The organism is Alteromonas sp. 1_MG-2023 (assembly GCF_030547075.1).
GTDB lineage: Bacteria > Pseudomonadota > Gammaproteobacteria > Enterobacterales > Alteromonadaceae > Alteromonas.
Genome location: NZ_JAUOQH010000001.1, coordinates 1 through 115,343 on the forward strand (window position 1 = coordinate 1; position 115,343 = coordinate 115,343).

The 115,343-nt window shown below is 43.7% G+C and carries 92 protein-coding genes, 1 tRNA gene and 1 pseudogene (1 of these 94 running past the window's edge); 43 read left to right on the forward strand and 51 right to left on the reverse strand.

Annotation, left to right across the window (positions count from 1 at the left end; translation table 11 throughout):
- The first annotated feature begins 27 nt into the window (after window positions 1-27).
- Together Q4561_RS00005 and Q4561_RS00010 are read left to right on the forward strand one after the other, a co-directional pair.
- Window positions 28-6,933, forward strand: coding sequence for a BapA/Bap/LapF family large adhesin (locus Q4561_RS00005; RefSeq protein ID WP_303456297.1), 6,906 nt, complete (start codon window positions 28-30; stop codon window positions 6,931-6,933).
- Between the two features lie 221 nt (window positions 6,934-7,154).
- Window positions 7,155-7,229, forward strand: a tRNA-Arg gene (locus Q4561_RS00010).
- A 57-nt stretch (window positions 7,230-7,286) separates the two neighbouring features.
- Here the strand turns inward: Q4561_RS00010 and Q4561_RS00015 are convergent.
- The gene (locus Q4561_RS00015; RefSeq protein ID WP_303456299.1) at window positions 7,287-8,363 is read right to left on the reverse strand and encodes a transporter substrate-binding domain-containing protein; all 1,077 of its coding nucleotides are present in this window, start codon (window positions 8,361-8,363) and stop codon (window positions 7,287-7,289) included.
- 293 nt (window positions 8,364-8,656) lie between these two features.
- On the opposite strand from Q4561_RS00015, the gene smrA reads away from it, so the two are divergent.
- Window positions 8,657-9,247, forward strand: a complete 591-nt coding sequence (gene smrA, locus Q4561_RS00020; protein ID WP_303456301.1) for a DNA endonuclease SmrA — start codon at window positions 8,657-8,659, stop codon at window positions 9,245-9,247.
- Between the two features lie 91 nt (window positions 9,248-9,338).
- Here smrA and Q4561_RS00025 read toward each other — a convergent pair whose 3' ends face one another.
- The gene (locus tag Q4561_RS00025) at window positions 9,339-9,479 is read right to left on the reverse strand and encodes a hypothetical protein (protein WP_013785166.1); all 141 of its coding nucleotides are present in this window, start codon (window positions 9,477-9,479) and stop codon (window positions 9,339-9,341) included.
- 234 nt (window positions 9,480-9,713) lie between these two features.
- Complete coding sequence (gene purL, locus Q4561_RS00030) at window positions 9,714-13,613, reverse strand: phosphoribosylformylglycinamidine synthase (RefSeq protein ID WP_303456304.1); 3,900 nt, start codon at window positions 13,611-13,613, stop codon at window positions 9,714-9,716.
- Between the two features lie 176 nt (window positions 13,614-13,789).
- Between purL and mltF the strand changes: the two genes are divergently transcribed.
- On the forward strand, window positions 13,790-15,157 hold the full coding sequence (gene mltF / locus Q4561_RS00035) for a membrane-bound lytic murein transglycosylase MltF (RefSeq protein WP_303456306.1): 1,368 nt from the start codon (window positions 13,790-13,792) through the stop codon (window positions 15,155-15,157).
- A gap of 305 nt (window positions 15,158-15,462) precedes the next feature.
- Here the strand turns inward: mltF and tadA are convergent, their stop codons facing one another.
- Window positions 15,463-16,005 (reverse strand): tRNA adenosine(34) deaminase TadA, encoded by a 543-nt coding sequence (gene tadA / locus Q4561_RS00040; RefSeq protein WP_303456308.1) that lies wholly within the window; start codon window positions 16,003-16,005, stop codon window positions 15,463-15,465.
- A gap of 449 nt (window positions 16,006-16,454) precedes the next feature.
- On the opposite strand from tadA, the gene Q4561_RS00045 reads away from it, so the two are divergent.
- Window positions 16,455-16,688, forward strand: coding sequence for a hypothetical protein (locus tag Q4561_RS00045; protein WP_303456311.1), 234 nt, complete (start codon window positions 16,455-16,457; stop codon window positions 16,686-16,688).
- 118 nt (window positions 16,689-16,806) lie between these two features.
- On the opposite strand, the gene Q4561_RS00050 is transcribed toward Q4561_RS00045, so the two are convergent.
- Complete coding sequence (locus Q4561_RS00050) at window positions 16,807-18,774, reverse strand: cation:proton antiporter (protein WP_303456313.1); 1,968 nt, start codon at window positions 18,772-18,774, stop codon at window positions 16,807-16,809.
- Window positions 18,775-19,039: 265 nt separating this feature from the next.
- Here Q4561_RS00050 and Q4561_RS00055 point away from each other — a divergent pair, with 265 nt between their 5' ends.
- Window positions 19,040-19,939, forward strand: a complete 900-nt coding sequence (locus tag Q4561_RS00055; protein ID WP_303456317.1) for a GGDEF domain-containing protein — start codon at window positions 19,040-19,042, stop codon at window positions 19,937-19,939.
- A 183-nt stretch (window positions 19,940-20,122) separates the two neighbouring features.
- Here the strand turns inward: Q4561_RS00055 and tilS are convergent, their stop codons facing one another.
- From tilS to rpsB, 17 genes are all read right to left on the reverse strand, one after another.
- Window positions 20,123-21,436, reverse strand: a complete 1,314-nt coding sequence (gene tilS / locus Q4561_RS00060) for a tRNA lysidine(34) synthetase TilS (protein WP_303456320.1) — start codon at window positions 21,434-21,436, stop codon at window positions 20,123-20,125.
- 69 nt (window positions 21,437-21,505) lie between these two features.
- Complete coding sequence (gene accA, locus Q4561_RS00065) at window positions 21,506-22,462, reverse strand: acetyl-CoA carboxylase carboxyl transferase subunit alpha (protein WP_303456325.1); 957 nt, start codon at window positions 22,460-22,462, stop codon at window positions 21,506-21,508.
- 68 nt (window positions 22,463-22,530) lie between these two features.
- Window positions 22,531-25,995: a DNA polymerase III subunit alpha gene (gene dnaE / locus Q4561_RS00070; RefSeq protein ID WP_303456328.1), complete on the reverse strand. Its 3,465-nt coding sequence runs from the start codon at window positions 25,993-25,995 to the stop codon at window positions 22,531-22,533.
- A gap of 2 nt (window positions 25,996-25,997) precedes the next feature.
- Window positions 25,998-26,573, reverse strand: coding sequence for a ribonuclease HII (gene rnhB / locus Q4561_RS00075; RefSeq protein WP_303456331.1), 576 nt, complete (start codon window positions 26,571-26,573; stop codon window positions 25,998-26,000).
- Window positions 26,566-27,714 carry a lipid-A-disaccharide synthase gene (lpxB, locus tag Q4561_RS00080; protein ID WP_303456334.1) on the reverse strand — a complete coding sequence of 383 codons (1,149 nt, stop codon included), beginning with the start codon at window positions 27,712-27,714 and terminating at the stop codon, window positions 26,566-26,568. Before lpxB ends, rnhB begins: the two co-directional genes overlap by 8 nt.
- Window positions 27,715-27,729: 15 nt before the next feature.
- Entirely contained in the window at window positions 27,730-28,500 is a 771-nt protein-coding gene (lpxA, locus tag Q4561_RS00085) for an acyl-ACP--UDP-N-acetylglucosamine O-acyltransferase (RefSeq protein ID WP_303456336.1), read from the reverse strand.
- Between the two features lies 1 nt (window position 28,501).
- The gene (gene fabZ / locus Q4561_RS00090) at window positions 28,502-28,951 is read right to left on the reverse strand and encodes a 3-hydroxyacyl-ACP dehydratase FabZ (RefSeq protein WP_303456338.1); all 450 of its coding nucleotides are present in this window, start codon (window positions 28,949-28,951) and stop codon (window positions 28,502-28,504) included.
- Between the two features lie 174 nt (window positions 28,952-29,125).
- Window positions 29,126-29,641: an OmpH family outer membrane protein gene (locus tag Q4561_RS00095; RefSeq protein WP_303456340.1), complete on the reverse strand. Its 516-nt coding sequence runs from the start codon at window positions 29,639-29,641 to the stop codon at window positions 29,126-29,128.
- Between the two features lie 56 nt (window positions 29,642-29,697).
- Complete coding sequence (gene bamA, locus Q4561_RS00100) at window positions 29,698-32,175, reverse strand: outer membrane protein assembly factor BamA (RefSeq protein WP_303456343.1); 2,478 nt, start codon at window positions 32,173-32,175, stop codon at window positions 29,698-29,700.
- 58 nt (window positions 32,176-32,233) lie between these two features.
- Window positions 32,234-33,586: a sigma E protease regulator RseP gene (gene rseP, locus Q4561_RS00105; protein ID WP_303456345.1), complete on the reverse strand. Its 1,353-nt coding sequence runs from the start codon at window positions 33,584-33,586 to the stop codon at window positions 32,234-32,236.
- Window positions 33,580-34,767, reverse strand: coding sequence for a 1-deoxy-D-xylulose-5-phosphate reductoisomerase (ispC, locus tag Q4561_RS00110; RefSeq protein WP_303456347.1), 1,188 nt, complete (start codon window positions 34,765-34,767; stop codon window positions 33,580-33,582). Before ispC ends, rseP begins: the two co-directional genes overlap by 7 nt.
- Entirely contained in the window at window positions 34,767-35,630 is an 864-nt protein-coding gene (locus tag Q4561_RS00115) for a phosphatidate cytidylyltransferase (RefSeq protein WP_303456349.1), read from the reverse strand. Before Q4561_RS00115 ends, ispC begins: the two co-directional genes overlap by 1 nt.
- A gap of 54 nt (window positions 35,631-35,684) precedes the next feature.
- Window positions 35,685-36,467 carry a polyprenyl diphosphate synthase gene (uppS, locus tag Q4561_RS00120; RefSeq protein ID WP_303456352.1) on the reverse strand — a complete coding sequence of 261 codons (783 nt, stop codon included), beginning with the start codon at window positions 36,465-36,467 and terminating at the stop codon, window positions 35,685-35,687.
- 8 nt (window positions 36,468-36,475) lie between these two features.
- The gene (gene frr, locus Q4561_RS00125; RefSeq protein ID WP_303456354.1) at window positions 36,476-37,033 is read right to left on the reverse strand and encodes a ribosome recycling factor; all 558 of its coding nucleotides are present in this window, start codon (window positions 37,031-37,033) and stop codon (window positions 36,476-36,478) included.
- Between the two features lie 22 nt (window positions 37,034-37,055).
- Window positions 37,056-37,793, reverse strand: coding sequence for a UMP kinase (gene pyrH / locus Q4561_RS00130; protein WP_013785187.1), 738 nt, complete (start codon window positions 37,791-37,793; stop codon window positions 37,056-37,058).
- A gap of 241 nt (window positions 37,794-38,034) precedes the next feature.
- Window positions 38,035-38,907, reverse strand: coding sequence for a translation elongation factor Ts (gene tsf, locus Q4561_RS00135; RefSeq protein WP_013785188.1), 873 nt, complete (start codon window positions 38,905-38,907; stop codon window positions 38,035-38,037).
- Window positions 38,908-39,030: 123 nt separating this feature from the next.
- A complete protein-coding gene (rpsB, locus tag Q4561_RS00140) occupies window positions 39,031-39,762 on the reverse strand; it encodes a 30S ribosomal protein S2 (protein ID WP_303456358.1) in 732 nt (243 codons plus the stop codon).
- A gap of 374 nt (window positions 39,763-40,136) precedes the next feature.
- On the opposite strand from rpsB, the gene map reads away from it, so the two are divergent.
- The 3 genes from map to dapD all read left to right on the forward strand — a co-directional run bounded on the left by map (window position 40,137) and on the right by dapD (window position 44,878).
- The gene (gene map, locus Q4561_RS00145) at window positions 40,137-40,931 is read left to right on the forward strand and encodes a type I methionyl aminopeptidase (protein WP_303456360.1); all 795 of its coding nucleotides are present in this window, start codon (window positions 40,137-40,139) and stop codon (window positions 40,929-40,931) included.
- Between the two features lie 474 nt (window positions 40,932-41,405).
- Complete coding sequence (gene glnD / locus Q4561_RS00150; RefSeq protein ID WP_303456362.1) at window positions 41,406-44,057, forward strand: [protein-PII] uridylyltransferase; 2,652 nt, start codon at window positions 41,406-41,408, stop codon at window positions 44,055-44,057.
- Window positions 44,054-44,878, forward strand: coding sequence for a 2,3,4,5-tetrahydropyridine-2,6-dicarboxylate N-succinyltransferase (dapD, locus tag Q4561_RS00155; protein ID WP_013785192.1), 825 nt, complete (start codon window positions 44,054-44,056; stop codon window positions 44,876-44,878). Before glnD ends, dapD begins: the two co-directional genes overlap by 4 nt.
- A gap of 85 nt (window positions 44,879-44,963) precedes the next feature.
- On the opposite strand, the gene Q4561_RS00160 is transcribed toward dapD, so the two are convergent.
- The 3 genes from Q4561_RS00160 to Q4561_RS00170 all read right to left on the reverse strand — a co-directional run bounded on the left by Q4561_RS00160 (window position 44,964) and on the right by Q4561_RS00170 (window position 46,656).
- Window positions 44,964-45,413, reverse strand: coding sequence for a flavodoxin (locus tag Q4561_RS00160; RefSeq protein ID WP_303456364.1), 450 nt, complete (start codon window positions 45,411-45,413; stop codon window positions 44,964-44,966).
- A gap of 70 nt (window positions 45,414-45,483) precedes the next feature.
- Window positions 45,484-46,269, reverse strand: coding sequence for a tRNA pseudouridine(65) synthase TruC (gene truC, locus Q4561_RS00165; RefSeq protein WP_303456367.1), 786 nt, complete (start codon window positions 46,267-46,269; stop codon window positions 45,484-45,486).
- Between the two features lie 3 nt (window positions 46,270-46,272).
- Window positions 46,273-46,656, reverse strand: coding sequence for a YqcC family protein (locus tag Q4561_RS00170; RefSeq protein ID WP_303456370.1), 384 nt, complete (start codon window positions 46,654-46,656; stop codon window positions 46,273-46,275).
- 102 nt (window positions 46,657-46,758) lie between these two features.
- Between Q4561_RS00170 and Q4561_RS00175 the strand changes: the two genes are divergently transcribed.
- Window positions 46,759-47,805, forward strand: coding sequence for a DUF3549 family protein (locus Q4561_RS00175; RefSeq protein ID WP_303456373.1), 1,047 nt, complete (start codon window positions 46,759-46,761; stop codon window positions 47,803-47,805).
- Between the two features lie 3 nt (window positions 47,806-47,808).
- Window positions 47,809-48,114 (forward strand): DUF3301 domain-containing protein, encoded by a 306-nt coding sequence (locus Q4561_RS00180; RefSeq protein ID WP_013785197.1) that lies wholly within the window; start codon window positions 47,809-47,811, stop codon window positions 48,112-48,114.
- Window positions 48,115-49,268: 1,154 nt separating this feature from the next.
- On the opposite strand, the gene Q4561_RS00185 is transcribed toward Q4561_RS00180, so the two are convergent.
- The 3 genes from Q4561_RS00185 to Q4561_RS00195 all read right to left on the reverse strand — a co-directional run bounded on the left by Q4561_RS00185 (window position 49,269) and on the right by Q4561_RS00195 (window position 50,897).
- On the reverse strand, window positions 49,269-49,703 hold the full coding sequence (locus Q4561_RS00185) for a GFA family protein (RefSeq protein ID WP_303457158.1): 435 nt from the start codon (window positions 49,701-49,703) through the stop codon (window positions 49,269-49,271).
- Window positions 49,704-49,772: 69 nt separating this feature from the next.
- Window positions 49,773-50,423 carry a GNAT family N-acetyltransferase gene (locus Q4561_RS00190; protein ID WP_303456375.1) on the reverse strand — a complete coding sequence of 217 codons (651 nt, stop codon included), beginning with the start codon at window positions 50,421-50,423 and terminating at the stop codon, window positions 49,773-49,775.
- 108 nt (window positions 50,424-50,531) lie between these two features.
- Window positions 50,532-50,897, reverse strand: a complete 366-nt coding sequence (locus Q4561_RS00195) for a DUF3192 domain-containing protein (RefSeq protein ID WP_303456378.1) — start codon at window positions 50,895-50,897, stop codon at window positions 50,532-50,534.
- 248 nt (window positions 50,898-51,145) lie between these two features.
- Between Q4561_RS00195 and Q4561_RS00200 the strand changes: the two genes are divergently transcribed.
- A complete protein-coding gene (locus tag Q4561_RS00200) occupies window positions 51,146-51,472 on the forward strand; it encodes a hypothetical protein (protein ID WP_303456381.1) in 327 nt (108 codons plus the stop codon).
- Window positions 51,473-51,559: 87 nt separating this feature from the next.
- Here the strand turns inward: Q4561_RS00200 and syd are convergent, their stop codons facing one another.
- A complete protein-coding gene (gene syd, locus Q4561_RS00205) occupies window positions 51,560-52,114 on the reverse strand; it encodes a SecY-interacting protein (protein WP_303456384.1) in 555 nt (184 codons plus the stop codon).
- Window positions 52,115-52,211: 97 nt separating this feature from the next.
- On the opposite strand from syd, the gene queF reads away from it, so the two are divergent.
- From queF to Q4561_RS00240, 7 genes are all read left to right on the forward strand, one after another.
- Window positions 52,212-53,063, forward strand: a complete 852-nt coding sequence (queF, locus tag Q4561_RS00210) for an NADPH-dependent 7-cyano-7-deazaguanine reductase QueF (protein WP_303456387.1) — start codon at window positions 52,212-52,214, stop codon at window positions 53,061-53,063.
- Between the two features lie 76 nt (window positions 53,064-53,139).
- Entirely contained in the window at window positions 53,140-54,681 is a 1,542-nt protein-coding gene (locus Q4561_RS00215; protein ID WP_303456390.1) for a GGDEF domain-containing protein, read from the forward strand.
- A 2-nt stretch (window positions 54,682-54,683) separates the two neighbouring features.
- Complete coding sequence (ppnN, locus tag Q4561_RS00220) at window positions 54,684-56,042, forward strand: nucleotide 5'-monophosphate nucleosidase PpnN (RefSeq protein WP_303456392.1); 1,359 nt, start codon at window positions 54,684-54,686, stop codon at window positions 56,040-56,042.
- A 166-nt stretch (window positions 56,043-56,208) separates the two neighbouring features.
- Window positions 56,209-56,583 carry a DUF3192 domain-containing protein gene (locus Q4561_RS00225; RefSeq protein ID WP_303456394.1) on the forward strand — a complete coding sequence of 125 codons (375 nt, stop codon included), beginning with the start codon at window positions 56,209-56,211 and terminating at the stop codon, window positions 56,581-56,583.
- A gap of 4 nt (window positions 56,584-56,587) precedes the next feature.
- Complete coding sequence (locus Q4561_RS00230) at window positions 56,588-58,234, forward strand: histidine kinase (protein WP_303456397.1); 1,647 nt, start codon at window positions 56,588-56,590, stop codon at window positions 58,232-58,234.
- A gap of 205 nt (window positions 58,235-58,439) precedes the next feature.
- Window positions 58,440-59,447, forward strand: coding sequence for an isocitrate dehydrogenase (locus tag Q4561_RS00235; protein ID WP_303456400.1), 1,008 nt, complete (start codon window positions 58,440-58,442; stop codon window positions 59,445-59,447).
- Between the two features lie 292 nt (window positions 59,448-59,739).
- Window positions 59,740-60,057 (forward strand): helix-hairpin-helix domain-containing protein, encoded by a 318-nt coding sequence (locus Q4561_RS00240; protein WP_303456403.1) that lies wholly within the window; start codon window positions 59,740-59,742, stop codon window positions 60,055-60,057.
- A 79-nt stretch (window positions 60,058-60,136) separates the two neighbouring features.
- Here the strand turns inward: Q4561_RS00240 and galU are convergent, their stop codons facing one another.
- The 4 genes from galU to wecA all read right to left on the reverse strand — a co-directional run bounded on the left by galU (window position 60,137) and on the right by wecA (window position 64,392).
- A complete protein-coding gene (gene galU / locus Q4561_RS00245; protein ID WP_303456406.1) occupies window positions 60,137-61,030 on the reverse strand; it encodes a UTP--glucose-1-phosphate uridylyltransferase GalU in 894 nt (297 codons plus the stop codon).
- Between the two features lie 383 nt (window positions 61,031-61,413).
- Window positions 61,414-62,283 carry a glycosyltransferase family 2 protein gene (locus tag Q4561_RS00250; RefSeq protein WP_303456407.1) on the reverse strand — a complete coding sequence of 290 codons (870 nt, stop codon included), beginning with the start codon at window positions 62,281-62,283 and terminating at the stop codon, window positions 61,414-61,416.
- The gene (locus Q4561_RS00255) at window positions 62,280-63,167 is read right to left on the reverse strand and encodes a glycosyltransferase (protein WP_303456409.1); all 888 of its coding nucleotides are present in this window, start codon (window positions 63,165-63,167) and stop codon (window positions 62,280-62,282) included. The genes Q4561_RS00250 and Q4561_RS00255 overlap by 4 nt, the downstream gene beginning before the upstream one ends.
- A 169-nt stretch (window positions 63,168-63,336) precedes the next feature.
- Window positions 63,337-64,392, reverse strand: a complete 1,056-nt coding sequence (gene wecA, locus Q4561_RS00260; RefSeq protein ID WP_303456412.1) for a UDP-N-acetylglucosamine--undecaprenyl-phosphate N-acetylglucosaminephosphotransferase — start codon at window positions 64,390-64,392, stop codon at window positions 63,337-63,339.
- A gap of 433 nt (window positions 64,393-64,825) precedes the next feature.
- On the opposite strand from wecA, the gene Q4561_RS00265 reads away from it, so the two are divergent.
- The 8 genes from Q4561_RS00265 (at window position 64,826) to galE (ending at window position 72,977) form a co-directional block, all read left to right on the forward strand.
- Window positions 64,826-65,230, forward strand: coding sequence for a hypothetical protein (locus Q4561_RS00265; protein WP_303456414.1), 405 nt, complete (start codon window positions 64,826-64,828; stop codon window positions 65,228-65,230).
- A 61-nt stretch (window positions 65,231-65,291) separates the two neighbouring features.
- Window positions 65,292-67,058, forward strand: a complete 1,767-nt coding sequence (locus Q4561_RS00270) for a polysaccharide biosynthesis/export family protein (protein WP_303457160.1) — start codon at window positions 65,292-65,294, stop codon at window positions 67,056-67,058.
- Between the two features lie 44 nt (window positions 67,059-67,102).
- A complete protein-coding gene (locus tag Q4561_RS00275) occupies window positions 67,103-67,843 on the forward strand; it encodes an ABC transporter permease (RefSeq protein WP_303456417.1) in 741 nt (246 codons plus the stop codon).
- Entirely contained in the window at window positions 67,840-68,514 is a 675-nt protein-coding gene (locus tag Q4561_RS00280; protein WP_303456419.1) for an ABC transporter ATP-binding protein, read from the forward strand. The genes Q4561_RS00275 and Q4561_RS00280 overlap by 4 nt, the downstream gene beginning before the upstream one ends.
- Window positions 68,515-68,525: 11 nt before the next feature.
- Window positions 68,526-69,650, forward strand: coding sequence for a capsule biosynthesis protein (locus Q4561_RS00285; RefSeq protein WP_303456421.1), 1,125 nt, complete (start codon window positions 68,526-68,528; stop codon window positions 69,648-69,650).
- Window positions 69,651-69,990: 340 nt separating this feature from the next.
- A complete protein-coding gene (locus Q4561_RS00290) occupies window positions 69,991-71,511 on the forward strand; it encodes a peptide MFS transporter (protein WP_303457161.1) in 1,521 nt (506 codons plus the stop codon).
- Between the two features lie 144 nt (window positions 71,512-71,655).
- Window positions 71,656-71,958, forward strand: coding sequence for a DUF6170 family protein (locus tag Q4561_RS00295; RefSeq protein ID WP_303456423.1), 303 nt, complete (start codon window positions 71,656-71,658; stop codon window positions 71,956-71,958).
- The gene (gene galE / locus Q4561_RS00300) at window positions 71,955-72,977 is read left to right on the forward strand and encodes a UDP-glucose 4-epimerase GalE (RefSeq protein ID WP_303456425.1); all 1,023 of its coding nucleotides are present in this window, start codon (window positions 71,955-71,957) and stop codon (window positions 72,975-72,977) included. Before Q4561_RS00295 ends, galE begins: the two co-directional genes overlap by 4 nt.
- Before the next feature lie 195 nt (window positions 72,978-73,172).
- Here the strand turns inward: galE and Q4561_RS00305 are convergent, their stop codons facing one another.
- From Q4561_RS00305 to ccmA, 10 genes and pseudogenes are all read right to left on the reverse strand, one after another.
- Window positions 73,173-74,030 (reverse strand): VacJ family lipoprotein, encoded by an 858-nt coding sequence (locus Q4561_RS00305; RefSeq protein ID WP_303456427.1) that lies wholly within the window; start codon window positions 74,028-74,030, stop codon window positions 73,173-73,175.
- Window positions 74,027-75,331, reverse strand: a complete 1,305-nt coding sequence (gene ccmI, locus Q4561_RS00310; RefSeq protein WP_303456429.1) for a c-type cytochrome biogenesis protein CcmI — start codon at window positions 75,329-75,331, stop codon at window positions 74,027-74,029. The genes Q4561_RS00305 and ccmI overlap by 4 nt, the downstream gene beginning before the upstream one ends.
- On the reverse strand, window positions 75,328-75,771 hold the full coding sequence (locus Q4561_RS00315) for a cytochrome c-type biogenesis protein (protein WP_303456432.1): 444 nt from the start codon (window positions 75,769-75,771) through the stop codon (window positions 75,328-75,330). Before Q4561_RS00315 ends, ccmI begins: the two co-directional genes overlap by 4 nt.
- The gene (locus tag Q4561_RS00320; RefSeq protein WP_303456434.1) at window positions 75,768-76,409 is read right to left on the reverse strand and encodes a redoxin family protein; all 642 of its coding nucleotides are present in this window, start codon (window positions 76,407-76,409) and stop codon (window positions 75,768-75,770) included. Before Q4561_RS00320 ends, Q4561_RS00315 begins: the two co-directional genes overlap by 4 nt.
- Window positions 76,406-78,451 carry a heme lyase CcmF/NrfE family subunit gene (locus Q4561_RS00325; RefSeq protein ID WP_303456437.1) on the reverse strand — a complete coding sequence of 682 codons (2,046 nt, stop codon included), beginning with the start codon at window positions 78,449-78,451 and terminating at the stop codon, window positions 76,406-76,408. The genes Q4561_RS00320 and Q4561_RS00325 overlap by 4 nt, the downstream gene beginning before the upstream one ends.
- 128 nt (window positions 78,452-78,579) lie before the next feature.
- A pseudogene (gene ccmE / locus Q4561_RS00330) lies at window positions 78,580-79,026 on the reverse strand (cytochrome c maturation protein CcmE); the annotation flags it as partial.
- A 35-nt stretch (window positions 79,027-79,061) separates the two neighbouring features.
- Window positions 79,062-79,277 carry a heme exporter protein CcmD gene (gene ccmD, locus Q4561_RS00335; protein WP_057793502.1) on the reverse strand — a complete coding sequence of 72 codons (216 nt, stop codon included), beginning with the start codon at window positions 79,275-79,277 and terminating at the stop codon, window positions 79,062-79,064.
- Window positions 79,277-80,026 (reverse strand): heme ABC transporter permease, encoded by a 750-nt coding sequence (locus tag Q4561_RS00340; RefSeq protein ID WP_303456439.1) that lies wholly within the window; start codon window positions 80,024-80,026, stop codon window positions 79,277-79,279. Before Q4561_RS00340 ends, ccmD begins: the two co-directional genes overlap by 1 nt.
- Complete coding sequence (gene ccmB, locus Q4561_RS00345) at window positions 80,026-80,694, reverse strand: heme exporter protein CcmB (RefSeq protein ID WP_303456441.1); 669 nt, start codon at window positions 80,692-80,694, stop codon at window positions 80,026-80,028. Before ccmB ends, Q4561_RS00340 begins: the two co-directional genes overlap by 1 nt.
- Window positions 80,691-81,344, reverse strand: coding sequence for a cytochrome c biogenesis heme-transporting ATPase CcmA (gene ccmA / locus Q4561_RS00350; protein ID WP_303456444.1), 654 nt, complete (start codon window positions 81,342-81,344; stop codon window positions 80,691-80,693). Before ccmA ends, ccmB begins: the two co-directional genes overlap by 4 nt.
- Before the next feature lie 184 nt (window positions 81,345-81,528).
- Here ccmA and Q4561_RS00355 point away from each other — a divergent pair, with 184 nt between their 5' ends.
- Together Q4561_RS00355 and Q4561_RS00360 are read left to right on the forward strand one after the other, a co-directional pair.
- Window positions 81,529-84,036: a flagellar hook-length control protein FliK gene (locus tag Q4561_RS00355; RefSeq protein ID WP_303456447.1), complete on the forward strand. Its 2,508-nt coding sequence runs from the start codon at window positions 81,529-81,531 to the stop codon at window positions 84,034-84,036.
- Entirely contained in the window at window positions 84,033-84,344 is a 312-nt protein-coding gene (locus Q4561_RS00360) for an EscU/YscU/HrcU family type III secretion system export apparatus switch protein (RefSeq protein WP_303456450.1), read from the forward strand. The genes Q4561_RS00355 and Q4561_RS00360 overlap by 4 nt, the downstream gene beginning before the upstream one ends.
- A gap of 64 nt (window positions 84,345-84,408) precedes the next feature.
- Here Q4561_RS00360 and Q4561_RS00365 read toward each other — a convergent pair whose 3' ends face one another.
- The 4 genes from Q4561_RS00365 to Q4561_RS00380 all read right to left on the reverse strand — a co-directional run bounded on the left by Q4561_RS00365 (window position 84,409) and on the right by Q4561_RS00380 (window position 88,395).
- Window positions 84,409-85,605: an ABC transporter permease gene (locus Q4561_RS00365; RefSeq protein ID WP_303456452.1), complete on the reverse strand. Its 1,197-nt coding sequence runs from the start codon at window positions 85,603-85,605 to the stop codon at window positions 84,409-84,411.
- Complete coding sequence (locus Q4561_RS00370) at window positions 85,589-86,395, reverse strand: ATP-binding cassette domain-containing protein (protein ID WP_303456455.1); 807 nt, start codon at window positions 86,393-86,395, stop codon at window positions 85,589-85,591. Before Q4561_RS00370 ends, Q4561_RS00365 begins: the two co-directional genes overlap by 17 nt.
- Window positions 86,396-86,615: 220 nt before the next feature.
- Window positions 86,616-87,656, reverse strand: a complete 1,041-nt coding sequence (gene recA / locus Q4561_RS00375; RefSeq protein WP_303456457.1) for a recombinase RecA — start codon at window positions 87,654-87,656, stop codon at window positions 86,616-86,618.
- A 250-nt stretch (window positions 87,657-87,906) separates the two neighbouring features.
- Window positions 87,907-88,395, reverse strand: coding sequence for a CinA family protein (locus Q4561_RS00380; RefSeq protein WP_303456460.1), 489 nt, complete (start codon window positions 88,393-88,395; stop codon window positions 87,907-87,909).
- Between the two features lie 292 nt (window positions 88,396-88,687).
- On the opposite strand from Q4561_RS00380, the gene mutS reads away from it, so the two are divergent.
- The 3 genes from mutS (at window position 88,688) to eno (ending at window position 94,445) form a co-directional block, all read left to right on the forward strand.
- Window positions 88,688-91,282, forward strand: a complete 2,595-nt coding sequence (gene mutS / locus Q4561_RS00385) for a DNA mismatch repair protein MutS (protein WP_303457163.1) — start codon at window positions 88,688-88,690, stop codon at window positions 91,280-91,282.
- Window positions 91,283-91,460: 178 nt separating this feature from the next.
- A complete protein-coding gene (locus Q4561_RS00390) occupies window positions 91,461-93,092 on the forward strand; it encodes a CTP synthase (RefSeq protein ID WP_303456463.1) in 1,632 nt (543 codons plus the stop codon).
- Window positions 93,093-93,152: 60 nt separating this feature from the next.
- A complete protein-coding gene (gene eno / locus Q4561_RS00395) occupies window positions 93,153-94,445 on the forward strand; it encodes a phosphopyruvate hydratase (protein ID WP_303456466.1) in 1,293 nt (430 codons plus the stop codon).
- A gap of 464 nt (window positions 94,446-94,909) precedes the next feature.
- Here the strand turns inward: eno and Q4561_RS00400 are convergent, their stop codons facing one another.
- Complete coding sequence (locus Q4561_RS00400; RefSeq protein ID WP_303456468.1) at window positions 94,910-97,858, reverse strand: TonB-dependent receptor; 2,949 nt, start codon at window positions 97,856-97,858, stop codon at window positions 94,910-94,912.
- A 527-nt stretch (window positions 97,859-98,385) separates the two neighbouring features.
- Here Q4561_RS00400 and Q4561_RS00405 point away from each other — a divergent pair.
- The 5 genes from Q4561_RS00405 to Q4561_RS00425 all read left to right on the forward strand — a co-directional run bounded on the left by Q4561_RS00405 (window position 98,386) and on the right by Q4561_RS00425 (window position 104,793).
- Entirely contained in the window at window positions 98,386-99,843 is a 1,458-nt protein-coding gene (locus Q4561_RS00405; RefSeq protein WP_303456471.1) for a mannitol dehydrogenase family protein, read from the forward strand.
- Between the two features lie 16 nt (window positions 99,844-99,859).
- Complete coding sequence (uxuA, locus tag Q4561_RS00410) at window positions 99,860-101,074, forward strand: mannonate dehydratase (protein WP_303456472.1); 1,215 nt, start codon at window positions 99,860-99,862, stop codon at window positions 101,072-101,074.
- 242 nt (window positions 101,075-101,316) lie between these two features.
- On the forward strand, window positions 101,317-102,558 hold the full coding sequence (locus Q4561_RS00415) for an Nramp family divalent metal transporter (RefSeq protein ID WP_303456475.1): 1,242 nt from the start codon (window positions 101,317-101,319) through the stop codon (window positions 102,556-102,558).
- Between the two features lie 118 nt (window positions 102,559-102,676).
- Window positions 102,677-103,753 carry a class I mannose-6-phosphate isomerase gene (locus Q4561_RS00420; protein ID WP_303456478.1) on the forward strand — a complete coding sequence of 359 codons (1,077 nt, stop codon included), beginning with the start codon at window positions 102,677-102,679 and terminating at the stop codon, window positions 103,751-103,753.
- 287 nt (window positions 103,754-104,040) lie between these two features.
- Window positions 104,041-104,793: a hypothetical protein gene (locus Q4561_RS00425; RefSeq protein ID WP_303456481.1), complete on the forward strand. Its 753-nt coding sequence runs from the start codon at window positions 104,041-104,043 to the stop codon at window positions 104,791-104,793.
- A 46-nt stretch (window positions 104,794-104,839) separates the two neighbouring features.
- Here the strand turns inward: Q4561_RS00425 and Q4561_RS00430 are convergent, their stop codons facing one another.
- Entirely contained in the window at window positions 104,840-105,841 is a 1,002-nt protein-coding gene (locus Q4561_RS00430; RefSeq protein ID WP_303456484.1) for an alpha/beta fold hydrolase, read from the reverse strand.
- Between the two features lie 502 nt (window positions 105,842-106,343).
- On the opposite strand from Q4561_RS00430, the gene leuA reads away from it, so the two are divergent.
- Genes leuA through leuD form a run of 4 tightly spaced genes read left to right on the forward strand, consistent with a single transcriptional unit; the run spans window position 106,344 to window position 111,025 of the window.
- On the forward strand, window positions 106,344-107,903 hold the full coding sequence (leuA, locus tag Q4561_RS00435) for a 2-isopropylmalate synthase (RefSeq protein WP_303456487.1): 1,560 nt from the start codon (window positions 106,344-106,346) through the stop codon (window positions 107,901-107,903).
- A complete protein-coding gene (gene leuB, locus Q4561_RS00440) occupies window positions 107,904-109,001 on the forward strand; it encodes a 3-isopropylmalate dehydrogenase (protein WP_013785249.1) in 1,098 nt (365 codons plus the stop codon).
- Between the two features lie 8 nt (window positions 109,002-109,009).
- The gene (gene leuC / locus Q4561_RS00445; RefSeq protein ID WP_303456490.1) at window positions 109,010-110,410 is read left to right on the forward strand and encodes a 3-isopropylmalate dehydratase large subunit; all 1,401 of its coding nucleotides are present in this window, start codon (window positions 109,010-109,012) and stop codon (window positions 110,408-110,410) included.
- A 3-nt stretch (window positions 110,411-110,413) separates the two neighbouring features.
- The gene (gene leuD, locus Q4561_RS00450; protein WP_303456492.1) at window positions 110,414-111,025 is read left to right on the forward strand and encodes a 3-isopropylmalate dehydratase small subunit; all 612 of its coding nucleotides are present in this window, start codon (window positions 110,414-110,416) and stop codon (window positions 111,023-111,025) included.
- A 119-nt stretch (window positions 111,026-111,144) separates the two neighbouring features.
- Here leuD and Q4561_RS00455 read toward each other — a convergent pair whose 3' ends face one another.
- Together Q4561_RS00455 and Q4561_RS00460 are read right to left on the reverse strand one after the other, a co-directional pair.
- Window positions 111,145-112,413 carry a general secretion pathway protein GspB gene (locus Q4561_RS00455; RefSeq protein WP_303456494.1) on the reverse strand — a complete coding sequence of 423 codons (1,269 nt, stop codon included), beginning with the start codon at window positions 112,411-112,413 and terminating at the stop codon, window positions 111,145-111,147.
- Entirely contained in the window at window positions 112,406-113,317 is a 912-nt protein-coding gene (locus tag Q4561_RS00460; protein WP_303456497.1) for an ExeA family protein, read from the reverse strand. The genes Q4561_RS00455 and Q4561_RS00460 overlap by 8 nt, the downstream gene beginning before the upstream one ends.
- 130 nt (window positions 113,318-113,447) lie before the next feature.
- Here Q4561_RS00460 and Q4561_RS00465 point away from each other — a divergent pair, with 130 nt between their 5' ends.
- Both Q4561_RS00465 and srmB read left to right on the forward strand, forming a co-directional pair.
- Window positions 113,448-114,674: a CCA tRNA nucleotidyltransferase gene (locus Q4561_RS00465; RefSeq protein WP_303456500.1), complete on the forward strand. Its 1,227-nt coding sequence runs from the start codon at window positions 113,448-113,450 to the stop codon at window positions 114,672-114,674.
- A gap of 273 nt (window positions 114,675-114,947) precedes the next feature.
- Window positions 114,948-115,343, forward strand: partial view of an ATP-dependent RNA helicase SrmB gene (gene srmB / locus Q4561_RS00470; protein ID WP_303456502.1) — the beginning only. It continues 855 nt past the right edge of the window; only the first 396 of its 1,251 coding nucleotides appear in the window; its start codon is at window positions 114,948-114,950; its stop codon lies beyond the right edge, outside the window.

Consider the following 115,343-nt stretch of genomic DNA (forward strand, 5'->3'; position numbering starts at 1 on the left):
ACTGCCGATGGCGATGGTAACTGGAGTGTGACGCCTAATACGCCGTTAGGCGATGGCGTAGAGGTAACGGCAACTGCTACCGATGAAGCAGGCAATGAAAGTGCTTCAACTTCAGAGACAGTTAATGCTGCGGCACCTGGGGTCACCTTCAATGATGTCACCACGAATGACACTACCCCTGAATTGACGGGAACGGTAACCGATCCAACAGCCACGGTAGTAGTGAACATAAACGGCAATAACTACACCGCCACCAACAATGGCAACGGTACCTGGACACTGGCCGACGATGTGGTAGCCACATTGGCGGAAGATAGTTATACCGCTACGGTAATAGCAACCGATACTGATAATAATGCCGCGAGTTCAAACGGCTCCGTAGTGATTGATACTAGCGCACCAGCCGCTCCAGTGGTTAATGCCGGAAACGGTACAGAAATTATAGGTACTGCCGAAGCCGGTGCATTAGTTAGTATTGATGTAAACGGTGACGGTACACCTGATTACACCGTGACTGCCGATGGTGATGGTAACTGGAGTGTAACACCTGATACGCCGTTAGCCGATGGTGTTGAAGTAACAGCGACAGCTACTGATGAAGCTGGTAATGAAAGCCTACCAGGCACAGATACCGTCGATGCCGCTGCCCCTGACGCCCCAGTAGTGAATGCTGGCAACGGTACAGAAATTACTGGTACTGCCGAAGCCGGTGCATTGGTTAGCATTGATGTAGACGGTGACGGTACGCCTGATTACACCGTTACCGCCGATGGCGCTGGCAACTGGAGTGTGACGCCTGATACCCCATTGGCTGATGGCGTAGAGGTAACGGCAACTGCTACCGATGAAGCAGGCAATGAAAGTGCGCCAACTGCAGATACTGTTGATGCCGCTGCCCCTGACGCCCCAGTGGTCAATGCTGGCAACGGTACAGAAATTATAGGTACTGCCGAAGCCGGTGCATTAGTTAGTATTGATGTAAACGGTGACGGTACACCTGATTACACCGTGACTGCCGATGGTGATGGCAACTGGAGTGTGACGCCTGATACGCCGTTAGGCGATGGCGTAGAGGTAACGGCAACTGCTACCGATGAAGCAGGCAATGAAAGTGCGCCAGCGTCAGATACCGTTGATGCTGCTGCACCTGACGCCCCAGTGGTGAATGCAGGCAATGGCACCGAGATCACAGGTACTGCCGAAGCCGGTGCGTTGGTTAGCATTGATGTAGACGGTGACGGTACGCCTGATTACACGGTTACCGCCGATGGCGATGGTAACTGGAGTATAACGCCTGATACCCCGTTAGCCGATGGTGTTGAAGTAACAGCCACAGCTACTGATGAAGCAGGCAATGAAAGTGCACCAGCTTCAGATACCGTTGATGCCGCTGCACCTGACGCACCAGTGGTGAATGCTGGCAATGGCACCGAGATCACAGGTACTGCCGAAGTTGGCGCCTTAGTTAGCATTGATGTAGACGGTGACGGCACACCAGATTACACCGTTACCGCCGATGGCGATGGTAACTGGAGTGTGACGCCTGATACCCCGTTAGCCGATGGCGTAGTGATAACGGCAACTGCCACCGATGAAGCTGGTAATGAAAGCCTACCAGGCGCAGATACCGTCGACGCCGCTGCCCCTAACGCCCCAGTGGTGAATGCTGGCAATGGCACCGAGATCACAGGTACTGCCGAAGTTGGCGCCTTAGTTAGCATTGATGTAGACGGTGACGGCACACCAGATTACACCGTTACCGCCGATGGCGATGGTAACTGGAGTATCACCCCTGACACCCCATTGGCTGATGGTGTTGAAGTGACAGCCACAGCTACTGATGAAGCAGGCAATGAAAGTGCGCCAGCTTCAGATACTGTTGATGCCGCAGCCCCTGCAGCACCAGTAGTAAATGCTGGCAATGGCACCGAGATCACAGGTACTGCCGAAGCCGGTGCATTAGTTAGCATCGATGTAGACGGTGACGGTACACCTGATTACACCGTGACGGCCGATGGCGCGGGTAACTGGAGTGTAACGCCTGATACCCCGTTAGCCGATGGCGTCGTGATAACGGCAACTGCCACCGATGAAGCAGGCAATGAAAGTGCGCCAACTGCAGATACTGTTGATGCCGCTGCACCTGACGCCCCAGTCGTGAATGCTGGCAACGGTACAGAAATTACAGGTACTGCCGAAGCCGGTGCATTAGTTAGCATCGATGTAGACGGTGACGGTACGCCTGATTACACCGTGACGGCCGATGGCGATGGTAACTGGAGTGTGACGCCTGATACCCCATTGGCTGATGGTGTTGAAGTGACAGCCACAGCTACCGATGAAGCAGGTAATGAAAGTGCGCCAGCTTCAGATACTGTTGATGCCGCTGCACCTGACGCACCAGTGGTGAATGCTGGCAATGGCACCGAGATCACAGGTACTGCCGAAGTTGGCGCCTTAGTTAGCATTGATGTAGACGGTGACGGCACACCTGATTACACGGTTACCGCCGATGGCGATGGTAACTGGAGTATCACCCCTGACACCCCATTAGCCGATGGTGTTGAAGTAACAGCGACAGCTACTGATGAAGCAGGCAATGAAAGTGCGCCAGCTTCAGATACTGTTGATGCCGCTGCACCTGACGCCCCAGTAGTAAATGCTGGCAATGGCACCGAGATCACAGGTACTGCCGAAGTTGGCGCCTTAGTTAATATTGATGTAGACGGTGACGGCACACCTGATTACACCGTGACGGCCGATGGCGCGGGTAACTGGAGTGTCACGCCTGATACCCCGTTAGCCGATGGCGTAGAGGTAACGGCAACTGCCACTGACGAAGCAGGCAATGTTAGTGCACCAGCCTCAGATACCGTTGATGCTGCTGCACCTGATGTGACCATCAATGATGTCACCACTAACGACACTACCCCTGAATTATCGGGAACAGTTGACGATCCAAATGCCACCGTTGTAGTGACCATAAACGGCAATAACTACATCGCCACCAACAATGGCAACGGTACCTGGACACTGGCCGACGATGTGGTAGCGACATTAGCCGAAGATAGCTATACCGCGACGGTAACAGCTACCGACCTAGAAAATAACAGCGCTTCTGATAACGGCACTGTGGTAATTGATACCAGTATTGATGGAAATAACAACGGACAAACCGTTACCTTCGATAGTATCACCAACGATTCAGGGGTGAACGGTGACTTTATCACTAGCGATAGCACATTAATCTTTAGCGGTACGGTGGACATTGATGATAACACTACGTTAACCGTGAATGTTGATGGTACTGATTACACCTTTGGCATTGCACCTGAACTCACCATCGATGGCAGTGGTAATTGGAGTCTCGATTTATCGGGTACCTCTTTACCTGCAGGAACATACCCTGTTATTGCCACCGTTACCGATGAAGCAGGTAATTCTGCCAGCACCACCAGCCAAGATGTGGTCATACAAGTCATTGATGCCATCAATGATGGCAACGCTATTGATATGGGTGAGCCAGTTGTAACCGTGAACCCACCAGAAACAACTAGTGACGTACAAGTTATTGGATTGGTGGAATCAACTGGCGGTGTAGATGCCAGCGCCACCTTTACGGTTTCGCCCGATAATGTAGGCGAAGTACTTATTGAGGTAGACCAGATTTCACTTGTCGCCGTTGCCGATGCTTACATTGTTGAGGTTTACGATGAAAACGGTGAACTTGTCTATCAAGGGGTTAGCGCAGACTCGCAATTAGTCGATGTGGGCGGATTAGATATCTTCAATGTTTCTGGTGATGAAACCATCTCAATATCGCTAAGTGGTCTGGATGCAGGTAACTATAGTGTGGTGGTTCGCAACGACGAAAATATACTTGAAGAGCTACTAGATGGTGACGGAAATGGAGATATTAGCCTTGTCGAACTCGGTAGCGCGGGCGTGGTGCTTGGGCCAGATAACCAAGAAGTTGTCCTTGATACTGTTGAAGCAACTTTAAACGGCGGTATTTTAGGTATTCCTATTGGCAGTGTGGGTACCCTAGTAAGGGGGGCTTTAGAGACAATACTGGAGACGACTACCATCATTGGGGCCGGTGACCTTGTTGGCGCTTTAACTGCTCCCCTTGACGCTCTCGGTTTAACAGGCTTCCTAGATGATATTTTAAGTGTGATTGCCGATGTGTTACTCAGCAATACCTTAACCTTACTGCAAGACACTGATATTACCACCACAGTTACCGAATACACCTACACGGGTGAAACGGTAGCACAAGGTAATTTAATTGATGGAGATTCTGGCGGTGTGGGCGCTGACACTATTCTTGATGGTGCCCAAGTCACATTTGTTATCAATGCAGAAGGTGAAAGTGTTAGCGTTCCTGCTACAGGCACCACAACAATTCAAGGCGAATATGGTGTATTAGAAATTGCTGCAGATGGCACCTATACCTATACCGCAGATGGGGACCGTAGTGCTATTGGCCAAGATGAGGTGTTTAACTACACCCTATCTGACGGGGAAACCTCTGACATTGCCACTCTTACTATTACCATTTCGGGAAGCGACTTCCCACCTGTTGTTGCACAGAACGACAGCAACGATATGGATTTAGGTGCTCAAACCGCTATTGTGAATGCTCCTGTCACAGACAGCGATACGCAAGTACTAGGCTTAGCCGAAGGTTCACCTGCGGCGGGCTCTCCAATGGCAAGTACAACCCTGACTGTAGATGAAGGCTACTTTGGTGAAGTGGTGGTAGAAGTGAGCCAAACCGCTCTGGTTGCTGTTGCCGATGCATATAGTGTTGAAATTATTGATGCAGAGGGTAATGTCGTTGCCACAGCGATGACACCAGACAACCCATTAGTTGGCGACGTAGCAGGCATAAACTTAATAGGTGTTACCGGTGACAACACTTTAGTTGCAACTTTCTCAGGGCTTCCTGCTGGCGACTACACAGTAGTGGTACGCAATGATGAAAGCGCGCTTGAATCTTTATTCGATCAAGATGGTGATGGTTCTATTACCCTGACAGAGTTGGGTGATGATGGCGTAGTGCTAGGTGAAGAAAACCAAGACGTTGTGCTGACAGCAGTCGAAGATGCACTTAACGGCAGTAATGCCAGCGTATTAGGTTCTCTTGGCTTAGGTACTGTAGTACGAGCGTTAATTCTAGAGCCTGCATTGGGCACAGCGGATTCACTCGGCGCTGGTGACTTGGTAAGCACTATCACCACTGGCTTAAACGCATTTGGTTTAGCTTTATTAATAGATGATGTACTTGATGTAGTTGCAGCAGCGCTACTAAGTAACACCCTCACGTTACTGCAACAAACAGATGTCACGTCAACACTTACCGAATACGCGTTTGACGGCAGCACTACAACATCGGGAAATGTTATAGATGCTAGCAACAGCGGTGATGTTAGCGATAGCATTGTTCAAGGCGGGGTAGTGACACAAGTTACCCATACCAACGGCGAGGAAGTAACCGTGTTAGGTAGCGATGCTGCGGGGGTTACTATCTCAGGTAACTTTGGTGACTTAACCATCTATGAAGACGGCAGTTACACCTATGTCGCTAACGGGGTACGGGATGGTTTAGGTGATACTGATAGCTTTAGCTACACCATTTCAGATGGGACTAATACGTCTACTGCGAACCTCAACTTTAACCTATCAGGGCAAGGGGTATCGGCAGACTCGGCCCGTGCTGAATTAACTTACGACTTTGTTTCAGACACTGGCCCTAGTGAACTAGATGCGCTTTCTCATAGTTATTTATTAGGGGTGGGGGGCAGCTTTAGCGATACCAGCAGTACGTTTGCCGTCGCTACAGACACGACTCAAGATATTACGTTAAACGTTGATAATGGTAGCCTGCTGTCACTGGTTTCAAGCCTTACTGTTACTGTAGAAAAGTTTGAAAACGGAGTATGGGAAGAGTATAGAGTTTTCCCAAGTGGCGAGCTTGTTAGCTTATTAGGCATTGATGGCGACACCGTGCTTACCGTTAACGGATTAAACGAAGGCTTGTACCGTTTGTCAATGAGCGGTACGACAGGCCTTGGCGTAGCCGGTAGTATTAGTGTAGACCTATCCTCTACCATCAACTACCTTGACCAGTTTGAAGTCAGCGGCGTACAAACCGCCACCGGAAATCTGTTCGAAAACGATGTGCTCTTTAACCCAACATACGATGTAACTGTATCTACTGACGGAACAAACTTCCAAGACGCTACGGGTGGCATTACGTTACTGGGTGATTACGGCACGTTGCAAATTGACGAAACAGGTGCTTACACCTATACACCAGACGGTTCCTTGAGTGTGTTTGGCGGTACATTAACCGATACCTTTATGTATAGTATCGAATATCCTGATGGCACCGTTGAACAAGCTGACTTTAATGTATTTGTCACGGCCTCAGGTGAAGGTGTACCAGTAGTAGAAACAAGTAACTCACCTGAAGCCATGGAAAATAGTTCATCAGAGTCGGTAAGTGCATCACAAAGCACAGAAACGGAAGCTACTGATGAACCCAAAGCGCCTAACGTTATTGAATTTAATGGGCAGTCTGAACAAACCGTCGAGTTAAACACTGATTCTCAAGTGGTGACATCTGAGAGCACATTGCCGGAAGATATAATTACCCTTCCAGAGGAAGACGATATTATTACCATCGGGCTGGAAACCGAAGTAACGATTGATACAGTAGATCTTGAGCTTCCACCGGAAGATTTGATTTTACCGTCGATAGAGGCTATTCCTTCAGATTCTGACAGCGATAGCACATCGGTAGCTGAGTCTGGGCCGGTGTCTGGTGATACTTCTAAAGAGAGTGACAGTAATATTGGTATTGCTACTCCGTCAGAGTCGGAAGTGCTTAAAACAGCAATTGATAAATTCCCGTCAACGGATATTTAATATAAACGTGATTTGAGCAAAAAGCCCTGATGCATAAAGCATCAGGGCTTTTTTTATTTACAAACTTGCGAAACTCACTGCTTACAATGTCTAATTATTCTATACGACAAACAAGCAGGTAAATTTTAAAACCTATACTATGAAACCTTCGGCACCTCATTGATTAATCAAAGGGTTTCGTATTTGATGGAACTACGTATAATAAACTCTCACTATGTTAGGTCCCCATAGTTTAATGGATAAAACAAGGCCCTCCTAAGGCTTAGATGTTGGTTCGATTCCAGCTGGGGACGCCACTACAAAAGGCTCAACTTCAAACTCTTCTAGTGTCAACGTCCCAGCTTAAATCAATATTATTGCCCCAAATAATCATCCAAAATATCTTGCCATTCATCTGTTTCGATTACTTTAAGTAACGCTGTATTAATTTTTTCTCTTTGGGCGCTGTTCTCTGGCAATGCAATAGCATAATCCTGACGCTCAATGACTTCAGGTAAAATAAGAATGCTGTCTTCATATTTACCTTTAGTTAAATACTGTAGAATGGGCTTATCGTAAACAAATGCATCTACTTTGCCCGATTCCAATTGTGATAAACCTTCCTCAACACTTTCAAGCCGTTTAAATCCGATATTCTCTCGTTGCAAAAACGCACTACTTGCAGAGCCGGACAAAGTAGCGACCCGAACATCGGGTAAATCTTCCACGCCTTTTACACTTGAAGATAACTGACTTACGGTAAGGCTTGTGGCTATCGCTGCGGTAAAACTACTGATAATAATTATGGCTGCGAACATCCAAATAAAGCCGATTACCCTGCCCCCTAATGTTACTGGTGCTTTATCGCCATAACCTACTGTGGTCATAGTGACTGCCGCCCACCAGAAACTCGCGCCCAGCCCTTTTTGCGTTGAGCCGCCAAACATATCAGCATTATGCTTTCTCTCAAATACCCAGAGTAACGCACCCACTGCTAGTAATAGACCACATAGTGCGGAAAGTGCGAGTAGGAATTCCCAGCTGAAAAAGCCTTTCACCGCTGACATCCACCGATTTCCTTCGCTAGGAACGGCAATAGCTAAACCGGTGGTATAGAAGGGGTGAGTAAAATCGATAACCGTTTCTCTTTGAGCATTTACGGTAAGGGCAGCAACCGATGCATCAAAACGCCCCTCTTTTACGCCATCAACCAATTCAACTAATGACGCTTCAGTGAATTCGTAGTCGGTACCCGTTAATTCAGCTATTTGTTTCCAGAGGGAAATGCTAATTCCTTCAAACGAGCCATCATCGTTCTTTATTACAAAGGGAGGCGCAACCTTGGTAGCAATAACCTGTTTCCCTTCAGCTTCATTTGTTTGCGCGACACTTGGCATCATGACACTCAAGCAACACACGATGACGCTCATTAACCGACTCGTTTTTTTCATACTTGTCCTTGATGTTTTATTTTTATCTAAAATAAACTTACGCTAATTATTCTGTTTGTAACCCGTCTATAAAATAGCTTCGTACTATGAAATACACGCACACTTGATAGTTTTGTACGACACTTATACATTTAAGATTAACCTATTGAGTTTGAGGATAGAATTTTTAGCAAAGAGCCCCACTTATTTTAAGTAATACACGCTTCAGGTAACCCACGTTTAGGTCAGCGGTAAAGTAGTATATGAGAACGAATACTTTCGAAGTAATGTCTCGCTAAGTGTTGGAGAGGACTATGACTGAAATTGAAACAAATGATGATTTACATACGTTCTTTGCTGAAATGCAGGATGTAAAACCTATTAAATCTTCTAATAAGGCCTTATTACACGATACAGAAAGCGCGCTCGCTGAAAAAAAGAGACGAGCAGCACGTCAACGTAGCGAACGGGAAAAGCTAAAAAGTCCGCTAAGTTTGGAAGGAGTGACACCAGTAAAGCCTGACGATTTCATTTTATTCCAACAACCAGGTATTCAAGATGGTGTGTTCAAAAAATTACGCATGGGTAAATACCCATTAGAAGAAACCCTTTCTCTAAGTGGCATGACGATTGAGCAAAGTAGAGACGCGCTGTACAACGCAATTACTGCATCGCATAAGCGGGGTGTACGAGCGTTGTTAATTAAGCACGGAAAAGGTGAAGACAGTAAACCCTTTCCAGCCTACAAGAAAAGCTTCGTCAATCACTGGTTGCTTGAATTAGAAGAAGTGATTGCTTATCACACTGCACAACCCATGCATGGCGGTTTTGCTGCGACGTATGTTTTATTGAAAAAGCATCCAGATCAGAAATTGATCAATAGAGAGAAAAATAGGAAAGGCTGATAGCCAAAGATATGCTAAATGAATTGGTAAAGCTGAGTGATTAACGCCAGTATCTAAGCATAGATACTGGCGTTAGAATTTCACTTTCAGACTACTTAACTGAAGACTGCACAACTAGCGTTGAAGTAACGTCGGCAGATTTAGCTGAACTGCTGAAAACAGCAGTAACAAACATCAGCACAACCGCTATGGCTACTCCGGTTAAGCCAAACCCTTTAGATGAACGATTCATTCGTCGTCTCTTGTTATCAACACCAACAATATATTTTGTTGGTACAACCCTTAACAAACTCCTGTAACCAGTCTGCAATCCCTGCATTGCACTACAATAGATCAGCGACTTATCGAAGACAAGCCCTCAGTACAAATTTTTGACACTTTGCCAATCTATTGACACGCTTAGTGCCCATTTAAACGAAAAAGTAGTGATAAGAACGTCTTACCCGCTACTTTTCCATTGTTTTGCTTATCCTACAAATCGACGAGCATTTCTGAAAATTCTCATCCATGCACCATCTTCTTGCCAATCATCAGGACGCCATGAGTTTGCCACTGCTCTAAACACACGTTCAGGGTGCGGCATCATAATGGTACTGCGTCCATCAGCTGAGGTTAAACCTGTAATACCTTCAGGCGAACCGTTCGGGTTCGCAGGGTATTGCATAGTAGGTTGGCCGTAGTTATCAACATAACGAAGTGCCACTTGCGATGCTACAGACGCTAATGCGCTGTCGCTTGCAAATTCAGCTTGGCCTTCACCGTGTGATACTGCAATTGGCATGCGCGAACCGGCCATGTCTTGCAACAACACAGAGGCAGACTTAGTCACTTCCACCATGGCAACACGGGCTTCGAAACGTGCCGATTGGTTTGCAACAAAGTGCGGCCAATGTTCGGTACCAGGAATAAGCGACTTCAAGTTAGATAGCATTTGGCAACCGTTACACACCCCTAAACTAAAGGTACTGTTTCGGTCAAAGAAGGCAGCGAATTGATCTCGTGCAACTTCGTTAAACAAAATTGATTTCGCCCACCCTTCACCGGCACCTAATACGTCGCCGTAAGAGAAACCACCACACGCGGCCAAGCCTGCGAAACTTTCCAAAGTCACTTTACCGGCCAAGATATCACTCATGTGTACATCAACAGCATTAAAACCAGCGCGGTTAAATGCAGCAGCCATTTCAAGATGCGAGTTCACGCCCTGTTCACGTAAGATGGCAACTTTAGGTTGCACACCTTTTACGATATAAGGTGCAGCAATATCTTCATTTACGTTATAGGTTAGCGCAGCATGTAAACCTGGATCGGCAGCATCTTGCTTAGCCGCATGTTCTTGTTCAGCACATACTGGGTTATCGCGAAGCTTTTGCATCGCCAAGGTGGTTTGTGCCCACGTAGTACGCATAGCTACGCGGCTATCATTTAACACTGCCACGTTATCACGGGTAAACTCGATGGTGTCGGTGGTATTTAACGTACCGATGTAATGACTTATATCAGTTAAATCGAAAGAAGCGAGTACCGCGTTAACTTCCTCGATATCTTTGTCTAATACTTGAAGTACGCCACCAAGCTCTTCGGTAAACAACACAGATAAGTCTGAACCTGCTTCCGAACCTGAAATGCCATCTAGCGCAACACTTACACCGGTTTTACCGGCAAAGGCCATTTCAGCTACCGTGGTGAATAGTCCACCATCAGAACGGTCGTGGTAAGCTATTACCAGTTGTTTCTCAATTAGTGTCTGTACCGCATTGAAGAAGGCTTTCAAACGTTGCGCAGAAACCACATCGGCAGGTGCATCACCTAATTGCTCGTACACTTGTGAAAGACAACTCGCGCCAAGGCGGTTTTGACCTTCACCTAAATCGATTAGCAATAGTTGGCTTGCGCCTTTATCGGTGCGAAGCTCTGGTGTTACCGTTTTACGGATATCTTTTACAGCACCGAAAGCAGAAATCACTAACGATAACGGTGACGTTACTGCTTTATCTTCGCCTTCTTCTTGCCACGCAGTTTTCATCGACATGGAGTCTTTGCCTACCGGAATGGTTAATCCCAATTCAGGACAAAGCTCTTCACCTACGGCTTTTACCGCCTCATACAAGCCAGCGTCTTCACCAGGGTGACCTGCGGCAGCCATCCAGTTTGCTGAAAGCTTAATACGGGTTAAATCACCAATATTCGCCGCGGCAATGTTAGTTAACGCTTCACCCACCGCTAAACGGGCCGACGCACCATGAGATAACAAGGCTACTGGGGTTCGTTCACCCATCGCCATGGCTTCACCATGGTAAGTATCAAAAGCAGTGGCAGTAACCGCTACATCGGCCACAGGTACTTGCCAAGGGCCAACCATTTGGTCGCGGTTAACCAAGCCTGTTACCGAGCGATCGCCAATGGTAATAAGGAAAGTTTTTTCCGCCACAGTAGGTAGCGACAATATGCGCGTTGCTGCGTCAGCTAGTGTAATGCCGCTTTCATTAAAACCAGTGGTTTCTAATGGCTTGCTGGTAACGTCGCGATGCATTTTAGGCGGCTTGCCAAGTAATACATCAAGGGGCATATCTATAGGCTGGTTGTCGAATTGGCTGTCGTTTACATTCAATTCTTGTTCAGCGGTGGCTTCCCCTACGACTGCGTAAGGTGCGCGTTCACGGGCACAAATCGCTTCAAATACCGGCATGTTTTCTGGCGCTACCGACATCACGTAACGTTCTTGTGATTCGTTACACCATAACTCTAGCGGTGTCATACCCGGTTCGTCAGACAACACGTTACGCAGTTCAAACTTACCACCACGTCCGCCATCGTTAACTAATTCAGGCAGCGCGTTTGATAAACCACCCGCGCCAACATCGTGAATAAACTGAATGGGATTGTTATCGCCTAACTGCCAGCACGCATCGATAACTTCTTGGCAACGACGCTCCATTTCTGGGTTTTCACGCTGTACCGAAGCAAAATCTAAATCTTCATTTGATTGACCTGATGCCATGGAAGAGGCTGCGCCCCCACCAAGACCAATATTCATTGCAGGGCCGCCAAGCACGATAAGTTTGGCACCTACGGTAATTTCGCCTTTTTCGATATGTTCACGGCGAATATTCCCTAAACCACCCGCAAGCATAATAGGTTTGTGGTAACCACGTACTTCTACGCCGTTGAAGCTATTCACTTCTTGCTCGTAGGTACGAAAATAACCAAGCAAATTCGGACGACCAAACTCGTTGTTAAATGCAGCGCCACCTAGCGGGCCATCTAGCATAATATCTAGCGCACTCACGATACGTTGTGGTTTACCGTAGTCTTTTTCCCACGGCTGTTCTAACCCTGGAATACGTAAGTTAGATACACTGAATCCACCTAAACCAGCTTTCGGTTTAGAGCCGCGACCGGTAGCGCCTTCATCGCGAATTTCACCACCTGAGCCTGTTGCCGCACCTGGGAAAGGTGAAATAGCGGTTGGGTGATTATGGGTTTCCACTTTCATCAGAATATCGATATTCTCATGATGGTATTCATATTGGTGTGTTTGTGGATTGGGGAAGAAACGCCCTGCTTCCCAGCCTGACATTACCGCAGCGTTGTCTTTATACGCTGAGTAAACATGGTCAGGTAACACTTCAAATGTGTTCTTGATCATTTTGAACAAGGATTTATCTTGTTCTTGACCGTCGATTGTCCAACTGGCGTTGAAAATCTTATGGCGGCAATGTTCAGAGTTTGCTTGTGCAAACATGTAAAGCTCTACGTCGGTAGGGTTACGCGCCAAGCGAGTAAAGCTTTCAAATAAATACTCTATTTCATCATCAGCCAGTGCCAGCCCTAACTGGATATTGGCATCAACTAACGCCTGCTTTCCATCTTCTAAAATAGCAACCGACGTAAAGGTTTTCGCAGATGCTTGAGCAAATAACACTTCTGCTGATTCAGTATCAGGAAAAACCGTCTCGGTCATTCGGTCATGCAAATGCGCAGCCACAAGACTATAGTCTGCATCGCTGAGTTGCTGTTCTGCTTCAATGTAAAAAGCACAACCTCGCTCTATACGATTAATCGTGTTCAGACTACAATTGTTTGCTATATCAGTTGCTTTGGTAGACCAAGGAGAGATAGTGCCTGGCCGTGGAGTAACTACGAATAGGCTACCAGTAGGTGTTTGAGTTTGTCGGGCAGGGCCGTAGGTAAGCAGCTTTTTAAGTATTTCTAATTGCTGCTGTGATAGTTCACCTTCTGAATCAATAAGGTGAATATATTCGCTATATAGGTTTTTCACTTTAATGCCGGATTGACCCAGCTTTGCAATCAGTTTAGTTTGGTGAAACTCTGACAGTGCGGGAGCGCCTTGAAGGACCAACATATTGCTATACCTAGTTGTTTGGAAACAACGACAATCAATGCGACGCGTCGTCTCTTTAATTGATGAATATTTCGGCGCGGATTATAGAGGAATTATGACGTATTGGTAACCTGTAACGAACGCTATGTTGCAGTTTTTTTTCATCAAGCCCAATTTACAACAATAAGAAAAGGTTTATGCCGTTACAACAATATAAAAAACGATTAAAAACATCTTTTTTTATCGTATTATGCTTTTTTGCTACAAGTTGTGGTTCTCCTACTGTGCCGAACGCTCTGTTGTCATTGATTGAACGCGGTTCGATAAAGGTAGGCACCCTCTATGGTGCTGCAACTTATTATAACGGTGCCGAAGGCCCACAAGGTTTTGAATATGAATTGCTCGCGGGCTTTTCAGATTACCTTGGTGTCACCCTCGACTTATATCCCTTCTACAGTTACGACGCTATGTTAGAGCAGCTTGCTGAAGGCAACCTTGATATTGTCGCCACCGGCGATGCGGTTACCGACGCCTTGCTGGCTCGCTTTACTTATGGCCCTGCTTATCAAACCGTCTCACAGCACTTGGTATACCGTGCTGGTACGGCTAGACCTCGCCAACTCGATAACCTTAAAGACCCTGTAGTAACAGTTTCAGGCAGTAGCCAAGCACAATTGCTGGCGGTATTAAATGGTACGAGTGGCTCACATTTAGTCACCACCGAAGACTCTGATGCCGAGGAATTGCTACAAAAAGTCGCCACTGGCGATATTACCTATACCCTTGCTGATAGTAATCGATTGGCACTGCAACGAAGACGACACCCTAACTTAGCTGTGGGGCTAACATTACGAGAAGAAATGCCAATGGCATGGGCCCTTAATCCTGAATTAGACGATTCAATTAAGGCTGCCATTATCGAATATTTTGGCACTGTGCATCAATCGGGGTGGTTTACCGTACTAGAAGAAAAGTATTTTGGTCATATTAGGCAATTTGATTACGTAGATAGTCGTGCATTTAATCAATCTGCCGAATCACTATTAAGAAACTACAAAAGTATGTTTCAGCAATACGCTGGAGATTTAGATTGGCGTCTTCTGGCCGCAATGAGTTATCAAGAAAGCCACTGGGATCCCGATGCAATATCACATACCGGCGTTAGGGGTTTAATGATGCTGACGATGGATACGGCTAATGACTGGGATGTACAAGACCGAACTGACGCAGAACAAAGTATTCGCGGAGGTTCTCGCTACTTCGCCAGCCTATTAGGAAGAATTCCAGCACGAATTGGTGAGCCGGATAGAACTTGGATGGCAATGGCGGCGTATAACCTTGGTCTAGGGCATTTAGAAGACGCCCGAATTCTTACAGAGCGTCAAGGTGGCAACCCTGACCTTTGGGTAGACGTTAAACAACGTTTACCTCAATTAAGGCAAAAGAAGTATTATAGAACAACGCGATATGGTTATGCCCGAGGCGATGAAGCCTTGCAGTATGTTGATAATATTCGTCGTTATTACGACAGCTTACTTTGGCTAGATGAGCAAGGAAGAATTTAACCGAAATCATATTGAATTTTGTCATGATGATGTCATCTAACAGAAGTAGCATCGAATGTAAGTCGCTTTTAGCTAGTTAAGTCCTTGCAAAGGGCTATCGAAGGTATGAAAGCAGTAGCCAAAAAGGCGAATGAATGCCTTATTCAATTTCCCAATTTGTATTAACAAGGAGGGCAAAATGAAAAGAAACAAATTATTTAGGAAAGGAATAAAATTGAAAAATAATAATAGACGTAGAGTGATGCTAAAAAGAATGCATCAAAAAGTACTACAACGCCGCAAACTGTTTGTCACCAGTGAGATGTTTACTCAGTTGACCCGCAATTCTTAAGCGCCGCTTGTTTGGCTTTTTTATCTAGCTTTATCTGTGCTCGACGACGTTTAAAAAATGCTGAAATTTTATCAGCACAGTCGTCGGCCAGCACCCCTGGTATTACATCAACCTGATGATTGAGTGATGGATGGTTCAAAATATTCATCACTGATCCTGCCGCCCCTGTCTTGGCATCGCTGGCACCAAAAACCACACGCTTAATTCTGGCATGTACTAACATGCCAGCACACATAGAACATGGCTCTAAGGTGACATACAGCGTGGCATCGGTAGTACGATAATTATGTAGGTGTTTTGCCGCCATTCTTACTGCATTCATTTCCGCATGGGCTGAAGGATCACTGTCTGTGATTGGCGTATTCCACCCTTCACCGATTAACTCACCATTAAGTACTACACAGGCCCCGACAGGAACTTCTCCCATTGCTTCTGCTTTATCCGCTAGGCTGAGGGCGTGTTGCATCCACTTTATATGCTTTGCCATGCGTTTAGAGTTGTTAATTTCGTCATTCATTCGTTAATTTAACTATTTTTTTGTGAATTTGGTTTTATCCAGGTTCGCCCAACAATTCAAATTAAACCTAAGCTTATGATTTTTATTTAAATTACAATACTGGCAACTATATTGCTCTATCTTTATAAGCATTTGTATAGGCACCTATTTAAGAGCTTGAACGAGCAATTAATTAACGCTTATACAAATAGTTACAAAGCTGCTTTAACTCAGCGCCGCTAATGGTCAATACAAGCAATGTCGATTAGCTTACCCCATACCCTATATGTGGAGTACAGTTATGTATTTGTTTACACTTTATTTCGAATAAGCGTATTTATAAACGCTATAGTAACGAAAAAAGCGTGTTTAGCGTAGTCGCTTTGTAAGCTTAGTTTGTAGGAAAGAACTCCGTTTTTCACCTACACTGAGTCCAAAGTAAATTAAATATAAATTAAAGGGAAAGTACCATGAATCTGACCGCTATTTTTATTGTTGCTATTATCGCTTGGGCTATTGTGAGCATCACTGGTTCATTTAAGGCTAAAAAATCAAACAAAGCGTCAGACAAAGCAGCAGAAGCCTATCAATCAGAAATTGCTGAACTCAAAGAACGTGTTTCGGTGCTTGAAAAAATTGTAACCGATGAAAAATACGATCTGAAAAAGCAGTTTGCTGACTTGGAAAAAGACAGAGTTGCATAAGCTTCTTTGTTGAACATATTTGTTAAACTTATTTCTTAAACGCTATTGCCGGTGCTTTTGAAAGCAAGTGCATGCTTTAGCCCGTTATTAATAACGGGCTAAAGCAGCTTATTAACGGCTAGCTGCCTTCCAGTAATTTTCTCTCTGCGCGTTCTACGCGCCGAGGTTTGCCGGCAATAACCAGTACATCGTGGGGTTGTAAAACAGCTTCATGGTCTGGATCTTTCACTTCGGTGCCATTTCTTCTTAGGCCCCGCACACTCACTCGCATTCGCGCAAAGTCGATATCTTTAATTTTCTTACCCATACAAGCTGCGTGCTCTGAAAGTACCACGGCATGAATAAATTCCAATTTATCCTCTGTGCCATAGCTAATTTCTGTGGTTTCCCCAGGGTAGAACCCGTGCAAGTGGTCGTAACGCCCTTTTCGTTCTGCTCGTACACGCTTTAAAATTCGCGACATGGGCACACCGGCGTAATGCAGTACTTGAGAAATCAGCATCAAGCTGCCTTCTTGTAATTCGGGCACTACCTGATTTGCCCCCGCAGAATATAAACCATCTAACTGATAGTCTCGCTTAGTTCGCACCATAACATCAGCGGTGTTGTCTATTTGATGGGTGCCACTAATAACCTGTTTTGCTTTACCTGGCTGATCGAAGGTCACCAAGATTAGTTTGGCTTTTTCAACATTGGCGCTACTAAGAATATCTTTTTGACTGGCATCGCCAAACAGTACTGGCTCACCAGCATTCCTACTTTCGTGCACGCGAACGGGGTCCATATCAATGGCAATAAATGCAATACCTTCCATTTTTAGCATGCGAGCCACCGACTGACCTACCCTGCCAAAGCCACAAATCACTACGTGATTGGTCAAGTCGTTATCTACTATTAAGGTATTGTGCGCATTATCTTCACTTTTACTGGCCACAATTCGTTTAGCAAACTTAAGGCTGTTATCCATTAACCAGGGCGTTAATGCCATACTCAATACGCCCATACTGACAATGAGAGAAGATTGTTGGGTAGTTAACACGCCATAAGTTGTAGCCAAAGCAGCAATAACAAAACTAAACTCGCCTATTTGACAAAGTTTAATGCCTGCAGACCACGCATCTAGGGGATGAGACTTCACAAAAGAAGCAGCAATTCTTACCATGATAATTTTAACAACCATTAGCCCAACTACGCCCAACACAATTGTGAGTAGGTTGCTCCACAACACATTGATATCGAGCTGCATGCCGACGGTGACAAAAAACAATCCCATTAAAATATCGCGAAAGGGACGAATATCTGCCTCTAGCTGATATTTATACTGGCTTTCCCCTAGCATCATTCCGGCAAGAAAAGCCCCTAGCGCCATAGACAGTCCAAAGTAATAGGTAAGGCCACCCGCCAACAGTGCAATTAAAATTGTGGTTAATACGAAGAGCTCATCGGTGCGAGTTTTAGCAACTTCCCTAAAAACCCAAGGCAACACCCACTTACCTACCGACATTAAGAACGCGATGACAAATATACCTTTTAGCAAAGCCTCGCCTAAGGCAAATGCAATGCTGACCTCGCCGCTTTGAGCAAGCAAGGGAATAGCAATGAGGAATGGAACAACGGCAAGGTCTTGAAATAGCAGAATACTCACAGCCAGCTGGGTTCTTCTGTTATTGAGAATACCCATTTCAGTTGCTTGTTTGATGACTATAGCCGTAGAGCTAAGCGCCAGCGCTCCACCAATAATAATGGAAGCACTTATAGGTAACCCGAATAAATAAGGAATGCTGGTAAATACAGCAGTAGTAAGTAACATTTGGCCAATACCCACACCAAAAACCAGGGCGCGCATGGCGACTAATTTTGGTAGGGAAAATTCAAGCCCTAGTGAAAAGAGCAAAAAAACGATGCCGGTTTCAGCAAGCAAGTGCATTTCTTCAGGGTGAGCAAACAGCGCAAGAAGTTGAGGGCCTGCTAATACACCTGCAAACAAATAGGCCAAAATTGGCGGTAGATGAATACGCTTGAACACAGCAACACTACAAACAGCAATAAACATCAACGCAATTACGTTCAAAAAACCGGCACCCACTCTACGTCTCCTTACCGTTAATTTGAGGTTTCAATATCTTAAATTGATTATAAATATTGCTTACCTAATTCAAAATACTTCCAGTACATCAGAGCATTACTTCACCGCCATTTCTACCGCATTCAAAATAGCTTGGGTATTGCGCTTCGATTGCCTTACTTGGCATCAAGCTTGCTACCACCTACTTACAAATTAGCATAAGCGGCAATTTTTGACACTTTTCTACTTATGCGTATTTAACTCGTATTGCTAAAGGGGCATTTCCGTGGATTTCTCTACTACTATCTACGATAGCACACAACATGAAAATTTTTATCTTCCTGCTAGCACGGGTCAGGCATTATCTGCCAGCGAAATAACCAGCTTTATTAGCGAGATTTTATCTACGCTAGAATTGGAGAAATTGGGTGAAATATACTTTCGTCAGTTGAACGGTTTTTTCCCAACATCAGGTTTTAGCTTATCGGATATTGACACCCGCTGGGTATATGGAAATGCCACATTAACATCAACGCTCGTGACTTTACCCTTGTCGGGCGCTGAATCTCAGGATGGAAAACCTGTCACTGCGCATTATTATTTTACCGTACCTCTGGCGTTATCAGAGCGAAATGCACTTGAGCAACTTCATATGCTTTTTGCTAAACAAGTTGTTCAAGCCCAATCCTTCTCTCGTTTACACCGAATGACGACAAAAGATGTGCTAACTGGCTTGGGCAACCGTTCTGGCTTCGATCAAGCTCTTGTGCGCCAGTTAGGATGGGCTCAGCGCCACGAAGAAGGCTTTTCCCTATTGGTCATCGACTTGGACAACTTTAAGTCCGTTAATGATACTCACGGGCATCGTGAGGGCGATAATGTGCTTGTACATGTAGCAACACAGCTACAACAAGTATTAAGAGACGAAGACGAGGCGTTTCGATTTGGTGGCGATGAGTTTTGCTGTATTTTAGACTGCCAAACTCAGCAACAACTTGAATGTGCTGCATCGCGTATTCAATTAAGTATTAATCAGTCGAGTTACTTAAGACGTATGAATGTATCGTGCAGTTTAGGTGGCGCTATTTATCGTGAAGGCGATGATATAGGCAAGCTTTTCGACCGCGCTGACGCGGCATTGTACAAAGTTAAGCAGTCAGGAAAGAATAGCTATTTAGCAGCCTGATCTAGGCCTTCTGATTTTGACGTTTTGATTTCGACCTTTCAATTTCGATTTTTGTATCTAACGTCACAGATGCTTTTTGGCATGGTTGCAGGCTTATTACCGTGCCTATGCCCACTGGCAAATATTTGCCGACTCTGCCCCATTCTTACTCAATAAGTTATACTTTAGTCTAGCCGTTCAAGCCTATTCAGTACTTACAAGCTCAAGAGTCACGTTGGAAGGCAAAGTATTTAAGGCCACTATGTTCTGATTTACTATCAAGGCAACAGCCACGTCATCTAAAAACAGTATTGGCACTTCGGCTCTTTCCCATGTTGGAATCTTCCATTGCTTAAACCAATCTTTAAGTAATTTAGAAATTTGCGCACCTTGTGGTTTTACACGAAGCCCAGACACGCCGGTTTTAATCGTAAATGACAGCAAACCTTCGGTAGTTACTCTTAGCGTTAACGGCTCATTTAACCAAAACAATTCAGTATCAGCGTTATTGTTTACATTGATGTTTTTGGGAATGAAAATAGTCCGCTTCGGCAACCAATAAAGGTAGCCATTAAACCTTGCTACCTTTCCCCACGAAAACGACACTTCAGGCGTAGCATCTTGTTTCGCCAATAGCATATTTTCTATTTGCGCTAATTGCGCTTGAGAGGGAAGCAACACCGATTGTTTTGTAAACCATTGGCGCAATACGGCTCGTTGCCAGTTTTTAGACAAGGTAAGCAGCTCAGCGCCTTTTAACTGAGTATCTGTCACTAAGCACTGACAAAGATATATTTCAGCTTGCTCTGTTACTAAGGCCGTTTGCTCGGCACATAGCTGGGCACTTCTTAGTGCAGTTTTTGACAGTTGAGGCCATCGCTCAGATAACGCAGGGATAATTTGATTGCGAAGAAAATTACGATCGTAGCGATCATCGGCATTTGACTCATCGTTGACCCACTGTAAATCAAGGCGATTCGCGGCATCAACAATATCGCTTTTTTGAAGTGCTAACATGGGACGAAGGGTAAGTACCCCATTTCGCCAATGTTGCGCTCCCATGCCTGACAGCCCTTGTGGCCCCGCACCGCGCTTTAACTGTAACAGTACGGTTTCCAGCTGATCTTCAGCATGTTGACCTAAAAGAAGCACGCCATTGTTTGCATGGCAAAACTCATGTAGCACCTTATAGCGGGCATCTCTGGCTTCAGCTTCAAGGCTCTTACGAGCGCCATCATTTACGGCAACGTGATAATGGTTAAGCGGAATGGTTAATTTATCGCATTCAGATTGGCAATGGCGTAGCCACGTATCGGCATTGTCGCTCAATCCATGGTGTACATGAACGGCGTGGACAGCCGTAGAAGTTTGCTCGCGAAAGCTGTGCAAAGCATGTAGCAATAATGAGGAGTCCACCCCTCCGCTGTAAGCAACAACGAGAAGAGGTGGCGCTTCAAATGATGTGTTAGCAAGTGCGGTAGTGATAAACTCACAGATGTGATTTACAATCTCACTCACTTGCTATGCCCATTCGATATACTCACTGTACTAGTTTCTTCTAGCTTTCTGCTAGCTTTCTGCGTTTACCTAGCAGTAGCCGAAAGACATAAGACGTTGATAACGTTCTTCCATCAAGTCAGTCGTGTCTAAAGTTTTAAGTTGGCTTAGCTGCTGTTTAAGTACCGCTTTTAAGTTCGCAGCCATGCTAGTGTGGTCACGATGAGCGCCACCTAGTGGCTCTTCAACAATACTATTTATAAGCCCAAGCTCTTTAATCTGACCTGCACTTACGCCCATTGCTTCTGCGGCTAATGGTGCTTTTTCTGCACTTTTCCACAAAATAGACGCACAACCTTCCGGGGAAATAACCGAATAAGTTGAGTATTGCAGCATGTTCACCCGGTCGCCGACACCAATCGCAAGTGCGCCACCTGAACCACCTTCACCAATAACGGTACAAATGATTGGCACCGTAAGTTCAGCCATTTCAAACAAATTTTTCGCAATGGCTTCACTTTGTCCGCGCTCTTCCGCGCCAACACCTGGGTAAGCCCCTGGGGTATCGATGAAGGTAATAATTGGCAAATTAAAACGCTCTGCCATTTTCATCAAACGTAGTGCTTTGCGATAACCTTCAGGTTTAGGCATACCAAAGTTACGCTTAATTTTTTCGTTAGTGTCGCGCCCTTTTTGATGGCCGATTACCATTACAGGCTGGCCATCTAGCATAGCTGGGCCACCAAGAATGGCTTTATCATCAGCAAAAGCTCTATCGCCTGCCAACTCGTCAAAGTCAGTAAAAATACGCGGGATGTAGTCTAGCGTATAAGGGCGCATAGGGTGACGAGCAAGTTGCGAAACTTGCCATGCGCCTAAGTCAGAAAAAATCTTTTTTGTTAGCTCTGCGCTTTTACCACGCAGCTTGTTGATATCTTCTTCAATACCAACATCGAATTCACCGCCTTGATTCACTAACCTAAGCTCTTCAATTTTTGCTTCTAATTCGGCTATCGGCTGTTCAAAGTCCAAAAACTGTATACTCATTGTATGTCCTATTCTTACTGCGCTTGTCTATGCCAACGCGAGATAGTCAATCTATCGAACTCTACCCATTAATGGTAGAGGATTGAAACGGCTTTTTCTCCCAAACATTGTTTGAGATCGTGCAAAAGTTGATCTTCTGGTGTAACAAACCACCGTGCACCACACGTAATCAGTGCTTCTGCATCAGGATGGGTTACTAATAAATGCACCGGGCAACTTCCGCCTTTAAAGGCCTGCAAGATAGATTGCATTTGATTAATCTTTTTCGGTTCAAGCAACTGGGTTTCAACATTTAACGCCAATGCTCTCGCGTTTTTCTCCCGTGCCTGAACAATGTCCATTACATCACGGGCGGTGATTGTATTGCCCCCAGAGAAATCATCAAAGCTGACCTGTCCCTTTATGAGCAATATTCTGTCAGTTTCTAGCATAGATTCATACTGTTCGAAGGTATCAGGGAAAAAACGAGCGTCTATTCGCGCACTTTTATCATCCAGTGTGACAATGGCCCAACGTCTTCCTCGCTTATTGGTCATTACCCTAACCCCAAGCACTAAGCCAACAGCATTGGCCATTTGTTCTTTGCCTGTGGGTTTTAAGTCAACCAACCTTCCATCAGTGTAATGCCTAATTTCTTCTACGTACTGATTTATAGGGTGCCCTGTTAGGTATAAACCTAAGGTATCTTTTTCACCTTCCAACCATACTTTCTCTGGCCATAGCGGAACATCGGCAAAAGCTTGCTCTACTTCATCAGGCTCAGTCGTCAGCAATCCGAACATGTCCGACTGCCCAAACGATTCGGCTTTAGCGTGCTGCCCAGCCGCTGCGATAGCATCGGGTAATGATGCCATGAGTGCAGCCCTGTGAGGCCCTAAATTATCTAACGCGCCGGCAAGTACTAGTTTTTCCAGCACCCGTTTATTAACACGCTTAATATCAATTTTTGCACAAAAATCGAATAAATCTTTAAACGCACCTTGGTTTTCTCTGGCTTCGATAATGGCTTCAATGGGGCCTTCACCTACCCCTTTAATAGCGCCAATGCCGTAAACAATTCTGCCTTTTTCATCGACGGTGAACTTATGCTTACCGGCATTTAAGTCTGGGGGTAATAACTCAAGACCCATTCGACTACATTCATCAACCAAGGTAACGATTTTATCGGTATTATCCATATCGGCCGACATTACCGCCGCCATGAATTCAGCAGGATAATGGGCTTTTAACCATAAGGTTTGATAAGACACCAGGGCGTAAGCAGCAGAGTGAGATTTGTTAAACCCGTAGCCTGCGAATTTTTCTACCAAGTCAAAGATTTTCATCGCCAAATCTGGGTCGATATTATTGTTCTTCGACCCTTCAGCGAACGCACCACGCTGCTTAGCCATTTCTTCTGGCTTTTTCTTACCCATAGCACGACGTAACAAATCGGCGCCACCTAGGGAATAGCCCGCCATTTCCTGTGCAATCTGCATTACCTGTTCTTGGTACAAGATAATGCCGTAAGTAGGCTCTAGAATTTCTTGCAAGCATTCGTGCTGGTATTCAGCATCGGGATAAGAAATAGCTTCTCGGCCGTGCTTACGGTCGATAAAGTTATCAACCATGCCCGACTGCAAAGGACCCGGTCTAAATAAAGCTACCAATGCAATGATATCTTCAAAGCTATCCGGTTTAAGGCGTTTTATTAGCTCTTTCATGCCTCGGGATTCCAGCTGGAATACCGCGGTAGTTTCTGCATTTAATAGGGTTCTAAAGCTCTTTGAATCCACTAAAGGAATAGAGGTGATATCAATATCGATACCCTTCCCTTCCTTCACCATATCTATGGCCCACTGAATAATGGTAAGGGTACGGAGCCCAAGGAAATCGAACTTAACCAGCCCAGCGGTTTCAACATCGTTTTTATCAAACTGAGTAACGGGGTTTTTTCCCTCATCGTCGCAGTAAAGGGGCGCAAAATCGGTAATGGTGGTAGGGGCTATCACTACACCACCAGCATGTTTACCTGCATTTCGCGTTACCCCTTCTAAAATACGCGCCATATCGATAAGGTCTTTAACCTCTTCGTCTTGATCGTACACTTCAGGTAAACGAGGCTCGGCGGCAAACGCTTTTTCAAGGGTCATGCCTGGGTCTGGTGGAATAAGCTTTGAGATACGATCGACAAAACCGTAGGGGTGGCCTAATACACGCCCCACATCCCGAACCACGGCTTTAGCCGCCATCGTACCAAAAGTAATAATCTGCGATACCGCCTGACGACCATAAAGCTCGGCCACATGGTCGATAACTTCATCTCGTCTATCCATACAGAAATCGACATCGAAATCCGGCATTGATACCCGTTCAGGGTTAAGGAATCGTTCGAAGAGCAGGTCGAACTCAAGCGGGTCGAGGTCGGTAATATCTAATGCGTAAGCCACTAGCGAGCCCGCACCAGAACCACGACCTGGTCCTACTGGAATGTTGTTATCTTTACTCCACTGAATGAACTCCATTACGATAAGGAAGTAACCAGGGAAACCCATTTGGTTGATTACTTCTAACTCGATACGGAGTCTGTCGTCGTATTCGGGGCGTTTTTCTGCACGTACTTGTTCATCAGGAAACAGAAACGCTAAACGGCGTTCAAGCCCTTCTTCGGACACTTTTACCAAGAAATCTTCTGTGGTCATGCCGCCAGTAGGAAACTGGGGCAAAAAGTACTCGTCTAATCGAACAGTAACGTTACATCGCTTAGCGATTTCAACCGTATTTTCAATGGCCTCAGGAATATCACTGAATAGCTCAACCATTTCTTCGCTGGTACGAAGGTACTGCTGGTCGCTGTATCGTTTAGGTCTACGGGAATCATCTAGGGTGTAGCCATCATGAATACACACCCTTATTTCGTGCGCGTCGTAACCTTCTTTATTAATGAAGCACACTTCATTGGTTGCCACTACAGGCAAACCTTCCCGTTCGGCACATTCTACTGCACGGTGTAAGTAATCTTCTTCCCCAGGGCGACCGGTACGAATTAGCTCAAGATAAAATCGGTCTGGAAAATGGGTTTGATAAAAAGCTAGCGATTCTGCTAGCAAACCGGTGTTGTTTTTAGTCAGGGCTACGCCTACATCCCCTAGCTGAGCACCGGAGAGTATGATGACGCCTTCTGCATGTTCAATAAGCCACTCTTGATCGATAACCGCTCTATGCGCAACGTGACCTCGCAAATAGGCCTTAGAAATAAGAACCGTAATGTTCTTATAGCCTTCGTTATTCATGGCGAGCAAGGTAAGACGGAAAGGCTCATCACCGAAGGCTTCATTGGTCACCCAGAAATCGGTACCAATAATAGGCTTAATACCAAGCCCATGAGCGTTGGAATAAAACTTCACCAAACCACACATATTCATTTGGTCGGTAATTGCCACAGCCGGCATATTGTACTCAGACACTTTGCTAAGTATGGGCTTAACCTTATTAAGCCCATCCATCATGGAATAATCGCTGTGTACGCGTAAATGAATAAAAGGCGAGGACATAATTATTGAATCTCTTGTAGTAGTGCCTTAACTGGTTTAAAGCTTTTGCGATAACCGTCAATCACGCCATGGGTGGCGAGTGCTTCAAAGTGCGCTTTAGTAGGGTAGCCTTTATGGCCAGCAAAACCATACTCAGGATGTAATTCATCAAGTGCCAGCATATCGTTATCACGTTCTACTTTGGCGATGATGGAAGCGGCAGAAATTTCAGCGTGTAAGCTATCGCCTTTGACCACAGCTTCTGCAGCATGAGGCCAATCAGGCAAACGGTTGCCATCAACACGAACAAAGTCTGGCGTTACCGCTAAGCCTTCGACAGCGCGCTTCATGGCTAACATGGTAGCATGGAGAATATTAAGGGTGTCGATTTCTTCTGGTGTGGCGCGCCCGATGTGCCAATAAAGCGCTTTCGCTTTTATTTCAGCGGCTAACGCAATGCGCTTTTTTTCACTGAGCTTTTTAGAGTCGGTTAACCCTACTATGGGGTTGGCAGGGTCGAGTATAACGGCGGCGGTTACCACATCCCCAACAAGGGGGCCTCTACCAACTTCATCTACGCCGGCTATTAACTTATGCAAACAATTCCTCCACTACAGCTTGTGCTGCTGTTTTATCAGCATTGCATTTTAGCGTATGGTGGAGGTCGGTGAAACGGGAAATTAAGTCAGTGTTGTCACTGTCGAAATAGGCAAGGGATTGCTGGCTTAATGTATCTGGATTTACGTCTTCTTGAAGCAGCTCTGGTACTAACGCTTCATTAGCCAATAAATTGGGTAAGGCGAAAAAAGGCGCCTTATACAAACGCTGCATTATTTTATAGGTTATTGGCGAGAGCTTATACGCCACTACCATGGGCCGTTTACACAGCATAGCTTCTAATGTAGCCGTACCTGAGGCGAGCAATATAACATCGCTGGCAATCATAGCGTCGCGAGACGTCCCCTCAGTAACGTGAATAGGCAGCCTTTTACTGGCATTATTAGCCTCTTTCAACATACCATTAATTTGCTCAAGCCGATGCGTATTGGCAGCGGGAATAACAAACTCAATATCGGGTCTCTGGGAGGCTATTTTTTCCATTGTCTCGATAAAAATAGGGAGAAGTGTTTCTACTTCACCACGGCGAGAGCCTGGCAAAACAGCTAAAACCGACTTATCGATGGGCAAATTAAGAGCTTCGCGAGAGGCGTGCTGATCTGGTGTAAGCGCAATGCTATCTGCCATAGTATGACCAACAAAGGTATAGGGTACATCGTACTTATCATAAACTTGCTGCTCGAAGGGAAACAAACCGAGTACACGGCCTGCGGCCTTGGCAATCTTATGAACACGCTTTTCACGCCACGCCCAAATAGTAGGGCTGACGTAATGGATGGTTTTAACACCCTTCGCTTTAAGTTCTTTTTCTACCCGCAGGTTAAAATCAGGGGCGTCTATACCAACAAAAATGTCTGGCGGGTTATCAGAAAAATGCGCGAGCAGCGCTTTTTTGACTTTTAAAATAGCGGGTAGATGGGACAGTACTTCAACTAACCCCATTACAGATAAGGTTTCCATATCAAATAAGCTATGAAAACCTTGAGCCTGCATGTTAGGCCCGCCTATCCCTTCAATAATTGCATCAGGGTATAGGCGTTTTAATTCGCCAACCATACCGGCAGCGAGTACATCACCTGATGGCTCGCCTGCCACCATTGCAATACGCAAAGGTTTACTCATTATCGCGGGCTCATGTTATCTAATGATGCCGCGCTCTGCGTTCTTTAAGAACTCAGTCATCAGGGCAACAGCATCAAAACTTGCTTCTTGCGAAGAAAGAATCTCTACGGCTTCAGCCACGGTATTACCTTCACGGTAAATGACTTTATAGGCGCGTTTAATGGCCATTATTTCATCTTTACTGAAACCACGACGACGCAAACCTTCGGAGTTAATACCCTGAGGAATATTTTTTGTGCCGCTAACCATCACAAAAGGAGGCGTATCGCGAAGAATAATACCACCAGCACCTAAGAACGCATGTGCACCTACTTTACAAAATTGGTGAATGCCAACCGCACCGCCCACAATAACGAAATCATCGATGTGAACATGCCCAGCAACGGCTACATTATTAGCTAAAATAATGTCATTGCCTAACACGCAATCATGGGCAATGTGTGAATTCACCATAAATAAGCATCGTGAACCAATAATAGTTTCACTGTTATCTTGAATGGTGCCACGATGCACAGTCACGCCTTCACGAAATTCGTTGTCATCACCAATAATTAAATTTGTGGGTTCACCAGCATATTTTTTATCTTGGCAATCTTCACCAATTGATGAAAATTGATAGAAGGTATTATTCTTGCCAATGCGGGTGGTGCCGCGAACAACCACATGAGACTTCAATACACAGCCATCGCCAATCGTCACATCATCATCAATCACACAAAATGGACCAATAGTGACGTTTTCGCCAATAGATGCTTTATCTGAAATTACCGCAGTAGGATGGATCACGTTAGGTCATCTCTCTCATTGCACACATAAACTCTGCAACACATACATTTTCGCCATCAACAGTTGCAACGCCTTTAAACTTCCAGATGCCGCGTCTTTCTTTTACTAAAGCGATGTCGAATTCTAATCTATCACCAGGGACGACTGGACGTTTAAATCGTGCGTTGTCAATTCCTGCATATAAATACAATTTATCACTTTTACCCATGGTCTTAAAACCAAGAACGCCAGCAGCCTGTGCCATCGCCTCTAAAATAAGTACACCTGGAAAAATAGGACGGCCTGGGAAGTGCCCGGTAAAGCAAGGCTCGTTAAAAGTGATATTTTTATATGCTTTAATTGATTCACCCAGAACGTAGTCTGTTACTCGATCAACCAACAGGAACGGGTATCTGTGTGGTAGTAACGACAGAATTTCCTGGATTTCTATGGTATTGAGTGAAGTGGTCAAAAACTATCTCCTATAGTGCAAGCATGACCTTAAAACGGTTTCATGGTCACAAGCTCGCCGTAAATTACTAAAACGGCGGCAACCATACGCTGTTAAGCGCAAAAAACAAATCAGACCAACCCCTTTCGGGCGTTGGTCTGATAAAATTAGCGATAAACAACCAGCATTAATGCCTTAGTTTACTTTGCTAACCTGTTCTAATACTTGCTCTGACATGTCGTATTGTTCTTTTACGAAAGGCGTAGCCGTTGCGTTAAGTACAATGTCATAACCTTGTTTAGCCGCAACTGAGTCAATTGCTTGCTTGATAAGGCCAAATAATTTGTTTTGTTCTTCGTTGCTACGACGTTGAATATTTTGCTTAAGCGGTTGCGCTTTTTCAGCCAACTCTTCACGTACAGCCAACATTTTTTGCTCAAGATCTTTCTTTTCTTGTGCACTCATTGTTGCTGCATCACGTTGTAGACGTTCTGCGAAGAACTGACCATCACGTTGAAGTTGATTAACTTCTTCGATGCGGTCTTTAAACTCCATCTGAATGGCGTTTTGGATTTCAGCAGCCTGAGGCATAGCTTGAAAAATGCCTTGAACGTCAACAACAGCAATTTTTTGCTCTGCCATTACTGAAGTACTAACTAGTGCGCTACCAAGCATTGCACCTGCAACAATATGTTTAACCAACTGTTTCAAAAGGAACTCCTTTTATCCATCTTTTTATCTGGGTGCCAAAGGCCCCGTTTAATATTTTAGAATGTCTGACCGATATTAAAGGTGAAGAATTTAGCATCATCACCATCACGTTCTTGAATAGCTCTTGAGAAGCTAAATACCATCGGTCCCATTGGTGAAATCCATTGTACCGAAATACCAGCGGAACTACGATACAGTGTCCAGTCAGAATAGTCCATTAGGGTACCATACTGAGTGCTAGACTGATCAAAGTCTTTATACTGGTCATAGTCGAACTCAGTATCCCATACGTTACCCACATCCACAAATAGACTAGTTCGTACCGAATTATCCATATCTGCTTCAACAAATGGTGTAGGTACGATTAACTCGATACCACCTAACGCCATGGCGTTACCACCTAAGCTTCGGCTAGATAATGTAATAAAGTCATCGCTAGGATCTGTAGGGTATACTTCGCCATCAGGGCCAGTTAATGAGCCGCTTGCAGAACGAATAATACCACGTGGGCCTACCGTGTTGTTTTCGAATCCACGTAGTGAATCTGAACCACCTGCGGTGAAGTTTTCAGTAAATGGCAATATTTGCTCGTTACCATCTACATCACTGTAACCGTTACCATAACCCATTCTAATTCGAGCTAATACTGACCAACGCTGGTTTCTTGTAAGTGGGAAATACCACTTACCGTCAAACAAGGTTTTAAAGTAATTCACATCTGAATTAGGTGTAGTAATACTGAATGATGCACGCTGCGATGAACCGGCCGTAGGGAATAAACCACGGTTTAGTGTACTGCGACTCCAGCTTACGCTGGCTAGGTAGCTATGGTACTTAATAGGTGCATCAGGATCGTCGCCATCAAGGAACTGGTTATAAAACTGTTCCGTTTGCTCATAATAACCACGGTTATAAAGCTCAACGTTGCTATAGGTTAACCCGAAGTTGATTCGGTTAAATTCATTTATTGGATAACCAATATTCGCGCCAACAGACCACTGTTTAGAGTTGTACTGGATAACGTTAAAGTCTGAACCATCAAACTCACTGTAACCTAGCGTGCCACCTAAGCTGATACCATCTATGGTGAAATATGGATCATTATAGGTAATTTGCGCCGAGCGTTGGTAAGACACCGTGCTTAAGTTTAAGCCCACCCGCTTACCAGTACCCAAGAAGTTATCTTGTTGAATACCCGCTTGAAGGCTTAACTTCGTTTGGTCACCATAACCGATGCCTGCGTTAAATGAACCTGAAGGTTGCTCTTTAACGTTGAAGTTAACGTCTACCTGATCGTCTTGGCCTGGAATTCGGATAGTTTCAAACTCAACCTCTTCCATATAAGTAAGACGTGACAACTGGTTCTTAGACGACTCAAGTAAGTTATTAGATAACCACGTGCCTTCCATTTGACTCACGTTTTGTCGCAACACGTTATCAGCAGTAACTACGTTACCGTTAAATTTAATGCGCTTAACATAAATACGTTTGCCTGGGTCTACTGATAAAGTCAGCTTAACTGTTTTATCTTCGTCGTTGATGCTAGGCACCGTAGTAACCGATGGGTAAGCATAACCAAACCGACCAAGATACTTGCTGATAAATTCTTCCGTGTAGGTCACTTCCGCTTGGTTATAAAGCTCACCAGGCGTAAGGGGTAATACACGTTCAATGTATTCTTCATGACCAAGTACGTCGCCCACCAATTCCACTTCAGAAATAGTATATTGCTCGCCTTCACTCACGTTCATAGCAACGTAAATGCCCGATTTTTCTGGGGTCATTGATACTTGCGTTGAATCAACGTTAAAACGAAGGTAACCGCGGTCTAAGTAATGGTTGCGAAGAGATTCCATATCACCTTGCAACGTTTGTTGCTGGTAGCGAGTTTCTGATAAGAAATCCCACCATGGTGTATCGAACTGAAGCTCAAACTGATCCATTAACTCGGCATCAGTAAAAATTTCGTTTCCAACAATGTTGATTTGTTGGATTTTCGCCGCATCGCCTTCTTCGAAAAGCAATTTTAAATCAACACGATTTCGAGGCAGCGGGGTAATAATCGCGGTAACGTCAGCGTTATATTTACCAATACTGTAAAAGAAATCTTTTAGGCCATTCTCAATTGACGTTAGAACGGTCTTATCCAAAGGCTCACCTAATCGTACGCCATTGCCGTCTAAGCTTTCTTGGAGTTGCTCATCTTTAATATCATCGTTGCCCTCAAAAATAATGTTACTTATTGTGGGACGTTCGGCTACGCGTACTACCAATGTGTTGCCGTCACGCAAAATTTCGACATTCTCGAAATGCGTTGAAGAGTACAGAGAACGAATAAGCTGTGTTACCCGAAAGGTATTTAGCTCATCACCAACCTGAACTGGCAAATAGGTTAAGGCTGCACCTAGTGCTACTCGCTGTAGACCTTCTACTCGAATGTCTTCTACAACGAATTCACTATTCTGCGCCGCAGCATTGGCAAAGCTAGCACTGGAAAAAATGGCTCCGGCTGCTACTAACTGTTTTAACTTCATCTATTTTTCTTTTCCTGGCCGCGTTTTATGTTAGCTGTTTTATGTTTCCTGACTTTCATCAGGCTATGCGAGCAATATCGTTCATAATAGCGATACCCATTATCATAAACAGAAGCACGCCACCGATTCTGTAACCCCACTCCTGTACCGCGTCAGGCACAGGCTTGCCGGTAAGCCATTCCACAATGTAAAACATTAGGTGACCACCATCTAGCATTGGCAAGGGTAGTAAATTAATTATGCCTAAACTCACACTAATTAAGGCAAGAAAGCTCAAAAAGTAAGCCAAGCCGTATCCGGCACTGGTTCCAGCTCCTTGAGCAATGGATATAGGCCCGCTTAAATTTTTCACCGATACATCACCGGTGAATAATTTGCCTATCATATCAACACTGAGTGTCATTAAGCGCCACGTTTTATCTAACGCTCTTCCAACGGCCTCTACTATGCCATATTGATGAGTAAACACATACCCTTCAGGCCAAGGTTCAAACGTTGGACTTACCCCTAAATACCCAGTTTGGCCCTCTGGTGTATCGCGGCGCGCTATCGTTGCACGCAGTTGCTGGGGTTGTCCATCCCTTTCAATCGACAATTCAACCGATTCACCAGGGCTTTCAACAATCACATCAACTAAGGCCTCCCAAGTGGTTAATTCATCGCCATTTAATGCGAGTAATTTATCACCTGTTTGCAACCCAGCCTCTTGCGCTGCACTGCCCTCCCCAACAAAACCAACCTCTAGCGTTGGATTTGGTCGAAAAGGGGTTATTCCAAGACTGCTTAAAGGAGACTCGTTATCAGAGTCAAAGTTCCAACCTTTAATTGTAAATGTTACTTCTTTCTCTTTTTTGTCTTGGGTTAAAACGGTAATTAGCGCAGATTCTTGTCCAACATGAGACACCATTTCAAGGTTCACTGCTTCCCAATCTGGGGTGCTGCGACTTCCCACTTTAATCACTTCATCGCCCTGATTAATTCCAGCCTGAGCCGCAATACTTTCAGGTTCAATGCTTCCGATAACCGGCTTCACTGTTTGAAGGCCAACTAAGTACATTAGCCACAAGGCAAACACGGCGAAAATAAAATTTACCGCAGGGCCTGCAAAAATAATGGCCATTCGCTGTAGCACTGGCTTATGGTTAAAGGCTTTATGTTCTAATTCTGGCGGCACATCATCTATACGCCCATCCAGCATGCGCACATAACCACCGAGGGGGATCATGGCAATGACATATTCGGTACCAGCTTTACTGGTTTTGCGCCAAAGAGGCTTACCAAATCCAATAGAAAAACGCTCAACTTGCACACCACAGCGACGGGCTATATAAAAATGGCCCCACTCATGGACAGCCACTAATATCCCGAGCGTTACGATGAATGCACCTAAGCTCCATAAAAATCCTAACACGTGAACTTACCTCTAATGACTTGGTCTGCAACCGCACGAGCCGCAGTATCCTGTTCAAGGATTTGTTGGATAGATGAAACAGTTACTGGTTCCATTTTGTTTAAGGTTTCTTCATTAACGGTCGCTATATCCGTGAATCCTATTCTGCCCTCCAGAAAAGAGGCAACCGCTATTTCATTAGCCGCATTTAAACGGGTGGTAGCTGCCTGCCCTTCTCTACATGCATCAATGGCGAGTTTTAAATTTGGATAGCGCGTGAAACATGGGGTTTCAAAGCTGAAATTGGCCATGTCAGAAAAGTCCAATGGCTTCACCCCAGCATCAATACGAGATGGGTAGGCAAGACCATAAGCAATGGGGGTACGCATATCTGGGTTACCCAATTGGGCAATAACCGAGCCGTCTACATACTGCACCATTGAATGGATAAAACTTTGTGGGTGGACCACCACTTGAATGTCGTCTGGTGATGCACCAAATAACCAACAGGCCTCGATAAACTCAAGCCCTTTGTTCATCATAGTGGCAGAATCTATGGTGATTTTTCGCCCCATAGACCAATTAGGATGGCTACTCGCTTCATCAATCGTAATAGCATTGAAGGAACTTAATTCGCGTTCTCTGAAAGGGCCACCTGAGCCCGTTAGCAGTATTTTACTAATACCCGCTTTTTCCAATTCCCCATACTCGTAACCTTGAGGGAGACATTGAAAAATAGCGTTATGCTCACTATCGATAGGTAAAATTTCAGCACCGCTTTGTGTTGCAGCATCAATAAATAAAGCCCCAGACATCACTAGCGCTTCTTTGTTAGCTAACAATACCTTTTTACCCGCTTTAACTGCCGCTAACGTAGGAAGCAATCCTGCCGCCCCCACTATGGCCGCCATCACAGTATCGACTTCGGCTGCACAAGACACGTCTTCTAAAGCTTTAGCGCCACAGAGTATTTCGGCGGTAATGTTATATTCTGTCGCTAATGTACAAGCGTCTTTATAACGGGATTCATCGGCCACTACTACAAATCGAGGAGAGCACTTCTGCGCCTGCTGCATGAGTAATTCAAGCTGACCATTGCCGGTAATGGCAAAGGTGCGGTATTTTTCAGGATGGCGATTAATAACATCGAGGGTATTGCAACCGATAGAGCCGGTTGCCCCTAAAACAGTAACGGTTTGCATCACGCCATCCACGTTACATAACAGAATGCAAAGACTGGGAATGCAGCGGTTAAGCTGTCTATTCTGTCGAGAACCCCACCGTGCCCAGGCAAGATTTTTCCACTGTCTTTTATGCCAGCGCAACGTTTTAGCATACTTTCATTAAGGTCACCCAACGCCGAAACGGCCACGGTAATACCACCAATAATGAGATGTAACCAAATGCGTGAAGGCTCTACTTGGTAGTGCAATGCAGCAAAAGCAATAATAGCTAATGAGGCAGCAATGCCACCCAAAAGACCTTCTAAACTTTTACCAGGCGATACATTAGGGCGCAGCTTATGACGGCCAAATTTAACCCCCACGAAGAAAGCGCCAATATCAGCAGCCCATACAATACCTAACACGTAAAAGATGAGTGATGCGCCATAAAAGGGGTCTACATCATGCAAACTAGTACGAAGGGCAATAACGGCAACCCAAGTTGGGATTAAGGTCAGCAATCCGAACACGGTACGTACACTGCGGCTTTCACGCCAAAACTTAGTATATTTTGGATAGGCCAATACCATAAAGAGTGACACTATCCACCACACTACCGCGATGCCTAATATCCCGTGATATAAATCATGGAGTTGGCCCTGATACCAAATAACACTGGTATCAACAATAAGAGATAAGCTGATGCAGATAGCGAAAGCTGCTGCCATAAAAAGTATTTTTTTAGGTCGCTCACAAATTCCGGACATATTCGCCCATTCGTAAGCCCCTATGGCAACCACACCAGAGATAGCAATTTCAAACCAGAAGATAGGCAGAAACAGTATGGAAAATAGCGCCAACGGCGCGAGAATTAACGCTGTTATTATTCTTTGTTTTAGCATAATTGGCTCTCGGCTCCTGTGGTCAGGCCTGCCCTGATACCTACCTGCATAAAGTTAACTGCTGGCAGGATCAATTTGTTCACCCGTTAGGCCAAATCGGCGCTGGCGAACATTAAAGTCATCTACGGCTAATTGAAAAACATCTTCATTGAAGTCTGGCCATAGCACATCGGTAAAATATAATTCGGCATACGCACACTGCCATAACAAAAAGTTACTGATTCTGTGTTCACCACCGGTGCGTATAAGAAGGTCTAGCTCAGGAAGGCTTGCGGTAGAGGTATACTGATTAAAAACGGCTTCATCAATATCTTGAAGCGCCATTTCGCCATCTTTTACTTTTGCAGCCAGTTCTTTAGCGGCATTAACAATGTCCCACCTGCCGCCATAATTAGCCGCAATATTAAGAACAAGATCATTGTTACCTGAGGTCATTTCTTCCGCTTTGCGGATTTTTCCAACCAACTTACTATCAAAGGCAGTTAAATCGCCTACTACCTTCAAACGAACACCATTTTTATGTAATCGCTTGGCTTCACTGTTTAATACTAAATTAAACAGTTCCATCAACACACTGACTTCTTCTTCTGGTCGTTTCCAGTTTTCACTAGAAAACGCAAATAAGGTTAATGACTCTATGCCCGTTTGGCGAGCAAAGCGCACAACAGCCCGCACAGATTCAACGCCAGCCTTGTGTCCAAAGGTACGAATTTTCCCTTTCTTTTGCGCCCAACGACCATTGCCATCCATAATAATGGCGACATGTTTAGGGCCAGCAATAGTTGCTGGCCCTACTGTATCAGTCGTTTTGGCTGCGTTTGACCGCTTCCCAATCATAATACTTATTATACTTCCATCAGTTCTTTTTCTTTAACAGCAAGCATGCCGTCAACTTTCTTAATGAAATCATTGGTTAAAGACTGAATATTTTCTTCCGCTGCGCGGCTTTCGTCTTCACTGATTTCTTTTTCTTTAAGTAATTCTTTTACATCGCTGTTTGCATCACGACGAACATTTCGAATTGAAACACGTCCGTTTTCTGCTTCATTACGCACTACGCGAATAAGGTCTTTACGACGTTCTTCAGTAAGTGGAGGAAGAGGAATGCGAATAGAACCACCCGCGCTCATTGGGTTCAAACCCAGATCTGCCTGCATTATCGCCTTCTCAACAGCTTGAATGGCACTCTTATCAAAAACAGTAAGGGCTAATGTGCGGCTGTCTTCAGCAATGACATTTGCCACTTGCTTAAGCGGTGTATCTGTACCGTAGTAAGGTACCATAATGCCATCTAATAAGCTTGGATGAGCACGGCCTGTGCGAATTTTACTGAACTGGCCTTTAAGTGCACTGATGCTTTTATCCATACGCTCTTGCGCATCTAATTCAATTTCATCAATCACGTTATATTTCCTATTTTCTTAATTAACTATTGTCAGCGTGACAAATAAGGGTGCCAACTTGCTCACCCATAACAACACGTTTCAAACAACCTGCTTCGTTCATGTTAAATACACGAATAGGAAGGCTGTGATCTCTAGCAAGCGTGAACGCTGACAGGTCCATCACCTTAAGTTCTTTCTCAAGTACTTCTTGATACGAGAGTTGGTCGTAAAGAGTTGCATCTGGGTTCTTAACCGGATCATCGCTATAAACGCCATCAACTTTTGTGGCTTTTAGTACGGCATCGGCTTCAATTTCAATGCCACGAAGACATGCGGCTGAATCTGTAGTGAAGAAAGGATTGCCTGTGCCCGCTGAAAAGATAACCACGCGGCCAGATTTTAATAAGCTAATCGCTTCTGCCCAGTTGTAAGCATCGCACACGCCATTTAAAGGAATCGCTGACATCATACGCGCATTAACAAAGGCACGATGCAGTGCATCACGCATGGCTAAGCCGTTCATTACGGTAGCAAGCATCCCCATGTGGTCGCCTACAACACGGTTCATGCCAGCTTTTGCTAGCCCTTCGCCGCGGAACAAGTTACCGCCACCAATAACCAAACCTACTTGAACACCTAGTTCAACAAGTTCTTTGATTTCTTGGGCCATACGGTCAAGTACTTTAGGATCGATGCCAAAGCCTTCTTCACCCATAAGGGCTTCGCCACTTAGCTTTAACAGAATGCGTCGATATGCTGATTTCGGTGTGATACTCATTATTCGATATGTCCTCGTAAACCCATTTTGTCTTATGCTTTTCTATTGTTTACACACTGCTTTTGCAGGTAAAAAGAATAGGACAAAATGCTTTCTTAAACGTTTAAAGATTTTACCGCTTTGCGAATTAAATTATCTTAGCAAAACTGTAACTCGCGGGTACTAGCTATAAAAAAGCACCTCCGAAGAGGTGCCTTGTAGTTTATCTGACATTAGCACAATGCAAAAGATAAACGCCCAATTATTTCTTGGCCGCTTCCATTTGTGCTGCAACTTCTGCTGCAAAGTCTTCAGTTTTCTTCTCGATACCTTCACCAACTTCGAACCGTACGAAGTTAACAACATCAGCAGAGTTGTTCTTAAGCAACTCAGCAACGCTGATTGAAGGATCTTTAACGAAAGGCTGACCAGTCAAGCTTACTTCACCAGTAAACTTCTTCATGCGGCCTGCAACCATCTTTTCTGCGATATCAGCTGGCTTACCAGACTGCATTGCAATACCAATTTGGATTTCTTTCTCTTTCTCAACAACTTCAGCTGGAACATTTTCAGGCTTAACGAACTGAGGGCTAGCCGCTGCAACGTGCATTGCAATGTCTTTAGCCAACTCTTCGCTGCCACCAGTAAGAATTGAGATTACGCCGATACGACCGCCGTGCACGTATGCACCTAGTGTATCGCCTTCAACGTTGATAACGCGACGAGGAGAGATGTTTTCACCGATTTTCGCCACTAATGTGTCACGAACGTCGCTTACTTTAGCACCGTTAAGTTCAGAAGCATTCAACGTGTCGATATCGTTGATGTTGTTCGCTGCTGCTATTTCTAGCAACTCGTTACCAAACTTAAGGAAACCTTCGTCACGTGCTACGAAATCTGTTTCACAGTTAATTTCAAGCATAGTCGCGCGACCATCTTGAACTTTAGTAAGGATTACACCTTCAGCTGCGATACGGCCAGCTTTTTTAGCTGCTTTCGCTTGGCCTGATTTACGCATGTTTTCAATGGCTAGTTCAATGTCACCATCCGTCTCAACCAAAGCTTTTTTACAATCCAGCATACCTGCGCCTGTACGCTCGCGCAGTTCTTTAACTAGTGCTGCAGTCACTGCCATTTTTCAATTCCTCAGCAATAAATATAAATTCGTTTAGGTAAAAGGGGCGTGATCGCCCCTCTCAATACGTCTCGTATTGTAGCACTATCATATAATTGTAATATGACAGTAAAGCGAACAGAATTACTCTGCAGCTTCTACGAAGTCGTCTTGCTCAGCTTGTACTTCTAGGTTGCTTTCGCGACCAGAGATTACAGCGTTAGCAGCGGCATCCAAGTATAATTGAACTGCGCGGATTGCATCGTCGTTACCAGGAATGATGTAATCAACACCATCTGGGTTAGAGTTAGTATCCACAACACCAACTACTGGAATACCCAGGTTACGTGCTTCTGTGATAGCAATGTGCTCGTGGTCTGCATCGACAACAAAGATAGCATCTGGTAAGCCGCCCATGTCTTTGATTCCGCCAAGGCTGTTTTCAAGCTTTTCCATTTCACGCTGAAGCATAAGGGCTTCTTTTTTGGTCAGCTTTTCGAAAGTACCGTCTTGGCTTTTTTGCTCTAGTTCTTTCAAACGCTTGATTGATTGACGAACTGTTTTCCAGTTAGTCAACATACCACCTAACCAACGCTTGTTAACGTAAAACTGGTCACATTTAACAGCTGCATCTTTTACCGCATCGCCAGCAGCGCGCTTAGTACCTACGAAAAGGATTTTCCCTTTCTTAGATGCTACGCTTGATAGGTAGTTAAGAGCGTTGTTGAAAAGTGGAACTGTTTTTTCAAGGTTGATGATATGAACTTTGTTACGTGCGCCAAAGATGTATGGTTTCATCTTAGGGTTCCAGTAACGAGTTTGGTGACCGAAATGCACACCGGCTTTCAGCATGTCACGCATTGAAACATTTGCCATTTTAATTTCCTCTCGGGGTTAGGCCTCCATATACCCATTGTATCGATCCCACCTATATAAATAAGTAGAACACCCCGATACGCAGTGTTGGTATATGTGTGTTTTAATTAAATTTAATTTACCCTTTTGACCAAACGCTTTTGAGGGCATTCCGTCAGGGCGCGCGCTTTATACCATATTAAGGCTACTCACTCAAGTTTTCCTGCCAGTTTAGCCATTCCTTGTATTCTTGGAGTCTGCCCCTATACACATTCAATCCTAATGGCTAAAATGTAGCTATATATGTAGATATCCTCTACGCGTTGACTGCTGTTCTATACTTTTATTGCCTGAACTAGCGCAACGACCTAAACCAATTGAAATTGAGAGATGCTGTGTCAGCTATTATTAAGACCTCTGAAGAAATTGAAAAAATGCGCGTTGCTGGAAAACTAGCAGCCGATGTACTTACTATGATTGGCCCCTATGTAAAAAAGGGCGTCACCACAGATGAGTTAAATACAATTTGTCATGATTACATTGTTAATGAGCAGCAAGCTATTCCTGCGCCATTGAACTATGGTCACCCTCCATTTCCTAAGTCAATTTGTACTTCGGTAAACCATTGTATTTGCCATGGCATTCCATCTGACAAAAAATTGAAAGACGGTGATGTGATTAATATTGATGTAACCGTTATTAAAGATGGTTACCACGGTGATACTTCTAAGATGTTTACCGTTGGAAAGCCAACGATTATGGCTGAGCGTTTAACTCGAATTACACAAGAATGCTTATATAAAGCGATTAAAGAAGTAAAACCGGGCATGACATTGGGTGACATTGGTCACATCTGCCAAACCCATGCAGAAGCGCATAACTATTCAATCGTTCGTGAATACTGCGGCCATGGTATTGGTGCAAGCTTCCACGAAGAGCCACAAATTGTGCATTACGGTAAACCTGGCACAGGTGATGTGCTTGAAGCAGGTATGTGCTTCACTATCGAGCCCATGGTGAATGCTGGTAAGCGTTATTCGAAAATTCTTCCTGATCAGTGGACTGTTGTGACTAAAGATAGAAGTTTAAGTGCCCAGTGGGAACATACACTTTTAGTGACAGAAGATGGCGTTGAAGTACTGACATTGCGTGATGAAGAAGATTTAGCAAGAGTCATTTCACACAGTTAACCAGTTATATATCTTTAGGCTCTCATGCACTGCGACGAAAAGTTGAATGTGTGATGAGTGTATTCTCGCTAGCCATATAGCAGTTTACCCCTAGTTAAACTGCTACATGGCACTTCCATCCTTTGTTCTCTATTTAGGTTGGCATCTTTTTCCCTCTTTGTTTACTAGTACTAACGCTCTTATAATAACGCCCTCATTTAGTTCTCAACCGATTTGCTATCGTAAGCGTATTCCTTATCTCTTACCTTTTATCTCTACCCATTCGATATTGACTGGCTATTTGAACTAACTATGCCACTGCACTTACTTTTTTCATTTCCAATCACACAGTCTTTCTTGTTACACAGCTATAACGTTTTTATATATTTATTCATAATATAGCCTTGGGTATGCAACTAATCGGCACTGCGATTTCGTTTCATTTCATGTTAGAGTTCGTTGTGTTCAAAAAGCTGTACGCATAGAAGGTGTAATTTGACGCTGCAATCCCTAATAAAAAATATTGATCAAATAACGTCGGTTGACGACTTAATGGGTATCAAGTCATGTGTAGAAGATAGCTACGCATGGATAAAAGCGTCATTCGACAGTATTCCTGTCAATCAACTAGTGACGGGCCGAGCCCAATTTGTTGATGCGCTATTGTGTCACCTTTGGCATCTTTACGGGTTAGACAATGACAGCGAACTTGCGCTCTGTGCCGTAGGTGGATATGGCCGTGGGCACCTTCAACCCTATTCTGATATTGATTTGCTCATCGTTAGTAAACGAACTCTTAAATCTGCCACCCAAGATAAAGTTGGCCGTTTTATTACTTTGCTTTGGGACATTAAGCTTGATGTAGGGCAGTCAGTTCGTACCATCAAAGAAACGGTGAGCCTTGCCAAAGACGACATTTCCATTGCTACTAATCTTGTGGAAAGCCGACTACTTAGTGGCAGCGAATCTATTTTTGAAAAACTATGGGATGAAGTTAACGGCAGAAACTCATGGTCTAGTAAGGCGTTCTTCTCGGCAAAGTATGACGAGCAAAAGCGACGCCACGCCAAATTTAATGGTACAGCATACAACCTAGAACCTAACATTAAAGAAAACCCAGGCTGCTTACGAGATATTCAATCTATTGGCTGGGTGGCAAAAAAACACTTTAAAGAATACGACGGCTGGAACTTAGTGGGTCATGGCTACTTCACCGAGCAAGAACACAGTGAGTTGATCACCTGTCGAATGCACTTGTGGAAAATGCGCTGTGCCTTACATCTTATTGCAGGGCGAAGTGAAAATCGCCTTCTTTTTGATTACCAGCCTGACGTTGCCACCATGATGGGATACGGCGAAGAAGGAAAGAGCTCAGTTGAAAAGATGATGCGTGACTTTTTCCGCACTGTCGCTCGGGTTTCCGAATTAAATCAAATGCTGTTACAGCGTTTTAAGTATGACATGCTTAACCAGAGCCTTCAGCGACGCACCAATATCAATGATGACTTTGAATTACTCGACAATATGATATCCCCAAGGCATGAAAATGCCTTTTCTTCGCCGGAAGCCCTTTTAGACTTTTTAAATGTGGTTACTAACACGCCAGAAGTACAAGGTTTAAGCTCAACCTGTATTCGACAAATTAGAAACGCACATCGGGCCTTTGAAGATACTTATTTTGTAGAGCGCCCCGCGTGCCGCGAAAAGCTCATGATATTACTTAAGCAACCAGACTTCTTTAATTTTGGTTGGGACATCATGCACCAGTACGGTATTTTGCAAGCATATTTACCTGAGTGGGATGCCATAGTTGGTATGATGCAATTCGACTTATTCCACGCCTACACGGTGGATGAACATACTCACCGCTTAGTGAAGCACGTGAATTACTTTTTCTCGAAAGAGAATAAAGAGTTCCCTCGCTGTGGCCGTATTTGTCGTAACTTAGATAAACCCGAAGTATTGTATATAGCCGCTATATTTCACGATATTGCCAAAGGTCGTAATGGTGACCACTCCACCCTAGGTGCGATAGATGTTGCCAAATTTTGTGAACAGCACGGTGTGGCAGAAAACGATGCTGCTATGGTGAGTTGGTTAGTAGAAAACCACCTGCTAATGTCTGTGGTAGCGCAGCGCAGAGACATTTACGATCCTGATGTTATCAGTGAATTTGCTGGCGCTATACGAAGCCATAACCACTTAAACTTACTCTATACGCTTACTCTTGCAGACATTCGTGCTACTAACGATAATTTGTGGAACGATTGGAAAGCTTCACTGCTTAGAGAGCTCTATTTAATGACCCAAAAGGCATTAGATAATGGGTTACAGTGCCAAGTGACGTTAAGTGAGCGAGTGACTACTCACAAATATCAAGCGCAACAAATTTTGCACGAACGTGCCGTTAATTTTGATTCGATTGATAGGTTGTGGGCACGGTTGGATGATGATTACTTTGTGCGCTTTAAGCCCACCCAAATAGCATGGCACACAGAAGAAATTGTTAAGGCGCAAGATGATTGGCTAACCCCAGATAGCGACAGTCTTTTGGTAAAAGCCAATGACAACAGTGCGAAAGGCGGCACAGAGATCTTTTTGTTCGGAAAAGACAGAAAAGCCCTTTTTGCACAGGTTGCCTCGGTACTCGATAGCCGAAACTGCTCTATTCACGATGCCCATGTTACCGTAACCCGCGATGGTTATGTGTTTGACAGTATGTTAGTACTTGAGAATGATGGCTCAAGGCTAACGTCAGAGTCACGTATTCAGTCGTTAGAAAAAGCAATTAGCACACAACTTGAAAAACCAGGCCGCTCACACGAAAATAAGCGTAAACTACCTCGCCAAATGAAACAGTTAGATGTGCCTACCAAGGTACGTTTTTTCAATGTTCACGATGAAGCAACACTCATTGAGTTAGAAGCACTAGACGCGCCGGGTATATTAGCTAAAATTGGGCATGCCTTTGTTGATACTAATGTCACATTAAAGTTAGCGAAAGTTGCTACCATCGGCGAGCGAGCCGAAGATATATTTATTGTTAGCAATGAAGCTGGCAAATCATTAACCCAAGAACAACAAGTTAGCTTGAAAAAGCGAATTTTGTTTAAACTCGATCAACTTGAAGATATCACCATACCATGAATGAATTGAAAGCCATTATTGAAGACGCCTTCGAAAACCGCGACAACATTAGCCCTTCTTCTGCCCCTGCAGAAGTGAAACAAGCCGTTGCCGACGCTATTGCATTGCTAAATAGCGGTAAAGCACGTGTAGCTGAAAAAATCGCGGGCGAATGGGTTGTTCATCAGTGGTTAAAGAAAGCTGTTTTACTTTTCTTCCGCCTACACAACAACGACGTTATTGAAGGCGCAGAAAGCCGTTATTACGACAAAGTACCGTTGAAATACAGCAACTATACTGCAGAGCAGTTTGCTAACGATGGCGCTCGTATCGTGCCTCCAGCGGCAGTGCGTACCGGTACCTTCGTAGGTAAAAATGCGGTTGTTATGCCTTCGTACGTTAACATTGGTGCATTCGTTGATGAAGGTACTATGGTAGATACATGGGCAACCGTAGGCTCTTGTGCACAAATTGGTAAGAATGTTCACTTATCTGGTGGCGTAGGCATTGGTGGTGTTTTAGAGCCACTTCAAGCGAACCCTACTATCATTGAAGATAACTGCTTTATTGGCGCACGTTCTGAAATTGTTGAAGGCGTTATTGTTGAAGAAGGCGCAGTTATTTCAATGGGCGTTTACATTAGCCAAAGCACCCGTATTTACGACCGTGAAACCGGCGAAGTACATTATGGCCGCGTTCCTGCGGGCTCTGTAGTAGTTTCAGGTAACATGCCAAGCCCAGATGGTAAGTACAGCCTATATGCTGCCATTATCGTGAAGAAAGTAGACGCTAAAACCCGTGCAAAAGTAGGTATTAATGCCCTACTACGTGGTGTTGAATAAGTCTGTATTCACGTATTAAACGTTTTGCATTAAAAAAGGGCGCCTAGCGCCCTTTTTTATCTTTTGAGATTGTTGTCGAACCCCGTTACACGCCTAACTGAGCTTTAATACCGTTAACCCACTCAATAACCATGGTTTCAGGTTCAAGGGTCTCAAGGGCATCAACTTCTAGCATGTCGGCTACTGCTTTACCTTGCAGCTCTAATAACAATTCATTGAATTGACGACCGGCTCCACAAAAACTTTCCCCGTAACTACTATCACCTAACGCAGCAACCGCAAAAGGCTTGTCGTTTAGCAATGGAAACTCATCTTTCAAATCAGAGAAGACAAATTCTAAGTTTGGTGGAACATCGCCTTGGCCTGTAGTCGAAGTAATCAATAAGATAGCGTCTGCATCGGTAAAGTCGCTTACTGAAGGATCGCTTTCAAGTTCGCAATCTACGCCTTGCTCAGCAAGACTCTCTTCAACCTGTTCTGCCACATGTTGCGCATTGCCGTACACGGTTCCCGCAAAAATTTTTAATGTTGCCATTACTTCCTCATCATCTCTTTAAATCGTGTGGCTTCCCGTTTACGCAGCGTACTTTCGTGTGCCTAAACGGTTACACCAAATATTCTTGCCAAGCATTTAACACTCGTTGCATTTCTAAATGCATTCTAACAGACACCGATAGCCACTTTCCTGTAATCGGGTGATAAAAACCCATCTGGGTACAACTTAAGGCCAAATTATGAAAACTAAAGTGTGTTTGCAAAAATTTGTTCTGTTTTCCGTCCCCATGAGTGGTATCACCCAGTATGGGATGTCTGATATGCACCATATGTCGGCGTAACTGATGTTTACGTCCTGTGGACGGTAAAAGTTTCACCAATGAATAGCGGGCGGTTTCATATTTACCTACGGCGAAAGGTAATTCATAGTTCGCTAAACTTTCGTATACCGTTGTGGCTTGCTGCGGTGCCTGCTGCGGGCGCTTATGTTTATCGGCAATTTTATCGTAACGATATTTGAGCGCATAATCGATGAGTCCTGAATGTTTAACATAACCACGAACAATAGCGTGATACTGCTTTTGCACCTGCTTATTCATCAACTGCTGGCCAAGCAGCGCCGCTGTTTTACTGTCAAAACTAAACAATAGTACACCGGATGTTGGTCTATCTAAACGGTGTGCTGGGAATACATGCTTGTTGAGCTGATCCCTCAAGGTCTGCACGGCGAAGCGAGTTTCATGCCTGTCGATAGGACTTCTGTGCACTAATAAACCCGGCGGCTTATCAATGGCCACGATATGCTCATCTTGATATAAAATATTAAGCGGCGGGTATGGCTGCACACTATTGATGTCAGCCTTTTCACTCGGGCTAACCGATAATTCTTCAGGCATGATTTACTTCTTATTAGGTTCGGTTAGTTTATCAAGAGCAAGCAACGAAACTAAGATAGATTCGGGGCAGTTTGGCACATACATCTGCGCCGCAGGGGAAATTGCCATCTTCCTAGGTAACTGACCTATTGCTATTAGGTGATGACATTTAGGCACAAAAACATACGCCAGCCATTCGAAAAAAGACAGGGTATCAATAGCAAAAGGTGCAGTACTGGCTAGTTGTTCCTTGCTAGGTGCTTTTTCCGGCCACGTTTTAGTTTGGCGCAGCGCGGTTTCTAGCGCATTTAAATGATACTCGAATTCTTCTATTAACTTCATAGTCATTACATGGTTTAAGGTTTGCCGTAAAAATCTGGCCGGCAGTATACCAGAGGCAGCACTCATTCCGCTCGCACCTTTAAAAGAACAATGCCTTTGCCTGTCGGCAACTAAAATATGCTAAACTTTGCGCCCTAAAATCAGTTTTATGAAGTGAGAACGCCTGAAATGAACGCAAACAGTATTAACTCTATCAGCGAATTTTTATTGCATGCAGGTACAGAATATATTGTTTTTGATATGGGTCGAAGACTTACCGCTTTAGACAATCAGGCGTTTTTGGATATTGAGAATGGTTCAACTGTTGCGCCCTTCCCTCGCCAGCAGCATGCGTGGTTCGGCATAGTTTTTTGGAATAAAAACAGCTCAAATCAGCACTATATTTGGTTTATTAAACTCCCTCTAGACGAGCAGGGATTAGTGGTAGCGGCTTCAAGAAACCATTTTCTGCAAATTATTGTCGAAGCACTCGGCCAATCAATTTCTGATGATTCTGAAGCGGCTAACACATTGCCAGATAATCCTTATTCATTTGTGCCCGCGCAGTCATTACTTGCGCAATTTAATGCACTGGTTCGTGCAAAGCTAAATCAGCCAATTAGCGCCAGCGCACAGCATGTTATCGCCTATTTGAAAGCGCCTCAGGTGGCTGACTGGCAAACCATTCCCTTACAGGCAATTGCGGATGTGGTCATCAGATTAGACTCAATGGAAAACGCTCAAGAAGTGCAAGGCAGTGTGCTGCGTAACTTTTCACTTTTTGCCGAACCATTTCAACGGGCTTTTATGGAAATGGCCGAAGTTGCGAACGTACCGGCCCCCCTTAACCAATGCATGCTTTCAGTGTTAGACGGTGATGAAATAAGTTTAGCCGCCCTACGGGGTTTGTCTTGTGAGACCAAAAACGACACTATATATACGCAATTAGTGTCGCACTTTGAAGCTAAGAAATTGAATCACTTGGATATATTAAGTGTTATTGCTGCCCGCCATTTTCAGCAAATGGACGAGAAATTACTGCTGCTATTTTTTGAAGCCGTTGCCGAGGTCGATAACCAAGAAAACTATAATGGCGACGTATTTCGCGGCTTCTTCTCTGATCTTGTTCAAGTGCCCCAGTTACGTGAATTAGTACTAGGCATACTAAGAACCCCAGAACGCAGTGACTTACTAGCCAGCGCAATTGGCACGCTGTTTTCACAAACTAAGGGGTAATGAATGACATTACTTGAGTTAACGTTATGGCTAGGGCTGGGCTTTGTCGCCTTTCAGTTTTGGCGCATACGAAGTATTTCTGAATTTACTGATAGTTACTTGCGCCAGTACTGTAAAAACAATCAACTGCAACTGCTCAGCATTGCCAGAGCCAAAACCCGCATTACCTTCAACTACAGCAAGCCTGATTGGCATAATATCTTTGTGTTTGAATTTTCCGGTAATGGTGAAGACAGATACAGCGGAGAAGTGGAGTTAGTGGGCAAACATATTATTAGAACTACCTTACCACCTCACAGAGTTAATTAAGTTCTTCGGATTCGTTAGCCCGCTATAGTATTAGGTATGAACGAGATGACTATGCCGAGCGCAATAGGCGTTTAGAAACGTGAGCGTTTTAGTGACAACACTAAAAATTACGCAAAAAAAAGGGGTAGCCTCTCTGCTACCCCTTTTCCTGGAATTTTGAGTTTCCCTCTCTGCGTTCCTTTGCGACTAAAATCTTCCCGATTAAAATCCATATACGCCCCTTTCCATCTTCTCTCGCGTGTTCCCGTGCGAGTTACCCATCCTTGCGTAAATCCCTTTCCGTTTATCCTGCTAACCCACCAATCCTATACGTGGGGACCTCTTCCTAAGGTTGTTCCTTGTACCAACATCCGTTGGTGTTCCTTATCCTTTCATCCTTTCTACGTCGCACATCCTGCTGCAACTTGCTCAATCCTTAAGCGGTCCGTTCGTTCCTGAGCTACCTTGCTCTTACGCATCCTGCGTAAACCATCCTTGAATAAGCCTTCCAAGCTTTCCTTTACGACACATCCTGTATCTGCTGTATCAGTCCTTTTTATGACGTTCCCTCGCCAAATCCTTTTTACTTCCTGTCGCGACTCCTTATCGCTTGCGCTTTCCTTGCCAATCCTAGTGATAATTCCGTTTCAGCACGTCCGATGCGCTTATCATCCCTGCGTTGCATCCTGCTTTTCCTTATCCCCTCACTCCTGTTAAGGGATTCTCATCCTTAAGTTGTCCAAGGCTATCCTTACAAATCATCCTGACTCATCGTGTATCCCTGTGACGTGTTTAATAATATCCCTAACAAGATTTCTCGCTAGTTAGAATTACAACGAAATGTGGAGAAAATATGGAGGAAAAGTAAGCTCAAAGGAGAAAACCCTTATAAATCAAAGAATTTATACTTTAGTCTAGATTTTGGGTATGAAAAAAAATACACATTTCCTACACTTTTGTAGGAAATGTCGTACAAAGCCTATCGTCAAAATGAACAATCTCTTAATTTTTTGGCGATCGTCATTCGAAATGAGGATCTCGTTCATAAGATCTAATACTAAGGAAAGGATAGCGTGTGAGCACCAGATCTATTATATTCTTTCGACAGGGAAATTCTTTGTAAAAAAATGACGTTTCAGAAAGCCGAGCGACATCCCTTACATTTTAGCAAAAACTTACGACTTTTGCGCAAAATACGCCATGATGTCAGCTTTGGTCATTTCTTTCGTTGTGTTAGAAAAACAATAGTAATTTGGCCGCTGATCGCTGAAATACTGCATATCCATTTCCAACCCATCTAGCCCTTGAAAAATACCGACTGGAATATTGTACTCACCGGTTTCATTGAGCATATAAAAAAGATGCGAGCCACAATTTCCACAGAAACCGCGCGAAGCCCATTCTGATGAAGGGTGAATTTTTATGTTATTACTGCTATTGGTAGGATTTACATTTTCAAATTTAACCTGGGTACCACACTGCAGCGCGAATAGCGCCGAACCTCCCCACTGCCTACAGGAATCACAATGGCACACCGTGAACTTGGGGTTAATATTCTCAGCGGTAACTTTAATGTCACCACAAAGACAACGTCCTTCTGCGCTTAGCATTAGCGCTTCTCCTAGTTTAGTAGACAAGTTATAAGCCTAGCCCAGGATATTACTATTTCATATGACAATTTATGCGGGCTTTCGTCTGAACATTACGTCACCTGTCACATGAGACAAGCTTAGATCCCCCACCACATCATAGTTATCGTCGCTAAAAAAAGGCTTATGTTTTTGGACGGTAACAAATACAGCCACTCCCTCACTTTTAGCGTCTTCTTCTACCACACTATCGATAGCGCCAAGCAACGTGTGGCCAAGTCCGTGATGCTGACAATCAGGGTGAACTGCGATGAAACTAAGCATATGAAAATTTGCAGCAGGGATTAGTGCCCGAACCTTCTCTTCTTTTTCTAGCATTTGCTTGGTGCCGAAAAGACCCGCGGTAAGCAGCATGCGTAGGCGCCAATGCCAATACCGCCCTGCACCGAAAGCGGCATCTGGTGCTGTAAGGCAAGCCACCGCTAATAACCGTTCTGCCTCGAACAGGCCCACGATAGGTTGCTCTGCCACCCAAAAAGCGTTCAGTTCTTCCCTAATAGCTGAACGCAATCGACTTCCGTAACCTTCTTTTTCAGCTTGGAATATGTCGCTAAAAAGCGGATCGTCTACGTACGCATTAAACAAAATGGATGCAGCCACTTTCAAATCATCTACACCTAAGTAAATAGCTTTAATGGTTTCAGGAGTAGGTGCTAATACGTCTGTTGTGTCATTTGTCATGTGAACTGCCCTCTCTATAAATGCGGTTTTATGATCACAGAAAGCAAAAAGTGACCAGGTTATGGTCACTTTACGGTAAAAAAACAACAATGTTAAATTAATGTTACTTTAATTTATTAAGTGGTAGGCGCTATCACCCCAGCCTACAAGGTCGCTATTTTTAAATACAATAGGCGTACACTCATCTTTTGTGGTGATACCATCAGCCATCGTCTTTTGGGTACGATAAAACAGTACACGATAGGTTCCATCTTGCTTTTCATATAGTTCATTGAAATCTGCGACACCCATTTTTGACAGCACGCGCTCATAGCTGGTTCCCACTTCTAGGTTCGAGATATGTTTACGGTTATTGTACTCTCGGTCTTCTACGTCAGTACCATAATGGCTATCACTTCCCCCGCCTACCGACACAACACAGCCAGTAAGTAAAAAAGATGATGCAAGTGCGAGTGGTAAAATTAATGATTTCATGTGAATTCCTCTGATTTTTTTATAATTTAACTCTTCTTATAAACTAAACAGTAATCAAGAATAACACCAACTATTCAACCTGTTGATTTGCAATGAATTTTCAAATATAGGTTAAGTTTCACACTAAGACTAATGGTTTATTTTATTAATTATTGGTCAGGTTGACGCAGAATAATGGTTAAAAAGCATAGCGGAACCACGTTGAAATAGATAAGCTGAATGCTTTCTCACTTTCAACGTGTAACTTAATGTCATTACAAAACAATAATCTGCAACAACTGATGATTGTCTGCCAGCAGATGCATCAAAACGGGACAACACCGTCTGTTGCATTGCTACGCGCTAAAGCACCATTTAAAGTATCGGTAGCAGAAGCGATTGGAGCCATTAAACACTTCAATGCCACTAGTGGCGCAGCGAAAACGGTATCTAGCCTTGATACAGGAGCCCCTCATGATACAAACTCTCCTGATGATAAGGATACTGAAACGGTTGTATCACTTTCTAAACGCGTGAAGTTATTAGAAGAGCAAATTCGCCTATTACAAAAGCAGCTAGACGCATCTTTTAAGTAACTAAGGCTGGTCTTAAATTCCTACTCAAGAAATTTAACCAATGCGCTATAGCGCTTCAAGTAGCCTTCAATGTAACCCATCGACCGATTACGGGCGAAGTGTAGCAATAAATTCAGGTAAGCTTGGTGAAATTACCTTTTTGGGCGGCCGGCCAACTTGTTCTAACACTACCTCTCCAGTGCTATTTAACACGCTTAATACGAAGTCATCTTCATCGGTTAACGCAAAAAAAAGCGTGGGTTCTTGTTTTAGCCTCTTTTTCATTAACAGGTGCCCTATTAAGTTTTGTTGAAGCCGCTCAAAGTCTTCTTCATTCCAAACTTGTAATAATTCACAGGCGCCGTGCTCTGCTGTTACTGGTAAATTATTACTAAAGAATTCAGTAAAGAGCTGGCAAAAATCTGCATTAAGGGTAATTTCTAATGCATCTTCAACATTTTTAAAGCTTAGGGCCTGATGTAAACTTTCATCTTGGCGCTGTGGTCGCCAAGGAACGAGCTCACCTTCTTTCGCGCTATTTAGGTAGCAAGGTGAAGGCCATTGACTATCATAGGGTATGTAAAGCGCGCGATCGCTACTCTCATTGTGTAAAGTGAATGCGTCGATAAGCTGAGTTAATTCATTACGAATTGATAGAGCCATTATAGGGTTACACCAATATTTTTGAGGTACACTATAGATATAAGTGGCCAAATTCAAGTAACAAGGCTTATCTACAACGGCAAATATATAGGTAAATATGACTTCGAAGGCAAATGATAAAATTTCTATTTCTGCACCTAGCGACCTTTCATTGGGAAAGCAAGTTGAATATGAATTTCATTACAATCCTAAGTTACTCCAAGGGGTACCCCGTAGCTTAAGTCGAAACACGTTATCGTTGAATGCTGACTCCCTTCCATTCTCAGGTATCGACATATGGACAGGTTACGAGCTGTCTTGGCTAAATCCTAAAGGCAAACCTCATGTCGCCTTACTCGAATGCTACGTGCCCGTTACCTCTGTAAACCTTATCGAATCGAAGTCGTTTAAATTATATTTAAATAGCTTCAACCAAACGGCTTTTGATAGCGCGGAGAATGTGCGAGCCACGTTAGAATCCGATTTATCAGCATGTGCAGGGGAGCCGGTAGTGGTAGCCTTAACACTTCCAAACCAATTCAATAAACTTAAATTTAAAGAGTTTGATGGTGTATTGCTCGATGACCTCGATATTGTTGTTGAAACTTACCAGCCTGACACTTCACTCTTAAATGCCACTACCGATAAAACAGCAGAGACCTTGGTGTCACATTTACTTAAATCGAATTGTTTAATTACCAGTCAGCCTGATTGGGCAAGCGTACAAATTCGTTATGAAGGAAACAGCATAAATCACGAAGGTCTACTAAAATATTTAATAAGCTTTAGACAACACAACGAGTTTCATGAACAGTGTGTAGAGCGCATTTACTGCGATATTATGCAACACTGTCAGCCGGATAAGTTGACAGTGTGCGCTCGTTATACAAGACGTGGAGGGCTTGATATCAACCCTTTCCGTTCAAATTTTGAAAAGCCTTATTTAAATAGAAGGCAAGCTCGCCAGTAATCTGGCGCACAGGCTCATTAGCAAAATTAATAAGATGTGTAGGATGACTTCACCTAAGGTTGAGTAAAAACAAATTATGGATGCCAAACAGCTTCAAACTTATAAGCAACACAATGCTTTACTTTCACAATTTATCGTTCGCTTGTCTGCCTTCTACGAAGGTTTTTCCGACCAGATTGATAGCGAACTGCAAATATTGAGAGGGCATTTGTCCGGTACTCCAAATTTCACCTTGGCTACTGTCAGCATCAACAAGCTTAACAGCGCACTACAGCACCAAGAACTAACGCTTAAAAAATACAGTATTGAAACCGTTGCTTTACTAGAAAGTGCAACTAAACGTCTTCAAAAAGCTATTTTTGAAGATACAGATCTTCAAAAACAAGCCACACAGCAACTGATCGTCCTTAACCAACCTGTCGGGGACATATTCAGCATTTACAAGCTGTTTAAACAGGCTATTGAATTACACCATACTGCATTAGCAAGTGAAGTGACCTCTGATACAGATATTACGCATGCGGAACGGCCAAAACCTGCGCTAGATAGCGACAGCGACACCATCGTAAACCCGCTTTACAAGTCTATTCTTGAAGAGTTGAATCAACTCATTGCTAGTTATGCGCAACGCCAACCCAACGATAGCCAATTAGCCGCTATTCAGAAAAAGCTCACGGCGGGTATGTCTGAAGACCAGCTGTTGAAAAGCTGTGTCGTTATCCTGCGTATGATAGTGCAAGATGCTATGGCTGAAGCTAGCTTAACAGGCAAAGTTATTCAAAGCCTGCATAACTCGTTAGGCAAGATGGGGGACGATATCCAATTGAGTATGGACAATAGCCGTACTCAGTTTGAACAACGACAAGTTGGTAATGCTCAGCTGCAATCACATATCGAAAGTATTGAAGAGGCCGTATCACACAGCAACTCTTTAGAATCACTTAAAGAACATACCCAGTTTTGTGTTAAGAATATTGCCAGTACATTGAATGAACAAGCCCAGCTAGACTCTCAGGGCCAACATTCTCTAATGGGGCTACTTGGCTCAATGCAAAGCAGAATTGAACAATTACAAAAACAAACCCAGACCTATAAAAAGAAACTAGCCGAGCAAATGATGCTTAGCCAGACCGACCCATTAACTCGCTTACCCAACCGTCAAGCCTACAACGAGAAATTATCAAAGGCCTTCCAGAATTGGCAAGACAACAAAGATGAATTGGCGGTGGCGGTATTGGACATTGATCATTTTAAGACTATCAACGACAGGTTTGGCCATGCAGCTGGCGATAAAACGTTACAGTTGGTAGGTAAGAATTTAAAGCAGCAACTCACAGATAACATATTCATGGCGCGCTGGGGAGGCGAAGAGTTTGTGCTGCTTGTACCCGGTATGGATGAACAGAGTGTGACCGATTTACTAGAGACCATGCGTACCACGCTAGCCTCGTTACCCTTTAAGTTCAAACAAGAAAAGGTCACCATTACAGCATCATTTGGAGCATCATTTTTCAAAAAAGGGGACACTCCTGATGCCGTCTTCGAACGCGCTGATAGCTTACTTTATCAAGCAAAAAACGAAGGTCGAAATCGCGTTATCACTGACAGAGATAAGTAACCATGAAAAAAGTGCAGTTGAACCCAGTTGGTTGGATGAGTCAACTCTCTCAAATTGAAGTTGCTCAGCTACAAAACACAACAAACAGCACACTGTATGGAATGTTTCGAAATTGTAGTTTAGCGGTACTAAATAGTGGCGTAGATGAAGATAATTACGAAGCGCTTTTTGCCCCATATGAAGATTTCGACATTAAACTCGTTCGACGAGAGCGAGGCGTCAAAATTGAGTTAGTAAATCCTCCAGAAGTAGCCTTTGTTGATCAAAACTTGATAACCGGTGTTCATGAGCATTTATTCGCTGTGCTACGAGACTTACTGTATATGGGTAATAAGCATGCTTTTACCCAAAAAAGCGCTCCTGCCGATAGTGACAGCATAACAGATATGGTTTTTGACATGCTACGTCATGCAAATGCGTTAGAAGGCAATGATGGCGTTAATACCGTCGTGTGTTGGGGTGGGCACTCAATAAACCAAACTGAGTATAAATACACCAAAGAAGTCGGCTATCAGTTAGGGTTAAGGGAAATGAATATTTGCACCGGTTGCGGACCGGGTGCAATGAAAGGCCCAATGAAAGGAGCCACTATTGGGCATGCCAAACAGCGATATAAAACAGGTCGCTATATTGGTATTTCAGAGCCAAGTATTATCGCTGCAGAGCCTCCGAACGCGATTGTGAACGAACTAGTTATTATGCCTGACATTGAAAAGCGCCTTGAAGCCTTTGTGCGCTTAGCCCATGGCATTGTGATTTTCCCTGGTGGTGTGGGCACTGCCGAAGAGTTGCTTTATTTATTGGGTATTTTGTTGAACGATAAAAATGCTCAGCAACCCTTTCCTGTTATCCTTAGTGGTCCTGCAGGCTCTGAGGCCTATTTTGAAGCCATTGACGAATTCGTTGGAGCAACGATAGGAAAAGAAGCACAGAGTAAATACCAGATAATTGTTGATGATCCTGAAGAAGTTGCTCGCGTTATGCGTACAGGACTAGGGCGAGTTAAGAGGTATCGAGAGGCGATGGGTGATGCCTATAGCTTTAACTGGTCACTTACTATTGAAGAAGCATTTCAACGCCCTTTCATTCCTTCGCATCAAACTATGTCTAATTTGGCCTTACATCACGACCAAGACAATGCATCGTTAGCTATCGCGCTAAGACAAGCATTTTCTGGGATTGTAGCGGGTAACGTAAAAGCCGAGGGCATAAAACATATCAAAGAGCACGGACCATTTAAGCTCACCGGTGATGCTAAACTGATGGAGCGGGTCGATGCTTTGTTGGAGTCCTTTGTATCTCAACAGAGAATGAAGCTTCCAGGCTCTGCTTACACCCCGTGCTATACCATAGAAAAATAGCGAGACGCATTTCCTTACGTTTAACACTTACCGTGGACGAACTTTTTACGGTACACTGTCAACTTAAGTAGTTATTTAATCAAAGGATCTGCAATTTTACAGTTTGTAACCTATGAAAATGTTGTAAATTGTTTATTTGAATGCAGAAAAACGAAAAGTTAGGGTTATGAACACCAAGGTCATTCGACTCATTTTTGCTGGTATAGCACTCTATGCGGCTTTTGTATTTTTAGTCATTTCAGTTTATCCCGATAAACCTGAAAATATGGACTGGAAAGACCGTGAAGAATATAATCGCGTACAAATTACCAAATTAAAGTTAGGTAGTACCAGAGAAGAGGTACTAGCGCTGCTTGGCTCCCCTGATATTACCGAAGCCAAACGACAGAATGAAAACGCTATTCAAGTGATGTTTTACCGTACGCAGCATGTTCGCGCTGATGGGTTAACAACCCAAGATGAATGTACCCCCCTATTATTTGAAAACGAAAAATTGATTGCATGGGGCGACGGGGCATATTCAAGTTACCAGCAAAGCTAGTACGATGGAGCTTAACGACGCTTCTGAGCTTTCGGATGCTCTCTCGCTACCTACGCTTTCCACCTCACCGCAAGATATTGTTAACATCTGTCTTCAGCGAGCCAAACTAACCCTTTCGTTCACGCTAGCTCACCCTGCCATTCCTCTTGCACTTCGAAAATGCCCAAGTGATGTCGACCATCTTACTCGACACATGTTAAACCTAGCGCTATTTGGCAAGCTTAATAACTATAACGATCACTTCTTACAGCACCTCATTGCTGCTCACTTAGCTACGTATTACTTAGCAAAACAGAAAAAAGATGTAACTAACGACCACAAAAAATCACTTATTCAGTTCATCAATGAACATCAACTCGTGATGTGGCGGAAAGTTATCGGATTACAAAAGGTGCTTTTCACCCCTCAATCGATAAAACACCTTGGAGAGATAAAGCTTACATCCCTTCAACGAATAAGCCTTATTACTAGTACGTTAACTTATTGTGCCGAAAGCTATTCGGAATCCCGTCTGTTAGCTTATATCGTGCAGAGCACACCCGCTATTCAACGTACCTTTTTACACCCCATTGCTTCGCTTATCTCAACGCCTTTGCCCGGTGCAAGAGTGTATGCTAACGCCCATCCTTCAATAGTTATTGATATTCAAAAAAACCATGCGCTAGTGTATTGCCCAAGTCGAAGGGAAAACGAGAGCAAAGAGCAACATGAGAAAACTAAACAGTGGGTTAAACGTACCGCGCTTTTATCACCTAAAGATCTGCACATAAAGTTTGAAGACTTCTCCGCCCACTATCATCAGTGCGAAAAAGAAAGAAAAGTTAAAGGGGAGCAACCCTTTTTACCTGTAACCTTCCCCATACAACGACCGCCATCAGCTTTAATAGAAATTATTCAAGAGTTGCAGAAACCCGACGTAGACATCCCAACCTTATGTAGCAAAGTAGAGAAGGTCACCAGTTTTCAGCAGTTTTTACTCTCTACCGCGAGCCAAGATAACCGTCTTAGGCTGCCCGTTACGAATTTAAAACAAGCAATATTAACCTACGGTTTAGAGCGCGTAGGCGACATGCTGGTTCAATATGCGTTAATAGAACGGCTGACCCAACATCAATATCCCTTGCTTGCAATCAGTAGACAGTTCACGACCTTAGCCTGTAGCATTTCGGCCCAGCTATCGTCTATGACTAATACTAAGTTTACTCCCCAATCTGCAGCATTGGTGACCACGTTTTTGTGCGCGCCCTTATTCACCCTGCCCGGATTAAAAGTGGCAAATAGGCTGCCGGTCAATCAAAAAGAATACTTTCAAATAGATAAAGTTTTCAGGGTTAAAGGCACAGTGGCATGGCACGCTATTTCAGGCGAGTTGGCGGGAAATTGGCATCAAAGTGCTACATGGCGAGCGGTCATCCATCAGTCGGGAAACCGCCATAAAGATGTACCTACTTCTTTAAAAAAAGAACATGCAATCTTACAACTGTCTTTTGGGCTAGCAAGAGAGTATTTGTTTCCTTTAGATAAGAGGGATAACGCTACGGATAATACTTTTGAAATATTAGCGAAAAGCATAAATCTAAAACGTGACGAGGTGCGCCACGTTGTTGAAGGGTTAAACGAATCCCTTTTTTGTCCGCTTAATTTGCACTAGTAAAATTAATCTTTGCGAATGGCTATAACTTAGCCCCGCTATCGTATAAAATACGCCGCTTAGCAACTGCTTCAATCAAAGATATCCCTAGATTTCATAATAACAAAATAGATGAGGCAGTCATCTTTGGCGCATTTCGCCCGCCAAGCTAAAATGAAATAAACCTAACGATTTTGACAATAGAATTATCAGAGGATCCTTCCACATGACTCAGCAACACATTACTGTCATTCGCGGTGACGGCATTGGCCCAGACATTATTGATGCAACCACAAAAATTTTAGACAAAGTTGGCTGTGATTTTGCCTATGACTACGCAGATGCAGGCTTAGTTGCACTTGAAGAGCATGGTGAACTTCTTCCACAAGCAACTCTTGACCTAATTGCTAAAAATAAAGTGGCACTTAAAGGCCCGCTTACTACGCCAGTTGGTGAAGGTTTTACGTCAATTAACGTTAGCTTACGTAAACAATTTAAACTTTACGCTAACCTACGCCCAGTTATCTCGTTTAAAGGCACTAAAGCCCGTTACGAAGACATTGATATTATCACCGTGCGTGAAAACACACAGGGCATGTACTCTGGCCTTGGCCAAGTAGTGTCTGAAGACGGTAACGAAGCTGAAGCCATGAGTAAGATCACTCGTGATGGTGCTGAGAAAATTGTTACTTTCGCTTACGAATTAGCCCGTCGCGAAGGTCGTAAAAAAGTGACTGCAGTGCACAAAGCTAATATCTTGAAGTCTACTTCAGGTTTGTTTTTGAAAGTGGCTCGTGAAGTAGGTGAACGTTACCCAGATATCGAATCTGCGGAAATGATTGTAGACAACACTTGTATGCAATTGGTGATGAATCCACACCAATTCGACGTTATTGTTACCACTAACTTATTCGGTGATATCCTTTCTGACTTATGTGCAGGACTTGTTGGCGGCCTTGGTATGGCTCCTGGTGCTAACATCGGTGAAGATTGTGCTATTTTCGAAGCAGTACATGGTTCAGCACCTGATATCGCTGGCAAAAATTTAGCTAACCCAACATCAGTTATTCTTGCTGCAGCTCAAATGCTCGAATACTTGAATATGAGTGATAAAGCAGAAAAAATTCGTAGCGCGTTAAAAGACGTTATTGAATCTGGTGACCGTACTACCCGTGACCTTGGCGGTGAATCTGGCACAAACGAATTTACTCAAGCGTTAATCGATCGCCTGTAAGGCTTAACTAACGTATTGATTAAGCGGGCTTTAAGCCCGCTTTTTTGTATCTTCCTATTTATTGTCCTTCTGCTTTTTACAGCAAGCATTTTCCCCTGTCAGTATGTCTTCGCCTAATACCTTGTATTGTTAAGATAGGTTCCTATTCCATTGCTCTATTCTGAGCTGCTATTTCGGATTTTACGACGAGCTCAGTTTGTAAAAACTGGCCTAAAACTGGTCTTTTCATATTTTCGGCGAGAGGTAAAATCTTTTGTGTACAAATGGTGTACAACCTAAACAAGGAATGACAATGAAAAAACAATTATTTAGCCTACTGGTTTTATCAGCCCTATTTATTCAATCGCCAAGCTTAGCTGCAGCGCCTACAAATAACGAAGGCGCATCATCGATGACGAGTGTTGGTGTTGCTAAAAAGATTGACTTAAATATTGCTAGTGTGGAAGAGCTTCAAACTTTACCAGGTGTCGGTGTTTCAAAAGCAAAAGCGATTATTGCCTATCGACAAGACGTTGGTCCGTTTATGGAAATAGCACAAATCACAGAAGTAAAAGGCATTGGTGAAAAAATGCTGTCGAAATTGAAAGGTTATGTGGTCGTAAACAACTGATTGACGGCCCATGATATTAGATGGTTGCATAGACATAAAAAAAGCGCGCTATATGCGCGCTTCATTTCTTTACTGAATATTAAAGACTAATTGTAGATAGGTATTCTTTAAATTCTTTTCCTAGTGCAGGGTGTCTAAGCGCGTACTCTACGTTAGCTTTCATGTAGCCCAATTTGCTTCCGCAATCATGGCTTTTACCTTTCATGTAGTAAGCATCAACCTGCTCAACTTTCATTAAGGCATCGATAGCATCGGTAAGTTGTACTTCATCGCCAGCACCCGGAGGCGTGAATTCAAGTAAATCCCATATCTTCTCAGAAAGCACGTAGCGACCTACTACAGCTAAATCTGAAGGAGCATCTTCAAGCGCAGGCTTTTCTACCATTTTATGAATCTTGGCTGATTCACCTGGCTCGATTGCTGCTCCATCTAAGTCGGCAATACCAAACTTAGTGACATCTTCTTGAGGAACTTGTTCAACCATAACTTGGCTAACACGGGTTGTATTAAACTTAGCCACCATGTCTGCAAGGTTATCTTTCTTCGGATCACTCGCGGCATCATCAATGATAACATCAGGTAAAACTACCGCAAAAGGTGCATCGCCGATAATTGGACGGGCGCATAATACCGCGTGGCCTAGGCCATTCGCGACACCTTGGCGGATATGCATAATAGTCACGTCTTTAGGGCAAATTGACTGCACTTCTTCAAGTATTTGACGCTTAACACGCTTTTCCAATGTCGCTTCAAGTTCAAAAGAAGTATCAAAATGGTTTTCAATACTGTTCTTACTAGCATGGGTTACTAGTATGATTTCTTTTATTCCAGCAGCCACACATTCTTTTACTACGTATTGAATAAGCGGCTTGTCTACTACAGGAAGCATTTCTTTTGGAATTGCTTTAGTAGCAGGAAGCATTCGGGTACCTAATCCCGCAACAGGAATAACGGCTTTCTTTACTTGACTCATAATTTAATGTCCTTGTACTGATAATCCTCAACCTAAAATGAAGTATGCAATCCACATTCCACACTATACAACTTCATTTTGGCTCGAAACCTTTACGTATCGTTAAAATTAATAGTTCACTTCACTAGCATATATCTTCAAAAATAGGGAAAGCATCATTTTGAAGCATATAATTCAACTACATAGCGAAACCACAATATCCAATGGCTTAATATTATCTAAAACCAATATATTTGAAAGAATTAGCGTTAAAACACTAAGCCCCTTTTTAACTCATCCTAATGCACCAAAAACTAACATACGCACAGAGTTGGTGAACAATTAAGAATCTTAAGCAACTACTTTAATCTTTAGCTAAAAACGTTGCGTAAAACGCTTAGACGTTATTTAGGTAAACTGCCCTGAATTTTTCCACTTTTCGAACGAATACCATCTATTAACCCTTTTACGATAAATTTGCCTCGTAGTTTCCCTTCAGGAAAACAGAACCTATTCACAATATATCGCAATGGTATTGCGGGAAGATGACGGCACTTCCAATAAAAAGGAACATATCCTCTTCTCGATAAGAGTAGTATGTTTCTCATTTGATAGTAAAGCCTGACTGAAGCCCCCTGCTTGAACATTAAACCCAATACCTTAACTCGGTCATCACCTTGGCGATGGGGCATACATACTGCCAGAGACTGAAAAACTGCAAAGCCAAGTTTATTCGCCCGCCAGCACCATTCATGATCAACCCCATCAATGAAAAGGCCGCTTTCTTTATTTCCAATTTCAGCAAATGCAGAAGCGGACAACATCATTCCTGAAGCAATTATCTGCTTAACTTTCCTTACTTGGCTGTTAATCTGCTTGCCTTTTTGTACTCGTCCTATCGAAACTTGATTCGTGAATTGGCAATGAATCGAAGGCCCCAGCGCGGCTATCTTGTAAGTCTTTTCTAAATCATGATATTGATTGAGTAACGCCATGGCCATACTAGCCGTGAAAGAGCTGTCTTGATCAAGTATTACCGCATGGGATAGACCATTTTCAAAAAGATAATTGAGCCCAACATTCTGCGCTTCGGCAATACCTACATTATTGGGAAAATGAAAATACTGGCAACTAGGAGAAAGTGTTAACGGGGTTTCATTGGCGGAATTATCAACCAGCGCCACGGGTAACTTATGACTTGCGAGTTCATCAAGCAATGATTGAACATGCTCTACATCAGGGTGATAGAGAACAATGACGAGACCGCAATTCAATGTTTACCGAACCTATCTAATAAATGACGATCAAGCTTATAAGCAAGTTTTACAATCTTTCCAGGCATTAAACGCAATGATAAAACGCCACAAGCATAAGCTACGTTATAAGGGGTCAATTTATTTAATTTAAGCATAGCATTGAATCTTGCTCTGAATTCATTGATTGATTTGCTGAGCCCCCTACGCTTGTAAAAGTTATTGACTCGACGAAAGTGAAGCAATCGATCCTTAAGGTTTCTAAACACAAATCCCTTTGACGCAAGCGTTACCCAAAGAAAGTAGTCTTGGGTGTTCATTAGACTACTATCGTATCGATAACCCTGCTGAAACACCGTATACCGAATAACTACAGTAGGATGATTAAGCGAGCATCTTCGCGGTAAAATACTAACAATTTGCTTATGTGAGGACGGCATTACGCGAGCCCCCACTTTGTTGCCATGTTCGTTTATTTCAGTGAGGGCAGAGCCCAATACTGAGATATACGCATGCTTGCGCAAATAGCTTATTTGACGTGCTAAGCGAGTAGGTATAGAGATATCATCAGCATCCATTCTTACAAAATAAGATGGGCTAAGTGTTAACCCCCATTCCGCGGCTTTATTCATACAACTTGCTAAGCCTGGTTGAGTCGAGTTTTGTGCCAACACGACCCGCTCGTCAGAGAATGCTTTATCTTTGAGTTTGTTCATCATTTTGACGGTTATTTCGCCGTCTATAACGATGATAAAAACAAAGTCTTGATAAGTTTGTTCTAAAATACTGTCTATTGCTTGTTCTACCCAATCAACCTTGTCTCCGCCATAGACAGCCATTGCCACTAAGGTCTCAACGCTTTTGTTGTTATTGTTGTTGTGCAGAATTGAAAGGCTTGTGTCCAAACAGAATTACCAATTTTAAAAGCGTTGATTTAGGAGAAAAGTAACAGAGAAGCGCTTTCTTGTCTTATTACACTATTTATTAGGGATCCAATATCTGAAATTCTGTGTTGAGAACCCAGTAGTAGGGATACAGTTATCGTACGAATGAGCACAGTATCAACAATGTGCTCTAACGCTTTTTGATAAAGCGAAGAACGCTCCAAATATTCTGAATAACGATACTATACAAGACAAGTAAACAAATAAAACCCCAAAACATAATGTATTCAGGTACGAAATATAATTCGCCGAGGATTCCTACTAAACAATAACAAGCCCCCATGAATAAAATAGCAATAAGAGATTGTCTACTGGTTAGCCCGGCCCGCATAAATATATTATGCAAATGTTGACGGTCAGGTCGAAGCATAGATTGCCCTTTACGAGCACGACGATACATAATCGCGGCCATGTCCATTAATGGCAAGCCAACTAACCATACCGCAGTAATAGGTCTAAAGGCGGCGCTATCACCTTGAGTGTGATCGACCAATAGCCATACAATGGTTAGGCCTACGAACATACTGCCCGCATCGCCCATAAATATTTTGTTCCCTTTAAAGCCCTTCCAACTTAAATTAAAGGCCAAAAAAGGTACGATGGCGGCTACGATAATTAACGGTTCCATAATCGCGGCACCGTTGCCCGTAGAGATTAAGAATCCTGCTAGCGTAAGAAGAATAACAAGACTCATTCCTCCTGCTAAGCCATCTATACCATCGATCATATTAAATGCGTTAATTACACCTACTACACATATAACTGTGAAGAAATAGCCACCAATATCTAATGCTATGTTGCCGAATCCAAAAATATTGCCTAAAGAAGTAATATAATTTTGCGCGCTCCACGCCATAATGGATGCCACGCCGAATTGACACATCAAACGCCCTTTCGCACTTAAGTCAAAACGATCGTCAAGCATACCTAACAATACAACGAAGGCTGAAGCAGTAAAGAAAAGAGGGTTGTTTTTCATCCAAACGTCTGTAGCTACGCTAGCCACGAGTACGGCCATAAAAATAGCGACGCCACCGGTTAAAGGAACAATTCCCGCATGTCGTTTTCTCGCACTAGGTTGGTCAACCAACCCAAACTGATGTGCTAATGGCGTCATAACCACTAACAAAATCAGGGCAACAAAAAAAGCAGTGAAAAGCGGAACAAACTGCAAATAAGCTAGCATTCTAAGTAAAACCTCATACCACCATAGCTGGCGCTACCCAACAGCAGTCTTTCGCTGAAAAGTATTCTCCCAAAGTGGGATATTTGAACTAGGTTGGTATCCATATTAAAAAAACATCCTTTGTTACGGCCTACCGAGAGCTTCATTCTCTTATTAGAGCGGGATAGGATAAACCCCCATATCATAATAAACATTCTTAGTGGTAACCACCCTTAGCCGTAAAAAGTTTCTTATCTGCTGTCATATTATCACCACTTTTGAAAAGTGTAGCGCAAAAATTACACAATCTTTTGAAAGTACTGACAAATGCAGAAAAATTCGATTAAATAACGCCCCATCGTCGCTCAACCCGTATTTATCAACTTACGAAAACATGTTTTTCTTAAATCTTATGGTATCCTAGCGCCAAATTGCTATATGGATATGACAGTCAATGTTAAATACGCAAAAAGGGGCTCTCTTACTCGTTACGCTTTCAAGTATACTAGCAGCGTGCAGTAATGTGCCTAAATCAACATCCGCCGATATTCCGCTTGTACATTCTTCGCTAGCATACTCTTTGTCTGCCGAGAAAGATGTAGCAATAAGCGTTCCAAAGTTGAACGCTTCATTTTCTCAAAAGCTTAATATCCAAATCATGTTCGAAGGTGTCGATTACCGAACCACGAAGTTCTATACCTCTGCGACAGGAAATGATTGCATCCGTTTTCAAGCAGTGGAACCTCGCGCGAAAGCTCCCAAAGCAACTAGCAATGATAAACTTACCGCGTGTAAACGAGGGGGTTCATGGTCTGTTTTGAGCCCGTTGGTCGTCTCTGTTCAAGAATCAGGAGAATAATTTGAATTCGTTTAAATTAACCTTTGTTTCGCTCACGGCATTAATTGTTCTTTCAATCAGCATGCTATCTCAAACTGTTGTGGCACAAAGTGCAGAACAAATAGAACAACTGAGACAACGAGCTCAACAAACTGGGTCCTCTACTACATCTACAGCTACTGGCGTTTCTCCCCTCAGTGTGCAAAGCCAACGCACTTTGCCAGGCGCAAATAGCACGCAAAGTACTATGGGAGAATTTAGTACTCAGCCTCGAAGTGGCCTTTCATTACCCGGCGAACCGACTATTGAAAGCGTATTTCCTCAACAAATGGCTATGGCAAACCCGCCATTTGCTGCCAACCTATTTATTGGTGGTTTTGAGTCTGAAAGAACTACAGGCTTAAACGATAACTACCTGGTTGCCCCTGGGGATAAAATCTCTATTTGGCTATGGGGTGCGATTAATTATTCTGATGTTTCGACTGTTGACAATCAAGGTAATATCTTCATTCCTAATATTGGCCCAGTTCGGGTTGCTAACACGCCAGCGGGTTCAGTAAACCAGACCGTTAGTAGTAAAATTCGTCAGGTTTATACCAACGACGTAAATGTATACGTCAACTTACTCACTTCCACCCCAGTAGCGGTTTATGTTTCAGGCCCTATTTTACGCCCAGGTCAATATGCAGGTTTAGCATCCGACAGCGTGCTGTATTATTTGAAACGCGCTGGAGGTATTGATTTTCAGCGCGGCAGCTTCAGACAAATTGACGTTATTCGCAATAATGAAGTTATAGCTACCGCTGATTTATATGCATTTTTCAGAAACGGTAAACTGCCAAAAATTTCTTTTAAAGATGGCGATACCATTTTAGTTCGCCCTATTGGCAATACTATCGTGGTTGAAACTGGAGCTCGAAATAGTTTTACTTTTGAGTTTTCAGACGAAGAACTCACCGGTGAAGTAGTAAACTACTTTGCGCGTCCTGGCGAGTTTGCATCTCACGCGTCAGTAGCAGGCGTAAGAGACAACAAACAATTTGCACGGTATTTAAGTCTTACTGATTTTGAAGCGCTGCCATTAAGGGCCGGCGATACTGTTGAATATGTAGCTGACAATGAAGCGCAAATTTATCGTATTAATGTAGCGGGCGCATTTTCAGGCGCATCACAACTAATGGTAGATAAAGGCACTCGTTTGCTTGATGTGCTGGATCACATTGAAGCGGATACGGCCTTATCTGATACGCAGAATATTTATCTATTGCGAGAAAGTGTTGCGATAAAACAAAAAGAAATTATCGAACAAGGTTTGGAGCGTTTAGAGCGCAGCATGTATACGGCACCTATTAGTTCAACGGGAGAAGGTACTATTCGAGCTCAAGAAGCCCAATTGGTAGCTGACTTTATCGCGAGAGCCCGTCAGGTTGAGCCCCAAGGGCGGGTGGTTGTGTCGGAAAATGGCGACACTGCCAATATTCTTTTAGAACCAAACGATACTATTGTTATTCCTGAAATCACCGATCTTATTCATATTGGTGGTGAGGTTTTACTTCCTCAATCGGTCGTATTTAACCCAGACGCCACTACAGAAGATTACATTGCTTGGGCCGGAGGGTTTACTGAGCGCGCTGAAGATGAGCGAATCTTGATAGTACGCAAAAATGGGAACGTTGCTTTCGCCAATATCGATAACGGTATTTTAACTGCTAACGGCGGTGATGCTCATTTATTACCTGGGGACCAGATTATCGTGCTGCCAGCCATTGATACTAAAGTGCTTCAAGCGGTGAAAGATATTACTCAAATTATCTATCAAATCGCCGTTGCTGCAAATGTGGCCACTTAATAACGATGGTTACGTTTAAAAACCAACTCTACGCATGGAGAAGTGTGATTTTCGCACTTTTCCTGAGGGAGTTTCAGAGTAAGTTCAACGATAAATTCGGGTTGAGTTGGGCTTTTATAGAACCCTTTATCTTTATTGCTGTACTTTCATTTATAAGGGGTATGATCAGTGGCAATGATGTTCACTCAATACCTTTATTTATTTTCATGATGATCGGGCTCGTAGGTCTTCAGACATTAACTGGTAACCTCATATCAGTTTCAATGTCTATTCGTAAAAATAAGCCTTTATATGCCTTCAGGCAGGTTTTACCTATTGCAGCTGTTATCACTGCGGGATTTGTGGAGTTGTCAATAAAAACTGTGGTCATCGCACTGCTCGCTCTAGCTCTATATCTCCTAGGTGACGGATTTAAAATAAATGACCCCTTGCTTTTGATAACCCTTTATCTCTTACTTTGGTTATTTTCTGTCTCACTTGGCTTGATTTTTGCCATTGCTGCGGCATTTGTGCCTGAAGTAGATAAGATAAAATCAATGCTAACACGCCCGTTAATCTTTATATCCTGTGTATTTTTCAGCCTCCAGGATATGCCGGAATATCTCTGGCCGTACTTCACTTGGAATCCTCTTGCCCACTTCAACGAATTAGCTCGTTACGCGTGCTTTGAATCATATGGCCATAAAGGAGTGTCTTTAAGTTTCACTATAAAAGTCACTATTGTGCTCTTTTTCCTAAGTTTATCTCTCTACCACATCACCTGGAAGAAGGTGTTGTCACGATGATCAAATTAGAAGACGTGACAAAAAGTTATCCTAGTAAAATGGGGCCTCAGTACATCTTTAAAAATCTCAATTTTAGTTTCCCTACTGAAAATAATGTGGCCATACTGGGCAAAAATGGCGCAGGTAAATCAACCCTTTTTCGTATGTTGGCAAAAAGCGAATACCCCGATAAGGGCCGTGTACTTACCAACAAAGCCATGTCTTGGCCTGTTGCACTACAAACCGGTGTTCATCCCCAAATGACTGGGCGGGAGAACACCCGCTTTATTGGTCGGATAAATAACGTTGCGTCGCTTCCTGAATACGAAGAAAAAGTCCAAGCTTTCGCTGAACTAGGCGAGCGTTTTGACTTACCCGTGCGTACTTACTCTTCAGGTATGAGAGCTAAGTTTGTTTTTGCTTGTTGTATGAATATTGATTTCGACATCTATCTTATCGATGAGGCGACCTCCGTAGGCGATCCTCTATTTAGAAAAAAAGCGAGAGCTTCGCTTAAAGAGAAGAGTGAAACGGCAGGGGTTATCATGGTAAGTCACGAACTGGATCAAATACGCGAATTCTGTACATCAGCCGTTATTATAGATGATGGCAAGTTGTATTATTATGCTGATCTTGAAGAAGGCATCGATGTGTATACGCAAGATGCAGATAATAAAAAATCGTTAAAATAGGTTTATTAAACGTGGAAAAAAATCTAACTAAACTGAACGACCTGATGAAGCGTCATAAAACGCTTTTGTTAGTGTTGCCTTGGTTTTTATATGCCTTCTATCTCATTGTTTGGGCTGCACCTCAATATGAGAGTCAAAGCCAATTAATTGTAAAATCCAGTGACGGTGGAAGCAGTTTCGACCCTTCTTCATTACTTATGTCGGCAGGCATGGGTTCCAGTGGGTTTAGCAACGAAAGTCAATTAGTAGAAGCCTATATTAAATCTGCAGACATGATTAAGTACTTGGATAAGACCATTAGCTTAAGTGAACACTATATGTCTGATGAGGCCGATATGTTTAGTGGCCTTTCAAGTAACCATAAACAAGAAAGCTTCTACCAGTTTTACTTAGAGCATGTTGAAGTAAGTGTTGACTCAGCCTCTTCGGTAATTTCATTGCGCACCCGTGCATTCAACCCCGAATTCGCCCAAGTCATAAACCAAGCTATTGTGGTAAAAGCAGAAGAGTTTATAAACAATATCAATAACAATCTGGCCAAATCAAAGCTGACGTTTGCAAAAGGTGAGCATGAAATTGTCGAGCAGAAGCTTCAGCAGGCCAAAACAGAAATATTGGGTTTTCAGTCTAAATATAATGTACTTGATCCTACCGCGGAAGGTGCTGCTTTTCAGCAAATCGCATTTTCTTTAGAAGCCACCTTGGCCCAAAAGAAGGCTGAGCTGAGCACTATATCAACCATGATGTCTGATGCTGCCCCAGAGGTGATTAACATCAAGCGAGAAATCGGTGCGTTACAACGTGAAATAAATAAACGTAAAGAGCAAATAAGCACCACAGATCCTGACAGCGCAGACAGTGATCTCTCTGTTGGTGAACTAATGGCACAGTATAGCAACCTCCAAGTTCAGTTGCAGTTGGCAATACAAGCATTTTCTTCTTCCCTTATTACATTAGAAAATGCCCGTGTAGAAACCTATCAAAAGTTACAACACTTAGTTACCATCGAGTCGCCTACCCTACCTGATGACAATAAATACCCAACGGTCGTTTACAACTTAGTGTTATTTGGCGTGATGCTTCTATTGCTTTATGGCATCATTCGTATTGTACTCGCTACAATTAGAGAGTTGTAAGGCTCAATACATAGAAACTTATTTGTATCGCACTTAGTTAGTTGTAGTAAAAGTGCGATACAAATTTTTAAATAAACGACAGAAAATACGCTATTTACGCTTTCATTTTCTAAGCTTTCTCGCCTTTAAGATCCCACAGGACAAACTAACTAACAACGCTCACTTTTCCACCAAACATCCCTTTTGACAGCCTTATCAGTGGAGTTTGTCGCCCAAATCTTGTGTCTTTACCCTAGCTTTAGTATAACGGCTTATCCTTTATTGGACCTATATCAAAAGAGCTCGCAAATTAAGAGCTCTATTATAACAACCATAATTAATATGGAATGATGACGTGACTATAAAAAAATCTAACGACACCAGCTTTTTCGGCCATCCAGGAGGCCTACAAACGCTGTTTTTCACCGAAATGTGGGAGCGCATGAGTTATTACGGTATGCGTGCCCTTCTTGTTTTATTTATGACAGCTAGCCTACAAACACAAGGGCTCGGTTTTACAGTAGCAACCGCTGGAGCGATATATGGCTTATACACAGGAGCAGTTTACTTTTTAGGATTACCCGGTGGCTGGTTATCTGACCGCCTAATTGGTGGTAAAAAGGCAGTATGGTACGGCGGTATTATTATCTTCTTAGGCCATGTGGTACTTGCCATCGACTTGCAGAACCTATTCTTTGTAGGTCTAATTCTTGTAGCAACCGGTACTGGTCTATTAAAACCCAATATTTCTGCCATGGTTGGACAACAGTATAGCGATGAAGATGCTCGAAGAGATAGTGGTTATGCCCTTTATTATATGGGTATTAACATTGGTTCTCTTATCGCTTATTTAGTAACAGGTTACTTGCAAGAAAACTGGGGATGGGACTATGCATTTGGTGCCGCGGCTATTGGTATGGCTATCGGCCTTATTCAATACTACTTCACCAACTCGTCGCTAGCTGCAGATTCAACTGATCCAACTAATCCTTACACCGGCAGTGCTAAGAAAACCGCGTGGACAGCAGTTATTGCTACCGTTGCCTTAGCTGTCGTAGTTATCGTTCTTGCTCACATGGGAACAATTATTATTGACCCTCTGTTGCTTGCTCAGCAAGTGGCGGTATTTTTCACCGCGGTATTTTTCTTATACTTTGGCTTTATCTACTTTAAAGGTGCGCTTAGCGATAATGAAAAAAGACGTATGTGGGCACTGTTTCTGGTCTGTATTGCCTCTGCGTGTTTTTGGTCAGGCTTTGAACAAGCCGGCTCTTCATTGAACTTATTTGCTCAGAACTATACTGATAGAGCTTTGTCCGCTGGGTCTGTGTTTACATCATGGTTTGGACTTTCTACTATCCCAACCGTATGGTTCCAGCTTTCAAATTCCTTGTTTATTATTATTCTTTCGCCTTTCTTCGCCGCCCTTTGGATTAATCTTGCCAAGCGCATGATTGACCCTTCGTATACGCTAAAATGTGCGATTGGCCTAGTCATTATGGCGACAGGCTTTTTGGTTATGTTTATGGCCTCTCAGTACGCTGCACAAGGTTTAAAAGTAGCCCCTATGTGGTTGGTAACTACCTACTTCTTACATACTGTCGGTGAGCTATGTTTAAGCCCTGTTGCGTTAAGTGCCGTAAGTAAACTATCTCCTAAGCGTTTTGCGGGACAAATGATGGGGGTTTTCGTTTTAACCTACTCTATCGGAAATATTATTGCCGGATTGTTATCTGGCAACTTTGACCCTGAGAATGTGTCTGAAATGCCTAACCTTTACCTTCAAATAGCATTGTTCAGTATTGCTATCGGTATTGTAATTGCACTGCTAAGCCTCAAATCACGTTTTTGGGAAAAAGCAGGCGTTGAATCGAAGGCCTAACTTAATTAATGAGAATATTAAAAAGGTGAGTAAATTCTGCTGAAAAGGACTCATTAGACCAATTACGGTTTTAACCTTTCTTGCAATCACCTACAATAACCGCCGTTACACAATATGTGTCGGCGGTTTTTATTTGAGTACGCTATGAAATTTTATTTTTCCACCCGAAATATTCCTCAACTGAAAGGTTTCCCTCTCACCGAACGCGTGAAGCGTTTAGACAGAGCAGCATCGCGGATGACCGTTCCAGAAAAAACACTCATGAACGTGCTCAAGCTACTGGTTTTCATACCCGCTTTTGTGCTTATATTACAAACCGCATCGAACTGGACGTCACTATTGTGGGCGGGAGTTGTATTTTTACTTTATCCGCTATTAGTTAAACCCATACAACATTCTATCTGTGCTAAATATTTGGCACAAAACACAGAAAAGGAGCATGCATGAAAACCATTTTGGTCACCGGGGGCGCTGGTTATATTGGAAGTCACACTGTACTTCAGTTACTTGAACAAGGTTACGGTGTTGTCGTTCTCGACAATCTGGCGAATTCGAGTGCAGAGTCACTAAGACGGGTTGAGGCTATCTCGGGAACATCAGTCACTTTCGTTCAAGGTGATATTCGCGACACTGCCGTGCTTGATGGTATTTTCAGTGAGCACAGCATTTATGCTGTTATCCATTTCGCGGGCCTTAAGGCTGTAGGTGAGTCGGTGCAACAGCCCCTGTCTTACTACGAAAATAACGTTTATGGCACGCTTACCTTATGTAAATCGATGCAAAAGCACAATGTTAAAAACATCGTATTTAGCTCCTCTGCTACAGTATATGGCGATCCAGTTGCCCTTCCTTTACGTGAAGATATGGCTACTGGACACCCAACCAACCCTTATGGCATGTCTAAATTAATGGTAGAGCATGTGTTGGCTGATTTGTTTGTGTCAGACAGCGAATGGAACATTGTGCTACTTCGTTACTTTAACCCAGTAGGCGCCCACGCATCAGGCAGCATTGGTGAAGATCCTAACGGTATTCCAAACAATCTCATGCCTTATATTTCACAAGTCGCTACCGGGAAATTAGCAAAGCTGAGTGTATTTGGTGACGATTACGACACCCATGATGGCACAGGCGTACGTGATTACATTCACGTAGAAGACTTGGCTAATGGACACTTAAAAGCAATTGATAGAATTGCTTTAAATATGGGGCTTGATAAATACAATTTGGGAACCGGCCAAGGTTACTCAGTGCTAGATATGATTAGAGCATTTGAAAAGGCATCGGGTAAAACAATCCCTTATGCTATAGCACCGCGCCGTGGTGGTGACGTAGCTGCATGTTACGCAGACCCGACTAAGGCAGCCACTGAATTAAACTGGCATGCTGAGAAAGGCTTAGAAGCTATGTGTGCAGATACATGGAACTGGCAATCACAAAATCCTCAGGGTTACCCCAAAGGTTAGTTAGCCAATTGTGTATGTAGTGAGGTAACTTACAACATTACGCTAAGCAGAATCTAAAAAAGCCCCTCAATGAAATTTTCGTTGAGGGGCTTTTTTTAGCGTCTTAGGTATTTAGCTTGGTTAGCTGCAAGCTAGAGCTAAGCGCTAAATAGCTAAGAACTAATGACCTTGAGACCAGTCCTCTTCAGGGCCTTCTTATTCAGGGCCGTCTTCTTCAGGGGCATCAGTTGAAGAGTCATCTTCAACGTCCATTTCTTCATACTCGAGCATAGCTTCGAACTCGGCGAAGTCATCTAGCTGTTCTTCTTCTATCGCCTTATCACCGCTTTTACCGTCGGTAACTTTAAACGCAAGGTTTTCGAAGTAAGCATTTTTTACAAAAGCATAATCATCTACCGATTGCTCTAGCTGTTGCTCTTGGTCAATCAGTGAGGCACGCCCCTCTAAGATGGATACAAGGTAGCGAGCAATAGCAAACTGTCCATCAATAATCGCCATCGGATAAACCATACCGTCGACAACCTCTCCTGAGAAGCTTCGAGGATCACTAGGCCCTAACGCAGGCAACATTAAATAAGGCCCTGTGTTTACACCCCATACGCCCATGGTTTCACCAAACTCTTCTTCTTTTTTGGTTATACCTATATGGTTAGCAACATCAATAGTGCCTAATAGCCCCACAGTCGAGTTAAGCACAAAGCGGGCTAAGCTATCCATCCCATCGTCTACTTTACCTTGGAACATATTATTCATGAAGTTTGCAGGCTCTTGCAGGTTTTCTGCAGCATTTAATAAACCAGTACGAGCAAACTGAGGCATTACGGTTACATAACCAACCGTAATGGGGCGCAGTACATATGCGTCTAATACTTCCCAGTTAAAGTCCCACATCACGCGGTTTACTGGCTCTAAGGGATCCCTTGGGTCACCCGCATCCTGTACTTGATTATTACTTTGATCAACTTGTTGAGAAGCTTGCTGACTTGCACACCCGCCTAAGAAACTTGCTAACACAAGCGCACTTACCGAGGCCCACTTTGAAAATTTAATCACAACAATTCCTTCTCTATCGTTACGTTGATATCTTTCATATTCTGAGGTGCCACGTCGATAACCTGACTACCTTCCCACTCACCGGGTGATACAGTTACATCACCATCGGCAGATACGCGCGCAGTAAGCGTAACTTTGCTCAGTGAGTCTAATGTGTATTGCGGCAACATTGCATTATCCGTATCTAATGCAATAGTGACAGGAAAATCTTGTAACGGGATTTTAACCACGGCTGCCGGCATTCTGTTTTCTGAGTTTGCATCTTGCGCAAATACGATAAGAAAGCCGGATTGAGGTAAAGCTGAACGGGCTTCGTCCGATATATTTACGGTAATATTAAAACCGGTTTTCGCACTAGGGTTGCTATTAGGAGCTTTCGCAGAGCTTTGCCCTCCAGACAAATCACTGATAGTGCTGCTGTCTTGCACAACCACTTGGCCTTCTAATGCTTGAAGTTCTTGCTCTCGCATGGCCAGTCGCTGACCAATATCGTTGCCTGCGGGCAATTTATCTTTTACTTGCCCATAATAACGGGTTAGGTTTTCTAAATCGCCTAACTGCGCAGAAACTACCGCCATCATTAGCGCTAAATTATCATTTTCTGGTGTATTCTGTAATAACCTTGATAACACACCTTGTGCGCGATTGAGGTTATTCACATCCCCTGTGGTCATCAAGGCTTGCGCTAGCGTAATTTGGTGGGAAGTATTCCCAGGCTTTAACGCAACGGCTTTATCAATCGCTTCAATAGCCTGTACTTCTTGACCCAAACTTAACATCAACCGGCCCAGATATAGCCAGGCGGTATCATCTTCAGGGGTCTGCCGTAACCGTTGGCGAATAGCTAACGCTAAATTCGCTACATCTTGCGCCTCTAAATCACTTCCGTTGCCACTGGCTAATTTTGCGCTTAATTCCGGTAACGCCGCAATAGCGTCAGATGCACGCTGTACTTGGCTAAATTGATTTACCGAAGCGTATACCACTACACCGGCAACGACGGCGACTAGACCACCAACAAGTAAAGGCATACCTGCTGAGCCAGTACGCGTGGACTCAAAACTACTTTCATCAACCAGCGCGACTTTTAATTCATCTACCGCCACACGCATATCGTGCTCGGTGATTAAGCCTTCTCTCACTTCTCTTTCAAGCTCTTGCAGTCGCTGCTTTACAATTTGCGTATTGCTTAAACTATCAGCTTTAGCGTGATTTTTTCGACGAAGCCAGGGGAATGCCAATAGCATGAGTACTAAGGTAATTAACCCTGAAACAACAATATAAAACTCGGTCCAACTCATTCTTTTTCCTGCTCAAGCAATGCATCTGCCTTAGCCAGTTTGGCTTTGATATCCTGCGGGGCTGCTGAAGATTTCCGACGCACGACAAATAAAAGTGCGAAAATCACAAACAATACAGGTGCAGCCCATAGCCACATAGTGGCAATCGTTACCGGTGGCTGGTAGTGCACAAAGTCGCCGTAACGGGCTTTCATGAAATCAATGACTTCAGTCTCAGACTTACCTTCTTTTAATAATGCGTAAACCTTACGGCGCATATCGTGGGCAATCATGGCGTCGCTGTCGGCAATGTTCTGATTCTGACACATAGGGCAGCGTAATTCGGCGGTTAAACTTAAAAATTGAGCACGTTGCGCGGGCGTATCAAAAGCAAAATTATCTTCAGCGCTAAAAACCGAAAAAGTGATAAATAGGGTCAAAAGGACGAATAAATGCTTCATTCCCCTACTCTCCCTGTATCTTTAATGTCAGTATCATCAATATCAGTGCCAGTTTCACCGTTCGCCTCAGCCACTAACTGTTGATAAAGCGGACCCACTTTGTTTTGCCAAACACGCTCATTAATATCACCAATATGATGCATGCGAATAACACCGTTGGCATCCAATACAAAATGTTCTGGGGCACCGGTAACCCCTAAATCTAAAGACGTATCGCGATACACATCAAAAATATTAAATGCATAAGGATTACCATAACGCCTGAGCATACTGGTCACTTCTTGTTGCACTCGGGTGAGTGTTTTTGTACCGAAGTCAGGGTCAAGATCTTGATCAAAATATAAGCCCACAAACTTCACACCTAGCTCATCTTTAAGCTGGGTTAAATACGGCATTTCTACGGCGCAAGTTACACACCATACACCCCACACGTTCACAATCGTTACCTCACCTTTCAGTGAAGCTGGTGTGTAGGTTGTATCTGGTTGCATTAAATCGGGTAAAGTAAATTCAGGCAGCGGTTTACCTTTTACCTGTGAATCTAGCTCTCGTGGGTCTGAAAACAAACCTTGGAACAGAAAAATCACCAGCATTGAGAACAGAAACAATGGAATGACAACTAAAGGTGCCTTTTTCATTGTGTGACCTCCTGACTGCTGGTATCACTCACATTTTTCGACTCTGCTTCAGAGAGAGCTTCTTTTCCAGTCATTCGATTGATAGCTTTCGAGACTTTTTTCACCTTGGCCATGCGGTAACGTTTATCACTAATCGAGAAGATACCGCCTATCGCCATGACCACAGCACCTGCCCATAACCACACAACAAAAGGCTTAATATAAATACGTACTGCCCAGGCTCCGTCATCAAGAGGCTCGCCCATGGCAATAAATAAATCCCGCGATACCGTAGAGTGGATAGCCGCTTCTGTCATTGGCATACGCTGAACGGTATACATACGCTTTTCCGGCTCTAAATGTACAACAAATTCATCCGCCTTGTTCACATCAAACACACCGACATCGGCGGTGTAATTTGGCCCTTGAAATGGCTTAACATCGGTAAAAGTAAAAGCATAACCACCAAGCTCTACTGTTTCGCCCACTTCCATTCGCACATCCCGTTCTAACTCATAATTAGACACTAAAGTGATACCAATAATACTGATGGCAAAGCCGATATGACCTAACACCATACCCCAGTGACTTGGGGTGAGCTTGCGTAGTTTTGTGATAGTACCAGCATTACTTGGGTTAGCATTAACCCGCTGAAGCACTTCTAGCACTGTGGTAACCAAAATCCAGAATACGAGGATCATGCCTAGCATTCCCATGTATTGAGGCGTGTCGTAACTGAAGTTCACTAAAAGCGCCGCACTGATGGCAATACCAGCGGCAACCAACAACTGATTTCTTAGTGCACCTGCGGTTTGATGTTTCCAGCGAGTTAACGGGCCTAGGCCTAGGAACAACACAAAGGGAACAATCAACAGGGTAAACATTTGGTTAAAGAATGGCGCCCCCACTGAAATACTGCCTAAGCCTAATTCTTTGTGAACCAGTGGCAACAATGTACCTAGCAGCACCACTAAGGTCGCGGCACACAAAAATACGTTGTTTCCCATTAATAACACTTCTCGGGAAAAGGCTTGGTATCGACCTGGGCTCTTTAACACAGAAGCACGCATGGCGTAAAGTAATAAGCCAAAACCACTTAACACGATAAGAATACCGAGTATAAATAGCCCGCGAGTTGGATCGCTGGCAAAGGAGTGGACGGAAACTATCACCCCTGAGCGAACTAAAAACGTCCCCAACAAACTTAGCGAAAATGCCGCAATGGCCAGCAATACTGTCCACGACTTGAAGGCTTTTCGTTTCTCCGTGACCGCCAAAGAATGCATCAGTGCAGTGCCCACTAACCAAGGCATAAAGGAAGCGTTTTCTACGGGATCCCAGAACCACCAGCCTCCCCAGCCAAGTTCGTAATAAGCCCACCAGCTACCAAGGGCAATACCTACAGTAAGAAACGCCCACGCCGCTATAACCCACGGACGAGACCAACGCGCCCATGTAGAATCGAGTTGGCCTGAAATTAGTGCTGAAATAGCAAAAGCGAAAGCCACTGAGAAGCCTACATATCCCATGTATAACATTGGAGGGTGAATGATCATGCCGAAATCTTGCAGCAACGGATTTAAGTCGCGGCCATCGACAGGGAAAAACGGCAGCATGCTATTGAAAGGATTTGAGGTAAGCAGCATAAACAAATAAAAACCAATGCCTACCATACCTAAAACTGACAAGACTCTTGCGACCATGCTAAGCGGTATACCGCGACTAAATATGGCAACTGCTACTGTCCAAATAGACAGCATCAATACCCATAGCAAAAACGAGCCTTCATGGCCGCCCCAGACTGCAGTAATTTTATAAATAAGCGGAAGTTGGCTATTGGAATGCTGCGCCACATACTCAACACTGAAATCGTCGGTAACAAAGGCGTAGGTTAAGCACAGATAAGCAATTAGGGTGAACACAAACAACCCAATAGCCAAAGGCTTAGCGGTAGCCATTAGCGTGTCGTGCCCTCGGTGAGCCCCCCAAAGCGGGTAGACTGCTAGCAAAATAGATAATACTAAGGCGAGAGTTAACGCGATATTTCCAATCTCAGGTACCATAACTACTGGGCTCCTGGTTTAAACTTTGACTCTGGCTCTAATTCTGGCTTGGATTTAGAATTTGATTCTAATTTTGGTGTCGCGTCATATTGATAAGAAGATGACGCATCGGTAATAGGCATATTGGCAGGCTTTTCATGCTTAATACCCTTCATTTTTTCTGCCAACTCAGGTGGCATGTATTCTTCATCATGCTTAGCGAGTACTTCTTGCGCGGTAATTTCTGTTGCCGAAGTAAGCACACCGGTAGCTACAATCCCTTGGCCTTCACGAAACAAGTCAGGCAGTATGCCAGTGTAGGTCACAGTAACAATGGGGCCCGTATCTATCAAATCAAAGGAAACCGCTAAACTTTTGCTGTCGCGGCTCACACTACCGGGCACAACCATACCGCCAATACGAAGACGTTGGCCAACATGAGGCATTTGCCCTTGCTTACCTTCAATAATTTCACTTGGCGTATAAAATAAATCGATACTGTCGTTCAATGCATAAAGCATTAAGCCAATAGCGCTGGCAATTAACAGCCCAACAATACCCACTACCGCCAAACGCTGCTTTCTTCTAGGGTTCATGCAACTATCTCACTTTAAAAACTACTGACTACAACTTACTGTGCTGATGAAGCGTGTGATTTTTCTCTCGCTTCTTTAATTCGCACCTGACGCTGTTGTTCTTTTAGAACCGATTTCAGTAACCCTTTATGTTGGCGAAAACTTAATACCACTAGCAGTATCATTACGCCAAAGGTTACACCAAAAGATAACCAAACATAGAAGGCATAGCCTCCCATCTCTAAAAATGCTGAGAAAGAATCAAACTGCATTAGCTATTCTCACTTGTTTCGTGCGCTAACTTTTGCACCCAAGGACGATGCATTTCACGGCGTACAATTTCGCTGCGTAGCCTTATCGTAGTCACAGCCCCAATAAAAAACGCGAAGCCTAATAGGCTAATTAGTAATGGCCACAACATTTCAGGCGCAATAGAAGGCTGATCAAATTTGCTGATGGTTGCACCTTGATGCAAGGTATTCCACCACTCTACGGAATAATGAATAATGGGAATATTTACCACACCGACTAACGCCATTACGCCTGCGGCTTTACCCGCTTGTTGTTTATCTTCAAAGGCACCATAGAGCGCAATAACGCCGATATACAAAAACAACAAAATAAGTTCTGAAGTAAGGCGTGCATCCCACACCCACCAGGCGCCCCACATAGGCTTACCCCAGGCAGCACCGGTAAATAACGCAATAAAGGTCATGACTGCCCCCACTGGCGCCATGGCTATCATGCTCATATAGGCGGTTCGCCACTGCCACACCATTCCCACCAACGCTGCAATCGCCATTGCCACATAAGTACCCATAGACAATATCGCGCTTGGCACATGAATGTAGATTATGCGAAACGAATCACCTTGTTGATAATCTTGTGGTGCAAATGCCAGCCCCCACACCGTACCTACTGCCAAGCAGACCAACGCACTAACCCACAACCAAGGTTGCAAGGTTACGCACAATTGGTAAGCGTTTTCTGTTTTAGCGTAAGGATGTAACCACTTCCACATCAGTTTTGACTCACTTTCAAAGAATAAGCTATGGCAAACGGCGCAGCGGCAGCAGCCAATAACAGCATGGCGCCAATAATAGCAAGTTGAGGATGATAAGGTAATTGCAGTGCGGCAGAATCTACAGCAGATGTGGCAAAAATCAATAACGGAATAAATACTGGGATTAAAAGCAATGCTAAAAGCAGTCCGCCCCGTGCTAACCCCACTGTTAATCCCACTGCAATAGCACCAATTAGCGACAGCAAAGGTGTGCCAATTAACAAAGTAAACATTAATGCTATAAACATATCCATGCTTAGGTTCAAAAACATCGCGAGCAACGGCGACAATATTAACAAGGGCACGAAACTCACTAACCAATGTGCCAGTACTTTAACCGTAGCAACGGCTGGCAATGACATGCCACTTAACGTGTATTGCTCTAATGAACCATCAATAAAATCATCACGAAAAAGCCGCTCCATCCCCAACAAGGATGACAATATAGCTGCTATCCATATAACGCCTGGGCCAATACGTTGCAATGTTTCAGGAGAAGGGCTCACACCCAAGGGAAATAGAGTAACCACCATTAATAAAAACATGAGGGGTTGAACCAGCTCAGCTTTTTGCTGAAACGCAATCTGCATATCACGTTTGAATATACCTAGCAGCAACGGGTTCAAAACCGGTACTCCAAATCAACACAGCGGTGTGTGCCCGCTTCAGAAGATAGTGCTTGGTGGGAAGTGGTAATAATCATGCCCCCATCAGCCACATGTTGTTTCATTTTGCGCTCAAGTAATATTACGCCAGCGGTATCAAGGGCGGTGAAAGGTTCATCTAATATCCACACCGCTGCCGGCTTAAGCCAAAGCCGACTCAGCGCAACGCGACGTTGTTGTCCCGCAGATAAAAACCTGACCGGCACATCTTCAAGGCCAACTAAACCTAATTGTTCAAGCACTTGATAAATAGGGCTACCGAGATCAGATGCTTGGGTGAGATTTTTATTTTGAATACCGTGTTGCGCTAGCCAAAAGCGCAAGTTATCAATGGCAGACAAAGCACCATTTAATGCGCTTTTGTGGCCTAAATAAATAAGGTTTTGATAATATAATGAAGGATTGCTACTGATATTCACGCCGTCGAAAGTCACGTCACCGTGTTCGGGCGAACTCAAGCCAGTAAGGATACGCAAAAGGCTGGTTTTGCCTGCACCGTTAGGCCCACGCAAATATACTAATTCCCCTGCATTAAGATTTAACGAAAAATCGTCAAATAAAACACGATCGCGTTTTATGCAAGTTAGTCCAGATGCACATAAACCGGACACGCACGCTCCTTTACTATTGACTGTTCAAAACCGGCGTAGTTTATCACAGTAAGATTCTTTCGCAGTCGCGAATTATGATTAAATATGATTTACTTCAATCACAAACGCGGTGATATGCCTTACTTATTACCTATACTTCTTATAACCGATTAAACTCGTCGCTCACCTTGCCGATAAGCTCGTTATGACATCACAGTTAAGCGCATTGCTTTCAAATATTACTCAGAATGCTTCAGGGTCGAAATCGTCGGCAGCATCTGTGCTGAATAATTTATCCCAAGCTGCTGCGCTTGATACCGCCGCGAAGGTAACCGTGGCCCGATTGCCTGAACAGATCCTTGCTATTCAAACGCAAGGGCAACCGGCAACACAAGTTTCACTTTTGAAAAGCGCAGATTTACTGCCGCCACAGCGCCCTCAATTAACCTCTTTCAGCCAAGGTGGAGTAACTCAAGCTGCCCTTATTAGCACTGAAACAGGGATGAGTACCAGTCAAATTACGGCGATGCAGCTTAAAACTCTTTCACTTTCGTTAGCGACCATGCTGGCATCTATGCCGACACCACAACAGAACATGCGCATTAATGTGCAGGCAACTGTTACGCAATTAACGAATAATCAACTGAGTCTATCGCTAGCAGATGGTCAGCAGTTAAATTTACAACTAAAGCCTGACGCCGCAGCGCAATTAAGTAGCGATATCAAAAACAATGGCAAGCTGGTTTCATTGTCACTTAATCAAGTGCCTGGTGATACGGGTAAATTGGCAGTTGCAATAACGTCATCGAAACAAACAAACTTGGCGGCACAATCAGCAGCTTCCACTTTACAAGCCGCTCTATTATCGATAACAGATAGCAAAGTTTCGTCTGTCATCACCAATACATTGCGCTCCCAAGGTATCGCTTTCGGACATGGCAACCTAGGCAACGCTAATGTGCCAGATACAATTGCTAAGCAACTTCCGAATATTCAAACACAAAATACTTTGCAGCAAGTATCTATGCTCAGCCTTAAGGGCAATACACTAACATCGTATTCCGCTGCCAGTCAGGCAGTATTGAAGTTCCCTTCACCTGAAGGTGGTGCTGTCATTCCAAGGGCTTCAGAGCAACTTGCCGCCAAACTTAGTGCTTCAGCTATTCCTGTGGGAGCTATAGTTGAAAGAGGGGTTGGAAAAGGGGCTGGAAGTAATTCCGTTGTGACGGATGCCACAGCGAAAATTTCGGTAAATGGTAGTGACGATTTAGTTCAACGAGCAAAAGCAGATAATGCTAATCAAGCGTCTAGTTCTCTATCAATTAAGTCATCGCCGGATTTAACCACCGCGTTAGATAGCAAAGGTGCTTCGATACAAGGGACTGATGTCCACAAAGCTATCATTACTTTATCTCGTGCATTACTTAGTCAGACAGGCTCTACCCAACAAGCGCTAACACAGTTAACGGCAATACTTAACGGGACTGTCGAAGGCAGCGATAAAACCACTGCTGTATTAAGTCAAATAGCTAAGCAAATTACGGGAATAAATAGCAACGCATTACCCAGTGCTAGGCCGTTAATTACCCCCCAAATACCCAATGCCACTACTACATCTACCTCACCTAATTCGAGCCTAGAGAGTAATGCGTCCACAAATGACAATACTGCTAGCTTAAAAACGGCCGCTGGAGATATAAATACAGGTAGCGCTGATACCAGTTTGCGTAAAAGTATTTCTCAACTGATTGCTTTGCTTGGTGGCTCTGGGAGCAGCATTCGTGGAAATGCCCCGCAGAGCAAAGACCCCCTGGGCAACAATATCGGTTCCCCGTCGAATACGGCCCCTTCGAGTGATAGAGCAGCAACTCAAGTAACTAATTTACAGGATGGAGACAAAGACGGTTTAGAGGCAAAGCCCTCAACGCCAAATACCCCACAAAATACCCAGGCGACTCAACATAACGCCGATGCATCTATAGCTTCGCGCATTCATGCTTTAGTTAACTCCCCCGCTATCGCGGTAACGCCGTTATCATTGACGTCCCCTATTGCCGCTTCAAATTTTGTACAGGGTTTAGTGGCATTATTACAACTATCATTAGCAGGCCGAGCACTATCAAGACAGCCATCTCTTAAAGCTCAAATTGATTCACCGGACAGTATTATAAGTAAAACGATAACTAATGCATCTGGCACTGCCCCTTCTAGCCGTGTTGCGCAAGATGTTGCTAATCTTGATAGTCGCACAAATTTACTGGCCAATTTAAAAACTTTATTGGCAAACCACCAACACAGTAAAGTGGCTCAAGCTGAAACTCGGGCTCAAGGGCAAGATAGTTTTTTCTATGCATTACCTTCTGTGTCTCAACATTACGCACCGGCTGAACTTTTAGTGCAAAGAGAGCCTGACCGACAACATGAAAAAGAGGGTAAAGCTGGTGGTCGACGTTTATGGAATGTCACCATGAAACTAGATATTGGTGATGCGGGCCAATTACTCGCCAAATCCAAAATAGACACCGATACCATCACTATTGACCTTTATACTTCCAACGAAACTGTACTGACTCGGGTTGCTGATACCTTGCCTTTTCTAGAGCGCCGATTAGCTGATTTAGGTCTTAATATAGAGAAAATGAGTTTCCAGCGGGGCCATATACCTGAAACACTGAATAAACGGCCACATCAAATTTTTGAGACCAGAGTATGAGTGAAAAAGCGAAACGTGCTATTGGTTTAAAATACGATGGTGGAGACAAAAAAACAGCGCCGAAAGTGGTAGCGAAAGGCTACGGCGACCTTGCAGAAGCTATTATTGCCATGGCTGAAGAGTCAGGTATTCTTATTCATGAAGACCCCTATCTTAGCGAAGTGCTTAGCACCTTAGATTTAGGGCAGGATATACCTGAATCGTTATATTTTGTTATTGCAGAACTACTGGCGTATTCCTATGTTCTTCAAGGAAAAATTCCGCCTGGGTGGGAAGGTGTGGTTAAGAATATAAATTATGAAGTATAAAAAGCAGCAACGTTAAACTTCTCAACATTGCTGCTTATGAAATTTGTACAGTGGATCTATCATTTTACCTAAATAGTACTTTCTCTTTATTAAACCAATATACACAAAATGCAATGAGTGCTGCTGCGATGGCTACTGTAGATGTAAATATGCCGAACAAGGCAAAGTAATCCATAGTGCCTTTAAATAACTCTTTCATCGCTAGTGCAACATTGGTAAGTGGCACCCAAATCCAACCACCTTCTAACTTAACCCCTGGCATCATGGCAATCAGCACAGGGAAAATCACCACCATAATCAGCGCGCCCATGTAGCTTTGTGCTTCTTTGAATGAGCGAGCATAAATAGAAAGTGACAATAAGACCGCGGCAAATATAGCCACTACTGGTATTAGCATTAAAAAGATAAGTACAAAATCAATAATGCCGATCATCGCCATTACCTCTGCCACAAACTCAATCGCCATTCCTTGAGATAAAACAATACCCCATATGGCCATGGAAGATACGGTGATAAGTGCGGTAATTAGGCCCGCAACACCAATGGTGAAGAATTTACCCAATACAAGCTTGTAACGCTCCATTGGCGATATCAATAATGTCTCTAGCGTACCCCGCTCTTTTTCACCCGCACCTAAGTCTGATGCTGGTGCCATAGCACCTTGTAGGCATAAAATGAAAATAAAATAAGGTAATAGCCCGCCTAAACGCTCGCCCCATACTTCACGATCATCCGCTATATTTTCTTTTTCAATGACAATTGGCGCCAATAATGCTTTTTGCTGATTCTCGTCTAAACCCAGTTTGGCAAAGGCTGACTTTTGAAATTCGTCGGTGTGAATATCGACAATTTCAGAGACTCTCCCTACTACTTTATTTAAACCAGCATCATTTAAATACAATTGCAGCTTATGCTGTCCAGAAGCGAGCACATCGCTGTTGAAGCTTTCAGGGATGACTAAAACAAAATCAACGGTTTCATCTTTAATGAGCTTGGCGTAGTTTACTTCATCTTGAATATCCACCACTGTAAATTTATTGGTTTCACTAGCGAATTGCTTCGACATCTCTGGTGCATATTGCTCGCCCACAATGGCATATTTCAATACTACGTTTTCGGCTTTTTCAGTGGCGGAATTCATGAAAAACATGGCTACACCAAAAATTAATGGGAAAAGCAGCAAGGGCAATACAATCATAAAAATAATGGTTTTGCGGTCACGCAATAACTCTTTGAATTCCTTTTTAAAGATTAACCACATTGCCTACCGCCCCTGTATCTAATTTTAATGTTTGTAAGAAACTTTTATGCATTTTTCCGCCCGATAGCGCACTAAAGGCGGCAAGGGAATCATTGAAAACTGTTTCGCCTTGATTAATCACCGTTACTCGGTCGCAAAGCATTTGAACTTCATCTAAATGATGGGTAGAAAAAATAACTGGGGTTCCCTTGTCTTTAAGTCGTTGGATAAAGTCCATGACTGTAGACGTAGCCATAATATCTAAACCAGTGGTAGGCTCATCAAGCACTACCAAGGAAGGTTCGTGGATAACAGCGCGGGCAATGGCTGTTTTTTGTTTCATGCCAGATGAAAAATTTTCTGCGCGTCTGTCCAAAAAACTCTGCATATCAAGCAAGTCAGCCATTTCTTCGATTCGTGCTGATATTGTCGATTTATTAATGCCATGCAGTTCGCCAAAATAAGCAATATTTTCTCGCCCAGTCAGCCTGCCATACAAGCCGGTTGAGCTAGACAGAAAGCCTATTTTTTTACGCGCAATAATTGGGTTGGCTAGCACATCTTCACCATCAATGACCACGGTACCGCTATCTGGTTTAAGTGCTGTTGAAAGCATGCGTAAGGTCGTGGTTTTTCCTGCACCGTTTGGCCCTAGTAAACCAAGAACTTCTCCCTGACCACATGAAAACGAAACATCTTTCACTGACTGAAAGTAGCGCCCTTTTAATCGTGGATCCTTTTTCTCTTGCTCACTTAGCTTTTTGGGGTTTTCCACCTCGAAGCGTTTAGCAAGACTAGATATTTCAATCATATCCCTTCCCTTTTTTTATTATTTAAATCGAATGCTTACCGTACTAGTCTTTGCCTTTCTATTTTTATTACAGCTTTACTGTTTTTTTATTTTAATTCAATGCAGAGTATGGAATTAAAGTGTTAAGAAGTATGTTTTTCGAGCACAAAAAAGCCCACCAAATGGCGGGCTTTTAAATAACACGATTCTCGACTATCTATTACAGATAGTACGTTGCGAGTTACTGCTGAGCATCATCTTCTGCAGCAGGTACTTCTTCTACTTTCACAGTTTTAGGTAAAAGTAGCTCAGCGCGAATTTGTTTTTCAATTTCATCGGCAATAGCTGGGTTTTCTTTCAAGAACTTCATTACGTTCGCTTTACCCTGACCAATACGGTCGCCTTTATAGCTGTACCAAGCACCGGCTTTATCAACTAATTTCTGCTTAACACCTAAGTCGATAAGTTCAGCTTCTTTACTGATACCTTCGCCATAGCGAATCATGAATTCAGCTTGCCTAAATGGTGGTGCCACTTTGTTCTTCACAACTTTAACGCGAGTTTCGTTACCTACAACCTCGTCGCCTTCTTTAACCGCGCCAATACGACGGATATCTAGACGAACAGAAGAGTAGAACTTAAGTGCATTACCACCTGTAGTTGTTTCTGGGCTTCCAAACATTACACCAATTTTCATACGAATTTGGTTAATGAAGATACACAAGGTGTTTGAACGCTTGATGTTACCGGTAAGTTTACGCAATGCTTGCGACATTAATCGCGCTTGTAACCCAACGTGTGAATCACCCATGTCCCCTTCAATTTCTGCTTTTGGCGTAAGGGCAGCAACCGAGTCAACGATAACTACATCAACACCGCCAGAGCGAACCAGCATGTCACAAATTTCAAGCGCTTGTTCACCCGTATCAGGCTGAGATACTAAAAGTTCATCAATATTAACACCAAGTTTTGATGCATAAATTGGGTCTAACGCGTGCTCAGCATCTACGAAGGCACAGGTTTTACCTTTCTTCTGAGCTTCTGCAATTACCTGCAAGGTAAGTGTTGTTTTACCCGATGCTTCAGGTCCGTAAATTTCTACCACACGGCCGCATGGCAAACCGCCTATGCCTAAAGCGATATCAATGGTTAGTGAACCTGTAGAGATAGCCTCAATGTCCATCGCTTGGTTGTCGCCTAAACGCATAATTGCGCCTTTGCCGAACTGCTTTTCAATTTGCCCAAGTGCGGCACTTAAAGCTTTAGATCTGTTATCGTCCACGTCAATATCCTCTAGGATTAGCGGTTAAATTCTATAGTTGGTGATGTCTTGGTTGAAGCTGCCTTTGCTATCTTTACTAATAGTAAAATTCATTAGTACTGCTAACATTCATTGCATCAACATTTGCTTACCGACACCTTACCAAGTGTTGCGTGCATTCTATACTGTACAAGCATACAGTTTCAACCTGAGTTTTCATTTTATTTTGCTTATTGGGGTCTGATTGGATACTTCTTGGCTGATCGTCGAATCAGTCAGCCAACATCGCCAACAAATGCGTAATCGCAAATTCTATCGCATGCAGGCGAACGGCCTCCCGGTCTCCAGCAAAAACCTGTTTAATGTTTTCTGTCTTTTCACCGCAGATAAACCCAAACCAAACCGTACCCACGGGCTTTTCATCGCTGCCGCCGCCTGGGCCTGCAATACCGCTTACGGTGACCACGACATTCGCGCCGCTCTTGTGCTTAACCCCCGCCGCCATCTCTTCAACGGTCTGCATCGACACCGCACCATGCGCATTCAGGGTTTCTGGCTTTACAGCTAATTCACGCATTTTAGCGTCGTTTGAATACGTCACCCAACTTTGATTGAACCAGTCCGAACTGCCAGCAATACTGGTAAAGGCGAACGCAATTCCGCCCCCTGTGCAAGATTCTGCGCTTGAAACCGTCCAGCCTTTACGGCGAAGGGCATTACCTAACGCAGTCACCATCTCTGTTGTATTGTCAGATACCATGAATGTCCTTTTATCGCTATCGGCGCTGTTAACAGCTTTGGCCGTGAGGCGTTAAACTGTGCAGATGTGCTTACAAGTGTGAGCTATCAATCTATTAATGCAATCACGAAATGGTTGAAAATTTCGTACTCATATCAATAATACACAGCAAACGTAAAAAGCGGTTATTTTAGCATCCCTGCTCTTTTAATCACTCTTCTGTTAATAATTCTTCTGTTAATATAACAAATTGAGTTATCGCAAGTATCAGCAATAAAAAAGCACGAGGCATTTTTTGGAATCACACACTCCTATGATGCGCCAGTATTTAACGATAAAGGCGCAACACCCTAACATTCTTATGTTTTACCGTATGGGCGACTTTTACGAGTTGTTTTTCGATGATGCCAAGAAAGCCGCAGAACTGCTTGATATATCGTTAACCGCACGGGGTAAATCTGGTGGCGATCCTATCCCCATGGCCGGTGTTCCTTACCACGCGGTAGAAGGCTATTTAGCACGCTTAGTTAAACTGGGTGAGTCGGTAGCCATTTGCGAACAAGTAGGCGACCCTGCTACCAGTAAAGGCCCAGTTGAACGTCAAGTTCAGCGCATTGTTACCCCAGGTACGGTTACCGATGAAGCCTTATTAGAAGAACGCCGCGATAATGTACTAGCCGCAGTATGCGGCCACAGTATGCATTACGGCGTGGCTACATTAGATGTGACCAGTGGCCGTTTTGTAGTGGTTGAATGCGACACCGACGATGCTTTACTAGGTGAACTTCAACGAATTAACCCCGCTGAACTACTTTACCCTGAAGGGTTTGAAAGCTTACCGCTAATAGAACAGCGCAAAGGCTTGCGTCGTCGCCCAGAGTGGGAATTTGATATCGATACCGCCACCGAACAATTAACCGCTCAGTTTCAAACTAAGGAGTTGGCAGGCTTTGGGGTGTCAGATTTAACCAAAGGCATTGGCGCCGCGGGTTGTGTACTTCAATATGTGAAAGATACCCAGCGTACCGCGCTGCCTCATATTCGCCGTATTCAAAAAGAACAACAAGACAGCCGCGTACAGTTAGATGCTGCAACCCGCAGAAACTTAGAACTTACCCACAATTTAGCCGGCGGTATTGAAAACACGCTATTTAGCGTAATGGATACCACCACTACTGCCATGGGTAGCCGGTTATTACAACGCTACATTCATTCCCCTATCACTGACCAGCACGAATTGCATAACCGGCAAGACGCCATAGAAGCACTAATCGACAACGAGCCAGATGCTATTCGCAGCCATTTAAAAACCATTGGGGATATAGAGCGTATAATGGCACGGTTGGCATTACGTTCAGCAAGACCTAGGGATTTCGCTAGGCTCAAAAACGCGCTTAATACTCTGCCAGACCTTCAAGAAGCACTGGGGGCGTATAACGTTGCACAGCTTAATGAATTAAAGCAGGCCATCAGTACCTACCCAGAGCTACAGAACTTATTAAATAGCGCGATTATCGATAACCCGCCTGTGGTTATTCGCGATGGTGGTGTTATTGCTGAAGGCTTTAATAGTGAATTAGATGAGCTTCGAAAACTGTCTCAAGGTGCTACCGATTACCTTGATGCCATGGAGCAACGGGAACGTGAACGCACGGGCATTTCAACCCTAAAAGTAGGCTACAACCGGGTACATGGTTTTTTTATCGAAATTAGCCGCGCTAATAGCGACAAAGCACCCGCCGAATATATTCGCAGGCAAACCCTTAAGAATACTGAACGCTTTATTACTCCAGAGCTTAAGGAGCACGAAGATAAAGTATTAACCAGTCAAGGCCGAGCTCTGGCCCTTGAAAAACAGCTTTATGAAGCGCTTTTCGATGAAGTTGCACCACGCTTAAATGTGCTAATTGAAACTGCGGCGGCGCTGGCTAAACTCGATGTACTATGCTGTTTTGCCGAGCGCGCGTTAAGTTTTGATTGGCATCGCCCTACGTTAAGTATGGAAAGTGCACTTACCTACGAAGAAGGTCGCCATCCTGTGGTGGAACAGGTTATGAAAGACCCTTTCATTGCCAACCCATTAACGCTTAACGATAGCCAGCGTATGCTTATTATTACTGGCCCTAATATGGGCGGTAAATCGACGTACATGCGCCAAACCGCGCTGATTGCGCTGTTAGCGTATATTGGCAGCTATGTACCTGCACAAAACGCCCATATTGGTAAAATCGATAGGATATTTACCCGTATTGGCGCATCTGACGATTTGGCCTCTGGTCGCTCAACCTTTATGGTAGAGATGACAGAAACTGCCAACATTCTGCACAATGCCACCGAGCATTCGTTAGTCTTAATGGATGAGATTGGCCGCGGCACCAGCACTTACGATGGTTTGTCATTGGCATGGGCGTGCGCCAGCTATCTTGCTCAAAAGCTGAATGCTTACACCCTATTTGCAACCCACTATTTTGAGCTTACCGAGTTACCTGATACTGAAAAGAGCGTGGTTAATGTGCACTTAGATGCGGTAGAGCACGACGATACCATCCGGTTTATGCATAGTGTGCAAAATGGCGCGGCCAGTAAGAGCTTCGGTTTACAGGTTGCGCAGCTTGCGGGTGTGCCTAAACCTGTTATTAAAGCAGCGCAGCAAAAACTCGCTATTTTAGAAAACGCGCATCTTATTTCTGACACTGAATCCGGTGCTGATAGAACTGGCGAGCAACACGCTAAAGCAACCAGTAATAAGACAGGTTCAAAGGCGACAACACCTGCACAGTCTCAACTGTTGTTTCCAGATAAACCGCATCCGGTTGTAGAAGCGTTGGAAAACTTATCGCCGGATGAGCTTTCACCACGCCAAGCGCTAGACCTCATTTACACGCTAAAGCGTTTAAGTCAGTCCTAAAAAGGAACGCTTGCGTCAAAAGCAGCGCTCAAATAGGTAAAAGAAGCGATTGTGTGGGCAAACAGATTGTCTGCTCACACTAACTTGCGTATACTATTATCCCGTCCAAAGTATGGGTAGTTTAGTTCCTAAACTACACTCATATTTACCCAATACAACTCAACGTTCTAGGTTTCGCATGACAAATTATATTTTCGTCACCGGTGGTGTAGTTTCATCGCTAGGTAAAGGTATTGCCGCTGCGTCGTTAGCCGCAATTCTTGAAGCTCGCGGGCTCACCGTCACCATGTTAAAACTCGACCCGTATATTAATGTCGACCCAGGCACCATGAGCCCTATTCAACATGGCGAAGTATTTGTTACCGATGATGGCGCAGAAACCGATCTTGATCTTGGTCACTACGAGCGTTTCATTCGCACCCGTATGACGAAGCGTAACAACTTCACTACCGGGCGGGTATACGAAGAAGTACTAAAACGTGAACGTCGAGGCGACTACTTAGGCGCCACTATTCAGGTCATTCCACACATTACCAACGAAATTAAACGCCGTGTAGTTGAAGGCGCTGAAGGTCACGATGTGGCTATTGTTGAGATTGGTGGAACGGTAGGTGATATCGAATCACAACCTTTCTTAGAAGCCATTCGTCAGCTAGGTACCGAGCTTGGCCGCGAAAAAGCTATGTACATGCACTTAACCTTAGTGCCTTACATGCCAGCTTCTGGTGAAGTGAAAACTAAGCCAACTCAGCACTCAGTGAAAGAGCTTCGTTCGATTGGTATTCAGCCAGACATTCTAGTGTGCCGCTCTGTAGGCGCATTGCCATCGACTGAACGTTCTAAAATTGCGTTGTTCACCAACGTAAACGATAAATCGGTAATTTCGCTTAAAGATGTAGACAGCATCTACCGCATTCCAGCAGCGCTTAAAGCGCAAGGTATGGATCAACTTGTGGTAGACCGCTTTGGTTTTGACTGTAAAGAAGCCGACCTATCAGAATGGGAACAGGTACTTTACGCAGAATCTAATCCTACTGCTGAAGTTAACATTGGTATGATTGGTAAGTATGTTGAATTGCCAGATGCTTATAAGTCAGTTAACGAAGCCCTTAAGCATGCAGGTTTGAAGAACCGCTTAACCGTAAATATTCACCATATCGACTCGCAAGATGTTGAAAGCAAAGGTGCACAAATTCTAGAAAAGCTAGATGCGATATTAGTGCCTGGCGGCTTTGGCGAGCGCGGTATTGAAGGTAAAATTGCGGCAGCCCGTTATGCTCGTGAAAACAAAGTGCCTTACTTAGGTATTTGTCTTGGTATGCAAGTAGCCCTTATCGAGTTTGCTCGCAATGTAGCCGGTATGGAAAATGCGAACAGCTCTGAGTTCGATCCTGAAACGCCTTACCCTGTCGTTGGCTTAATTACAGAATGGCTTGATGAAGCGGGTACCACTGAAGTGCGTACTGAAAATTCAGACTTAGGCGGCACTATGCGTTTAGGTAGCCAACTTTGCCACTTAATTGAAGGCACTAAAGTACATGAAATGTATGGCAGTGCTGAAATTTATGAACGTCACCGCCATCGCTACGAAGTAAACAACAACCTTCGTGAACAAATTGAAGCAGCAGGGTTAAAGGTAAGTGGTTTGTCCACTGATAAACGACTTGTAGAAGTAATAGAAATATCTGACCATCCTTGGTTTATTGCGGGTCAGTTCCACCCTGAATTTACGTCAACCCCACGTGATGGACACCCATTATTTAAAGGGTTTGTCGCTGCAGCTGGACAGTATCAAAAAGAGAATCATTAATTTCTAATAAGGGAACACTTTCTCCCGTTTGTGTTCCCAAACAATTGTTAAGGAAAAAACATGGCGAAAATTAGTCGCATTATTGGTCGCGAAATTCTGGACTCACGCGGTAATCCTACCGTAGAAGCCGACGTGTATTTAGAATCAGGCGTTATGGGTCGTGCTGCGGCACCATCTGGCGCTTCAACCGGTAGCCGAGAAGCACTAGAACTTCGTGACGGCGATAAGTCTCGTTATTTAGGTAAAGGCGTAATGAAAGCCGTAGCCGCTATTAACGATGAGATTGCCCCTGCGCTTTTAGGTAAAGATGCACTAGCGCAAGCTGATATCGACGCTATCATGATTGACCTAGACGGCACAGAAAATAAAGAAACTCATGGTGCTAATGCTATTCTAGCGGTATCGCTAGCAGTTGCTAAAGCAGCAGCTTTAGAGAAAGGCGTTGCCCTTTACGAGCACATTGCAGATCTTAACGGCACTCCTGGTCAATACTCAATGCCAGTACCTATGATGAACATCATCAACGGTGGTGAGCACGCTGACAACAACGTAGACATTCAAGAGTTTATGGTACAGCCCGTTGGCGCAAAGAGCTTCAAAGAAGCCCTTCGCATGGGTGCTGAAATTTTCCATTCACTGAAGAAAGTACTTTCTGCTAAAGGCCTAAACACGGCCGTTGGTGACGAAGGTGGTTTCGCACCAAACCTTAGCTCTAACGCTGAAGCGCTAGCGGTTATCGTTCAAGCAGTAGAAAACGCTGGCTACAAAATGAATGAAGATATTACGCTTGCACTAGATTGTGCGGCATCTGAATTCTACAAAGATGGCCAATACGTATTGTCTGGTGAAGACAAGAGCTTCGATTCTGAAGCCTTTGGTGATTACCTAGCCGACCTTGCTGACAAGTACCCTATTGTGTCTATTGAAGATGGCCTAGACGAAAGTGATTGGGACGGTTGGGCAAGCTTAACCAATAAGATTGGTGAAAAAGTACAACTTGTTGGCGACGACTTGTTTGTAACTAACACTAAAATTCTTAAGCGTGGTATTGATAACGGTATTGGTAATTCAATCCTCATCAAGTTCAACCAAATTGGTTCACTAACTGAAACATTGAACGCAATTAAGATGGCGAAAGATGCAGGCTTCACAGCGGTTATCTCTCACCGTTCTGGTGAAACTGAAGACGCTACTATTGCTGATTTAGCAGTAGGTACTGCGGCTGGCCAAATCAAAACTGGTTCACTTTGTCGTTCTGACCGTGTTGCTAAGTACAACCAACTTCTTCGCATTGAAGAAGCCTTGGGTGATGCGGCAACTTATAAAGGTCGCTCTGAAATTAAAGGTCAGTAGCCTATTCCTAGTGCACTTGATACAAGAGTGCACTTGATACGGGAGCGCTTGATATAAAAGCGCACTGGTTACTTACCTAATTAAAAGCTGCGTAAAGACCCATAATTTTGGATAACCTTTACGCAGCTTTTTTGTGTCTGTTTCATGCTCTTTTGAAGGTGCCTTTTGATGATGCCTTTTAAAAGTGCCTTTTTGTACCCGAGCTGTCTCGCATACCCCTTGTACTTAACCCCTTTATACATAAACTTTTGTCATTAGCCTCGTGTGCTCTGTAGTTAAAGGCTATTCCTCTGGCACTCTTCAACATACGTTTATAAGTACGTGTCCGCCTGCTTCTATACACACGCCCCTTTTTAATAGAGTGATAAGTCTTAAACAAACGCTAACTAAATTGTAGACAAAAAAATACCCCAGCTATTGCTGGGGTATTTCAATTTACTATTGTTGATGAAGCTACTCGCTAATTAGAAGCGGTAGTTAGCACCTACAGTAATTCTGCGGTCGGTAAGACCTTGGAAGCACAATAGTGAGCCTTGATTAACACAAGACTGCTCTACTTCTGCTTCGGTAATGTTTACCGCCTCGATACCTATGTTGAAGTCTTCGTTAACATCATAGTTAATACTTGCGTTAAGCTGACCACGGTCTTCCTGAACCACTGGGAAGCCCCAAGGGAAACTAGATGTACTTCCGAAGTCGTCTGAACGGTACGCTTCACGCCATGTGTAACGCATACGAGCAGATAGACCGAACTTCTCATAGTACAAGGTAAAGTTATAAGCGTTTTCAGACAGGTTAAGTAACCCTTGAACTCGCGTTACATCAATATCGTCAATACCTGTTGATGCTGCGAAAACTTGACCTGCACGACTTGTCGCACGGTTTGTTGTTTCACCACCAGAGAATTCTTGAATTGTGTAGTTAGCTAGTACGCCGAAACCAGATGCCCAACCAAGCTCTCTCTCAAAGCCAGCTAAATCATACTGAACCGCAATTTCGATACCTTTTTGCGTAGTTTCGCCAGTATCATTAATCTTGGTCGATGTTCCGACACATACGCCGGTACCTACTTCTGGGCCAAACACGTTTATGTCTGCAATAGGGTTGAATACTCCACCGCCTTCACAAGGGTCAGTCAAGTCACGATAACCTGTAACAGGATCCTCTACCGCGCTTATGTTCTGGTCAACATGCAAGTCTTCACGAGTTTTATGGAAATAACCAATACTCAATACACTCGCTTCTGCAAAATACCATTCGGCAGACACGTCGTAAGAAGTAACCTTTTCAGGTACAAGATTTGGATTACCAATCGATACAAATGGGTTAGGACTTGTACTAAAAGTCACGGAAGTAGATAAATCGTCGAAATTAGGACGTCTGATATCTTGAGACCAGCCAGCACGTAAAACAATGTCATCAGCTACATCAGCAACAATGTTTATACGAGGTAGGAAGAAGTCATAGTTACCTTCATTGGTTACTTGAGATACTAGAGCATTACCGTCACCATCTGAAGTAATTGAGTTACCTACAGATGTAACATCTGTTTCCAAGTAGCGAGCACCAAAGTTACCTCGGAACATCTCATATTCAAAGTTTACTTGCGCATACAAGGCATGTGTTTCTTCTTCAATATCAAAGAAACCAGAAGAGCTTGAAGTTGGCGCATTTAACGTTTCAGATGAACCGTGTGCGGTCATTGCTTGTTGAAGCGTAGCTAAAACGCCATCAGGGTCTGATGCAACAAGCTCTGGGTCTATCAGCAAGAAATCACTGATATATAAAGAACGACCGTCAGCATCATTGAAGTTATCAGGACCTGCTGTAAGTATGTCTGCAAACAAATCACCCGATGGGCTATCTGCCATAGAGCGTAAACCTAGATTTTCGCTAACTTCATTATTCACACTAGTTGCTTTACTATAACGATAACCGAAATCTACAGAGCGGAAATAGTCTGTATCTAAATAGTAAGTAAAATCAGCGCGAAATGCGTCTTCGCCATTATCAACTGAGTTTTGACCGATATTAACGTCACGTAATACAACGTTAGCAGGGTCTAAAAGCTGGTCTACAGTAGGTGCGTTAGCTTCACCGGTTGCAATACCAAATGCTAAAGAATCACCTGATAAATCATATTCAAACGGGGTACCGTTTTCGTTTGAATCATTAGTAGCAACATTTGGATTAATAAAGTTAAGCGTGGTGTTAAAACTTGGCGTATCAGAAGATGAACTAGAAGACGATACTTCTACACTCACAGTCATTTTTTCACCAACCCACTCACCACCAAGCCTAAATATTTCGCTTTTAGTTATACGAGAGTTTGTATCACTTGAAAAACGTAAGTTAGGATCGCCGCCGCCATCTTCAACAGGAATCACACCGGTAAGGGCAGCTTGAATACTACCTAAATCAGTTCCACCTAGAGAACCGAAGTCAGCTGTTTCGAACGAACTAGGTACAGAAACTCCTCGTAAATCGCTTAAGCCAGATGCTTGAACACGTGAGCTTTCTTGTCTACGCTCTTGGTCGTTAATTACCGCATCGAAAAACACTTTAGTGTTATCGGTAGGCGCCCATTCTAGGGTACCTGCGAAGTTCATAGTCTCGTATTCGTAGTTGTCATAATCTTGAACTAAGAATTGAACAGGAAGGAAATCAAACGACTGAGCACTTGCTAAACCACTATCGGCAGTAACCAAATTATCTCGGTCGGCTCGAGGTCGAAATGCAGTTACATCTTGTTCTGAATAACTACCACTTAAAACAATACCAAACTTACCGTGGTCAGTATCCCAATTGTCACCCCAAGTTCCTGAAACGCGAGGCATAAATGTACTGTCTGTAGAGAGGCTGCTGTTTTCGCCCTGAACGCGAATAGAACCTAGCATTTCATCTAATTGCAAAGGACGAATAGTTCGCAGGTTTATTGTACCGCCTACTGAACCCTCAATTGTTTTCGCTTCAGGAGATTTAGTCACTTCAACCGCAGAGATGATTGATGCAGACACATCTTCAAAATCGATACCACTTCGACCTGCGCCAGAACCAACAGTAGAAACACCGTTAATTTCTGTGCGGTTTGCATCAGTACCACGAATTTGTACGCCAGTACCAACACCCGCTTCACGAGTAATCTGGATACCAGTTACGTTTTCTAAAACTTCCGCTAAGTTTTGGTCAGGCAATTTACCAATATCTTCAGCTTGAATCACTTCGGTCAAGTTGTTGCTAAAACGTTTTTCATTTAGCGCACTTGATAATGATGCTCGAATACCTGAAACCTGAATAACTTCTACATCTTTTTCGGCTTCTTCTTGAGCTTCTTGTGCGAGTGTGGAAGTGGCAAAGCTTAACGATGTAGCAGATAACATCGCTAAGGTAATTTTAGATAGTTTGTGTCCCATGTGTGTTTCCTCTTGCAGTGTTTTGGAAGTACATCCGGCTATCCAAAATCACTTTGCTAATTTACGATTAGTGCATCTTGATTTAATAAATAAACACGATCTTTACAAGATGATTACAAAACTAGAGCAAAAACCACTCATGGTCAACCTTTACTCACCTCTTTTTTACTAATATTAGACTAAAATTGTAATGCCAATTAACACAACCTTAACTAACCAAACTATTACTAAACACTTTTTTCGCTTAAATAACCCCCTATTTCAGTAGGATAGAGTGGAGTCATGTACTAAATTTGTTAATTTATATTGCAAGTTAACTTTCAGTAAGCTGTGGTAATTTTTTTGATCTGAGCTGAGTGGGCTAGACATCAAACTAGAAATGGTCATAATGATTCCATTAACAAATCGTCAACGTATTAGCCTTATTGGTAATATAGTTATTTGGATATGTAATGATAGGTAGGTCACCTTTTCTTGTACCCACCTTCAACTTATCCTCTAAATTTCTCGTATTTAAAGTGGAACTAATGAAAATTGCCCCGTTAAACAATTACACTTTAGAAAACCTAAAAGCCTCGGTCGACAGGCCCCAATACGCACTTAGCGAAACATCCTCAGCGATAGTTCATTTTGGCGCAGGAAATTTTCATCGCGCCCATCAAGCGGTTTATTGCGACACGTTATTAAATAAGGGGGAAAGCCAGTGGGGTATTACTGGTGTATCGCTACGTTCATCCACCATGCGAGACAATTTAACGTCGCAAGATTATCTTTATACCTTGGCTATACTCGGTGATGAGACACGATACCGAGTAATAGGCGCTATCAAGAATATATTAGTGGGGCCTGAAGACCCCCAGGCAGTGGTTGAGAAAGTGGCAGATGATAAAACTCAATTAGTCACCACTACCATCACAGAAAAAGGTTATTACCTTTCAGACGGAGTTATTGACCAATCTCACCCCGACATAGTTAATGATATAAATTCTTTGGCTATACCAGTAACAGTTTACGGTTTTATAGCCGCCGCACTAATTAAAAGAGGCAAAGACAACGCAGCGCCACTCACCGTGCTTTGTTGCGACAATATGCACGCTGGCGGCCAGCGCTTAAAAGATGGTGTTAACCTACTACTCGAATTACACAGTGAAGAAACATTATCCTGGGTTGCTAAAAACGTAGCATTTAGCTCATCAATGGTTGACCGAGTAACGCCATCAACAGACCAATCACTTATTGATGTAGTAGCCCAAGATGCTGGGCTTCTTGATAACGCCCCTGTCTCAGCTGAACCGTTCACGCAATGGATAATAGAAGATAACTTTGCTGGTAAGAAGCCGCCTTTTGAACAAGCGGGGGCACTTTTTGTTAGCGATATTGCGCCGTTTGAAAAAGTGAAATTACGCTTTTTAAATGCGGGCCACACTATGTTGTCAGCATTGGGTTATTTAGCGGGCGACCGCTATATTCATGAGGCTTTACAGCGCCAGCCACTAGCGTTATTTACTGAACAAGCCCTAAAACGCAATGTCATGCCCGTCACCTCGGTTCCTGAAAGTGTTAACGGTGAAGTTTATATAGATGATGTTTTACAGCGGTTTCGTAACAGTCGCCTCCCCTATGGCGTGTTGCAAGTCGGCACCGACAGTTCTCAGAAAATTCAACAGCGATTGTTCCCTTCTGTCGATGATGCGCTAAGTAATAGTAAAGAGTACGCTTATCTCGCGTTCGCTTTGGCGGCATGGGTTTGCTTTGTGCGCAAAGCCGTTATAAACGAAGATTTAAACGATCCCCTTTCTCACGATTTTGCTCAATGTATCGACGAGCATGTAAATAATGACGTGCATAACTTTCTAAAATTAGCTGGCGCCAGCAAATTCAATTTTTTCAGCGACAGTGAGTTTATGGCTTCGGTGGATGATTGTTATACCAACATCAATAACGTTGGCGCAGAGCAAGCAATTAGTGAATTTTTAACACTTTAACGAAGAGTAATACTATATGCGTGAATCTTGGAGATGGTTTGGACCAAACGATCCGGTAACCATTGCAGAAATACGTCAAACCGGTGCAACTGATATTGTTAGTGCGCTGCACACCATTCCTACTGGTGATGTATGGACACTAGATGCTATTAAGCAGCATCAAGCATTAATAGAAGTAAGCGAGGCAGGGTTGAGCCCGCTAACATGGAGTGTAGTTGAAAGCATTCCCGTGCATGAAGATATTAAACTTGCTCGTCCAGGCCATGAAAAATACATCGATAACTGGATAACGTCGATGGAAAATTTAGCCCAGTGCGGTATTAAAACTATCTGCTACAACTTTATGCCAGTGATAGATTGGACACGTACCGACCTCAATTTCAAACTACCTAGTGGCGCATATGCCCTACGTTTCGACCAAAAGAAATTTGCTGCCTTTGACTTATTTATTCTTGAGCGCGAAAACGCCGAAGTTGAATATACCGAGGAAGAGCTAAGCGAAGCGAAAGACGTCTTCGATGCTATGTCAGAAGAAGAAAAAACCAAGCTTACGAATAATATTATAGCGGGTTTACCTGGCAGAATGACCGACAGCTACGGCCTTGAAGCATTTCGTTCCATGCTAGGTAACTATAAAGGCATGACAACGCAAAATCTAAGAGACAACCTCTTTGCGTTTTTATCCAAAGTACTTCCTAAAGCAGAAGCTATGGGGGTAAAGCTTGCTATTCATCCAGACGATCCCCCAAGGGATATGCTTGGGTTACCTCGTATTATTTGTACTGCCGATGATCTCGAACTGCTATTTAAAGCTCAGCCCAGCCCGTCTAATGGCATCACACTTTGCGTTGGCACTTATAGCAGCCGACCAGACAACGACTTACCAGCAATGGCGAAACAGTTTGGCCCTCGTATTCACTTTTCACACTTACGTGGAGTAAGCCGAGACAAAGAAGAACAACGTTCTTTTTACGAAGCCAGCCATTTAGATAGCGATATCGATATGGTGAAAGTGATTGATGAACTTCTGAATGAAGAAACACGCCGTAAGGCGAGCTCTTCTGATGGTCAAATTTCACCCGAACAACAAATTTTTATCCGCCCCGATCATGGCCATCAAATGATGGATGATATTGGTAAGACAGTAAATCCTGGGTATTCAGGTATTGGACGGTTAAAAGGCTTAGCAGAAGTGCGTGGCGTTATTCGTGCGTTATCAGCGCTTAAATAAACGCGTCTATTCAAAAGGCTTTTTTACTCTAGCCATTGAAATAAGCGCCTCGCCAGCCCCGGTTGCACACTTACCCATTTGCAACTGGGCCACCTATGCCTTCTCGTCACGTTATATATTGTGACAAGAGCATTTGTCTAAACATTCGAGCGAGCTTTCTTTGTCCTAAGTTGCCCTAAGTCTTAGCGTCACAAAAGAAGCTCGCAACCTACTTATAATTATTAAATAACGGTAGTTGCACAATGGACAAAATTACGACCTTTTTTAAGCTACTCCTACCTGGGATATTCTTATTTGGTTTTACCGTCGGGACGGGTAGCGTTACGTCAATGGCAAAAGCCGGTGCCGATTACGGCATGTCTTTACTTTGGACAATATTTATCTCCTGCGCGATTACCTTTTTCCTCATTAGCCTATTTGGAAAGTTCACCTTAGCGACGGGATTAACTGCCCTGCAAGCTTTTAAAAAGCACATACACCCTGCCGTAAGCCTTTTCTTTATTGTGGCTCTTACCACGCAAATCTCCGGCAGCGTAATTGGGGTGATGGGGATATTAGCTGATGTCTGCTACGAGTGGTCTAAAAACTTTGTTGATGGCGGTATATCTCCTTTGTACTGCTCACTGTTCTTTATCGCTTTTGTATATGTGATTTTTCTTATTGGTAAAATCGAGGTGTTTGAAAAAGTCTTAGCGCTCTTTGTGGCTGTGATGGCCGTCTGCTTTTTAATAAACTTTTTTATTCTGATGCCGCCAGCAATGGACATTGCGCAAGGTATGATCCCGAACATTCCAGATACCAGTCCAGATAAGAGTGCGTTTTTAGTTATCGCCTCAATGGTAGGCACCACAGTTTTCTCTGGCTTATTTATTCTGCGAACTATTTTGGTTAAAGAAGCGGGTTGGACGTTAGCCGATGCAAAAATACAAAACCGAGATGCTCTGTTTTCCGCCTTTCTCATGTTTATTGTTAGCATGTCTATTATGGCAGCAGCGGCAGGCTCTTTATATGTAGAGGGCATAACGTTAGTTAACGTTACTCAAATGATTTATTTGCTTGAGCCTCTTGCTGGCGCGGCAGCGGTTACCATATTCACTATTGGTTTAATTGCAGCTGGAATATCCTCTCAATTTCCAAATGTGGCGCTACTTCCATGGCTACTCGACGACTTTTTTGAACGTAAACCGAACTTAAAGCGCACCAGTTACCGTATTATTGCTTTAGTCATATCGTCACTAGGTTTAATCGTCCCTATTTTCAATGCTAAGCCTATTGCAGTGATGGTAAGTTCACAGGCTTTTGGCGCACTTGTACTGCCTGCAACGGTGGCGAGTATTTTCTACGTTGGAAATAAAGCTTCACTCATGAAGGAATACAAGTTTTCAACCGTTACCAACGTGTTGTTAGTGCTTATATTCATCTTTGCATTAGTCATGAGTTATATGAGTTACAACGGCATCATGACAACGTTACGCTCCCTATAATTGATAGGGTCTTATTTAGCGAAATGAATATCTACATGAATAACTACCGACACATTTTTTACAAGGTATTAAGGCTCGTCACAGCACGTGTTTTTGATATAACTAGAGGAGTACCAGTATGAATAAAATAATCAAATTCACTGCTAATCGGGTTTGGCGTACTTACCAAGGCGGTAAGTTACTAGACGCGATTGCAGGCAAAGAGCCTCCGCAAGATTCTAGCTTTCCAGAAGACTGGATTGGTTCTACAGTTGAAGCAAGAAACGTGGGACGAGAGCATATTACAGAAGGCCTAGCGCTAGTTCCTAATGAAGACGGAGAGCAAGTTCCGTTTCGTGATGTGTTGCTAGACGACCAGCCTTATTATTTAGGCAGTAACGGTGATACAGCACGCACAATGGATGACATTCCGCTTGTTAAATACCTAGACAGCTCAACGCGCTTACATTTTCAGGCTCACCCTACCAGAGCATTCGCGCAAGAACGCCTTGGTATGCCAAGAGGGAAAACCGAAGCCTATGTTATTTTATCTACCAGAGATAGCGTAGAAGACCCTTATATTTACGCTGGGTTTCAGCGCCCGCCGAGTCGTGAACAATTAAAAGAGTGGATTGAAACGCAAAATATCGACGCCATTGAATCCTGCTTCGACCGCATTCCGGTAAAACCTGGTGATGTATTTTTAATACCCGGCGGCCGCCCACATGCGCTAGGCGAAGGTATATTGATGCTTGAAATCATGGAGCCTTCGGATCTTGCGGTTAGGTTCGAATTCGAGCGATGCGGTTATGTCATTCCTGAACAAGCACGATTTATGGGCCGCGACATTGAAACAGCCCTAGATGTATTTAACTTCGAGCCTATTCCACCAGAAAGTGTGGACGAAGAGTTTCGTTGTCCGCCACGTACTATGTCTTCAGATGCCCAAGGTAATACCCTTGAAGAATTGATTGGCGCTGATAAAACGCCCTGCTTTACTATTCGAAGAGCTTCAGTAAAAGGTACGTTTGCTCGTAACGAAAGTGCATTCTTCTATGGCGTAGTAACCCAAGGCTCTGGCACTTTACGTATTGGCGATGAAGTAACTGAATTGAAATGTTGGGACCGCTTTTTCTGCCCCGCAGGAATTTCTGAATTCCAGTATGAATCCGATACTGACATGTCAATTTTAGAGTGTTACCCAGGTAACACCTAGAAGTTAGCTTTTAGGCGAGTAGCGTTTATTGTCGCTACTCGCCAATTAGCGCCGCTGGATAGCATTTCTAGATAGCGGCAAATGGACGCTAATTTACAGACAACGACACTTATTACCTGACACTTATAAATTTGGCTAGATAGCAAACCCATATAATCGGAGCTATGTAATCGGGGATATGTAATCGGGGATATGCAACACAACTAGATAACCCAATCTGGATACCATTCAAAAATCCTGATACCGTAAGCCCATCGCGGCATCTTACTAATAGTCACTCAAGCATTATGACATCAGACGGCAAAACGCCTTCTTCACAATCAGGCTTTTTCAGTGATTCTGGCGAACTCGGTGGTTCACACCCCCAGTTCACTGAAATTTGTACTGCGCTCTATGAAAGAGAATTACTTCATATTGCCCATTATGGTCCTGCGAACGTATCGATATTACGCCGCCGATTGGCCGGTTTGCCTCATCATATTCGAAGTGTTGCCCGCTTTTTAATTGCAAACACCACACCCTTAGACATCGATGCACACAACGGTAGTTGGTTCATTAAACAACCGGGGAAGTGCCCAGGTATGACTCAAACTGAAGATAAAAAGCGGCAATGGTATGCGCAACACGCTGACTACGGTTTAGTCGTTCCTATAGGGGTTAGTACGTTAGAAGGCATTCATCTAGAATTAGATTCAATAGACAGTGTTGATAGTAGTAGACATATACTTCATACCAACAAGCTGGGGTGGTTTACGTTTGATGGTGAGCGGATTTTAGAAAACACATCGGCCAATCAGTTAGAAAAAGCGTCACTCGCGGATGAGGAAATAAATTCAACGGACGCCTCAATGGCAACCAATGACGCCAACACCATCATAAAAATGCAGTTGTTAAAGCCCACTACTGCCATTATGACATCAGCGTGCAGTGGTCATATGTGGCGACACAAATCAAAAGGCGCACCTCGCGCATTGTCTTTGCGTGAGATGCGCCTATCGACGCAAATAAAATGGAAAAACTTTACCCTAACCGGTATTTAAGCAGAGCAGATAGTCAGCCCTGCTTATGTTTTCAGAGCTTCTGCCTTCAGTTTTCGTCTGGCTTCAATGCTTGGCTATAAACAGGGGTAAAGCGTGAGAACGCTTCAATCTGCGGCAAATGTCCTAAACCAGATAACTCTTTTACTGTAATAGCACTATTACGTGCCTTCACTTCAGCCCCTAGCTTATCGTAGCGACCCAACTCTCTGGTAACGCCTTCTTTTTTCCAGCCTCTGCCAGGCCCTGTTCTATCTCGCGTGCCTAAAATGAGTGTAACGGGCATCTGAAAGTCATCGAACTCTTCAATAACAGGTTGTGTGAAAATCATGTCATAGGTAAGTGCGCTTACTTTTGCTAACTGAGGCCAATCATCACCTTCAATCCAACCTGTTAGAAAACTAGCATGTTTCGCATAGGTACTATTCCAATCGCCATCGTAGTAGTTTTTCTTTTGATAACTAACAATGTTGTCAGGCGTTTTTTCGAGCTCATTCTGATAGAAGAATTCCACATCTTTGTATTCAACATAATGTAGATAATTTTCTAATCCTATCGGGTTAATTAATATCAATTTGCTTGTCATTTCAGGGAATAACAATGCGAACCGTGAAGCCAGCATGCCGCCCATTGAATGGCCGGTTACTATCACATTATCAAGGTCAAGCAGCGAAAGGAGCATGCGCGTATTATTCGCTAGCGCGGCAAAGCTATATTGATAATTCACGGGCTTACTTGATTTACCAAACCCAACTTGATCTGGAATAACTACCCCATAACCTTGTTTGTGTAACCAATTGGCGGTTGTTTCCCAATAGCTCCCAGCAAAGTTTTTACCATGTAATAGCAATACCGTGGGTTTATCTTCCTGAGCCGGAAGGTGCATATAGGCCATCGATAAATTTTGCCCTTGGGATACAAATGACATATTTAGAACATTAAAGGGATATTTATAATCATCAAGATATTTAGAGTATGCCTCGGCTGAGGAAATCGCCGAAATAGGAATGAGAAAAAAGAATAAGCAGAGTTTCCAGAAATAGCGTTTCATAGGGGCCTTATGTATCCAAAGATGGTAACTATATGGTAGGTATACAGTAGCAAAAATGAACGGAAAAATAGCTTAAATTGAACAGGAAAATTCGATAAGCCAACGTATACCAGCAAAACTAGAGCGTTCTCACTTTTCCTCAAATTAGTCATTTTATCCTATTACTAATTCAAAATGCGGCCCTCACATTACCTATTGGAATGTTATTCCACGAAACAACTTAAAATTAGGATAAAAGTACTAATTTTAAAAAACCATTATTTATAACCAAATTTTATACCCATTATTCGAATCAAAGGTTGACCTTACAGGCCTTGATGGGTACATTGTCGCTATCAACTGGTCGGCAAAGAAAATACGCAAATGATGCGCAATCGCTTTCTTCTAACTCTACTCCTTATGGCAGCAAGACTGCACGGGTAGATTGCGACCAGCGATTAATTACACAGAAACCCGTGCATAGCACGGGTTTTTTTTTAACTTTTATAAACGAGAGAGCGTTATGACAAATCAAGTGAAAATCTTTGATACCACATTGCGAGACGGTGAGCAGGCCTTACCTGCAAGCTTAAGTGCCAAAGAAAAGCTGCAGATCGCTCTAGCGCTCGAACGTTTAGGTGTTGATATCATTGAAGCAGGTTTCCCTGTTTCATCACCAGGCGACTTCCGCTCGGTACAAATGATTGCAAAAGAAGTTAAAAATTCGGTTATATGCGGCTTATCACGTGCGTTAGAAAAAGACATTGATGCGTGTGGTCAGGCTCTTGGTGTGGCTGAGCAGTTTCGTATTCACACTTTTATCGCCACTTCAGAAATTCACGTAGGTGCTAAATTACGTAAATCTCACGATGAGGTAGTCGATATGGCAGTTGCGGCAGTTAAACATGCCCGTAAATACACAGATGACGTAGAGTTTTCATGTGAAGATGCAGGTCGTACCCACATTGATTACTTATGCCGCATGGTGGAAGCTGCTATTAATGCAGGCGCTACCACAGTCAATATTCCTGATACGGTTGGTTACACCACGCCAACGGAATTCGGCGGTATTATTCAACAATTGTTTAACCGTGTTCCAAATATTGATAAAGCGATTATATCTGTGCACTGCCATAACGATTTAGGCTTAGCAGTCGCAAACTCATTGGCCGCGGTAGAGCAAGGTGCTCGTCAGGTTGAGTGTACTATTAATGGTATTGGTGAACGTGCGGGGAACGCTTCACTAGAAGAAATTGCAATGATTTTGCAAACCCGCCAAGCCATGTTGGGCATCAATACAAACATCAACTCCCAAGAAATTTCGCGCACCTCTAAATTGGTTAGCCAATTGTGTAATATGCCGGTTCAAGCGAATAAAGCCATTGTAGGGGCTAACGCGTTTAGTCACTCATCGGGTATTCACCAAGACGGCGTATTAAAAGCGCAAAATACTTATGAGATCATGACACCGGAAAGTGTAGGTATTAATAAAAACAACCTAAACTTAACGTCTCGCTCTGGTCGCCACGTAATTAAGCATCGCTTAACCGAATTAGGCTACAAAGTAGAAGATTACGATTTGGAAGCGGTGTACGACGCATTCTTGAAATTGGCTGACAAAAAAGGCCAAGTTTACGATTACGACTTAGAAGCTTTGTTGTTCTTCGATAAGCAAAAGCATGACCATGCGCATTATCAATTAATGTACTTACAAGCCAGTTCAGGTCGCGAAATTATTCCAAGCGCTACCGTTAAATTAAAAGTAGGCGAAGAAGAAATTATCCAATCTAGTATTGGTAATGGTCCGGTTGATGCCGCATACAATGCGATTAGAGCTATCTTGGGCCATGAAGATGTTGAAGTTGTAGACTTCAAATTAGATTCAAAAGGCGAAGGGGCCGATGCCCTAGCACAAGTGAGTGTGATCGCCACTTATAAAGGGCGTCGTTTCCACGGCATTGGTCTTGCCACCGATATTGTTGAAGCTGGTGTTAAAGCCCTTATTTTTGTACTAAACAACACTTATTTAGCTGATCAAATTGACCAGCAGAAAAATCAACAAGAACGCGTTGCAGGAGTTTAAATGAGCCAGTTCTCAATTGCCGTATTAGCCGGAGACGGTATAGGCCCAGAAGTAATGCAAGAGGCCAACAAGGTCTTAGATGCGGTAGAAAAGAAATTTAACGTAGCATTTAACCGCACAGCGTATCCTGTCGGCGGTTATGCTATCGATACTGAAGGTGAAGCCCTTCCTTCAAAAACCTTATTAGGTTGTGAGCAAGCCGATGCCATTTTATTTGGTAGTATTGGCGGCCCTAAGTGGGACACCTTACCGCTAGAGCAGCGCCCAGAGCGTGCCGCGTTATTAACATTGCGTAGCCATTTTGATTTATTCAGTAACCTACGCCCTGCCCGTATTTATCCTGGGTTAGAAGCCTTGTCTCCACTACGTGAAGACATTGCGAAATCTGGCGTAGATGTATTGGTAGTACGCGAACTTACCAGTGGTATTTACTTTGGCCAGCCCAAAGGGCGCGAAGGCGAAGGCGAAGAAGAGTTCGCTTATGACACTATGCGTTACAGCAAGCGTGAAATTCGCCGCATTGCGGTTGCCGCTTTTGAAGCTGCACAAAAACGTCGCGGTAAAGTGACCTCTGTAGATAAAGCCAATGTATTACTGACCAGCCGCTTGTGGCGTGAAGTAACTGAAGAAGTAGCAAAAGACTACCCTGACGTAGAGCTTGATCATATCTATATTGATAACGCGACTATGCAAATCATGAAGAACCCTGCTCAATTTGATGTGATGCTGTGTTCTAACTTGTTTGGCGACATTGTTTCTGATGAATGTGCCATGATGACAGGCTCTATGGGCTTGTTAGCTTCTGCTAGCATGAATGAAGACGGGTTTGGCTTGTACGAGCCAGCGGGCGGTTCTGCCCCTGACATTGCAGGCTTAGGCATTGCTAACCCTATTGCACAGGTACTTTCAGCAGCCATGATGCTACGTTTCAGCATGAACCTAACTGATGCTGCCGATGCCATCGAAAAAGCGGTTATTGCTACATTAGAAGCGGGAGTTCTTACAGGCGAACTCCTTCCTGATGATAAGCGAGAAAACGCGTCTACCACCTCACAAGTCGGTGATGAAATAGTAAAACAATTAATGGCGCAGGAGTAATTAACACCATGGCCAAGACCTTATACGACAAAGTGTGGCAAGCACATATTATCGATCAATTAGGCGAAGACAGCTTAATTTATATCGATCGCCACCTTATACACGAAGTAACTTCGCCTCAGGCTTTTGCTGGCTTAAATGAAAAAGGCCGAAAAGTACGTTGCCCTGAGCGCACTGTAGGTACAATGGATCACAGCATCTCTACTCGCTCGTTAGCAATAGATGCATGCGGCCCACAAAATGCGCTTCAACTTCACACCCTTGCTAACAACTGTGAACAACACGGCATTCAGTTATTCCCTGTTGGTCATCAGAAGCAAGGTATCGTGCATGTTATGGGCCCTGAACTAGGGCTTATTCAACCAGGCATGACAGTAGTATGTGGCGACTCACACACTGCCACCCATGGTGCATTCGGTGCGCTGGCATTTGGTATAGGTACGTCTCAAGTAGAGCACGTATTAGCAACCCAAACTCTTAAGCAAAGCCGTGCGAAAAGCATGCTTATTAAGGTTAATGGCGCGCTTCCTGTGGGCATTACTGCGAAAGACATCATTCTAGCTATTATCGGCAGAATTGGTCACGCAGGCGCTACAGGGCATGTGATTGAATACGCTGGTGAAGCTATTTCTGGTTTAACCATGGAAGAGCGCATGACCGTGTGTAACATGAGTATTGAAGCTGGCGCTAAAGCTGGTTTAATTGCCCCAGATGACACCACGTTTGAATACCTTAAAGGCCGTGAATACGCACCCAAAGATCAAAATTGGGAAGATGCAGTAGCCTATTGGAAAACCCTTTACACTGAAGAAGGCGCAAGCTTCGACACAGTAGTAGAACTTGAGGCTGCCGACATTGCACCACAAGTAACATGGGGTACAAACCCAGGCCAAGTTATTGGTGTTGATACACCAGTGCCTAGCCCAGATGATTTTTCTGATCCTATCGAAAAAGAAAGCGCTAAAAAAGCGTTGGGCTATATGGGATTATCAGCTGGCGATAAGCTTGCAGATGTTGCCGTAAATCACGTGTTTATTGGTTCTTGTACCAATGGTCGTATTGAAGATTTACGTGCAGCTGCACATATTGCTAAAAACGGTAAAGTTGTCGATTCGGTTACCGCCATTGTGGTTCCAGGTTCTGGTCATGTGAAAAAACAAGCCGAAGCAGAAGGGCTAGATAAAATTTTTACTGATGCAGGCTTTGAATGGCGTTTGCCTGGCTGCTCTATGTGCTTGGGTATGAACGACGACAAACTTGTTGCTGGCGATCGCTGTGCATCAACCAGCAACCGAAACTTCGAAGGCCGTCAGGGTCGTGGCGCACGTACCCATTTGGTTAGCCCAGCGATGGCAGCTGCCGCCGCGATTACTGGCCGTTTCGCCGATGTTAGAGATTTTCAGGAGTAACCCATGTCTGATTCAACACAAGGTTTTACCGCACATACTGGTTCAGCGGTACCGCTAGACCAAGCGAACGTAGATACCGACCAAATTATTCCTAAGCAGTTTCTAACTGGTGTGACGCGTGCGGGTTACGGAAAGCATTTGTTTCACGATTGGCGATATTTGGATTTAGAAGAAAAAGTGCCTAACCCAGAATTCTCATTGAACAAGCCTGAGTTTGCCGGTGCAAGTATTCTACTTACCCGAGAAAACTTCGGTTGTGGTTCTAGCCGTGAACATGCTCCATGGTCGCTGAACGATTTTGGTTTTAGAACCATTATTGCCACCAGCTATGCTGATATTTTTTATGGTAACTGCATTAACAATCAATTATTACCGGTTGCGCTTGCCAGCAGTGAAATGGACGCGTTATTTGCAGCAGTTGAAGCTAACCCTTCTCTTGAGATTACTGTTAACTTACCAGCACAAACTGTGTCGTTTGGCGAGACTAGCTTCAGCTTCGACATTGCCGATCATCATAAAACCAACTTGCTAAAAGGGTTAGATGCTATCGGTCAAACCTTAGAGCTTACCGACAAAATTTCGGCTTACGAAGCTAAGCAACCTGCTTGGGCTTAAATCTTAATTTTGTATATGATATAAAAATGGCGAAGTAGAAATACTTCGCCATTTTTTTGAAAGCTATCACTAGGCTTACCAGCAATAGTTAACCCCTTTATTATTCTTGTCTCCGCCGGCTACCAGTCTGTAAGTGCCGCCATGGTAAAGAGTTCTTCTTCAAAACCGAGTACCACCTGCTGCGCTTCAATATTAACGATTTGCACTTTATCGTCAATCCAATCGCCTTCACCCATTTGAATACCGTTCACTCTTACCCAACGATCATCTGGTCGCGACGCGTACATATGAGCACTGAAGCTCATAGAAGGTAATCGCGTTAATAAGCGAACCGGTAACTGATCAACACGCTGTATGTTGTCTCTCACCGTCACTTTCGTTTCAGGCTCAAAGCTATCATTTTCGGCTTGAGTATCCAGAGCAGCCACCGCTTGATTAAAGCGAGCTAACAGTTCTGGGGAGACTTCAATGCTGTTGTCATCTTGGTCACCTTGAGAGTTAAGCACACGCCCCTCTTCTTCAGCGGCGGCTAAATCAACCTCGTTGTTCGGCTCATTACTTTCAGTTCCTGAAGACTGCTGGCTGTTTGGCTGGCCATTTTGTTGACTTAGTTGCTGGCTCGGACTACTAGCGTAGTGAGTCGATTCTTGTCCAGGCCCTTCTTGAATAAACAAGCTAGGGTCTGCTACTTGAGCGGGAGCGCTGTTAGAAGCTAATTCGTCATTCCCAGTTGAACCCTGCTGAGGTTGGTTACTGTTGGGGGAGACCTGATTCGGCGAAGCGCTTGAATCTGTCGAACCTGGTTTTGTTGAAGGCTCAGAAGGCCCTTGCAGGGCCTCTTTCGAGGGTTCAGGCAAATATTCTGATGAGGGAGTCTGTAATGCCATCTCAGCACCGTCAGCAGTGGTTGATTTTTCTGATTGAATTGACGCTACAACAGATGCAGTAACCGATGGCCACCACTCACCACGCGTGGCAACCATAAAGCCTAAGCACAAACCTCCAGTAACAATAATGGTATAAGTCGCCAATTCCTTGCCATACACCTTCCACATAGAAGGTAAGCCTTGCACTGTAGGCAAAAATAGGCTGCGATTAAATTGGTCAGACAGCGTTTTGTCGAACTTTGCGCTGGTATCGTGCTGGCCACGTAATAGCGCTTGGGTTTGGGTGCGATGTCCAGTTCCGGCTGTAGTTGCAGGCGCAATTTCTACAGTTTGGTCAGGATCTATCTCTATTTCCTGAACACCCATTTCTGCTAAGCCTTCCACCATAGCATCGCTAGATACCAAGCCCGACTTTCGAATTTTAACCGGCCCGTTCTGCTGTGTTATCTTAACTATCACCATGCCAGGCTTTAGATCACTAATACTAAGTATATTAGACATATAAACCCCCAAGGCCATAACCACAGAACACAGCCACCACAAATGCGCTGAGAAGCCACCATTTGCGGTTGCCCTGCATACGCTGGCTTACCACATCTTCACCAAGAATTTGCTGTGCTGCTGCAAGGAAAATAGGCTTTTGCACTACGGCATGTTGTTTGGTGAAAGAAAGGGTTAATGCCCTATCACAAAGTAGGTTTATAACCCTTGGAATACCCCCGGTAATTTGATGCACTGCCCGAAGAGTTGATTTACTAAAGATGCTCACATCACCATGCGCTACACTTAACCTATGTGCTATGTAAGCACTAACTTCTAGGCTTGTAAGTGGCAGCAAATGATACCGTGCAGTAATACGCTGGGCGAGCTGTCTGAGCTCGTTGCGCTTTAATAGTTGCTGTAATTCTGGCTGGCCAATTAATACTACTTTTAATAGCTTTTCACGGTTGGTCTCTAAATTTGTGAGTAACCGTAATTGTTCCAATACTTCTGGCAATAAATGCTGCGCTTCATCAACCATCAACACAGTGTTCATGCCCTGTTGGTGATTTTCTGCCAACTTAGATAAAATTAAGTCAGTAAAATATTTTAAGCTGGCTTTCTCTTCTTGGTACTGTAAACCAAGTTCATCACACACGGTAGCGAGCAACTCCAGCGCAGAAAGCGTAGGGTTTAAAATCATTGCTACTTGGGTGTTATCAGGCAATTGCTGCAATAACTTACGAGAAACCGTGGTTTTCCCTGTACCTACCTCGCCGGTAAGCATCACAAAACCGCCACTTTCACTTAGCCCAAAAGTAAGGTGTGCTAACGCCTCTTTGTGCCGCGGGCTCATATAGAGGTAATCGGGGTTTGGCGCGATTGAAAACGGATTATCGCTTAACCCAAAGTAATTCAAATACATGGTATTCGCTGTTGAAGTTGAAAACGCGATTTAAACTACCAGAGCGTGAACAGAAGTCAAAGTGTGCTTATGTAAACTGCTTCTGTAATAATACCCATTGGCTTAAGAAAATTTAGAATACAGAGGTTACATGCAGGTTTATTTAGTTGGCGGCGCGGTGCGCGACACCCTATTAGGGAGAACAGTCACCGAACGCGATTATGTGGTGGTAGGAGCAACACCGGCACAAATGCTAGCTAAAGGCTTCACCCAAGTGGGTAAAGACTTTCCTGTATTCTTACACCCTAAAACCTCGGAAGAATACGCACTTGCCCGTACTGAGCGTAAAATGGGCAGCGGCTATACTGGCTTTGAATGTGATGCTTCTACCTCGGTTACTTTGGAGGAAGACCTAAAACGCCGCGACTTAACTGTAAATGCCATTGCCCGAGACCCAGACGGCGAACTTATCGACCCTTATAATGGCCAACAAGATTTACAAAATAAAGTGCTTCGTCATGTTTCAGACGCGTTCAGTGAAGACCCTTTGCGGGTATTTCGCGTAGCCCGTTTTGCCACCCGCTATGCCTATTTAGGCTTTACCATTGCTGAAGAAACCTTAAGCCTGATGACCGCGATGGCCAATTCTGGTGAGTTAACTAGCCTAAGTGCAGAAAGAGTATGGCAAGAAACTAAGCGAAGTTTGCTTGAAGCCACACCCGAGGTATTCTTCACAACCTTAAAGTCTTGCCACGGCTTAGACGACTGGTTTGTAGAACTCAGTGAATCAGAGCATGCCTTTAACACTGGTATTCAAGGCCTTCAACAAATTCAAAAGTACACTCAAAGCAATGGCTCCAATTTTACAGCCCCAATCGAAGTACGTTTTGCAGCGCTTTGTTCAGGTTTATCGCTTAATCAAGTTCAACAACTGTGTAATCGATTGAAAGTACAAAACACGGTGAGCGAAATTGCTGAAATGGTAAGTGCGCATAAAGCTTTACTTATCAGTAGCGACAAACTAGAAGCCCATACCCTATTAATTGTGTTTAATAAAACCGATGCATGGCGACGCCCTGAGCGCTTTAACCTTTTTCTCAGTGCCTTGCAGCCTTTTGCTATGCTTCAACAAGATTCAGGGCTCTCAAATGAGCACTCAGATGGGCACTCAGATGGGCACTTATCAGCGCATTCTTCAAAACAATCAGAAACCATGAATACATCGAATTGGCAACAGCGCGAAGTACTAATATCCCAAGCTTTAGCGGCGGCGAATACTGTGGATGTACAGCACATCATTGCCCAAGGGTTTAAAGGCCCTGAAATTCGAGAAGCGCTAAATAATGCTAAGTTAGAAAAAATAAGCGCGCTTCTTTGATTAAGCAGTTCTTTAATTAAGTGCTTGCCACCTCAGGTCGCATAAGTCGCCTCTCTGACAAGTCTTACTGGCGAGGCGCACAGATCAGGCAAACAGATAAGGCCGATAGCTAAGACACCTTCATAAATTGATTGAATAAGGTGCGCTTAAAAAGAGCTTTTATAAGAAGCCCACACAAAACTCTTTAGTAAATTACCTATTACGTGTTTTTTTTCTACGTTTTGTACCATAAATGCTACAATACGCCCCATTCAATATGAGCGTTTTTATACTATGACTTTCGAAGATCTCGAATTAGACGAAGAACTCTGCCACGCAGTGGCAGATATGGGCTACGAGAGCCCCACCAGCGTACAATCTTTGGTTATCCCTCATGCAATGGACGGGCGCGATATTTTAGCGTCAGCGCCTACTGGTACGGGTAAAACCGCTGCGTTCTTGTTGCCGGTTTGTCAGTTTTTACTCGACTACCCACGTAAACAACCAGGTTCAACCCGCATTCTTATTCTTACCCCTACCCGCGAACTTGCGCTTCAAGTGTATGAACAAGCTGTTGAGTTAACCAGACATACTGACATTGTTAGCGGTGTAATTACCGGTGGCATTAACTACGGTAGCGACAGAGAAACCCTTAGCCAAAGTATCGATATTTTGGTGGCGACCCCAGGG

Bases quoted from the DNA above. Each gene is read 5' to 3' on its own strand.
- tadA (WP_303456308.1), bottom strand. From the start codon at position 16,005: ATGAATGACGAAATTAACAACTCTAAACGCATGGCAAAGCATATAAAG.
- leuD (WP_303456492.1), top strand. From the start codon at position 110,414: ATGTCTGATTCAACACAAGGTTTTACCGCACATACTGGTTCAGCGGTA.
- Q4561_RS00195 (WP_303456378.1), bottom strand. From the start codon at position 50,897: ATGAAATCATTAATTTTACCACTCGCACTTGCATCATCTTTTTTACTT.
- Q4561_RS00365 (WP_303456452.1), bottom strand. From the start codon at position 85,605: ATGTGGTTAATCTTTAAAAAGGAATTCAAAGAGTTATTGCGTGACCGC.
- galE (WP_303456425.1), top strand. From the start codon at position 71,955: ATGAAAACCATTTTGGTCACCGGGGGCGCTGGTTATATTGGAAGTCAC.
- Q4561_RS00400 (WP_303456468.1), bottom strand. From the start codon at position 97,858: ATGGGACACAAACTATCTAAAATTACCTTAGCGATGTTATCTGCTACA.
- Q4561_RS00190 (WP_303456375.1), bottom strand. From the start codon at position 50,423: ATGACAAATGACACAACAGACGTATTAGCACCTACTCCTGAAACCATT.
- eno (WP_303456466.1), top strand. From the start codon at position 93,153: ATGGCGAAAATTAGTCGCATTATTGGTCGCGAAATTCTGGACTCACGC.
- uppS (WP_303456352.1), bottom strand. From the start codon at position 36,467: ATGATTGGGAAGCGGTCAAACGCAGCCAAAACGACTGATACAGTAGGG.
- Q4561_RS00380 (WP_303456460.1), bottom strand. From the start codon at position 88,395: ATGGTATCTGACAATACAACAGAGATGGTGACTGCGTTAGGTAATGCC.
- dapD (WP_013785192.1), top strand. From the start codon at position 44,054: ATGAATGAATTGAAAGCCATTATTGAAGACGCCTTCGAAAACCGCGAC.
- Q4561_RS00115 (WP_303456349.1), bottom strand. From the start codon at position 35,630: ATGCTAAAACAAAGAATAATAACAGCGTTAATTCTCGCGCCGTTGGCG.
- Q4561_RS00340 (WP_303456439.1), bottom strand. From the start codon at position 80,026: ATGTGGAAGTGGTTACATCCTTACGCTAAAACAGAAAACGCTTACCAA.
- ccmD (WP_057793502.1), bottom strand. From the start codon at position 79,277: ATGCAGTTTGATTCTTTCTCAGCATTTTTAGAGATGGGAGGCTATGCC.
- ispC (WP_303456347.1), bottom strand. From the start codon at position 34,767: ATGCAAACCGTTACTGTTTTAGGGGCAACCGGCTCTATCGGTTGCAAT.
- mltF (WP_303456306.1), top strand. From the start codon at position 13,790: ATGCCGTTACAACAATATAAAAAACGATTAAAAACATCTTTTTTTATC.
- queF (WP_303456387.1), top strand. From the start codon at position 52,212: ATGACTTCGAAGGCAAATGATAAAATTTCTATTTCTGCACCTAGCGAC.
- Q4561_RS00355 (WP_303456447.1), top strand. From the start codon at position 81,529: ATGACATCACAGTTAAGCGCATTGCTTTCAAATATTACTCAGAATGCT.
- Q4561_RS00370 (WP_303456455.1), bottom strand. From the start codon at position 86,395: ATGATTGAAATATCTAGTCTTGCTAAACGCTTCGAGGTGGAAAACCCC.
- Q4561_RS00185 (WP_303457158.1), bottom strand. From the start codon at position 49,703: ATGCTAAGCGCAGAAGGACGTTGTCTTTGTGGTGACATTAAAGTTACC.
- wecA (WP_303456412.1), bottom strand. From the start codon at position 64,392: ATGCTAGCTTATTTGCAGTTTGTTCCGCTTTTCACTGCTTTTTTTGTT.
- Q4561_RS00240 (WP_303456403.1), top strand. From the start codon at position 59,740: ATGAAAAAACAATTATTTAGCCTACTGGTTTTATCAGCCCTATTTATT.
- leuB (WP_013785249.1), top strand. From the start codon at position 107,904: ATGAGCCAGTTCTCAATTGCCGTATTAGCCGGAGACGGTATAGGCCCA.
- uxuA (WP_303456472.1), top strand. From the start codon at position 99,860: ATGCGTGAATCTTGGAGATGGTTTGGACCAAACGATCCGGTAACCATT.
- Q4561_RS00465 (WP_303456500.1), top strand. From the start codon at position 113,448: ATGCAGGTTTATTTAGTTGGCGGCGCGGTGCGCGACACCCTATTAGGG.
- leuA (WP_303456487.1), top strand. From the start codon at position 106,344: ATGACAAATCAAGTGAAAATCTTTGATACCACATTGCGAGACGGTGAG.
- rpsB (WP_303456358.1), bottom strand. From the start codon at position 39,762: ATGGCAAATGTTTCAATGCGTGACATGCTGAAAGCCGGTGTGCATTTC.
- Q4561_RS00265 (WP_303456414.1), top strand. From the start codon at position 64,826: ATGTTAAATACGCAAAAAGGGGCTCTCTTACTCGTTACGCTTTCAAGT.
- Q4561_RS00225 (WP_303456394.1), top strand. From the start codon at position 56,209: ATGAACACCAAGGTCATTCGACTCATTTTTGCTGGTATAGCACTCTAT.
- Q4561_RS00460 (WP_303456497.1), bottom strand. From the start codon at position 113,317: ATGTATTTGAATTACTTTGGGTTAAGCGATAATCCGTTTTCAATCGCG.
- ppnN (WP_303456392.1), top strand. From the start codon at position 54,684: ATGAAAAAAGTGCAGTTGAACCCAGTTGGTTGGATGAGTCAACTCTCT.
- Q4561_RS00180 (WP_013785197.1), top strand. From the start codon at position 47,809: ATGACATTACTTGAGTTAACGTTATGGCTAGGGCTGGGCTTTGTCGCC.
- galU (WP_303456406.1), bottom strand. From the start codon at position 61,030: ATGAGTCAAGTAAAGAAAGCCGTTATTCCTGTTGCGGGATTAGGTACC.
- bamA (WP_303456343.1), bottom strand. From the start codon at position 32,175: ATGAAGTTAAAACAGTTAGTAGCAGCCGGAGCCATTTTTTCCAGTGCT.
- Q4561_RS00295 (WP_303456423.1), top strand. From the start codon at position 71,656: ATGAAATTTTATTTTTCCACCCGAAATATTCCTCAACTGAAAGGTTTC.
- Q4561_RS00215 (WP_303456390.1), top strand. From the start codon at position 53,140: ATGGATGCCAAACAGCTTCAAACTTATAAGCAACACAATGCTTTACTT.
- Q4561_RS00160 (WP_303456364.1), bottom strand. From the start codon at position 45,413: ATGGCAACATTAAAAATTTTTGCGGGAACCGTGTACGGCAATGCGCAA.
- Q4561_RS00175 (WP_303456373.1), top strand. From the start codon at position 46,759: ATGAACGCAAACAGTATTAACTCTATCAGCGAATTTTTATTGCATGCA.
- Q4561_RS00045 (WP_303456311.1), top strand. From the start codon at position 16,455: ATGAATCTGACCGCTATTTTTATTGTTGCTATTATCGCTTGGGCTATT.
- Q4561_RS00360 (WP_303456450.1), top strand. From the start codon at position 84,033: ATGAGTGAAAAAGCGAAACGTGCTATTGGTTTAAAATACGATGGTGGA.
- Q4561_RS00315 (WP_303456432.1), bottom strand. From the start codon at position 75,771: ATGAAGCATTTATTCGTCCTTTTGACCCTATTTATCACTTTTTCGGTT.
- Q4561_RS00200 (WP_303456381.1), top strand. From the start codon at position 51,146: ATGTCATTACAAAACAATAATCTGCAACAACTGATGATTGTCTGCCAG.
- purL (WP_303456304.1), bottom strand. From the start codon at position 13,613: ATGTTGGTCCTTCAAGGCGCTCCCGCACTGTCAGAGTTTCACCAAACT.
- Q4561_RS00235 (WP_303456400.1), top strand. From the start codon at position 58,440: ATGACTCAGCAACACATTACTGTCATTCGCGGTGACGGCATTGGCCCA.
- pyrH (WP_013785187.1), bottom strand. From the start codon at position 37,793: ATGAGTATCACACCGAAATCAGCATATCGACGCATTCTGTTAAAGCTA.
- Q4561_RS00390 (WP_303456463.1), top strand. From the start codon at position 91,461: ATGACAAATTATATTTTCGTCACCGGTGGTGTAGTTTCATCGCTAGGT.
- Q4561_RS00280 (WP_303456419.1), top strand. From the start codon at position 67,840: ATGATCAAATTAGAAGACGTGACAAAAAGTTATCCTAGTAAAATGGGG.
- syd (WP_303456384.1), bottom strand. From the start codon at position 52,114: ATGGCTCTATCAATTCGTAATGAATTAACTCAGCTTATCGACGCATTC.
- lpxB (WP_303456334.1), bottom strand. From the start codon at position 27,714: ATGAGTAAACCTTTGCGTATTGCAATGGTGGCAGGCGAGCCATCAGGT.
- Q4561_RS00425 (WP_303456481.1), top strand. From the start codon at position 104,041: ATGACATCAGACGGCAAAACGCCTTCTTCACAATCAGGCTTTTTCAGT.
- Q4561_RS00025 (WP_013785166.1), bottom strand. From the start codon at position 9,479: ATGAATCGTTCATCTAAAGGGTTTGGCTTAACCGGAGTAGCCATAGCG.
- Q4561_RS00405 (WP_303456471.1), top strand. From the start codon at position 98,386: ATGAAAATTGCCCCGTTAAACAATTACACTTTAGAAAACCTAAAAGCC.
- Q4561_RS00430 (WP_303456484.1), bottom strand. From the start codon at position 105,841: ATGAAACGCTATTTCTGGAAACTCTGCTTATTCTTTTTTCTCATTCCT.
- Q4561_RS00455 (WP_303456494.1), bottom strand. From the start codon at position 112,413: ATGTCTAATATACTTAGTATTAGTGATCTAAAGCCTGGCATGGTGATA.
- leuC (WP_303456490.1), top strand. From the start codon at position 109,010: ATGGCCAAGACCTTATACGACAAAGTGTGGCAAGCACATATTATCGAT.
- truC (WP_303456367.1), bottom strand. From the start codon at position 46,269: ATGCCTGAAGAATTATCGGTTAGCCCGAGTGAAAAGGCTGACATCAAT.
- ccmI (WP_303456429.1), bottom strand. From the start codon at position 75,331: ATGAGTTGGACCGAGTTTTATATTGTTGTTTCAGGGTTAATTACCTTA.
- Q4561_RS00415 (WP_303456475.1), top strand. From the start codon at position 101,317: ATGGACAAAATTACGACCTTTTTTAAGCTACTCCTACCTGGGATATTC.
- Q4561_RS00015 (WP_303456299.1), bottom strand. From the start codon at position 8,363: ATGAAAAAAACGAGTCGGTTAATGAGCGTCATCGTGTGTTGCTTGAGT.
- Q4561_RS00170 (WP_303456370.1), bottom strand. From the start codon at position 46,656: ATGAGTGCTGCCTCTGGTATACTGCCGGCCAGATTTTTACGGCAAACC.
- Q4561_RS00320 (WP_303456434.1), bottom strand. From the start codon at position 76,409: ATGAAAAAGGCACCTTTAGTTGTCATTCCATTGTTTCTGTTCTCAATG.
- Q4561_RS00230 (WP_303456397.1), top strand. From the start codon at position 56,588: ATGGAGCTTAACGACGCTTCTGAGCTTTCGGATGCTCTCTCGCTACCT.
- smrA (WP_303456301.1), top strand. From the start codon at position 8,657: ATGACTGAAATTGAAACAAATGATGATTTACATACGTTCTTTGCTGAA.
- Q4561_RS00325 (WP_303456437.1), bottom strand. From the start codon at position 78,451: ATGGTACCTGAGATTGGAAATATCGCGTTAACTCTCGCCTTAGTATTA.
- tsf (WP_013785188.1), bottom strand. From the start codon at position 38,907: ATGGCAGTGACTGCAGCACTAGTTAAAGAACTGCGCGAGCGTACAGGC.
- Q4561_RS00270 (WP_303457160.1), top strand. From the start codon at position 65,292: ATGCTATCTCAAACTGTTGTGGCACAAAGTGCAGAACAAATAGAACAA.
- Q4561_RS00420 (WP_303456478.1), top strand. From the start codon at position 102,677: ATGAATAAAATAATCAAATTCACTGCTAATCGGGTTTGGCGTACTTAC.
- accA (WP_303456325.1), bottom strand. From the start codon at position 22,462: ATGAGTATACAGTTTTTGGACTTTGAACAGCCGATAGCCGAATTAGAA.
- mutS (WP_303457163.1), top strand. From the start codon at position 88,688: ATGATGCGCCAGTATTTAACGATAAAGGCGCAACACCCTAACATTCTT.
- dnaE (WP_303456328.1), bottom strand. From the start codon at position 25,995: ATGTCCTCGCCTTTTATTCATTTACGCGTACACAGCGATTATTCCATG.